The sequence below is a fragment of the Streptomyces sp. NPDC001634 genome, assembly GCF_040298185.1.
Taxonomy (GTDB): Bacteria; Actinomycetota; Actinomycetes; order Streptomycetales; family Streptomycetaceae; genus Streptomyces.
Window position 1 is genome coordinate 1 of the sequence record NZ_JBEOZU010000002.1, and the last position, 104,960, is coordinate 104,960.

General features: G+C 70.1%; 139 protein-coding genes and 5 pseudogenes (1 of these 144 running past the window's edge). 105 read left to right on the top strand and 39 right to left on the bottom strand.

Annotated elements, in window-relative coordinates:
• Positions 1-147: 147 nt before the first annotated feature.
• Positions 148-321 carry a hypothetical protein gene (locus ABT186_RS01275; protein ID WP_351221744.1) on the bottom strand — a complete coding sequence of 58 codons (174 nt, stop codon included), beginning with the start codon at positions 319-321 and terminating at the stop codon, positions 148-150.
• A 419-nt stretch (positions 322-740) separates the two neighbouring features.
• Here ABT186_RS01275 and ABT186_RS01280 point away from each other — a divergent pair, with 419 nt between their 5' ends.
• The 4 genes from ABT186_RS01280 (at position 741) to ABT186_RS01295 (ending at position 4,235) form a co-directional block, all read left to right on the top strand.
• Complete coding sequence (locus ABT186_RS01280; protein ID WP_071369401.1) at positions 741-1,394, top strand: response regulator transcription factor; 654 nt, start codon at positions 741-743, stop codon at positions 1,392-1,394.
• A 5-nt stretch (positions 1,395-1,399) separates the two neighbouring features.
• Positions 1,400-2,632 carry a sensor histidine kinase gene (locus ABT186_RS01285; protein WP_351221793.1) on the top strand — a complete coding sequence of 411 codons (1,233 nt, stop codon included), beginning with the start codon at positions 1,400-1,402 and terminating at the stop codon, positions 2,630-2,632.
• A 402-nt stretch (positions 2,633-3,034) separates the two neighbouring features.
• Entirely contained in the window at positions 3,035-3,331 is a 297-nt protein-coding gene (locus ABT186_RS01290) for a DUF4193 domain-containing protein (protein WP_003993510.1), read from the top strand.
• Between the two features lie 13 nt (positions 3,332-3,344).
• The gene (locus tag ABT186_RS01295; protein ID WP_351922895.1) at positions 3,345-4,235 is read left to right on the top strand and encodes a hypothetical protein; all 891 of its coding nucleotides are present in this window, start codon (positions 3,345-3,347) and stop codon (positions 4,233-4,235) included.
• Positions 4,236-4,295: 60 nt separating this feature from the next.
• Here ABT186_RS01295 and ABT186_RS01300 read toward each other — a convergent pair whose 3' ends face one another.
• On the bottom strand, positions 4,296-4,757 hold the full coding sequence (locus ABT186_RS01300; protein ID WP_351922897.1) for a DUF3093 domain-containing protein: 462 nt from the start codon (positions 4,755-4,757) through the stop codon (positions 4,296-4,298).
• Positions 4,758-4,815: 58 nt separating this feature from the next.
• On the opposite strand from ABT186_RS01300, the gene ABT186_RS01305 reads away from it, so the two are divergent.
• The 7 genes from ABT186_RS01305 to ABT186_RS01335 all read left to right on the top strand — a co-directional run bounded on the left by ABT186_RS01305 (position 4,816) and on the right by ABT186_RS01335 (position 11,312).
• Complete coding sequence (locus ABT186_RS01305) at positions 4,816-5,400, top strand: PaaI family thioesterase (protein WP_351221747.1); 585 nt, start codon at positions 4,816-4,818, stop codon at positions 5,398-5,400.
• A complete protein-coding gene (gene dut / locus ABT186_RS01310) occupies positions 5,397-5,918 on the top strand; it encodes a dUTP diphosphatase (protein WP_351221748.1) in 522 nt (173 codons plus the stop codon). The genes ABT186_RS01305 and dut overlap by 4 nt, the downstream gene beginning before the upstream one ends.
• Position 5,919: 1 nt before the next feature.
• A complete protein-coding gene (locus ABT186_RS01315) occupies positions 5,920-6,681 on the top strand; it encodes a DUF3710 domain-containing protein (protein WP_351221749.1) in 762 nt (253 codons plus the stop codon).
• Positions 6,682-6,889: 208 nt separating this feature from the next.
• Entirely contained in the window at positions 6,890-9,433 is a 2,544-nt protein-coding gene (locus ABT186_RS01320; protein WP_351922899.1) for a sensor histidine kinase, read from the top strand.
• Positions 9,430-10,113, top strand: coding sequence for a response regulator (locus ABT186_RS01325; RefSeq protein WP_351922901.1), 684 nt, complete (start codon positions 9,430-9,432; stop codon positions 10,111-10,113). Before ABT186_RS01320 ends, ABT186_RS01325 begins: the two co-directional genes overlap by 4 nt.
• Positions 10,114-10,157: 44 nt before the next feature.
• Entirely contained in the window at positions 10,158-10,556 is a 399-nt protein-coding gene (locus tag ABT186_RS01330; protein ID WP_351221752.1) for an OB-fold nucleic acid binding domain-containing protein, read from the top strand.
• A 3-nt stretch (positions 10,557-10,559) separates the two neighbouring features.
• Positions 10,560-11,312: a DUF3159 domain-containing protein gene (locus ABT186_RS01335; RefSeq protein WP_351221753.1), complete on the top strand. Its 753-nt coding sequence runs from the start codon at positions 10,560-10,562 to the stop codon at positions 11,310-11,312.
• 625 nt (positions 11,313-11,937) lie between these two features.
• Here ABT186_RS01335 and ABT186_RS01340 read toward each other — a convergent pair.
• On the bottom strand, positions 11,938-12,615 hold the full coding sequence (locus tag ABT186_RS01340) for a potassium channel family protein (protein ID WP_351221754.1): 678 nt from the start codon (positions 12,613-12,615) through the stop codon (positions 11,938-11,940).
• Positions 12,615-13,286: a potassium channel family protein gene (locus ABT186_RS01345; protein WP_351221794.1), complete on the bottom strand. Its 672-nt coding sequence runs from the start codon at positions 13,284-13,286 to the stop codon at positions 12,615-12,617. The genes ABT186_RS01340 and ABT186_RS01345 overlap by 1 nt, the downstream gene beginning before the upstream one ends.
• A gap of 391 nt (positions 13,287-13,677) precedes the next feature.
• On the opposite strand from ABT186_RS01345, the gene ABT186_RS01350 reads away from it, so the two are divergent.
• The gene (locus tag ABT186_RS01350; RefSeq protein WP_351221755.1) at positions 13,678-15,729 is read left to right on the top strand and encodes an APC family permease; all 2,052 of its coding nucleotides are present in this window, start codon (positions 13,678-13,680) and stop codon (positions 15,727-15,729) included.
• A gap of 126 nt (positions 15,730-15,855) precedes the next feature.
• Positions 15,856-17,184 (top strand): class I SAM-dependent RNA methyltransferase, encoded by a 1,329-nt coding sequence (locus tag ABT186_RS01355; RefSeq protein ID WP_351922903.1) that lies wholly within the window; start codon positions 15,856-15,858, stop codon positions 17,182-17,184.
• A 584-nt stretch (positions 17,185-17,768) separates the two neighbouring features.
• Here the strand turns inward: ABT186_RS01355 and ABT186_RS01360 are convergent.
• The gene (locus tag ABT186_RS01360) at positions 17,769-18,659 is read right to left on the bottom strand and encodes an aminoglycoside phosphotransferase family protein (RefSeq protein ID WP_351221757.1); all 891 of its coding nucleotides are present in this window, start codon (positions 18,657-18,659) and stop codon (positions 17,769-17,771) included.
• A 405-nt stretch (positions 18,660-19,064) separates the two neighbouring features.
• A complete protein-coding gene (locus ABT186_RS01365) occupies positions 19,065-19,700 on the bottom strand; it encodes an RraA family protein (RefSeq protein WP_351922905.1) in 636 nt (211 codons plus the stop codon).
• Between the two features lie 152 nt (positions 19,701-19,852).
• Between ABT186_RS01365 and ABT186_RS01370 the strand changes: the two genes are divergently transcribed.
• Both ABT186_RS01370 and ABT186_RS01375 read left to right on the top strand, forming a co-directional pair.
• Positions 19,853-22,540, top strand: coding sequence for an MGH1-like glycoside hydrolase domain-containing protein (locus ABT186_RS01370; RefSeq protein WP_351922907.1), 2,688 nt, complete (start codon positions 19,853-19,855; stop codon positions 22,538-22,540).
• Entirely contained in the window at positions 22,537-23,991 is a 1,455-nt protein-coding gene (locus ABT186_RS01375) for an alpha-amylase family protein (RefSeq protein ID WP_351922909.1), read from the top strand. The genes ABT186_RS01370 and ABT186_RS01375 overlap by 4 nt, the downstream gene beginning before the upstream one ends.
• A gap of 73 nt (positions 23,992-24,064) precedes the next feature.
• On the opposite strand, the gene ABT186_RS01380 is transcribed toward ABT186_RS01375, so the two are convergent.
• Together ABT186_RS01380 and ABT186_RS01385 are read right to left on the bottom strand one after the other, a co-directional pair.
• Entirely contained in the window at positions 24,065-24,967 is a 903-nt protein-coding gene (locus ABT186_RS01380; RefSeq protein ID WP_351922911.1) for a M48 family metalloprotease, read from the bottom strand.
• Positions 24,964-25,365 carry a BlaI/MecI/CopY family transcriptional regulator gene (locus tag ABT186_RS01385; protein WP_351221762.1) on the bottom strand — a complete coding sequence of 134 codons (402 nt, stop codon included), beginning with the start codon at positions 25,363-25,365 and terminating at the stop codon, positions 24,964-24,966. The genes ABT186_RS01380 and ABT186_RS01385 overlap by 4 nt, the downstream gene beginning before the upstream one ends.
• 261 nt (positions 25,366-25,626) lie before the next feature.
• On the opposite strand from ABT186_RS01385, the gene ABT186_RS01390 reads away from it, so the two are divergent.
• The 4 genes from ABT186_RS01390 to ABT186_RS01405 all read left to right on the top strand — a co-directional run bounded on the left by ABT186_RS01390 (position 25,627) and on the right by ABT186_RS01405 (position 30,115).
• Complete coding sequence (locus ABT186_RS01390) at positions 25,627-27,141, top strand: hypothetical protein (protein WP_351221763.1); 1,515 nt, start codon at positions 25,627-25,629, stop codon at positions 27,139-27,141.
• On the top strand, positions 27,138-28,109 hold the full coding sequence (locus ABT186_RS01395; RefSeq protein ID WP_351221764.1) for a lysylphosphatidylglycerol synthase transmembrane domain-containing protein: 972 nt from the start codon (positions 27,138-27,140) through the stop codon (positions 28,107-28,109). Before ABT186_RS01390 ends, ABT186_RS01395 begins: the two co-directional genes overlap by 4 nt.
• Before the next feature lie 119 nt (positions 28,110-28,228).
• The gene (locus tag ABT186_RS01400) at positions 28,229-29,062 is read left to right on the top strand and encodes a COG4705 family protein (RefSeq protein ID WP_351221765.1); all 834 of its coding nucleotides are present in this window, start codon (positions 28,229-28,231) and stop codon (positions 29,060-29,062) included.
• 153 nt (positions 29,063-29,215) lie between these two features.
• On the top strand, positions 29,216-30,115 hold the full coding sequence (locus ABT186_RS01405) for a COG4705 family protein (protein ID WP_351221766.1): 900 nt from the start codon (positions 29,216-29,218) through the stop codon (positions 30,113-30,115).
• Here the strand turns inward: ABT186_RS01405 and ABT186_RS01410 are convergent.
• The 9 genes from ABT186_RS01410 to ABT186_RS01450 all read right to left on the bottom strand — a co-directional run bounded on the left by ABT186_RS01410 (position 30,096) and on the right by ABT186_RS01450 (position 37,604).
• Positions 30,096-31,493 carry a sensor histidine kinase gene (locus tag ABT186_RS01410; protein ID WP_351221767.1) on the bottom strand — a complete coding sequence of 466 codons (1,398 nt, stop codon included), beginning with the start codon at positions 31,491-31,493 and terminating at the stop codon, positions 30,096-30,098. The two genes, ABT186_RS01405 and ABT186_RS01410, sit on opposite strands and share 20 nt — an antisense overlap.
• A complete protein-coding gene (locus ABT186_RS01415; protein ID WP_351221768.1) occupies positions 31,490-32,152 on the bottom strand; it encodes a response regulator transcription factor in 663 nt (220 codons plus the stop codon). The genes ABT186_RS01410 and ABT186_RS01415 overlap by 4 nt, the downstream gene beginning before the upstream one ends.
• 139 nt (positions 32,153-32,291) lie before the next feature.
• Positions 32,292-32,930, bottom strand: coding sequence for a phosphatase PAP2 family protein (locus ABT186_RS01420; RefSeq protein ID WP_351221769.1), 639 nt, complete (start codon positions 32,928-32,930; stop codon positions 32,292-32,294).
• Complete coding sequence (locus ABT186_RS01425) at positions 32,927-33,592, bottom strand: DedA family protein (protein WP_351221770.1); 666 nt, start codon at positions 33,590-33,592, stop codon at positions 32,927-32,929. The genes ABT186_RS01420 and ABT186_RS01425 overlap by 4 nt, the downstream gene beginning before the upstream one ends.
• Positions 33,593-33,738: 146 nt before the next feature.
• A complete protein-coding gene (locus ABT186_RS01430) occupies positions 33,739-34,158 on the bottom strand; it encodes a TOBE domain-containing protein (RefSeq protein ID WP_351221771.1) in 420 nt (139 codons plus the stop codon).
• A gap of 98 nt (positions 34,159-34,256) precedes the next feature.
• Entirely contained in the window at positions 34,257-35,348 is a 1,092-nt protein-coding gene (locus ABT186_RS01435; RefSeq protein ID WP_351221772.1) for an ABC transporter ATP-binding protein, read from the bottom strand.
• Complete coding sequence (modB, locus tag ABT186_RS01440; protein WP_351221773.1) at positions 35,345-36,196, bottom strand: molybdate ABC transporter permease subunit; 852 nt, start codon at positions 36,194-36,196, stop codon at positions 35,345-35,347. The genes ABT186_RS01435 and modB overlap by 4 nt, the downstream gene beginning before the upstream one ends.
• On the bottom strand, positions 36,193-37,017 hold the full coding sequence (gene modA, locus ABT186_RS01445; RefSeq protein ID WP_351221774.1) for a molybdate ABC transporter substrate-binding protein: 825 nt from the start codon (positions 37,015-37,017) through the stop codon (positions 36,193-36,195). The genes modB and modA overlap by 4 nt, the downstream gene beginning before the upstream one ends.
• A 188-nt stretch (positions 37,018-37,205) precedes the next feature.
• On the bottom strand, positions 37,206-37,604 hold the full coding sequence (locus ABT186_RS01450) for a TOBE domain-containing protein (protein ID WP_351922912.1): 399 nt from the start codon (positions 37,602-37,604) through the stop codon (positions 37,206-37,208).
• 101 nt (positions 37,605-37,705) lie between these two features.
• Between ABT186_RS01450 and ABT186_RS01455 the strand changes: the two genes are divergently transcribed.
• Together ABT186_RS01455 and ABT186_RS01460 are read left to right on the top strand one after the other, a co-directional pair.
• Positions 37,706-38,311 (top strand): hypothetical protein, encoded by a 606-nt coding sequence (locus tag ABT186_RS01455; RefSeq protein WP_351922913.1) that lies wholly within the window; start codon positions 37,706-37,708, stop codon positions 38,309-38,311.
• A 40-nt stretch (positions 38,312-38,351) separates the two neighbouring features.
• Entirely contained in the window at positions 38,352-39,113 is a 762-nt protein-coding gene (locus tag ABT186_RS01460; protein WP_351221777.1) for a YcnI family copper-binding membrane protein, read from the top strand.
• A gap of 490 nt (positions 39,114-39,603) precedes the next feature.
• Here ABT186_RS01460 and ABT186_RS01465 read toward each other — a convergent pair whose 3' ends face one another.
• Positions 39,604-39,996, bottom strand: coding sequence for an isoprenoid biosynthesis enzyme family protein (locus ABT186_RS01465; protein WP_351923244.1), 393 nt, complete (start codon positions 39,994-39,996; stop codon positions 39,604-39,606).
• Between the two features lie 326 nt (positions 39,997-40,322).
• Here ABT186_RS01465 and ABT186_RS01470 point away from each other — a divergent pair, with 326 nt between their 5' ends.
• Positions 40,323-40,943, top strand: coding sequence for a cysteine hydrolase family protein (locus ABT186_RS01470; protein ID WP_351221778.1), 621 nt, complete (start codon positions 40,323-40,325; stop codon positions 40,941-40,943).
• Between the two features lie 363 nt (positions 40,944-41,306).
• Here the strand turns inward: ABT186_RS01470 and ABT186_RS01475 are convergent, their stop codons facing one another.
• Positions 41,307-41,699, bottom strand: a complete 393-nt coding sequence (locus tag ABT186_RS01475) for a GNAT family N-acetyltransferase (RefSeq protein WP_351922914.1) — start codon at positions 41,697-41,699, stop codon at positions 41,307-41,309.
• Positions 41,700-41,889: 190 nt separating this feature from the next.
• On the opposite strand from ABT186_RS01475, the gene ABT186_RS01480 reads away from it, so the two are divergent.
• The 6 genes and pseudogenes from ABT186_RS01480 to ABT186_RS01505 form a co-directional block, all read left to right on the top strand.
• On the top strand, positions 41,890-42,369 hold the full coding sequence (locus ABT186_RS01480; protein WP_351221798.1) for a hypothetical protein: 480 nt from the start codon (positions 41,890-41,892) through the stop codon (positions 42,367-42,369).
• A gap of 362 nt (positions 42,370-42,731) precedes the next feature.
• Positions 42,732-43,577, top strand: coding sequence for an FkbM family methyltransferase (locus ABT186_RS01485; protein WP_351922915.1), 846 nt, complete (start codon positions 42,732-42,734; stop codon positions 43,575-43,577).
• A 220-nt stretch (positions 43,578-43,797) separates the two neighbouring features.
• Positions 43,798-44,001, top strand: coding sequence for a hypothetical protein (locus ABT186_RS01490; protein WP_351221780.1), 204 nt, complete (start codon positions 43,798-43,800; stop codon positions 43,999-44,001).
• Entirely contained in the window at positions 43,952-44,467 is a 516-nt protein-coding gene (locus ABT186_RS01495; protein WP_351221796.1) for a DUF4291 domain-containing protein, read from the top strand. The genes ABT186_RS01490 and ABT186_RS01495 overlap by 50 nt, the downstream gene beginning before the upstream one ends.
• 192 nt (positions 44,468-44,659) lie before the next feature.
• Positions 44,660-44,911, top strand: a pseudogene (locus ABT186_RS01500) (transposase); the annotation flags it as partial.
• A gap of 20 nt (positions 44,912-44,931) precedes the next feature.
• A pseudogene (locus ABT186_RS01505) lies at positions 44,932-45,281 on the top strand (Tn3 family transposase); the annotation flags it as partial.
• 192 nt (positions 45,282-45,473) lie between these two features.
• Here ABT186_RS01505 and ABT186_RS01510 read toward each other — a convergent pair.
• Positions 45,474-46,052 (bottom strand): TetR/AcrR family transcriptional regulator, encoded by a 579-nt coding sequence (locus tag ABT186_RS01510; protein ID WP_351221781.1) that lies wholly within the window; start codon positions 46,050-46,052, stop codon positions 45,474-45,476.
• A gap of 89 nt (positions 46,053-46,141) precedes the next feature.
• On the opposite strand from ABT186_RS01510, the gene ABT186_RS01515 reads away from it, so the two are divergent.
• Positions 46,142-46,588, top strand: coding sequence for an anthrone oxygenase family protein (locus tag ABT186_RS01515; RefSeq protein ID WP_351221782.1), 447 nt, complete (start codon positions 46,142-46,144; stop codon positions 46,586-46,588).
• Positions 46,589-46,914: 326 nt separating this feature from the next.
• On the top strand, positions 46,915-47,340 hold the full coding sequence (locus tag ABT186_RS01520; RefSeq protein WP_351922916.1) for a DUF4267 domain-containing protein: 426 nt from the start codon (positions 46,915-46,917) through the stop codon (positions 47,338-47,340).
• 346 nt (positions 47,341-47,686) lie between these two features.
• Here ABT186_RS01520 and ABT186_RS01525 read toward each other — a convergent pair whose 3' ends face one another.
• Together ABT186_RS01525 and ABT186_RS01530 are read right to left on the bottom strand one after the other, a co-directional pair.
• Positions 47,687-49,414: a hypothetical protein gene (locus ABT186_RS01525; protein WP_502973126.1), complete on the bottom strand. Its 1,728-nt coding sequence runs from the start codon at positions 49,412-49,414 to the stop codon at positions 47,687-47,689.
• A gap of 117 nt (positions 49,415-49,531) precedes the next feature.
• Complete coding sequence (locus tag ABT186_RS01530; protein ID WP_351922917.1) at positions 49,532-53,563, bottom strand: bifunctional nitrate reductase/sulfite reductase flavoprotein subunit alpha; 4,032 nt, start codon at positions 53,561-53,563, stop codon at positions 49,532-49,534.
• A gap of 247 nt (positions 53,564-53,810) precedes the next feature.
• On the opposite strand from ABT186_RS01530, the gene ABT186_RS01535 reads away from it, so the two are divergent.
• The 4 genes from ABT186_RS01535 to ABT186_RS01550 all read left to right on the top strand — a co-directional run bounded on the left by ABT186_RS01535 (position 53,811) and on the right by ABT186_RS01550 (position 56,652).
• A complete protein-coding gene (locus tag ABT186_RS01535) occupies positions 53,811-54,200 on the top strand; it encodes a cell division protein SepF (RefSeq protein WP_351221786.1) in 390 nt (129 codons plus the stop codon).
• Between the two features lie 159 nt (positions 54,201-54,359).
• Entirely contained in the window at positions 54,360-55,637 is a 1,278-nt protein-coding gene (locus tag ABT186_RS01540; RefSeq protein WP_351922918.1) for an AAA family ATPase, read from the top strand.
• Positions 55,634-55,999, top strand: coding sequence for a nucleotide pyrophosphohydrolase (locus ABT186_RS01545; RefSeq protein WP_351221788.1), 366 nt, complete (start codon positions 55,634-55,636; stop codon positions 55,997-55,999). Before ABT186_RS01540 ends, ABT186_RS01545 begins: the two co-directional genes overlap by 4 nt.
• A 176-nt stretch (positions 56,000-56,175) precedes the next feature.
• A complete protein-coding gene (locus tag ABT186_RS01550; RefSeq protein ID WP_351221789.1) occupies positions 56,176-56,652 on the top strand; it encodes a DUF6099 family protein in 477 nt (158 codons plus the stop codon).
• 8 nt (positions 56,653-56,660) lie between these two features.
• On the opposite strand, the gene ABT186_RS01555 is transcribed toward ABT186_RS01550, so the two are convergent.
• Complete coding sequence (locus ABT186_RS01555) at positions 56,661-56,834, bottom strand: hypothetical protein (RefSeq protein WP_351221790.1); 174 nt, start codon at positions 56,832-56,834, stop codon at positions 56,661-56,663.
• Positions 56,835-57,046: 212 nt separating this feature from the next.
• Between ABT186_RS01555 and ABT186_RS01560 the strand changes: the two genes are divergently transcribed.
• Positions 57,047-57,970 (top strand): LLM class F420-dependent oxidoreductase, encoded by a 924-nt coding sequence (locus ABT186_RS01560; protein WP_351221791.1) that lies wholly within the window; start codon positions 57,047-57,049, stop codon positions 57,968-57,970.
• A 183-nt stretch (positions 57,971-58,153) separates the two neighbouring features.
• Entirely contained in the window at positions 58,154-58,813 is a 660-nt protein-coding gene (locus tag ABT186_RS01565) for a TMEM175 family protein (RefSeq protein WP_351221792.1), read from the top strand.
• 6 nt (positions 58,814-58,819) lie between these two features.
• Here the strand turns inward: ABT186_RS01565 and ABT186_RS01570 are convergent.
• A pseudogene (locus ABT186_RS01570) lies at positions 58,820-60,352 on the bottom strand (IS200/IS605 family accessory protein TnpB-related protein); the annotation flags it as partial.
• 402 nt (positions 60,353-60,754) lie between these two features.
• Between ABT186_RS01570 and ABT186_RS01575 the strand changes: the two are divergent.
• Both ABT186_RS01575 and ABT186_RS01580 read left to right on the top strand, forming a co-directional pair.
• Entirely contained in the window at positions 60,755-62,218 is a 1,464-nt protein-coding gene (locus tag ABT186_RS01575) for a 3' terminal RNA ribose 2'-O-methyltransferase Hen1 (protein WP_351922920.1), read from the top strand.
• Positions 62,215-63,372: pseudogene (locus ABT186_RS01580) on the top strand (AAA family ATPase); the annotation flags it as partial. The gene ABT186_RS01575 and the pseudogene ABT186_RS01580, both read left to right, overlap by 4 nt.
• A gap of 92 nt (positions 63,373-63,464) precedes the next feature.
• On the opposite strand, the gene ABT186_RS01585 reads toward ABT186_RS01580, so the two are convergent.
• From ABT186_RS01585 to ABT186_RS01595, 3 genes are all read right to left on the bottom strand, one after another.
• Positions 63,465-64,868, bottom strand: coding sequence for a tyrosine-type recombinase/integrase (locus ABT186_RS01585; RefSeq protein ID WP_351922922.1), 1,404 nt, complete (start codon positions 64,866-64,868; stop codon positions 63,465-63,467).
• Positions 64,869-64,891: 23 nt separating this feature from the next.
• Positions 64,892-65,341 (bottom strand): hypothetical protein, encoded by a 450-nt coding sequence (locus tag ABT186_RS01590; protein WP_351922924.1) that lies wholly within the window; start codon positions 65,339-65,341, stop codon positions 64,892-64,894.
• A gap of 155 nt (positions 65,342-65,496) precedes the next feature.
• Positions 65,497-65,952 (bottom strand): hypothetical protein, encoded by a 456-nt coding sequence (locus tag ABT186_RS01595; RefSeq protein ID WP_351922926.1) that lies wholly within the window; start codon positions 65,950-65,952, stop codon positions 65,497-65,499.
• Positions 65,953-66,494: 542 nt separating this feature from the next.
• Here ABT186_RS01595 and ABT186_RS01600 point away from each other — a divergent pair.
• The 22 genes and pseudogenes from ABT186_RS01600 (at position 66,495) to ABT186_RS01705 (ending at position 77,386) form a co-directional block, all read left to right on the top strand.
• Positions 66,495-66,749, top strand: coding sequence for a helix-turn-helix transcriptional regulator (locus ABT186_RS01600; protein ID WP_351922928.1), 255 nt, complete (start codon positions 66,495-66,497; stop codon positions 66,747-66,749).
• Positions 66,750-66,851: 102 nt separating this feature from the next.
• Complete coding sequence (locus ABT186_RS01605; protein WP_351922930.1) at positions 66,852-67,208, top strand: hypothetical protein; 357 nt, start codon at positions 66,852-66,854, stop codon at positions 67,206-67,208.
• Between the two features lie 26 nt (positions 67,209-67,234).
• The gene (locus ABT186_RS01610) at positions 67,235-67,468 is read left to right on the top strand and encodes a hypothetical protein (RefSeq protein ID WP_351922932.1); all 234 of its coding nucleotides are present in this window, start codon (positions 67,235-67,237) and stop codon (positions 67,466-67,468) included.
• Positions 67,465-67,836, top strand: a complete 372-nt coding sequence (locus ABT186_RS01615) for a hypothetical protein (protein ID WP_351922933.1) — start codon at positions 67,465-67,467, stop codon at positions 67,834-67,836. Before ABT186_RS01610 ends, ABT186_RS01615 begins: the two co-directional genes overlap by 4 nt.
• Positions 67,833-68,114, top strand: coding sequence for a hypothetical protein (locus tag ABT186_RS01620; RefSeq protein ID WP_351922935.1), 282 nt, complete (start codon positions 67,833-67,835; stop codon positions 68,112-68,114). The genes ABT186_RS01615 and ABT186_RS01620 overlap by 4 nt, the downstream gene beginning before the upstream one ends.
• On the top strand, positions 68,111-68,419 hold the full coding sequence (locus tag ABT186_RS01625; protein WP_351922937.1) for a hypothetical protein: 309 nt from the start codon (positions 68,111-68,113) through the stop codon (positions 68,417-68,419). The genes ABT186_RS01620 and ABT186_RS01625 overlap by 4 nt, the downstream gene beginning before the upstream one ends.
• On the top strand, positions 68,419-68,919 hold the full coding sequence (locus tag ABT186_RS01630; RefSeq protein WP_351922939.1) for a hypothetical protein: 501 nt from the start codon (positions 68,419-68,421) through the stop codon (positions 68,917-68,919). The genes ABT186_RS01625 and ABT186_RS01630 overlap by 1 nt, the downstream gene beginning before the upstream one ends.
• Positions 68,916-69,275 carry a hypothetical protein gene (locus ABT186_RS01635; protein ID WP_351922941.1) on the top strand — a complete coding sequence of 120 codons (360 nt, stop codon included), beginning with the start codon at positions 68,916-68,918 and terminating at the stop codon, positions 69,273-69,275. Before ABT186_RS01630 ends, ABT186_RS01635 begins: the two co-directional genes overlap by 4 nt.
• A complete protein-coding gene (locus tag ABT186_RS01640) occupies positions 69,248-69,511 on the top strand; it encodes a hypothetical protein (protein WP_351922943.1) in 264 nt (87 codons plus the stop codon). Before ABT186_RS01635 ends, ABT186_RS01640 begins: the two co-directional genes overlap by 28 nt.
• Positions 69,508-69,675: a hypothetical protein gene (locus ABT186_RS01645; RefSeq protein ID WP_351922945.1), complete on the top strand. Its 168-nt coding sequence runs from the start codon at positions 69,508-69,510 to the stop codon at positions 69,673-69,675. Before ABT186_RS01640 ends, ABT186_RS01645 begins: the two co-directional genes overlap by 4 nt.
• On the top strand, positions 69,672-70,031 hold the full coding sequence (locus ABT186_RS01650) for a DUF6197 family protein (protein ID WP_351922947.1): 360 nt from the start codon (positions 69,672-69,674) through the stop codon (positions 70,029-70,031). Before ABT186_RS01645 ends, ABT186_RS01650 begins: the two co-directional genes overlap by 4 nt.
• Positions 70,028-70,468: a hypothetical protein gene (locus ABT186_RS01655; RefSeq protein ID WP_351922949.1), complete on the top strand. Its 441-nt coding sequence runs from the start codon at positions 70,028-70,030 to the stop codon at positions 70,466-70,468. Before ABT186_RS01650 ends, ABT186_RS01655 begins: the two co-directional genes overlap by 4 nt.
• Positions 70,465-71,532, top strand: a complete 1,068-nt coding sequence (locus ABT186_RS01660; protein WP_351922951.1) for an adenine nucleotide alpha hydrolase family protein — start codon at positions 70,465-70,467, stop codon at positions 71,530-71,532. The genes ABT186_RS01655 and ABT186_RS01660 overlap by 4 nt, the downstream gene beginning before the upstream one ends.
• Before the next feature lie 203 nt (positions 71,533-71,735).
• A complete protein-coding gene (locus ABT186_RS01665) occupies positions 71,736-72,800 on the top strand; it encodes a recombinase RecT (protein WP_351922953.1) in 1,065 nt (354 codons plus the stop codon).
• A 73-nt stretch (positions 72,801-72,873) separates the two neighbouring features.
• The gene (locus ABT186_RS01670; RefSeq protein ID WP_351922955.1) at positions 72,874-73,392 is read left to right on the top strand and encodes a hypothetical protein; all 519 of its coding nucleotides are present in this window, start codon (positions 72,874-72,876) and stop codon (positions 73,390-73,392) included.
• The gene (locus tag ABT186_RS01675; RefSeq protein WP_351922957.1) at positions 73,389-74,333 is read left to right on the top strand and encodes an exonuclease domain-containing protein; all 945 of its coding nucleotides are present in this window, start codon (positions 73,389-73,391) and stop codon (positions 74,331-74,333) included. Before ABT186_RS01670 ends, ABT186_RS01675 begins: the two co-directional genes overlap by 4 nt.
• Positions 74,330-74,677: a hypothetical protein gene (locus ABT186_RS01680; protein ID WP_351922959.1), complete on the top strand. Its 348-nt coding sequence runs from the start codon at positions 74,330-74,332 to the stop codon at positions 74,675-74,677. The genes ABT186_RS01675 and ABT186_RS01680 overlap by 4 nt, the downstream gene beginning before the upstream one ends.
• Complete coding sequence (locus ABT186_RS01685) at positions 74,677-75,426, top strand: DNA-methyltransferase (RefSeq protein WP_351923243.1); 750 nt, start codon at positions 74,677-74,679, stop codon at positions 75,424-75,426. Before ABT186_RS01680 ends, ABT186_RS01685 begins: the two co-directional genes overlap by 1 nt.
• A gap of 91 nt (positions 75,427-75,517) precedes the next feature.
• Entirely contained in the window at positions 75,518-75,739 is a 222-nt protein-coding gene (locus ABT186_RS01690) for a hypothetical protein (protein ID WP_351922961.1), read from the top strand.
• Positions 75,736-76,542, top strand: a complete 807-nt coding sequence (locus ABT186_RS01695) for a hypothetical protein (RefSeq protein ID WP_351922962.1) — start codon at positions 75,736-75,738, stop codon at positions 76,540-76,542. The genes ABT186_RS01690 and ABT186_RS01695 overlap by 4 nt, the downstream gene beginning before the upstream one ends.
• Positions 76,539-76,799 (top strand): annotated as a pseudogene (locus ABT186_RS01700) (WhiB family transcriptional regulator); the annotation flags it as partial. The gene ABT186_RS01695 and the pseudogene ABT186_RS01700, both read left to right, overlap by 4 nt.
• 398 nt (positions 76,800-77,197) lie before the next feature.
• Positions 77,198-77,386 carry a hypothetical protein gene (locus ABT186_RS01705; protein WP_351922964.1) on the top strand — a complete coding sequence of 63 codons (189 nt, stop codon included), beginning with the start codon at positions 77,198-77,200 and terminating at the stop codon, positions 77,384-77,386.
• 93 nt (positions 77,387-77,479) lie between these two features.
• Here ABT186_RS01705 and ABT186_RS01710 read toward each other — a convergent pair whose 3' ends face one another.
• Entirely contained in the window at positions 77,480-77,680 is a 201-nt protein-coding gene (locus ABT186_RS01710; RefSeq protein ID WP_351922966.1) for a hypothetical protein, read from the bottom strand.
• Positions 77,681-78,456: 776 nt separating this feature from the next.
• Between ABT186_RS01710 and ABT186_RS01715 the strand changes: the two genes are divergently transcribed.
• The 21 genes from ABT186_RS01715 to ABT186_RS01815 all read left to right on the top strand — a co-directional run bounded on the left by ABT186_RS01715 (position 78,457) and on the right by ABT186_RS01815 (position 87,745).
• Positions 78,457-78,813 carry a hypothetical protein gene (locus ABT186_RS01715; protein WP_351922968.1) on the top strand — a complete coding sequence of 119 codons (357 nt, stop codon included), beginning with the start codon at positions 78,457-78,459 and terminating at the stop codon, positions 78,811-78,813.
• Positions 78,810-80,177, top strand: coding sequence for a replicative DNA helicase (locus tag ABT186_RS01720; protein ID WP_351922970.1), 1,368 nt, complete (start codon positions 78,810-78,812; stop codon positions 80,175-80,177). The genes ABT186_RS01715 and ABT186_RS01720 overlap by 4 nt, the downstream gene beginning before the upstream one ends.
• A 12-nt stretch (positions 80,178-80,189) precedes the next feature.
• Positions 80,190-80,462, top strand: coding sequence for a hypothetical protein (locus ABT186_RS01725; RefSeq protein ID WP_351922972.1), 273 nt, complete (start codon positions 80,190-80,192; stop codon positions 80,460-80,462).
• On the top strand, positions 80,459-80,740 hold the full coding sequence (locus tag ABT186_RS01730; protein WP_351922974.1) for a hypothetical protein: 282 nt from the start codon (positions 80,459-80,461) through the stop codon (positions 80,738-80,740). The genes ABT186_RS01725 and ABT186_RS01730 overlap by 4 nt, the downstream gene beginning before the upstream one ends.
• A 93-nt stretch (positions 80,741-80,833) precedes the next feature.
• Positions 80,834-81,673 (top strand): DNA-methyltransferase, encoded by an 840-nt coding sequence (locus tag ABT186_RS01735; protein WP_351922975.1) that lies wholly within the window; start codon positions 80,834-80,836, stop codon positions 81,671-81,673.
• Positions 81,674-81,686: 13 nt separating this feature from the next.
• Complete coding sequence (locus ABT186_RS01740) at positions 81,687-81,875, top strand: hypothetical protein (protein ID WP_351922977.1); 189 nt, start codon at positions 81,687-81,689, stop codon at positions 81,873-81,875.
• A 1-nt stretch (position 81,876) separates the two neighbouring features.
• On the top strand, positions 81,877-82,149 hold the full coding sequence (locus ABT186_RS01745; RefSeq protein WP_351922979.1) for a hypothetical protein: 273 nt from the start codon (positions 81,877-81,879) through the stop codon (positions 82,147-82,149).
• A gap of 89 nt (positions 82,150-82,238) precedes the next feature.
• Positions 82,239-82,430 (top strand): hypothetical protein, encoded by a 192-nt coding sequence (locus tag ABT186_RS01750; protein ID WP_351922981.1) that lies wholly within the window; start codon positions 82,239-82,241, stop codon positions 82,428-82,430.
• On the top strand, positions 82,427-83,254 hold the full coding sequence (locus tag ABT186_RS01755; protein ID WP_351922983.1) for a hypothetical protein: 828 nt from the start codon (positions 82,427-82,429) through the stop codon (positions 83,252-83,254). The genes ABT186_RS01750 and ABT186_RS01755 overlap by 4 nt, the downstream gene beginning before the upstream one ends.
• On the top strand, positions 83,251-83,424 hold the full coding sequence (locus ABT186_RS01760; protein ID WP_351922985.1) for a hypothetical protein: 174 nt from the start codon (positions 83,251-83,253) through the stop codon (positions 83,422-83,424). Before ABT186_RS01755 ends, ABT186_RS01760 begins: the two co-directional genes overlap by 4 nt.
• A 313-nt stretch (positions 83,425-83,737) precedes the next feature.
• Positions 83,738-83,965 (top strand): hypothetical protein, encoded by a 228-nt coding sequence (locus ABT186_RS01765; protein ID WP_351922987.1) that lies wholly within the window; start codon positions 83,738-83,740, stop codon positions 83,963-83,965.
• Positions 83,962-84,294, top strand: a complete 333-nt coding sequence (locus tag ABT186_RS01770) for a helix-turn-helix domain-containing protein (RefSeq protein ID WP_351922989.1) — start codon at positions 83,962-83,964, stop codon at positions 84,292-84,294. The genes ABT186_RS01765 and ABT186_RS01770 overlap by 4 nt, the downstream gene beginning before the upstream one ends.
• 59 nt (positions 84,295-84,353) lie before the next feature.
• Positions 84,354-84,686: a hypothetical protein gene (locus ABT186_RS01775; RefSeq protein WP_351922991.1), complete on the top strand. Its 333-nt coding sequence runs from the start codon at positions 84,354-84,356 to the stop codon at positions 84,684-84,686.
• Positions 84,683-84,868, top strand: coding sequence for a hypothetical protein (locus tag ABT186_RS01780; protein WP_351922993.1), 186 nt, complete (start codon positions 84,683-84,685; stop codon positions 84,866-84,868). Before ABT186_RS01775 ends, ABT186_RS01780 begins: the two co-directional genes overlap by 4 nt.
• Complete coding sequence (locus tag ABT186_RS01785; RefSeq protein WP_351922995.1) at positions 84,865-85,107, top strand: response regulator transcription factor; 243 nt, start codon at positions 84,865-84,867, stop codon at positions 85,105-85,107. The genes ABT186_RS01780 and ABT186_RS01785 overlap by 4 nt, the downstream gene beginning before the upstream one ends.
• Positions 85,104-85,973: a hypothetical protein gene (locus ABT186_RS01790; protein ID WP_351922997.1), complete on the top strand. Its 870-nt coding sequence runs from the start codon at positions 85,104-85,106 to the stop codon at positions 85,971-85,973. The genes ABT186_RS01785 and ABT186_RS01790 overlap by 4 nt, the downstream gene beginning before the upstream one ends.
• Positions 85,966-86,184: a hypothetical protein gene (locus ABT186_RS01795; RefSeq protein WP_351922999.1), complete on the top strand. Its 219-nt coding sequence runs from the start codon at positions 85,966-85,968 to the stop codon at positions 86,182-86,184. Before ABT186_RS01790 ends, ABT186_RS01795 begins: the two co-directional genes overlap by 8 nt.
• Positions 86,177-86,353 carry a hypothetical protein gene (locus tag ABT186_RS01800; protein WP_351923001.1) on the top strand — a complete coding sequence of 59 codons (177 nt, stop codon included), beginning with the start codon at positions 86,177-86,179 and terminating at the stop codon, positions 86,351-86,353. The genes ABT186_RS01795 and ABT186_RS01800 overlap by 8 nt, the downstream gene beginning before the upstream one ends.
• Positions 86,350-87,210, top strand: coding sequence for a hypothetical protein (locus ABT186_RS01805; protein WP_351923003.1), 861 nt, complete (start codon positions 86,350-86,352; stop codon positions 87,208-87,210). The genes ABT186_RS01800 and ABT186_RS01805 overlap by 4 nt, the downstream gene beginning before the upstream one ends.
• Positions 87,207-87,404, top strand: a complete 198-nt coding sequence (locus tag ABT186_RS01810; protein ID WP_351923004.1) for a protein kinase family protein — start codon at positions 87,207-87,209, stop codon at positions 87,402-87,404. The genes ABT186_RS01805 and ABT186_RS01810 overlap by 4 nt, the downstream gene beginning before the upstream one ends.
• The gene (locus tag ABT186_RS01815; protein WP_351923006.1) at positions 87,401-87,745 is read left to right on the top strand and encodes a helix-turn-helix domain-containing protein; all 345 of its coding nucleotides are present in this window, start codon (positions 87,401-87,403) and stop codon (positions 87,743-87,745) included. Before ABT186_RS01810 ends, ABT186_RS01815 begins: the two co-directional genes overlap by 4 nt.
• A gap of 33 nt (positions 87,746-87,778) precedes the next feature.
• Here the strand turns inward: ABT186_RS01815 and ABT186_RS01820 are convergent, their stop codons facing one another.
• From ABT186_RS01820 to ABT186_RS01850, 7 genes are all read right to left on the bottom strand, one after another.
• Positions 87,779-87,964 (bottom strand): hypothetical protein, encoded by a 186-nt coding sequence (locus tag ABT186_RS01820; RefSeq protein ID WP_351923008.1) that lies wholly within the window; start codon positions 87,962-87,964, stop codon positions 87,779-87,781.
• Positions 87,965-88,128: 164 nt separating this feature from the next.
• A complete protein-coding gene (locus tag ABT186_RS01825; protein ID WP_351923010.1) occupies positions 88,129-88,620 on the bottom strand; it encodes a hypothetical protein in 492 nt (163 codons plus the stop codon).
• A 171-nt stretch (positions 88,621-88,791) separates the two neighbouring features.
• Positions 88,792-89,082, bottom strand: a complete 291-nt coding sequence (locus ABT186_RS01830; RefSeq protein ID WP_351923012.1) for a hypothetical protein — start codon at positions 89,080-89,082, stop codon at positions 88,792-88,794.
• Between the two features lie 178 nt (positions 89,083-89,260).
• Positions 89,261-89,647, bottom strand: coding sequence for an ASCH domain-containing protein (locus tag ABT186_RS01835; RefSeq protein ID WP_351923014.1), 387 nt, complete (start codon positions 89,645-89,647; stop codon positions 89,261-89,263).
• On the bottom strand, positions 89,644-90,753 hold the full coding sequence (locus ABT186_RS01840) for a hypothetical protein (protein WP_351923016.1): 1,110 nt from the start codon (positions 90,751-90,753) through the stop codon (positions 89,644-89,646). Before ABT186_RS01840 ends, ABT186_RS01835 begins: the two co-directional genes overlap by 4 nt.
• Entirely contained in the window at positions 90,750-91,073 is a 324-nt protein-coding gene (locus ABT186_RS01845) for a hypothetical protein (RefSeq protein ID WP_351923018.1), read from the bottom strand. The genes ABT186_RS01840 and ABT186_RS01845 overlap by 4 nt, the downstream gene beginning before the upstream one ends.
• A 96-nt stretch (positions 91,074-91,169) precedes the next feature.
• Positions 91,170-91,907 carry a GntR family transcriptional regulator gene (locus ABT186_RS01850; protein ID WP_351923020.1) on the bottom strand — a complete coding sequence of 246 codons (738 nt, stop codon included), beginning with the start codon at positions 91,905-91,907 and terminating at the stop codon, positions 91,170-91,172.
• A 200-nt stretch (positions 91,908-92,107) separates the two neighbouring features.
• Here ABT186_RS01850 and ABT186_RS01855 point away from each other — a divergent pair, with 200 nt between their 5' ends.
• The 20 genes from ABT186_RS01855 to ABT186_RS01950 all read left to right on the top strand — a co-directional run bounded on the left by ABT186_RS01855 (position 92,108) and on the right by ABT186_RS01950 (position 101,981).
• Positions 92,108-92,872, top strand: a complete 765-nt coding sequence (locus ABT186_RS01855) for a GntR family transcriptional regulator (RefSeq protein ID WP_351923022.1) — start codon at positions 92,108-92,110, stop codon at positions 92,870-92,872.
• 145 nt (positions 92,873-93,017) lie between these two features.
• The gene (locus tag ABT186_RS01860; protein ID WP_351923023.1) at positions 93,018-93,317 is read left to right on the top strand and encodes a helix-turn-helix domain-containing protein; all 300 of its coding nucleotides are present in this window, start codon (positions 93,018-93,020) and stop codon (positions 93,315-93,317) included.
• Positions 93,318-93,319: 2 nt separating this feature from the next.
• A complete protein-coding gene (locus tag ABT186_RS01865; protein ID WP_351923025.1) occupies positions 93,320-93,643 on the top strand; it encodes a hypothetical protein in 324 nt (107 codons plus the stop codon).
• Positions 93,643-93,831, top strand: a complete 189-nt coding sequence (locus tag ABT186_RS01870) for a hypothetical protein (protein ID WP_351923027.1) — start codon at positions 93,643-93,645, stop codon at positions 93,829-93,831. The genes ABT186_RS01865 and ABT186_RS01870 overlap by 1 nt, the downstream gene beginning before the upstream one ends.
• Positions 93,828-94,004 carry a hypothetical protein gene (locus ABT186_RS01875; RefSeq protein ID WP_351923029.1) on the top strand — a complete coding sequence of 59 codons (177 nt, stop codon included), beginning with the start codon at positions 93,828-93,830 and terminating at the stop codon, positions 94,002-94,004. Before ABT186_RS01870 ends, ABT186_RS01875 begins: the two co-directional genes overlap by 4 nt.
• 99 nt (positions 94,005-94,103) lie before the next feature.
• Complete coding sequence (locus ABT186_RS01880) at positions 94,104-94,337, top strand: hypothetical protein (protein WP_351923031.1); 234 nt, start codon at positions 94,104-94,106, stop codon at positions 94,335-94,337.
• 39 nt (positions 94,338-94,376) lie between these two features.
• Positions 94,377-94,535 carry a hypothetical protein gene (locus tag ABT186_RS01885; protein WP_351923033.1) on the top strand — a complete coding sequence of 53 codons (159 nt, stop codon included), beginning with the start codon at positions 94,377-94,379 and terminating at the stop codon, positions 94,533-94,535.
• Positions 94,536-94,583: 48 nt separating this feature from the next.
• Positions 94,584-94,778 carry a hypothetical protein gene (locus ABT186_RS01890; protein ID WP_351923034.1) on the top strand — a complete coding sequence of 65 codons (195 nt, stop codon included), beginning with the start codon at positions 94,584-94,586 and terminating at the stop codon, positions 94,776-94,778.
• Complete coding sequence (locus ABT186_RS01895) at positions 94,778-94,966, top strand: hypothetical protein (RefSeq protein WP_351923036.1); 189 nt, start codon at positions 94,778-94,780, stop codon at positions 94,964-94,966. Before ABT186_RS01890 ends, ABT186_RS01895 begins: the two co-directional genes overlap by 1 nt.
• Positions 94,967-94,971: 5 nt before the next feature.
• The gene (locus tag ABT186_RS01900; protein ID WP_351923038.1) at positions 94,972-95,133 is read left to right on the top strand and encodes a hypothetical protein; all 162 of its coding nucleotides are present in this window, start codon (positions 94,972-94,974) and stop codon (positions 95,131-95,133) included.
• Positions 95,133-95,306: a hypothetical protein gene (locus tag ABT186_RS01905; protein ID WP_351923040.1), complete on the top strand. Its 174-nt coding sequence runs from the start codon at positions 95,133-95,135 to the stop codon at positions 95,304-95,306. Before ABT186_RS01900 ends, ABT186_RS01905 begins: the two co-directional genes overlap by 1 nt.
• A gap of 36 nt (positions 95,307-95,342) precedes the next feature.
• A complete protein-coding gene (locus ABT186_RS01910) occupies positions 95,343-96,752 on the top strand; it encodes a V-type ATP synthase subunit E family protein (protein WP_351923041.1) in 1,410 nt (469 codons plus the stop codon).
• Positions 96,753-96,774: 22 nt separating this feature from the next.
• Positions 96,775-97,365, top strand: a complete 591-nt coding sequence (locus tag ABT186_RS01915; protein ID WP_351923043.1) for a hypothetical protein — start codon at positions 96,775-96,777, stop codon at positions 97,363-97,365.
• A 58-nt stretch (positions 97,366-97,423) separates the two neighbouring features.
• Positions 97,424-99,679 (top strand): hypothetical protein, encoded by a 2,256-nt coding sequence (locus ABT186_RS01920; RefSeq protein WP_351923045.1) that lies wholly within the window; start codon positions 97,424-97,426, stop codon positions 99,677-99,679.
• Between the two features lie 222 nt (positions 99,680-99,901).
• Positions 99,902-100,312, top strand: a complete 411-nt coding sequence (locus tag ABT186_RS01925; RefSeq protein ID WP_351923047.1) for a hypothetical protein — start codon at positions 99,902-99,904, stop codon at positions 100,310-100,312.
• A gap of 157 nt (positions 100,313-100,469) precedes the next feature.
• Positions 100,470-100,658, top strand: coding sequence for a hypothetical protein (locus ABT186_RS01930; RefSeq protein ID WP_351923049.1), 189 nt, complete (start codon positions 100,470-100,472; stop codon positions 100,656-100,658).
• 15 nt (positions 100,659-100,673) lie between these two features.
• A complete protein-coding gene (locus tag ABT186_RS01935) occupies positions 100,674-100,847 on the top strand; it encodes a hypothetical protein (RefSeq protein ID WP_351923051.1) in 174 nt (57 codons plus the stop codon).
• 89 nt (positions 100,848-100,936) lie between these two features.
• A complete protein-coding gene (locus ABT186_RS01940; RefSeq protein WP_351923053.1) occupies positions 100,937-101,449 on the top strand; it encodes a DUF6197 family protein in 513 nt (170 codons plus the stop codon).
• Between the two features lie 14 nt (positions 101,450-101,463).
• Entirely contained in the window at positions 101,464-101,766 is a 303-nt protein-coding gene (locus ABT186_RS01945; protein ID WP_351923055.1) for a DUF7739 domain-containing protein, read from the top strand.
• Complete coding sequence (locus ABT186_RS01950; RefSeq protein ID WP_351923056.1) at positions 101,766-101,981, top strand: hypothetical protein; 216 nt, start codon at positions 101,766-101,768, stop codon at positions 101,979-101,981. The genes ABT186_RS01945 and ABT186_RS01950 overlap by 1 nt, the downstream gene beginning before the upstream one ends.
• Here ABT186_RS01950 and ABT186_RS01955 read toward each other — a convergent pair.
• Genes ABT186_RS01955 through ABT186_RS01970 form a run of 4 tightly spaced genes read right to left on the bottom strand, consistent with a single transcriptional unit; the run spans position 101,978 to position 102,973 of the window.
• Positions 101,978-102,172, bottom strand: a complete 195-nt coding sequence (locus ABT186_RS01955) for a hypothetical protein (protein WP_351923058.1) — start codon at positions 102,170-102,172, stop codon at positions 101,978-101,980. The two genes, ABT186_RS01950 and ABT186_RS01955, sit on opposite strands and share 4 nt — an antisense overlap.
• Before the next feature lie 53 nt (positions 102,173-102,225).
• Positions 102,226-102,423 carry a hypothetical protein gene (locus tag ABT186_RS01960; protein ID WP_351923060.1) on the bottom strand — a complete coding sequence of 66 codons (198 nt, stop codon included), beginning with the start codon at positions 102,421-102,423 and terminating at the stop codon, positions 102,226-102,228.
• Positions 102,420-102,674, bottom strand: a complete 255-nt coding sequence (locus ABT186_RS01965) for a hypothetical protein (RefSeq protein WP_351923062.1) — start codon at positions 102,672-102,674, stop codon at positions 102,420-102,422. The genes ABT186_RS01960 and ABT186_RS01965 overlap by 4 nt, the downstream gene beginning before the upstream one ends.
• A complete protein-coding gene (locus ABT186_RS01970; protein WP_351923064.1) occupies positions 102,671-102,973 on the bottom strand; it encodes a sigma-70 family RNA polymerase sigma factor in 303 nt (100 codons plus the stop codon). Before ABT186_RS01970 ends, ABT186_RS01965 begins: the two co-directional genes overlap by 4 nt.
• 90 nt (positions 102,974-103,063) lie before the next feature.
• Between ABT186_RS01970 and ABT186_RS01975 the strand changes: the two genes are divergently transcribed.
• From ABT186_RS01975 to ABT186_RS01990, 4 genes are all read left to right on the top strand, one after another.
• On the top strand, positions 103,064-103,522 hold the full coding sequence (locus tag ABT186_RS01975; protein WP_351923066.1) for a hypothetical protein: 459 nt from the start codon (positions 103,064-103,066) through the stop codon (positions 103,520-103,522).
• 61 nt (positions 103,523-103,583) lie between these two features.
• Positions 103,584-103,925 (top strand): hypothetical protein, encoded by a 342-nt coding sequence (locus ABT186_RS01980; RefSeq protein ID WP_351923068.1) that lies wholly within the window; start codon positions 103,584-103,586, stop codon positions 103,923-103,925.
• Between the two features lie 13 nt (positions 103,926-103,938).
• Positions 103,939-104,208 carry a hypothetical protein gene (locus tag ABT186_RS01985; protein WP_351923069.1) on the top strand — a complete coding sequence of 90 codons (270 nt, stop codon included), beginning with the start codon at positions 103,939-103,941 and terminating at the stop codon, positions 104,206-104,208.
• Positions 104,209-104,256: 48 nt separating this feature from the next.
• On the top strand, positions 104,257-104,960 hold the 5' portion of the coding sequence (locus ABT186_RS01990) for a PP2C family protein-serine/threonine phosphatase (RefSeq protein ID WP_351923071.1). The gene runs 7 nt beyond the window's last position; only the first 704 of its 711 coding nucleotides appear in the window; its start codon is at positions 104,257-104,259; the stop codon falls past the right edge of the window.

Sequence of the window (104,960 nt, forward strand, 5' to 3'; positions counted from 1 at the left end):
CCGACTCCGAGAAGAAGATGTCTCGGTAAGCGTCGTCCTCGATGAGGATGAATCCCGTCCGTTCGGCCAGGGCCGCGAGCCGCACGCGCCGCCCGATGGGAAGGCAGGTTCCCTGGATCTGCCGGGGCCCCGCTCCTTGCGAGCTGATCAGACGCGGATCGCGCCGACTTCCACACCATGCTCGGCGGCAAGGCGGTGCAGGTCGTCGAGCTCCGACTGTTCGACATCCGCCAGGAAGTCGTCGCCGGTCTCACGGGCCCGTGTCAGGTCGGACTCGGTCGCCCGTATGCGCTGCAGAAGTCCTGCGGTGAATGCGTCCATGCTGCGCCCCCTCGTCCTGGGTCGTGGGTCGGTGGCACGGGGGTGTGCCCTTGGATGGGAAGGGGCGATCACGTCTCCACTGGGTGCCCAGCGCTGCCCTGGCTGGGCGGCGACGGTGCCGGACACCCACGCCCGCTCTGCGGGAAGCGGTGAGCAGCCGACCACATGTGGTGTGCCACATGCAGAGCGTGATCGCGGGGTGTAAAGCCGTCCTCCCCCCGCTCCCTTCCGCGGAAACCTCAACCGCACGAGAAAATTTCGCATTCCCGGTCCCACGGACCGGCATCCCGGGCGTACCCACCCGTCTTACAGCCGGTTTATGGCCGAAAAGGGCAGGATGGAGGTCTCATCCATGACAGACCTGCCCGTGTGCTGCCCGCAATCGGGTTACGCGGGTGGACAGAGGAAGGACAAGCGACGTGCGCGTACTCGTCGTCGAGGACGAGCAGCTGCTCGCCGATGCGGTGGCCACCGGACTGCGCCGGGAGGCCATGGCCGTCGACGTCGTGTACGACGGTGCGGCCGCCCTGGAACGCATCGGCGTCAACGACTACGACGTGGTCGTCCTCGACCGCGACCTCCCGCTCGTGCACGGGGACGACGTCTGCCGCAAGATCGTCGAGCTCGGCATGCCCACCCGCGTGCTGATGCTCACGGCGTCGGGCGACGTCAGCGACCGCGTGGAGGGCCTGGAGATCGGCGCCGACGACTACCTCCCCAAGCCGTTCGCGTTCAGCGAGCTCATCGCGCGCGTGCGGGCCCTCGGCCGGCGTACGAGCGTGCCGCTGCCGCCCGTCCTGGAGCGCGCCGGGATCAAGCTCGACCCCAACCGCCGCGAGGTCTTCCGCGAGGGCAGGGAGGTCCAGCTCGCCCCCAAGGAGTTCGCCGTCCTGGAGGTCCTCATGCGCAGCGAGGGCGCCGTCGTCTCGGCCGAGCAGCTCCTGGAGAAGGCGTGGGACGAGAACACGGACCCGTTCACCAACGTCGTGCGCGTGACCGTCATGACCCTGCGCCGCAAGCTCGGCGAACCCCCGGTCATCGTCACCGTGCCCGGCTCCGGATACCGGATCTGATGACCGTGGCCACGACACCCGCACCGCCCACGGCACCCCCCAAGCCCACCTGGGAGCCTCGCAGGCCGGAGCCCCCGTTCCCATGGCTGCGACCGACCATCCGCATAAGGCTCACGCTGCTGTACGGCGGCATGTTCCTGATCGCCGGCATCCTGCTGCTGTCGATCATCTACCTGTTCGCGGCGCACGCGCTCAACGTGGGCAGCGAACTGCCGTTCAAGATCCTCTCGGGCCAGGTCGCCAGCGACACCTGCAACTTCCCGTCCCGCCCCTCGGCGAGCGAGCTCAACGACGCCATGAACGCCTGCGTGAACGAGCAGCGCCAGCACGCCCTGGACAACCTGCTCAGCCGCTCGCTGCTGGCCCTGCTCGGCCTCGCCGTGATCGCCTTCGCCTTCGGCTATGCGATGGCCGGCCGTGTGCTGTCGCCGCTCGGCCGGATCACCCGCACCGCGCGTGCGGTGGCCGGCTCGGACCTGTCCCGCCGTATCGAGCTGGACGGCCCGGACGACGAGCTGAAGGAGCTGGCGGACACCTTCGACGACATGCTGGAGCGGCTGCAGCGGGCCTTCACGGCCCAGCAGCGGTTCGTCGGCAACGCCTCGCACGAGCTGCGCACCCCGCTCGCGATCAACCGCACGCTCCTGGAAGTGCACCTGTCCGACCCCGGGGCACCCGTGGAGCTGCAGCAGCTCGGCAAGACGCTGCTCGCCACCAACGAGCGCAGCGAGCAGCTCGTGGAGGGGCTGCTGCTGCTCGCCCGCAGCGACAACCAGATCGTCGAGCGCAAGCCCGTCGACCTGGCGGAGGTCGCCTCGCAGGCCGTGGACCAGGTGCACGCCGAGGCGGACGCCAAGGGCGTCGAGATCCGTGGCGAGCGCGCCCCCGCGGTCGTCCAGGGCAACGGCGTCCTGCTGGAGCGGATCGCCCTGAACCTGGTCCAGAACGCGGTGCGCTACAACATCCCGGAGGGCGGCTGGGTCGAGGTGACGACCGAGCTCCAGCACGGCCAGGCGGTCCTGGTGGTCTCCAACACCGGCCCGGTGGTCCCCGCGTACGAGATCGACAACCTCTTCGAGCCCTTCACCCGGCTGCGTACGGAGCGCACGGGCAGCGACAAGGGCGTGGGCCTCGGCCTCTCCATCGCGAGGTCCGTGGCGCGCGCCCATGGCGGCCACATCACGGCGCAGCCCCGTGAGGGGGGTGGGCTCGTGATGCGTGTCACCCTGCCCATCTGAGATCCTGTGAGATCCTGCGCCGACCGGGCCCGATGTTCGCTTTGCGCGGAATTTTCGGGTCCCGGATCCGATCGGTGCGTGTGTGATCGATCACAAAGAATTTTTTCCAGCCATCTACTCTCCGTGACCACATGGCTCCCAGAAAGCCGGGAAAATCCTGGTTTTCCAGGGGCTTGATCACGGGAAGTACACCGTGAGATGCCTTTGAACTGTGCTACGAGGACCGTGTACGGTCCGGTTCGCCATCCAACCCGATCACTCTTGAGGAGTCCGGTTGGGTGTCGATTGAGTAACAGACCTTGATGTGAGGCAAAATCTCCGCCTCGAGGCGGGCACAAGTCCGGCCTCTCACGCGTTACGTGCGCTGGAGACACCCGCAGACACCCAGAGGGGGAGAGCGAAATGGCAACGGATTACGACACCCCACGCAAGACCGACGACGACGTCGACTCCGACAGCCTTGAAGAGCTGAAGGCCCGGCGGAACGACAAGTCCGCCTCGGCCGTCGATGTCGACGAGTTCGAGGCCGCTGAAGGCCTGGAGCTGCCGGGCGCCGACCTCTCGAACGAGGAGTTGGCCGTTCGGGTGCTCCCGAAGCAGCAGGACGAGTTCACCTGCATGAGCTGCTTCCTGGTGCACCACCGCAGCCAGCTGGCCCGCGAGAAGAACGGTCAGCCGATCTGCCGCGACTGCGACTGAGGCCGGGTCGGCCGTGACTGGCTCGACCCCACCTCGGAAGCGCCGCTTTCCGACCGGGGAAGCGGACCTGGAGCCGGACAACGGCTCTTACGGCGTGCGTGACGACGAGCGGGGCTCTTCCGATACGGGAACAGCCTCGCTCGAACCGGCACATGCCCCCGCGGCGCCCGTGGTGCCGGCCGATACCCCGGCACCCGTCGCACGAGGCCGTGCGGCCGCCGTCCGGGACGGAATCCGGGAAGGCGTCCGCAAGGGCGGCAGCGCGGCCAGGGCGGGCCTGGCGTATCTCGCGGACCGGATCATCGAGATGGCCCCGCGGATCCCCGTACGGGACCTTCCGACCCTCCGCAGGCAGTTCCCCGGACTCGGGCCCGAGGAAATCGCCGACAAGCTCATCGTGAGCGCGGCGAGGGGCACGGCCACGGTCGGGGCCGGGATCGGGGCCGCGGCGATGCTGCCGGTGCCGCCGGCCATGCCGACCGAGCTGGCCACGGAGATCACCGGCGTCGCGGCGATCGAGCTGAAGCTGATAGCCGAACTGCACGAGGTGTACGGGCTGCGGCCGCCCGGGAACCTCGCCCAGCGCAGCACCGCCTATCTGAAGTCCTGGTCCGGCGAACGCGGGATCGACGTGACCAAACCGGCGACCGTCGACGCGGCCCTGGGCGGGCAGATGAAGCGGGAGCTGCGACAGCAGATCATGAAGCGGGTGGTACGGGATCTGCCGAACCTCATGCCGTTCATGGTCGGGGCCGCGGTGGGGGCGGTCATGAACCGGCGGGACACCAGGCGCCTCGCGGAACGGGTCCGGAAGGACCTGCGGAGGATGCAGGTGCCGTGGGAGGCATTGCCGGAGCTCCCGCCGATGGAGGAGCCGAAGAACCCTCTGGAGCTCGACAGCTGACAGCCGGAGCTCGAGGGCCCCGGCCGGGTGCGGCCGCCCCGTTCAGGCCTCCTCGGCCTTCTATGCCTCTGCCCGTGCCGCCCTGAGCGCGGCCGCCAGCTTCTCCGGCTCCCTGGTCGACAGGTACAGGTAGGGCGTCGGGTCGGCCTCGTCCGTGACCTCGACCTTCAGGACCGTCGGGATGTATGCGCGCAGCAGCATGAAGGCGCGTGTGTCCGCCTTGTACGTCCGCCAGGCGCGGGCCTCCTCCTGGTCCAGGACCTCCGCGTCACCGAGCGCCGACACCGGGATCCTCGCCTCGCCCGCGATCAGCGAGTCGCCCACCACGCGGATGCGGACGGAACCGTACGAGCTGGCGACGACCGCCGAGGCCGCGGTGCCGCCGACCAGGCCGCCCAGCAGCGGCAGCGTGCCGAAGGGGACGAGGACCAGAGCCATCGCGACGCCCACCAGGAGGCACATCAGCCACCAGGAGCGGGGCGCGGTGAGGCGTTCTTCGTACGGCGACGCGGAGAGCTGCATGGAGCCAAGCTTGGCACGGTGTCCGGAACGCATTCACGCGCGGGTAAGGTCTGCGGCTGTGAGTGGTACTTCCGCAGCTCTGAGGCCGCCCGCCGACGCCGTGACGCCGGTGCGGCACCCCGACGCGCCCGCCCCTGGCGAGCTGCTCGGCGCGCACTACGAGCAGTGCTTCGGGTGCGGGGGAGAGCAGCCCCATGGGCTGCATCTTCAGGCGAGGGCCGGCGAGGGCGTGTCCCTCACCGCCGAGTTCACCGTCCAGCCCGCCCACCAGGGAGCGCCCGGCCTTGCCCATGGCGGGGTCCTTGCGACCGCCCTCGACGAGACCCTCGGCTCGCTGAACTGGCTGTTGCGGACCATCGCGGTGACCGGACGGCTGGAGACCGACTTCGTACGGCCCGTGCCCGTGGGTACCGTGCTGTATCTGGAGGCCGAGGTGACGGCGGTGGCCGGGCGGAAGATCTACTCGAGGGCGACCGGGCGGATCGGTGGCCCCGACGGGCCCGTCGCCGTCCGCGCCGAGGCCCTCTTCATCGAGGTGAAGGTCGACCACTTCATCGACAACGGCCGCCCGCAGGAGATCCGGGCGGCAATGAACGACCCGGACCGGATCCGGCGCGCACGAGCCTTCGAGGTGAACCCGTGAGCCAGAGCCGCAACCCCGTGAACGTGCTCATCCGGCGCGTCGATCCGGACGTACCGCTTCCGGCGTACGCGCACCCCGGCGACGCGGGAGCCGATCTGCGCACCACCGAGAGCTGTGAGCTGAAGCCCGGGGAGCGGGCCGTACTGCCCACGGGGGTGTCTGTCGCGCTGCCTGAGGGGTACGCGGCCTTCGTGCATCCGCGTTCCGGTCTCGCCGCCCGCTGCGGTGTCGCCCTCGTCAATGCCCCGGGGACGGTAGATGCCGGGTACCGTGGGGAGATCAAGGTGATCGTGGTGAATCTCGACCCGCGCGAGTCCGTGCGGTTCGAGCGCTTCGACCGGATTGCCCAACTGGTCGTCCAGCAGGTCGAGAGGGTCCGCTTCCAGGAGGTCGCGGAACTTCCCGACTCGGCGCGGGCCGCGGGGGGCTTCGGCTCCACCGGCGGTCATGCTGCCGTGGGCGGTGAAACGGGTGGGAATCGATACGCTTCGGTCGTATCCGACCGGGAAGGACAGTGACGTGTTCGGACGTCGCAACAAGAAGGGTGCCGCCGAGGACGCGGCCGGCGAGGCCGAGCAGGTCGTCGACGGTGTCGACACTGAGGCGGACGAAGAGGTCGAGCGCGAGCGCGTGAGGCTCGAGCCGGAGCCGCGGCCCGACGGGCCCTGGGACAGCTCCGAGGTCCGCGAACCCGGCGACGGCCGGGTGGACCTGGGCGGTCTGTTCGTGCCCGGGATCGAGGGCATGGAGCTGCGGGTCGAGGTCGCGGGCGACGCGATCGTCGCGGCGACCGTCGTGCTGCGCGACAGCGCCGTCCAGCTGCAGGCCTTCGCCGCACCCAAGCGCGAGGGCATCTGGGGCGAGGTCCGCGAGGAGATCGCCAGCGGCATCACCCAGCAGGGCGGCATCGTCGACGAGGTCGAGGGGCCGCTGGGCTGGGAGCTGCGCGCCCAGGTGCCGGTGCAGCTGCCGGACGGCACGGGTGGTTTCCAGGTCGTGCGGTTCGTCGGTGTGGACGGTCCGCGCTGGTTCCTGCGGGGTGTCATCTCCGGCCAGGGAGCCGTGCAGCCGCAGGCCGCGGGCCTGCTCGAGCAGATCTTCCGGGACACGGTCGTGGTCCGCGGCGAAGGCCCGATGGCCCCCCGCGACCCGATCGTCCTGAAGCTGCCCAACGATGCGCAGATGGTGCCCGAGGGCGTCCAGCAGGATGACGGCGCCTCCCGCTTCTCCGGCGGGATGGGTCAGTTGCAGCGCGGACCCGAGATCACCGAGGTCCGCTGACAACTCCGCGAACGGACAGATCAGCAGACGGGTCGCACCCCTCCACGAGGGGTGCGACCCGTCTGCTGTGCGGGAGGTTCCGCGCGTATCAGGGTTCCGTCAAAGAGGCCCTTCCTCGCGCCTCCCGTCCCGTTTGCCGTGATTATTGGCCGTAAGGTCGACGCAGCGTACGCGGCGTAAGGAGCTGCGACGGGAAGACAATGAGGCCATGGGACGCGGCAAGCTTCGGATCTACCTCGGCGCGGCGCCGGGTGTCGGCAAGACGTACGCCATGCTGTCCGAGGCGCACCGCCGCATCGAGCGGGGGACCGACTGCGCCGTGGCCTTCGTGCAGCATCACGACCGGCCGCGCACCGAGGTGATGCTGCACGGCCTGGAGCAGGTCCCGCGCAGGGAACTGGAGTACCGCGGGAGCGTCTTCACGGAGATGGACGTGGACGCCGTCCTGCGCCGTGCCCCTGCCGTCGCCCTGGTGGACGAACTCGCCCACACCAATATCCCCGGCTCCCGTAACGCCAAGCGGTGGCAGGACGTCGAGGAACTGCTGGCGGCCGGGATCGATGTGGTCTCGACCGTCAACATCCAGCACCTGGAGTCCCTCGGCGATGTCGTCGAGTCGATAACCGGGGTGCGGCAGCGGGAGACCGTCCCCGACGAGGTGGTGCGCCGCGCGGACCAGATAGAGCTGGTCGACATGTCGCCGCAGGCGCTGCGGCGTCGGATGGCGCACGGCAACATCTACCAGCCGGACAAGGTCGATGCGGCTTTGTCGAACTACTTCCGGCCGGGGAATCTGACCGCGTTGCGGGAGCTGGCGCTGCTGTGGGTGGCGGACCGGGTCGATGAGTATCTGAACGAGTACCGCAGTGAGCACCGGGTCTCGACGATCTGGGGTTCGCGTGAGCGGATCGTGGTCGGGCTGACCGGTGGTCCGGAGGGGCGCACGCTGATCCGCCGGGCCGCACGGCTTGCGGAGAAGGGCGCGGGCGGTGAGGTGCTGGCCGTCTACATCTCCCGCAGTGACGGTCTGACCTCGGCCTCGCCCAAGGAACTGGCGGTCCAGCGCACCCTGGTCGAGGACCTCGGTGGGACCTTCCACCATGTGGTGGGCGATGACATCCCCGCGGCGCTCCTCGACTTCGCACGCGGGGTGAACGCCACCCAGATCGTCCTCGGTGTCTCCCGGCGCAAGGCCTGGCAGTACGTCTTCGGGCCCGGTGTCGGCGCCACGGTGGCCCGGGAGTCGGGGCCCGACCTCGATGTCCACCTCATCACGCACGACGAGGCGGGCAAGGGACGAGGACTGCCCGTCGCCCGGGGAGCGCGGCTCGGCCGCACGCGCATCGTGGCGGGCTGGCTGGTCGCCGTGGTCGGCCCCGTGGTGCTCACTCTGTTGCTGAACACGGTCCACCTCGGCCTCGCCAACGACATGCTGCTGTTCCTGGCGCTGACGGTGGCGGCGGCCCTGCTGGGCGGGCTCCTCCCGGCGCTGGCCTCGGCGGCCTTCGGCTCACTGCTGCTGAACTACTACTACACGCCGCCGCTGCACCGGCTGACGATCGCCGACCCCAGGAACATCGTCGCCATCGTGATCTTCGTCGGCGTGGCGGTCTCGGTGGCCTCGGTGGTGGACCTGGCGGCCCGGCGCACCCTCCAGGCGGCGCGGCTGCGCGCCGAGTCCGAGATCCTCTCCTTCCTCGCGGGCAGCGTGCTGCGCGGCGAGACCACCCTGGAGGCGCTCCTGGAGCGGGTCCGCGAGACCTTCGGCATGGAGTCGGTGGCGCTGCTGGAACGGACGAGTGACGTCGACCCGTGGACCTGTGCGGGCAGAGTGGGACCGGGCGCGCCGGTCGAGCGGCCGGAGGACGCGGACGTGGACGCGCCGGCCGGCGACCATATGGCGCTGGCGCTGTCCGGGCGCGTCCTGCCCGCCTCCGACCGTCGCGTGCTGGCCGCCTTCGCCGCGCAGGCCGCCGTGGTCCTGGACCGCCAGCGGCTCCAGCAGGAAGCCGACCAGGCCAAGGAACTGGCCGAGGGCAATCGCATCCGCACCGCGCTGCTCGCCGCCGTCAGCCATGATCTGCGCACCCCGCTGGCCGGGATCAAGGCCGCGGTGTCGAGTCTGCGGTCCGACGATGTGGCGTGGTCGGAGGAGGACCAGGCGGAGCTGCTGGCGGGCATAGAGGAGGGGGCCGACCGGCTCGACCACCTGGTGGGCAACCTGCTGGACATGTCCCGCCTCCAGACCGGCACCGTCACCCCGCTGATCCGGGAGATCGATCTCGACGAGGTCGTGCCGATGGCGCTCGGCGGGGTGCCCGAGGACAGCGTGGAGCTGGACGTCCCGGAGACCCTGCCGATGGTCGCGGTGGACGCCGGGCTCCTGGAACGCACGGTCGCCAACCTCGTCGAGAACGCCGTCAAGTACAGCCCCCTGGGAACACCCGTGCTGGTTTCCGCGAGCGCCCTCGCCGACCGCGTGGAGGTCCGGGTCGTCGACCGCGGCCCGGGCGTGCCGGAGGAGGCGAAGGAGCGCATCTTCGAGCCCTTCCAGCGATATGGCGATGCCCCGCGCGGTGCCGGTGTCGGTCTCGGCCTCGCGGTCGCCCGGGGCTTCACGGAGGCCATGGGCGGCACACTGAACGCCGAGGACACGCCCGGCGGCGGGCTGACCATGGTCCTCACCCTCCGGGCCGTGGAGAGCCTTCACGCCCCCGCACGACTGGCCGAAGCAGAAAGGCAAACCACATGACCCGGGTGCTCGTGGTCGACGACGAGCCGCAGATCATACGCGCCCTCGTGATCAACCTGAAGGCGCGCAAGTACGAGGTCGACGCGGCCCCCGACGGCACGACCGCGCTCCAGCTCGCCGCCGCCCGCCACCCCGACGTCGTGGTGCTCGACCTCGGGCTCCCCGACATGGACGGCGTCGAGGTGATCAAGGGGCTGCGCGGCTGGACCCGGGTGCCGATCCTGGTGCTGTCCGCCCGCCACTCCTCGGACGAGAAGGTCGAGGCGCTGGACGCGGGCGCCGACGACTACGTCACCAAGCCGTTCGGCATGGACGAGCTGCTGGCCCGCCTGCGCGCCGCGGTGCGCCGCGCCGAGCCCACCGGGGGCGGCGAGGACGACATGATCGTGGAGACCGAGGACTTCACCGTCGACCTGGCCGCGAAGAAGGTCAACCGGGCCGGGAAGGACGTACGTCTCACCCCCACGGAGTGGCATCTGCTGGAGGTGCTCGTGCGCAACACGGGGCGCCTGGTCAGCCAGAAGCAGCTGCTGCAGGAGGTGTGGGGGCCGTCGTACGGGACGGAGAGCAACTATCTGCGGGTCTACATGGCCCAGCTGCGCCGCAAGCTGGAGGCGGACGCGTCGCACCCGAAGCACTTCGTCACCGAGCCGGGGATGGGCTATCGGTTCGAGAAGTGATGCGGGACGCGATGTGTGTCGGTGCGCCCCGGTACGCTTTCGGTATGACTGCTGTTCCTCGTTCCGAAAAGCCGGCGGGCCGGTTCCGGCGCATGCTCGACCGGCTTTCCTCGTCACAGGAGGACCTGGAGTCCGAGGAGCTGCGGGAGGACGCCGAGACCGCGGGCTGTACGCGCATCGGCGACTGCCATGACCGACAGATCGTCACGGTTACTGGTACCTTGCGCACGGTCACGCTGCGCCCGCGGGCAGGGGTCCCGGCCCTGGAGGCCGAGCTGTTCGACGGTTCGGCCGCCCTGGACGTGGTGTGGCTCGGCAGGCGCTCCATCGTCGGAATAGAACCGGGACGCAGGCTGATCGCGTCGGGCCGGATCTCGATGAGCCGGGGCCGCAGAGTGCTGTTCAATCCCAAGTACGAACTCAGACCCCTCGGACGGGAGTAGCCGGTGACGTCACTCGAGAAGCCGACCGAAGACGCCCAGCAGGATTCGCGGGCGGTGACCGAGGCCGCGCTCTTCGAGGCGTTCGGCGGGGTCCGGGGCATGGTCGAGACCGTGATGCCCGGCCTCCTCTTCGTCACCATCTTCACAATCAACAAGGACCTGCACCTGTCGGCGATCGCCGCGCTGGCGGTGTCCCTGCTGCTGGTCGTGGTCCGCCTCGTCAGGAAGGACACCGTCAAGCACGCCTTCAGCGGTGTGTTCGGGGTCGCCTTCGGCGTGGTCTTCGCGATGATGACCGGCAACGCGAAGGACTTCTATCTGCCGGGCATGCTCTACACGCTGGGCCTGGCCCTGGCGTACATCATCACCACGCTCGCGGGAGTGCCCCTGATCGGTCTGATGCTCGGACCGGTCTTCAAGGAGAACCTCTCCTGGCGTACGCGCAACCCCGGCCGCAAGAAGGCGTACACGAAGGCCAGTTGGGCCTGGGGGCTGATCCTGCTTGCCAAGTGCGCGATCCTCTTCCCCCTGTACTGGTGGGCCAACACCGCCCAACTCGGCTGGGTCCTGGTCGCGTTGAAGATCCCGCCGTTCCTGCTCGCGGTGTGGCTCACGTGGGTGTTCCTGGCGAAGGCGCCCGCGCCCATCGACGTCTTCGCGGAGATGGAGGCGGAGGAGAAGGCGGAGAAGGAGCGGAAGGCTGCCGCCGCCGAGCACGACGGGTCCCCTGCGGGGCGGCACCGCCGGGAGTCGTAGCCGCCGGCGCCGGCGTGACAACCACGCCGGTCTCCGCCCGGACCCCGTCGCGGCTTACGCTCAGTTGCCCCTATCCCCGGGGCCGTGTCCCCGGACCCCACAAGGGGACTGTGTCCCTTCGCCCTTGGATACCGCCGCCCGGCGGCTGGGCCCCAGCTCCCGCATCCGGGATTGCGTCCGCCTGGACCCCTGCTCCCGCGGGTTGCGCCGTCAGCCCCGCCGCCGGGGTGTTGCGTTCTTTGAACCCTCGCCTGAACCCTCGCCCCGGTGGGCTGCTGCAGGGCGCCGCGGTCTGTGCCCTGAACTCCCGCTGGGTTTGCCCTGGGTGGGCCTCCGCCTTCGGGGGCCGTGTCCCGCGTGGACTCATGCCTCGGTGGGCTCCTCCCTGGCCGTTGGGGGCTGCGCCCCCAGCCCTCCCGCCGGGCTTGCGTCGGGTGGGTCCCGCCCTTGCAGCGGGTTGTGTCCCGGTCTCGCGGGGGCCCGTGGCTCTTTGCCCTGGTGGGCTGCCGTCCGGCCCGCGGTCTGTGCCCCGAGTCCGGCCCGTATCGGAACCCGAGTCCGGCCGTAAGCGGAAATGGGGCCGCCCGGAATTCTCCGGGCGCCCCCATCCTCGTAGGACGGCGAACTAGTGCGCCGTGTCCTCCCGGCGCACCGACAGCAGGTCCTCGAGCTGCTCCTCGCGCGCCTGGGCCGCCACGAACAGCAGTTCGTCGCCCGCCTCCAGGGAGTCCTCCCGGGACGGGGTCAGGACGCGGGTGCCCCGGATGATCGTCACCAGGGACGTGTCCTCGGGCCACTGCACGTCGCCGACCTGCGTGCCGGCCAGGGCCGACTCCGGTGGCAGGGTCAGTTCGACGAGGTTGGCGTCGCCATGGCTGAAGCGAAGCAGGCGGACCAGGTCGCCGACGCTCACCGCCTCCTCGACCAGGGCCGACATCAGGCGGGGGGTCGAGACCGCGACGTCCACGCCCCACGCCTCGTTGAACAGCCACTCGTTCTTGGGATTGTTGACCCGGGCCACGACGCGCGGGACGCCGTACTCCGTCTTCGCCAGCAGGGAGACGACCAGGTTCACCTTGTCGTCGCCGGTTGCGGCGATCACGACGTTGCAGCGCTGCAGCGCCGCCTCGTCCAGGGACGTGATCTCACAGGCATCGGCCAGCAGCCACTCCGCCTGCGGAACGCGCTCGACCGAGATCGCGGTCGGCGCCTTGTCGATCAGCAGGACCTCGTGGCCGTTCTCCAGGAGCTCGCCCGCGATCGAGCGGCCCACGGCACCGGCACCGGCAATGGCGACCCTCATCAGTGACCGCCCTCCTCTTCGGGCCCCTGGGCGAACGACGCCTCGACCTTGTCGACGTCGTCCGTCCGCATCATCACATGCACGAGGTCGCCCTCCTGCAGCACCGTCTGGGAGCTGGGCAGCATCGCCTCGCCCAGCCGGGTGAGGAACGCCACCCGGACGCCCGTCTCCTCCTGCAGCTTGCTGATCTTGTGGCCCACCCACTTCGGCGAGGCATGCACCTCGGCGAGCTGGACGCCGCCGGTGGGGTCGCGCCACAGCGGCTCGGCACCGGACGGCAGCAGACGGCGCAGCATCTGGTCCGCCGTCCAGCGGACCGTGGCGACGGTCGGGATGCCGAGCCGCTGGTAGACCTCGGCCCGGCGGGGGTCGTAGATACGGGCCGCGACATTCTCGATGCCGAACATCTCGCGGGCCACGCGCGCGGCGATGATGTTCGAGTTGTCGCCACTGGAGACGGCGGCGAAGGCGCCGGCCTCCTCGATGCCCGCCTCGCGCAGGGTGTCCTGGTCGAAGCCGACTCCGGTGACACGACGGCCGCCGAACCCGGAGCCCAGTCGTCGGAAGGCGGTGGGGTCCTGGTCGATCACGGCGACCGTGTGCCCCTGTTGCTCCAGGGTCTGGGCAAGAGCGGAGCCCACTCTTCCGCAGCCCATGATGACGATGTGCACGACCGTCCTTCCGGTGTCAATGGTCACGGCTCAGTCGAAACGCCAACAACAGGGTCTCAGACCGCCGACCAAGCTACACACGCGCGGTCCGGGTAGGGCACCCCCGTGCACGCGCGCCGCACTGCTCTGTGCGATCACCGGCGGCTGATGCTGCGAACGCTGAGAAGAGTCAGGATTCCGAGGCCGACAAGTCCGGCGGCGGCGCCGATGAACTCCGCGGTCGCATGCATGGAACCTCCGGGGGCGGCAACTGCAGGGGGTTTCGTCATATAGGCATGCGGAACCCGTCACCTGCGGAATCCGCAGCGCGCCCCTCTTCGATTTCACTCGTGAGGCAGATCTCCTCGGGCGGCTGGGCGGTCCCCGGTGCGACCCCTTACGATCCTCTGTTGTGTCCAAACTGACCGACGTGCCCAAACGGATCCTGATCGGGCGCGCACTGCGCAGTGACCGGCTCGGGGAAACGCTCCTGCCGAAGCGCATCGCCCTCCCCGTCTTCGCCTCCGACCCTCTCTCCTCCGTGGCCTACGCGCCCGGTGAGGTGCTGCTGGTCCTCTCCATCGCGGGCGTGTCGGCCTACCACTTCAGCCCCTGGATCGCGGTCGCGGTCGTCGTGCTGATGTTCACGGTGGTCGCCTCCTACCGGCAGAACGTGCACGCGTACCCGAGCGGCGGCGGCGACTACGAGGTGGCGACCACCAACCTCGGCCCCAAGGCCGGTCTCACCGTCGCCAGCGCGCTGCTCGTCGACTACGTCCTCACGGTCGCCGTGTCGATCGCCTCCGGCATCGAGAACCTCGGCTCCGCAATCCCGTTCGTCGTCGAGCACAAGGTGGCGTGCGCGGTCGCCGTGGTCGTGCTGCTCACGCTGATGAACCTGCGCGGGGTCAAGGAGTCCGGCTCGCTGTTCGCGATCCCGACGTACGTCTTCGTCGCGGGCGTCTTCGTCATGATCGCGTGGGGCGCGTTCCGCGGGCTGGTCCTCGGCGACACCATGCGGGCGCCCACGGCGTCGTACGAGATCAGGGCCGAGCACCAGGGGATAGCCGGTTTCGCCCTGGTCTTCCTGCTGCTGCGCGCCTTCTCCTCCGGATGCGCCGCGCTCACCGGTGTCGAGGCGATCTCCAACGGCGTCCCGGCCTTCCGCAAGCCCAAGTCGAAGAACGCGGCGACCACGCTCGCGATGATGGGCCTGCTCGCCGTCACCATGTTCTGCGGCATCATCGCCCTGGCCATGACCACCAAGGTCCGGATGGCCGAGAACCCGGCCACCGACCTGCTCCACAACGGTGTCGGCCTGGGCTCCGGCTATGTCCAGAACCCGGTGATCTCGCAGGTCGCCGAGGCCGTCTTCGGCAAGGGAAGCTTCCTGTTCATCGTGCTGGCGGCGGCCACCGCGCTGGTCCTGTTCCTGGCCGCGAACACCGCCTACAACGGCTTCCCGCTGCTCGGCTCGATCCTCGCCCAGGACCGCTATCTGCCGCGCCAGCTGCACACCCGCGGCGACCGCCTCGCCTTCTCCAACGGCATCGTGCTCCTCGCGGGCGCGGCCACCTTGCTGATCGTCATCTACGGCGCCGACTCGACCCGGCTGATCCAGCTGTACATCGTCGGCGTGTTCGTGTCGTTCACGCTCAGCCAGACCGGCATGGTCCGCCACTGGAACCGCCATCTGGCCACCGAGACGGACCAGGCCAAGCGCCGTCACATGATGCGCTCACGCGCCATCAACGCCTTCGGCGCCTTCTTCACCGGCCTGGTGCTGGTCGTCGTCCTGGTCACGAAGTTCACGCACGGCGCCTGGGTCGCGCTGCTCGGCATGTGCATCTTCTACGCCACGATGACCGCGATCCGTCGCCACTACGACGGTGTGGCCGAGGAACTCGCCGCCCCCGAGGGCCCGAGCGACGACAGCGTGCGCCCCTCGCGGGTCCACTCGGTGGTGCTCATCTCCAAGATCCACCGCCCCACGCTGCGCGCCCTGGCCTACGCCAAGCTGCTGCGCACGGACACCCTGGAGGCGCTCAGCGTCAACGTCGACCCGGCGGAGACCAAGGCCCTGAAGGACGAGTGGGAGCGGCGCGGCATCGATGTACCGCTGAAGATCCTCGACTCGCCGTACCGCGAGATCACACGCCCGGTGATCGAGTACGTGAAGAGCCTGCGCCGCGAGTCGCCGCGCGACGCCGTGTCCGTGATCATCCCCGAGTACGTGGTGGGCCGCTGGTACGAGCATCTGCTGCACAACCAGAGCGCGCTGCGGCTCAAGGGGCGGCTGCTGTTCACGCCGGGCGTCATGGTGACCTCCGTGCCGTACCAGCTGCAGTCCTCCGAGGCGGCGAAGCTGCGCGCCCGCAAGCGGCAGGAGTGGAACGCGCCGGGCGCGGTGCGGCGAGGTCCGGCCGAGGAGCGGGCGAAGGACTCCTTGACCTCGAAGGGCTGAGGCGGCCTGCCCTGACACTGTCCTGGTGGTGAACGGCCGGACGACACCCACGTAGACTGGTGGGCTGTTGTCCGGCCGTGCCGTTCCCGTGTTCGTACCCCCTCTCGTATCTGGAGTCGTCCCCCCATGCAGGCAGAACCGAAGAAGTCGCTGGTGGGGGAGGAGTACGAGGTCGAGATCGGTCCCGTCGCCCACGGCGGTCACTGCATCGCCCGCACGGAAGCGGGCCAGGTCCTCTTCGTCCGGCATGCGCTGCCCGGAGAGCGGGTCGTGGCACGGGTGACGGAGGGCGAGGAGGAGGCCCGTTTCCTGCGTGCGGACGCGGTGCGGGTGCTGGGGGCCTCGAAGGACCGCATCGAGGCGCCCTGCCCCTATGCCGGCCCCGGACGCTGCGGCGGCTGCGACTGGCAGCACGCCAAGCCGGGCGCGCAGCGCCGGCTCAAGGGCGAGGTGATCGCCGAGCAGTTGAAGCGGCTCGCGGGCCTCACGCCCGAGGAGGCGGGCTGGGACGGCACGGTCGTGCCGGCCGAGGGCGACAAGCTTCCGGCGGGCGAGGTCCCGCAGTGGCGTACGCGGGTGCAGTACGCGGTGGACGCGTCCGGCCGGGCGGGCCTGCGCCGGCACCGCTCGCACGAGGTGGAGCCGGTCGACCACTGCATGATCGCCGCCGCCGGAGTGACCGAACTGGGCATCGAGAAGCGGGACTGGACGGGCATGGAGTCCGTCGAGGCGATCGCGGCGACGGGGTCGCAGGACCGCCAGGTGATCCTGACGCCCGAGCCGGGCGCGCGGCTGCCGCTGGTGGAACTGGACAAGCCGGTTTCGGTGCTGCGGGTCGACGAGAAGTCCGGCGGAGTGCACCGCGTCCACGGCCGTCCCTTCGTCCGCGAACGTGCCGACGGCCGTACCTACCGCGTGGGCGGCGGGGGCTTCTGGCAGGTCCACCCGAAGGCGGCGGACACGCTGGTGAAGGCGGTGATGCAGGGGCTGCTGCCGCGCAAGGGCGAGACGGCGCTCGACCTGTACTGCGGCGTCGGCCTCTTCGCGGGAGCGCTCGCGGACCGGCTCGGCGAGAAGGGCGCGGTGCTCGGCATCGAGTCCGGCAAGCGCGCGGTGGAGGACGCCCGGCACAACCTGGCCGACTTCGACCGCGTCCGCATCGAACAGGGCAAGGTCGAGTCGGTCCTGCCGCGGACGGGCATCACGGAGGTCGACCTGATCGTCCTGGACCCCCCTCGCGCGGGGGCGGGCCGGGCGACGGTCGCACACCTGTCGTCCCTGGGCGCCCGGAGGATCGCCTACGTCGCCTGCGACCCGGCGGCGTTGGCACGCGATCTGGCGTACTTCCGGGAGGGCGGGTACCGGGTGCGGACGCTGCGGGCGTTCGATCTGTTTCCGATGACGCACCACGTGGAGTGCGTGGCGATTCTTGAGCCCGCAGTAAAGGGCCTCTGACCTGCTACTTCTTCTGAATTGGCCAGTATGGTCGGGCGTGCTCGACCTGTTCTGCTCTGCAAAGTACATGACGTGAAGCGTGTCGTATGCTCACGAACGCCGCTGACCTGCCGTTTCATGACGCCGTGCTGGAGTGATCTTCCGCCGCCCTGGTCCATCGGCGCCTGGCGCGCCCGGACCGGCGTCGCCGTGCCCGAGGGCCGCAGGGGCATTTCGACAACAAGGACATGTACCCGCTCGGCCTCGGCGCCTTCATGGACGACCGCGCCCTTTTCGGCCGGGCGGAGTCGGGAGCCCGCCCCGAAGTGGTCACCGTGCCCGACCCGGAGCCGGGCTCCGGCCATGCTGTCCTGGAAGTGGCCGCGGCCGGACTGTGCCTCCAGCCTGACGGTGACGGGCCGAGATCCCGGGCAACTGCACTTTGTGCCGCCCGTCGCCCCGAGTCTCGCAGCGTCGAGCAAACGGGAGTCAGCCTTCGTATGGCGGCCTGTTTTTTCCAGATCCGCCCAACTGGCCCCCGCTGTGCGAACCGCGGCGCTGGGGCTGTCCCGGATGCTGCGGGGGAGCGGCTGAGCGGGGCCTCCTCAGGCGAAGTGCCCCTCCGACAGCCGGGCCAGAGTTCTGCGGCCGCGGGCGACGACCTCCTGGTCGTCGTGGGGCACCCCCCAGGAGAGGGCGCTCGCTGCGTCGAGCGCCGACAGACAGCGCAGGGCGGTCTCCTCCACGCCGGTCAGCTCGCGCCCGAAGCCCTGGCAGAAGGCGGTCCGCAGCTCGGGCCGCTCGGCCCAGGGGCCGCAGGCGAGCCGGACGACGTCGAAGACCGCGGCGTGCGGGCGGGCCCGCTCCAGGCCGACCACCGCGAGTGCGCCGACCCCGGTGTCGTAGAGCCAGTTGCGCTCTTGGAAGTCGCCGTGGGCGTATGCGACCGGCAGGGGGCCGAGCAGCTCCAGCGCGGCGGCATGCCGGCGGACGACATCTCGTTCCCGGGCGCCGATGAGGTCCCCGGCACGCTCGAGATGCACCTCGGCGTCGTCGACGGCGCGCTCGATCTCGCCTGCCGCCTCCGAACGGTCCTGGGGCGTCAGATCGCGGGCGTCGCCGTGGAACCGGCGCAGCCACGCGCCCGCCTTGCGGTGCAGGGCGCGCCGCCCGCCCGGGGTGAGCGCAAGGCTCCGCACGGGCCGGCCGGGCACCGCGGTGAGCAGCAGCGCGCGGTGCCGCGCCTCGGTGTCCAGCAGGTACGGCACAGTGCCCCGCTCCAGCGCCGGCGCCGCCTCACGGTAGGCGCGGGTCTCCCTGGCGTAGAGCGTCGGTGTCGGAGCCACCTTGAGGAAGGTGCGGCCGGTGTCGGAGGTCAGCTCCCAGACCCTGGACCCGGGGCGGCGGTGCGAGGCGTCCCGCACGGAGCGGACGGGACCGACGACCCCCTCGGCCCACGCGGCCAGGGCGGTCGGGATGGGGGTGCGGACGGTCATGCGCCCCACCTCGGTGCCGGACGTGATGAGGACGGGCGGACCGAGGCACGGGCGGAGCCGGTCGGGACGAGGGCGTCAACTCCGTGCCGGGCGGAGGCAGGCCGCCCGGGCCGATTGTCGAACGCGGGGAGAAAGGCGGTAGGGGCGGGGACGGGGTTCATGAATCCTCCAGGGCTTATGTCGATGCGGACAAGCGACCGAACAACCGCCCTGATCATGGACTCGTAACGGGCAGCCGGGGGCGAATTCTCGGGCAAAGGTTCGATCATCCCGCCCCGGTCAAGCGGCCCTGGCGAATCGGGGCACGCGGCGCCGTTCGATTCCCTCGTGTGGTGAAGGGTGGCCCGGTCGGGGGATTGCCCGCCGCGCGGTTGACGGTGAGTCAGATCCTCGTCGGGACCCCGGTCAGTCCCGGAAGCCCTTGTCCGCCAGAATGGCGTCGATCTTCGCCCGGTGCGCCTCCTCCCACATGTCGAGGGTTTCCTGCGCCTCCTTCGCGAGCTTCGTCCGGGCGGCGGCGAGTATCTCCTCCCGGCGCGCCGCGGGGACCGCCACCACGCCCTCCTCGTCGGCCACCACGATGTCGCCGGCGCTCACCTTCACGCCGCCGCACTCCACGTCCACGTTGAGCGGTTCCGCGGCGTTCTTGGTGCCCGGGATGGGCATGACGCCCCGGGCGAAGACGGGGAAGCCCATCTCGCGGACCTCGGCGAGGTCACGGATGACTCCGTCGGCCACGAATGCGGCGATGCCCCGGCGCTGGGCCACGGCGCAGACGTTGCCGCCGGCCAGGGCGTAGTCCACGTCTCCCGACTCCACGACGATGACCGAGCCCGGCTCGGCCCGGTGGATGGCCGCATGCAGCATGAGGTTGTCGCCGCGAGGGCAGCGGACCGTGAACGCCGGGCCCGCCACGCGCGGGGCCGACGGCCACAGCGGTCGGATGCCGATGTCCATGACCCGCGCGCGGCCGAGCAGATCGGCGAGGGTGGTCGTCGGGATGTCTTCGAACGCGCCGACGATGTCGGTGACGTCGCTCATATGACTCCTCCGTTCGGGTGGATCTTCGACTCTACGGTCCCCCCTCCGGCGGACCCGCGCGGCACGCCCGGCCCGCCCCCGCCGAGCCGTTGCGGCTCCGCCCTCGAGGTCCGAATCTGGGGGAATGTGCCGGGCAATGAGGAGGGCGGGCGATGGCGGCGAGCGATGGCGGGGCGGACGCCGAGCGGCTGCGGCTGGCGGATGCCGATGCGGGGCGGGTGGCGTGGCGGCGCTGGGGGCCGTATCTGAGCGAGCGGCAGTGGGGCACGGTGCGCGAGGACTACAGCCCCGGCGGGGACGCCTGGTCCTACTTCACCCATGACCAGGCCCGCTCCCGCGCCTACCGCTGGGGCGAGGACGGCATCGCCGGCGTCAGCGACGACAAGCAGCGGCTGTGCTTCGCGCTCGCCCTGTGGAACGGCCGCGACCCGATCCTCAAGGAGCGGATGTTCGGCCTGACCAACGCCGAGGGCAACCATGGCGAGGACGTCAAGGAGTACTACTTCCACCTGGACTCGACGCCCACCCACTCGTACATGAAGTTCCTCTACAAGTACCCCCAGAGGGCCTTCCCGTACGAGGACCTCGTCACCGTCAACCGGGCCCGCGGACGGCACGACCCCGAGTACGAACTCCTCGACACCGGCGTCTTCGACGAGGACCGCTACTTCGACGTGTTCGTGGAGTACGCCAAGGCCGGTCCGGAGGATCTGCTCGTCGAGATCACCGCGCACAACCGCGGACCCGACGAGGCGGTACTGCACCTGCTGCCCACACTGTGGTTCCGGCACACCTGGTCGTGGGCGGGCGGCACGGCGGTGCCCGGTCTGAGCCGGGTCCCGGGAGCGATCCGCGCCGACCACGAGGAACTCGGCCCGCGATGGCTGTACTTCACCGGTGGGACGGAGACCCTGTTCACCGAGAACGACACCGACAACCAGCGCATCTTCGGCAGCCCGAACGCCACCCCGTACGTCAAGGACGGCATCGACCGGTACGTCGTCCACGGCGAGACCGGCGCCGTCAACCCGCAGCAGACCGGTACCAAGGCCGCAGTCCACCACGTGCTGACCGTGCCCGCCGGGGACAGCGCGACCGTACGGCTGCGCCTGACCGACACCGAACTCACCGATCCCTGGGCCGAGTTCGAGCAGGCATTCAACACCCGGCGCACCGAGGCCGACGTGTTCTTCGAGGGCGTGGTCCCGGACGGCCTGGGTGAGGACGAGCGCCGCCTGGTGCGGCAGGCGCTCGCCGGGATGCTGTGGAGCAAGCAGTACTACCACCTCGACGTCGAGCGCTGGCTCGCCGAGCACGGTGTCGATCCGCTGGCCGTCGACCCCCGCATCCGCAACAGCGCCTGGTACCACATGGTCAACGACGAGGTCATGTCGATGCCGGACACCTGGGAGTACCCCTGGTTCGCGGCCTGGGACCTCGCCTTCCACGCCATCGCGCTGTCCATGGTCGACATCGGCTTCGCCAAGGCGCAACTGGAGCTGCTGCTGCGCCGCCTGTATCTGCACCCCAACGGCCAGATCCCGGCGTACGAATGGAACTTCGGCGACGTCAACCCGCCGGTGCACGCCTGGGCCGTCCTCTTCGTCTACGAGCTGGAGAAGCAGCGCACGGGCCGCGGCGACCGCACCTTCCTGGAGAACGCCTTCCAGAAGCTGACGAAGAATTTCACCTGGTGGCTCAACCGCAAGGACGTCGACGGCAACAACGTCTTCCAGGGCGGCTTCCTCGGCCTCGACAACATCGGTGTCTTCGACCGCAGCGCCCCGCTGCCCACCGGCGGCCACCTCGACCAGGCCGACGGCACCGCCTGGATGGCTCTGTACTGCCAGAACCTCCTGGAGATCGCCATCGAACTGGCCGATGACAACCCCGTCTACGTGGAACACGCGCAGACGCTGTTCGAGCACTTCGCGTGGATCGCCGTCGCCATGAATCGCATCGGCAACGACAACCAGAGCCTGTGGGACGAGGAGGACGGCTTCTTCTACGACGTCCTGCGGCTGCCCGACGGGGGAGCGACCCGGCTGAAGGTCCGCTCCCTGGTCGGGCTGATCCCGCTCGCCGCGACCAGCCTGGTCGGCGCCTGGACCGATCGCCGCTTCCCCGAACTCGCCCAGGAAGCACGGGAGTTCGTCCACCGGCATCCGGCCGTGGAAGCCCTCGTCTCCACCCGCCACATCATGGGGACGAGTACGGCGGGATGTCATCTGTTCGCGCTGTTCGACGAGGACCGGCTGCGCCGCATCCTGGCCCGGATGCTCGACGAGGAGGAGTTCCTCGGCCCGCACGGCATCCGCTCGCTGTCGCGGTACCACGCCGCGCACCCGTACACCTTCGAGGTGCACGGCCAGACGTACGGCGTCGGCTATCTGCCGGCCGAGTCCGACTCTGGCATGTTCGGCGGCAACTCCAACTGGCGCGGCCCGGTGTGGTTCCCGATCAACGTCCTTCTCATCCGTGCCCTGCTGAACCTGCACGCGTACCACGGCGACACGTTCACGGTGGAGTTCCCGACGGGCGCGGGGCGGCAGCTCACCCTGTACGAGGTCGCCCGCGAGATCGCCGGGCGGCTCACCTCCACCTTCCTGCGGGACGCCGACGGACACCGCCCGGTGCACGGCGGCCAGGACAAGTTCGCCAAGGACCCGCACTGGAAGGACCTGATCCTGTTCTACGAGTACTTCCACGGCGACACCGGCGCGGGACTCGGCGCCTCCCACCAGACCGGCTGGACCGGTCTCGCGGCGGTCACCGCCACCCTGTTCCATCTCGTCGGCGCCGGTGACTGGGGTGCCCTGGGCGAGGAGCCGCTGTCATGACCGTCATCCACGAGATCAACGCCCTCGTCTGGCTGGGCGAGCTGGGCGTACGGTACGGGCGCCGGGTCACCCTCGGCGACGTTCCCGGCGAGGTCTGGGACGAGGTGGCGCGGCCGGGCGTCGACACCGTCTGGCTGATGGGCGTGTGGGAGCGCAGCCCGGCGGGACTGGAGATCGCCCTGCGCGACGACGCGCTGCTCGCCTCCTTCCGCGCGGCCCTGCCGGACCTCACCCCGGCGGACATCGCCGGATCCCCGTACTGCGTACGCAACTACGTCGTCGACCGGAGTCTCGGCGGCCCGGAGGGACTGGCCGCGGCACGCGCACAACTCGCCGCGCGGGGAGTGCGGTTGATGCTCGACTACGTCCCCAACCATGTCGCCCCCGACCACCCCTGGCTCACCGAGCGCCCCGGCTGTCTGGTCCGGGGCACGCCCGACGACCTGGCCCGCGCACCCGACGCCTTCCTGGCGGTGGGCGGGCAGGTGTACGCCCGGGGCCGGGACCCCTACTTCCCGCCGTGGCCGGACGTGGTCCAGCTGAACGCCTTCGGCGACGAGCTGCGTGACGCGGCCGTGGACACACTGGTGGCGATCGGCGACCAGGCGGACGGCGTGCGCTGCGACATGGCGATGCTCCTCATGAACGACGTGTTCGCCAAGACCTGGGGAGACAGGGCGGGACCGGTTCCGGCCGAGGACTTCTGGCCGTACGTCATCCCGCGCGTCCGGGCCCGCCACCCGGACCTCCTCTTCGTCGCCGAGGCGTACTGGGATCTCGAACGGTCCCTTCAGCAGCAGGGCTTCGACCACTGCTACGACAAACGCCTCTACGACCGGCTGGTCCACGAGGACGCCGGGTCCGTCCGTGCCCATCTGGGCGCCGACCTCGCCTACCAGCGCGGGCTCGTGCGCTTCCTGGAGAACCACGACGAGCCCCGGGCCGCTGCCACGCTGCCCGGCGACCGGGAACGCGGGGCGGCCGTCGCCGTCGCCACACTGCCGGGCGCGACGCTGTGGCACGAGGGCCAGTTCGAGGGCCGCCGGGTGCGGCTGCCCGTGTTCCTCTCGCGTCGGCCGCAGGAACCGGTCGACAGGGCCCTGCACGACTTCTACGACCGCCTGCTGCCCGCCGCGGCCGCCGTACGCACGGGCGACTGGCGGTTGCTGGACTGCACGGGCTGGCCGGACAACGACACCCATCGCAATCTGCTGGCCTGGAGCTGGAGCGACGGCGACATGCGCCATCTGGTGGTGGTCAACCACTCCGACACCCCGTCCCAGGGCCGCGTGCCCCTGCTCTGGCCGGACCTGCGGGGCCGCCCGTGCCGGCTGACCGACCTGCTCACGACGGACACGTACGACCGCGACGGCGACGAACTCACGGGCCCCGGCCTGTACGTGGCGCTGGACCCGTGGCACAGCCACGTCCTGACCGTGGGGGCCGGCTGACCGGCCGCCCCGGGCGCTGCTGCGGACGGCGGCCGGTGTGTCGTGCCCCGGGCGCGCCTGCCCGGTGGCTCGGTCACATCAGTACGTGTTCCAGCAGCCGCAGTAGATCCCCTGTCGCATCCGCGGCGCCGAGCGCCGGCAGGGCGCCGAGCGCGAGCGTAGTCGCGGCGAGTGGCCACAGGTGCGGGGGCGGGCTCGCCTGGAGGGCGGCGATGCGGCGGGTGACGGCCCGGTCGGTGAAGTTCAGGGCGCACGACGGCGCCGGGCGCCCGGCGCTGAGCGCGGCGCGTGCGAGGGCGCGCGCCGTGGTGGAGCGGTCGCCGACCGCGTCGGCGGCCTGCTCGTCCGCCCAGCGCTCCATCAGGAACGTGACCGTGGCGCGGACGGGCACGAGCAGCGGGTCGGCCGCGACGGCGAGTGCCACGGCGGTCGACAGGAACGCATGCCGGTGCGTCAGATGGGCCCGTTCGTGGGCCAGCAGCACCCGGCGCTCCGCCGGTTCGAGGGCGCAGAGCATCGCCGAGGTGACGAGGATCCGGCCCGGTGCGCCGCCGCTGCCGGGGATGGCGAACGCCTGCGGCACCGGGGAGGCGGCGACGATCAGTTCCGTGTCCGGCGGATGCCCGGCGCACAGCGTCCGCAGGGCGCGGCGCATGAGGCGTTCGGCGCGGGCGGCCCGGTACACGCGCACGGCGATCAGGACCAGGGCCAGGGCCGCGGCGACGGCTATCACCTCCGGAACCGGGTCGGGCAGCGGGCGGCCGTCGTCGCGGGCGTCCGCCACGACCGGCGGGGCCTGGCCGATCAGGGTGACCGCGAGCAGGACCAGCGACCAGACGGTGGCGGCGGCCGTGAACACGGCGGACACGGCCAGCACCCGGGCCGCGAGCGCGGGCGCCACACGCCTGCCGACCAGCGGGCCGACCGCGGCCAGCAGCAGCGAGAGCAGGATCGGGACGTAGACGTCGATCTTCATGCGCCGCCTCCTCCGGGGAGCGCGCGCCCGCCGAGGAAGTCGCGCAGGGCCTGCTCCTCCTCGGGGCTGAGGCCGGACACGAACTGCTGGAGCGTGGCGATCGGGTCCGGGCCGCGGTCGAGGGCCTCGTGCATGGCCTCGGCGGTCAGCTCGGCCGCGTTCTTCGCGGGCCGGTACGCACCGCGCCGCCCGTCCACGTCCCGCAGGACGAGTCCCTTGTCGTAGAGGCGCTTCAGGATGGTGTGCACGGTGTTGTAGGCGAGGCCGCCGTCGATCTCGGCCTGGATCTCGGCCGGCGTGAGCGCCTGCTCGGTGGCCCACAGCGCGGCGAGCACCTCGCTCTCCAGCTCACCGGCACTGCGTCGTTCCGCCCTGCCCCCAGGGACTCTGCCAGCCATGCCCGTAACCTTACAGCGCGTAGGGGATGGGGGTGTCGGCGGCGGAGCCGGACCGCCCGTCCACCGGAGCGGGCCCGGTCCACTCGATCGGCGTAACCGTGTCCGCGAGGAATCCGGGCCGTCGGCCCTCTCGCGCTGCAACTCCGGTCCGTCCGCGCTAACTTGTCCGTGTTTTACCTGTTTCTTTCCCGATTTCCACCGTCGACCCTACGGCTTGTAGTGTGTGATGCCCCTACGGTCTGTAGGGGGTGAGGGATGGGTATGGCCAACAGCTCGAACACCACACTCGCAGGGGTCCACAGGCTCGCGGGGCCGTCGGTGGCCGGCATGTCGTGGCGCGACCGCGGCCAGGGACTGATCGCCCTCGTGACCGGCGCCTTCACGCTGGCCCAGCTCCTCCTCGTACGGCCGGGCATGGGCCTCGGCTGGGACGAGACGGTGTACGTCAGCCAGATCAGCGTCCACGCCCCCGCGGCGTACTTCAGCGCGCCGCGCGCCCGGGGCATAACCCTGCTCGTCGCCCCGATCACCTCCTGGTCCTCCTCCACCGCACTGCTCAGGGTCTATCTCGCGGTGCTGTCCGGCGCCGCCCTGTTCCTCGCCCTGCGCGCCTGGCGGGGCCTCTTCCCGGCCCGCGTCCTCGCCCTCGGCGGGGCACTGTTCGCGAGCCTGTGGGTGACCCTGTTCTACGCCCCGCAGGCCATGCCCAACTACTGGGTCGCGACCGGCGCTCTGGCCGCCACCGGCTGCTTCCTGCGCGCCCACGCGGACAGCGCAGACCGCGCGGCCCTGTGGGGCGTCGCCGCGGGCGCGGCGCTGATGGCGTGGATGCGGCCCACCGACGCCGTCTGGACCACCCTGCCCCTGCTCGTCCTGCTGGTTCTCGTACCCCGGTGGCGGCGCCTGACGCTGCTGTCGGTGCTGGCCGGCGGGCTGGCGGCCGGGGCGGTCGAGTGGATCGTCGAGGCGTACACCAGCTACGGGGGGCTCCTGCAACGCCTGTCCGACGGCTCCGACATTCAGGGCGGCCTGGGCTGGAACGTCGCCGTCGGCGACCAGTTGCGCAGCCTCGGCGGACGCGCGCTGTGCCGCCCGTGCACCGGCCCGATGCCGAACCCCGCGGTGACCGCCTGGTGGTTCGTGCTGCCCCTGCTCGCCGTGTTCGCCGCGGTCATCGCGTGCCGAGCCCGGCGCCCGGCGCCGCCGAGCCGCACCCTGGTGCCGCTGGCCTGCGCGGCGACTGCGGCCTTCCCGTACCTGTTCCTGATCGGATACGCCGCGCCCCGCTTCCTGCTCCCCGCCTACGCCCTGCTCGCCATCCCCGTCGCAGACGCCCTCCTCCACCTGGTCACCGCGCCGGACGGCCGGTGGCGGCCGATCACCGCGACGCTCGTGGCGGTCGCGCTGGCCGGACATCTGGCGGTGCAGTACGAGGTGCTCCACCGCACCGTGCACCGGACCACCGCCGACCACCGCGCCTGGTCCCGCACGGCCGCCGAACTCCACCGGCTCGGGGTCCGGCCGCCCTGTCTGCTGACCGGGAACGAGGCCATCCCCATCGCCTTCTACGCCGGCTGCTCCTCCGCCGAGACCAGCGGCAGCAACGAGAACAGCACCGCCGCCGCCGTGGCGCGCACCGCTCAGCGCATGCCCGTGGCGTACCTGGACACTCCCTCGGGCCGGCCGCCGTCGTATGCGCGCGGCTGGAGTTCCCACTCCTTCGACGGCGTACGCATCCTCGTCGCTCCTCCTGTCGCCCGGGACGGACGCGGATGACCCCTCCGGCCACCACCGAGGTGGCACCGGACATCCCGGCGGCGTCGACCGACCGGGCGGCGACCCTGCGCGGACGAGCCCCCTGGCAGACGGCCGTCAGCCTCGCTGTGCTCCTCTGCGCCGCATTGCTCGCACGGCATCACTGGCCGGTGATCGAGACCGGCGCCACCCGCCTCGCGAACGCCGACCGGGGCTGGTTGCTGCCGGCGGCCGTGGCCACCGTGTCGACCTGGGCGTGCTCGGCACTCGCCCAGCAGGGTGCGGTGGCCGAGGCGCTGCCCGGCAGGCGGCTGGTCGCGGTGCAGTTCGCCGCCTCGGCCGCCAATCACGTGCTGCCCGCGGGCGTCGGCGCGGGCGCCGTCAACCTCCGCTTTCTGACCCGCTGCGGACTGTCCATGACCCGCTCGGCGACCGCGCTCGCGGTCAAGGCCACGGCCGGGGCAGTGACACGGGGCGCGCTGATCGCCCTTCTCGCGCTGTTCGACCCCGGGCCGCTGCGCCTTCCGCGCGTGTCCGCAGCGGTGGTGGCGGCCGCACTCCTCGTGGCCGGGGCGGTCGTGCTGCTGCTGCGCGGACCACTCCGCCGTGCCGCGCGGGCGGTGCTGGCGGATGTACGGGCCGTGCACCGGCTGCCCGGCCGGGCAGCGGCCCTGTGGGGCGGTTCGCTCGCCTTCGCCTCACTGCACGCGCTGGTGGTGGTCACGGTCACCCGGTCCCTCGGCCTGCCGCTGCCACCCGACCGGGTCGCGCTGGCCTACCTCGCGGCGAGCAGCGCGGCCGTCCTGCTGCCCACTCCCGGCGGCATCGGTTCCCTGGACGCCGCGCTCGCCCTCGCGCTCACGCTCGCCGGAGCCCCCGGCAGCGCGGCGGCCTCCGTGGTCCTCGGCTACCGGCTGCTGACGGTGTGGCTGCCGCTGGTCCCCGGTCTGGTCGTGCTCGGCATGCTCGTGCGGCGCAAGGCGCTGTGACGGCGGGAACCGGGACGGGCGGGGCGCGTGACCTGCGCCCAGATCACCTCGCCGGAGGCGGGCTCATGCCACGTGGCAGTCAGGATGCGTTCAGGTTCCCGGTGGCACCGTCGGGCCCCATGACCTATGAGACATCCGAGACGGCGGGTCTCCGGAACTCCGCCGAAGCCACCCCCGCTCCTCGACTGCGCTGGAACAAGGTTCCCGAGGTCACCGTCTACTTCTGGGTGATCAAGGTCCTGTGCACGACGGTCGGCGAGACCGCGGCCGACTTCCTGAACTCGAACCTGGGCATGGGCCTGACCGGTGTGTCGCTGCTGATGAGCGCGCTGCTCGCGGTCGTGCTCGTCGTCCAGTTCCGCACGAAGGCGTACCGCCCCGGCGTGTACTGGCTCGCCGTGGCCCTGATCAGTGTCGTCGGCACGCTGATCAGCGACAACCTCACCGACAACATGGGCGTTTCGCTGACCACCTGCACCACGGTGTTCGCGATCGTCCTGGCGATCGTGTTTGCCGTCTGGTACCGCACCGAGCGGACCCTGTCGATCCACCACGTCGACTCCACCCGCCGCGAGGCCTTCTACTGGCTGGCGGTCCTGTTCACCTTCGCCCTCGGCACGGCGGCCGGTGACCTGGTCGCCGAGAAGATGGACCTGGGCTACTGGATCTCCGCGGTCCTGTTCGCCCTGGCGATCGCCGCGGTCGCGGTGGCCCGCTTCGCTCTCGGCCTGAACGCCGTGTGGGGGTTCTGGATCGCGTACATCCTCACCCGTCCGCTGGGCGCCTCGATGGGTGATTACCTCTCCCAGCCGACCGGCGACGGAGGCCTCGGCCTGGGCACCACAGTGACCAGTGTGCTGTTCCTCGCGGTCATCCTCGGCCTGGTCATCTACCTGACGGCGACGCGTACGGACGTCACCGAACCGGAACGGGGCGCGCGACACGCAGCGTGACGGGCCGGTCACGCATTCAGGATCCGTTCAGATCACCGCTGAGAGGGTCGGACACGACGCGGCTGCCGTGCGCAGTCGTCCCCCACCGTCCCCACAGGGCGCTCGCCTCCGGACGAGCGCCCTGTGGCATGGACCGAACGGAGTGTCCGCACCTTGGAGAAGTCCGAAGTCCCCACCGGCCCCGAGGCCGCAGAGGCCCGAAAAAGCGTGGTGAAGAAGCTGCCGGAGGTCACGCTGACCTTCTGGATCATGAAGATCGCGGCGACCACCCTGGGCGAGACGGCGGGCGACCTCTTCGCCCAGACCCTCAAACTGGGCTACTTCCTCACCACGATCGCACTGTTCCTGATCTTCGTGGTGACCCTGGTGGTCCAGCTCCGCTCCGCCCGCTACAACCCCTTCTTCTACTGGACCGTCATCCTGTCGACCAGCATGGCCGGAACGACGATGTCCGACTTCATGAACCGCGACGCCGCCGCCAAGTACCTCCCGAAGGGGACCACCTCGCTCGGCTGGGGACCCCAGGGCCTGGGCCTCGGCTACCCCGTCGGCGCCGCGATCCTCATCTCGATCCTCATCGCGATCTTCGTCGTGTGGAAGCTGTCGGGGATGACGTTCGTGATCCGCGACATCGTCACCTTCCGCGGCGAGGCCCTGTTCTGGTCCGCGATCCTCGTCTCCAACACCCTGGGCACGTCGATGGGCGACTTCCTCTCCGACAGCTCCGGCCTCGGTTACGCGGGCGGTGCGCTGCTCGTGACCGGGGCGCTGGTGGTGCTCGCCGTCCTGATGCGTGTGCCGGCGGTGCCCAATGTGCTGCTGTTCTGGATCGCCTTCGTACTCACCCGCCCGCTCGGCGCCACCGCCGGTGACTTCCTCACCAAGCCGGTCGCCAAGGGTGGCCTGGACCTCGGCACCATGGGCTCATCGGCCGTGCTGCTCGCGATCCTGTTCGGCCTGATGGCGTACGCCCACGTCAAGGAGCGCAAGGACAGCGGCGCGCTCCCCGGCGCCGCCGGCGAGCGGGACCGGGTCAGCCGGCGGGCAGACTGACCACGAACCGGGCCCCCGGGGTGTGCAACGGATCGTGGTGCACCTCGCCCCCGGCGGAGCGGGCCAGGCGCCGCGCGAGCGGCAGTCCCAGACCCGCTCCGCCGTGCCCGTCGTCCGGATCGGCCCGCCGACCGGGCTGGAAGAGCTGCCCGGCGAACGACTCCGGTACGCCCGGCCCGTCGTCCGTGATGTCGATGCGTACGCCGTCGGGGGTGCGCCGGGCCTCGACGGCGACGGAGGAGCGGGCGTACCGCAGCGCGTTGGCGAGCAGCGGGCTGACGATCCGTTCCAGCAGGGCGGCCTGGACCCCGGCCTCCAGGTGCTCGTCGTGCGCGCGGACCCCGACCGTCACCCGGGCCGGGGCGGCCAGGCCCGCGGCGAGCTGCCGCAGCGCGGGCAGGACCTCGGCCGTGCCGGGCACCGTTGCCGTGCCCTCGCGTGCCTCGTCCAGCAGGGTGTCGCAGATGGTGTGCATCGATTGGGCGGCCTCGGCGATCACCGCGTGGGTGGCCCTGGTGTCGGCATCCGAGCGCGGGCGGGACTGCCACCAGTCCAGCTCGGCGACGATCCGGCTGAGAGGTGTGCGCAGTTCGTGCGACAACTCCGCGGTCAGCCGGCGCTCATGGCGCAGCACCGCCCGGATGCGGTCCAGGAGGGCGTCCAGCGATGTGCCCAGCCGGGCCAGTTCGGCGGGCCGCTCCACCGCGCCGAACCGTTCCTCTGACGCCACGGCGCTCCACTGCGTGGCCTGGTCGGTCATCGTGCCCACGGGACGCAGCGCCGTGTCGACCGCGAGGCGCGTCAGGGCGTAGGTGCACGCGAGCATCACCCCGTCCAGGGCGAACGACCCGAGCAGCAGCGTGTCCGCCGAACTCCGGTACGGGGAGAGGTCCAGGGCCGTGACCACCGTGGCCGCGCTGCCTCCCGCGCGGTGGGGTACGGGCCGGGCGCACAGCCGGACGGGCCCGTGCTCGTGGTGGCCGGCGACCGTGACGCAGTCCTGGCCGCCCTGTGCCACCAGCTTCTGCGCCGTCCTGGTCAGTTGCCCGTGAGCCGTGGTGGACGACGGCTGTTCGATCAGACGCGCACCGGCGTAGATCCACACGTTCGCGTCGAGGAGCGCGTCGTTGGAGGTCTCCAGGACGCGCACCTTCGGGCCCCTGGTGTCGATGGTCGTCGCGACCGCCGCGGCCCGGGTGCGCAGTTCGTCGTCCGCCTGGCTCTGGAGGTGCCGGCGAACCACCGTGTTGAAGACGACGGTGAGGATCACCATCAGGAGCGTGGCGGTGGTGAGCGCCACCAGGGAGAGCCGGCCACGCAGGGTGCGCGGCTTCAGCCGGGCGAGCGGGGCGGCCGGACGAGTGGGGACGGCCGTCATGACAGCCGGTGGCCGATGCCGCGCGCGGTGCCGATCGTCAGCCCGCTGCCTGATGCGCGCAGCTTGCGGCGCAGCCGGGTCAGATACTGGTCCAGGGTGTTGTCGCTGACCAGGGCGCCCTCGGGCCAGCCCGCCCGGATCAGCTCGCGGCGGCGCACGATGTCCCCGGCCGCCGCCATGAGAGCGGCCAGGAGACGGAACTCCGTCGGTGTGAGATCGACGCGGCTGCCGTGCACGGTGAACCCGTGCCGGACGGCGTCCAGGACCAGATCCCCGGTGGCGGTCACGTTCCGGGGCGCGGCCCGTTTGAGCGCCGCCCGCAGCCGGGCGGCGAGTTCGGTGAGGTGGAAGGGCTTCGGCAGATAGTCGTCCCCGCCGGCGGAGAACCCGGACAGCCGGTCCGTGAGCCGGTGATGGGCCGTGAGGAAGATGACCGGCGCGAGGAAGCCGTTCGCCCGGATCGCCTGGCACACATCGCGCCCGTCCGCGTCCGGCAGCCCGATGTCGAGGACGGCCGCGGAGACGTCCTCGTCGGCCAGCCGCAGGGCCGTCGCACCGTCCGGAGCGGGCACGGTGTCGTACCCCTCGTCCCGCAGGCCGCGCAGCAGCACGTCCCGCAGTGCGTGATCGTCCTCGACGACCAGGATCTTGTGGCGCATGGTCCTCCGTGGATCACCCGGCCGCACTCACCGGGCCGAGGGGAGCCGGTCCGGCGGGGCTCGCGGTCCGGCGGGGCTTCCGGTTCGGCGGGGCTTCCGGTCCGGCGGGGCTGTATCCGGCAGGGCTACAGGGGAGTGCTCACCTGGCTTCCGAGGTGACGTCCTGCCGGGAGGCGGACGCCAGGAGCAGAGGACGCAGAGGGGTGTCCTCCAGACGACGGGCCAGAGTGTCCGGGCGGCGGCTCAGCGGGATCATCGCGACGGACGCGACGAGCGCTCCGACGACGAACCCGGTCACCACGTCGTGCGGGTAGTGGGCGCCGATCCAGACCCGGGAGCCGGCCATCGCGGCCGCCGCCACCAGTGCGACGTAACCGATCCGGCGGGAAACGAAGTACAGGGCGACCGCGGCCGCCGCGGCTATCGCGGTGTGGTTGCTGGGGAACGACCAGTCGCCCGGCGCCGGACAGGCCTCCAGCGTGGCGATGTGCAGGCTCTGGCAGGGGCGGTCCTCCCGGACCAGCAGCTTCAGCCCGGAGTTCACCGCGTACGCGAGGACGACCAGCAGCGGGACCGCCAGGGCGAGCAGGGCGGCGCCGGAGCCGGTGCGACGCGCCCGCCACCACCCGATGACCATCAGCACGGCGAACAGCCCGAGCCCGTACGTCGACCATGCGGAGATCAGGGAGTCCAGCCAGGCGGGTGCCCGGTGGGACAGATCCACTATGTCCCTGTAGGCCGAGCCGTCGATCGACGAACCGTCGAAGGCGTACATCATCCGCGGACACCCTCCCTCGCGGCCCGGCGGGAGCGCAGGAGCTCCAGGGCGACCGGGATCAGCGAGACGAGGACGATCACCGCGATCATCGGCAGCAGGTACTTGTCGACATTCGGCACCGACGAGCCGAGAGCGTATCCACCGAGGGTGAGGCCGAGGCTCCACGCCAGGCCGCCGATCACCTGCCAGAGGGTGAAGGTCCGCACGGGCACGTGCAGTGCGCCTGCCATCGGGTTCAGCACCGTGCGCACCACGGGTACGAAGCGGGCCAGGACGATCGCCTTCGCGTGCCCGTACCGGTCGAGCAGCTCTTCGGCGCGCTGTGCGCCCTCGTGCAGCCGGGCCGAGCGGCTGCGGGCGAGCAGCGCGCCGCCCGCCTTGCGTCCGAGCAGATAGCCGACCTGCGAGCCGGCCAGCGCGCCGACGGCCGCCGAGACCAGCAGCAGGGGCAGCGACAGCTTCACCCCGTGCTGGCCCGATCCCGTGCAGAGCAGGCCCGCCGTGAACAGGAGGGAGTCGCCCGGCAGGAAGAAGCCGATGAGCAGGCCCGTTTCGGCGAACATCACGACGCCTACGCCCAGCACGCCGAAGGCCGCGAGCAGGGACTGGGCGTCCAGCACATTCACCGCGAGCTGTGATCCCAGTGACAAGGGTGTGGCCATCGTCGCGAGCCCTTCCGTACGGGAGGCCGGGCGCGACGCGGCGTCACCCGGCGGCTGACTACAATTCTGTAGACCGTCTACTGAACTGTAGACGATAATGGGGTGACGAACGTTCCCGTGATCACCCCAACGGGTGAACGGGTCCGTCAGGCCGTGGCGAGCGAGATCTCCGTCGATTTGATCAGAGCGACGACCGAGGAGCCGGGCGTCAGACCGAGGTCGTCCACGGCGTCCTTGGTGATCGCGGCCGTCAGTGTGCCACCCACGACCGTGACCTTGACCGAGGCCATGGCCCCGCCCGTGGTGACGCCCTCGACCGTACCGGGTACCTGGTTCCGGATGGAGACGCCCTCGACCGCAGCGTTGGCCAGCGCGACCTCCGTCGACTTGACCAGCGCGTACACGGCGGCGCCGGGTGCGAGGTTCAGCTCGTCGACGGCCTCCAGGGTGACCGCGGCGGTGACGTCCTGGCCGCCCGCCAGTCTGACCTTGACGGTCGCCATGACCTCGCCCGGGGTGACGGCCGTGACGGTGCCGGGAATCTGGTTGCGGATGCTCAGGTTCATGGGCGTGCCTCGCGGAGCGTGGGGGGATTGTCAGGGTCTGCCCTGGCTGCGCCCACGGTAGCGGGATTCGTGGGCGCGGGCCGCCCCGGCGCAGCGCGTCAGGCCGGGTACGCGTGCGTCTGCGCCGCCTTGACGGTCGCCCAGACCGTGGCGCCCGGATGGAGGCCGAGTTCGGCCGCGGCGACGGTGGTCAGGTCCGCCACCAGGGGGAGCTGACCGGTGAGGCCGGCCCGGATCTGGTCGCCGTGGGTCTCCAGCCCAGCGACCTCGCACCGCCAGAGATTGCGTGCGCTGGAACCGCTGGGCCGGTCCCGGTACAGGGTCACGGCGCCCGGGGGGAACGCCACGAAGACGGGTCCGGACAGGTTCTCCGAGGTCGTGATGGCGCGACCGGCGTCGAGCCGCACGGTGTGACCGTCCGCCTTCCCCTTGTAGAGGTTCAGGCCCACCAGCTGCGCGACGTAGTCCGTACGCGGACGGCGGGCGATCTCGGCGGGGGAGCCCTCCTGGACCACGCGGCCGTGCTCGATCACGACCAGCCGGTCGGCGAGCACCATGGCGTCCAGCGGGTCGTGCGTGACCAGGACCGCGACCGCCTCGAACTCGTCCAAGTGGTGGCGGAGACGGGCCCGCACCTCCAGCCGGGTGCGGGCGTCCAGCGCGGCGAGCGGCTCGTCCAGGAGCAGCAGCCGGGGCCGGATGGCCAGCGCACGGGCGAGCGCGACGCGCTGGGCCTGACCGCCGGACAGCCGGCGCGGCTTGGCGCCGGCGTGATCGGCGAGGCCCATGCGCTCCAGCCATGCGCCGGCGACGGCCTGCGCCTCGGCCTTGGACGCGCCCCGGCAGCGCGGTCCGAAGGCCACGTTGTCGAGCGCGGACAGATGCGGGAAGAGCAGATAGTCCTGGAAGACGACGCCGACGGGGCGGGACTCGGGCGGCGTACGGTCCAACGCGGTGCCGTCCAGCCGCAGATGCCCGCCGGAGAGCGGGACGAGCCCGGCGAGGGCGCGCAGGGCGGTGGTCTTGCCGGCGCCGTTCGGCCCGAGCACGGCGACGACGTCGCCCGGCGCGGCGGTCAGCGTGACGTCCAGACGGAAGGAGCCGCGGTCGACGACGAGCCGGGCGTCGAGCCCTTCGCCGCGCACGCCGGTGGCCGCGGGGTCGGCGGTGGTCCGGTCGACGTGGGTCATGGTGCCGTCATCCAACGCTCCCGCAGCCCCGCCAGCACCGCGATCGACACCGCCAGCAGCACCAGACTCAGGGCCATTGCCGCCGCCGGGTCGTTCTGCAGCGCCAGGTAGACGGCCAGCGGCATCGTCTGCGTACGGCCGGGGAAGTTGCCCGCGAAAGTGATCGTCGCCCCGAACTCACCGAGCGCCCGTGCCCACGCCAGCACGGCGCCGGCCGCGATGCCCGGCGCGATCAGCGGCAGCGTGACCCGGCGGAACGCGGTGAAACGTGAGGCGCCCAGCGTCGTGGCGGCCTCCTCGTAGCGCGGATCGGCGGCCCGAAGCGTGCCTTCGACGCTGATGACGAGGAACGGCATCGCCACGAACGCCTCGGCCACCACCACCCCGGCCGTGGTGAACGGCAGTGTGATCCCGAACCAGGAGTCCAGCCACCGTCCCACGACACCGTTGCGCCCGAGCGCCAGCAACAGCGCCACACCGCCCACCACCGGCGGCAGCACGAGCGGCAGGGTCACCAGCGCCCGTACGAGACCCCGGCCCGGAAACTCCGTACGGGCCAGCAGCCAGGCCAGCGGCACGCCCAGCACCAGGCTCACCGCGGTGGCGAGGGTGGCGCTGACCAGGGACAGCTGCAGCGCCTGCCACACCTCCGAACTGGTCAGCTGGTCGGGCAGAGTGCGCCAAGGAGCCCGTACGAGCAGGGCGACCAGCGGCAGCAGCAGAAACACCAGACCGGCCAGGGCAGGCAGCAGCAGCGGCAGCGGAACCCCCGGGCGGCGGACACGCCCGCGCCGCGGCCCGCCCACCAGGGTCTCGGCCGCGGCATCGGACATGTCGAGCCGGGTCATGGCTTCAGGAACCCGGCCTCGGTCAGGACCTTGCTGCCCTCGTCGGACTGCACCAGGGCGATGAACGCCTTGGCCGCCTCGGCGTTGGGCGCGTTCTTGAGCAGGACGATCGGGTAGTCGTTGACGGCCTTGGCCGACTCGGGGAACTCCACGCCCTGGACCTTGTCACCCGCCGCCTTCACATCGGTTTTGTAGACGACCGCGGCGTCGGCCTCCTTCAGCTCCACCTTCGTCAGGGCGCTCTTGACGTCCTGCTCGTACGACACCGGTGTCAGTTTCAGGCTGCTCGCCTTCAGGGCCTTCTGCGCGGCGGCCCCGCACGGCACCGTTTTGTCGCACAGCACGACCTTCAGGCCGGACTTGGTGAGGTCCTTCAGGGAGGAGACCTTGTCCGGGTTGCCGGGCACGGTGGCGATCTCCAGCTGGTTGCGCACGAAGGTGGTGGGGGTGCCGGCCGCGTCGTTCTTGTCCGTCACGATCGCCATGGTCTTGGGGCTGGCCGCGGCGAAGACGTCCGCCGGGGCGCCGCCGGTGATGCTCGCGGCGAGGGTGTCGCTGCCGCCGAAGTTGAAGGACACCTTCGTGCCGGGGTGCTCCTTCTCGAACTCCTTGCCCAGGGCCGTGAAGCTCTCCTTGAGGGAGGCGGCGGCGAAGACGGTGACCGTGCCGGACAGCTTCGGCGACGAGGACGCCGAGGAGGCCGACTTCGTGGTGGAGCCCGAGTCGGACGAGGAGGAGCAGGCGCTCAGGGCCAGCAGCGCGGCGGCCCCCGCACCGGTCACCTGAAGCATCCGGCGGGTCCGGCGCGCGGAACGGGTCATCACGGGTCCACTCCCTCTGTCGTCCGGGAGAGATCCCCCGGACCCCTCCGATATGCCGATCATACTGGCGCAGATGCTGTCCGGAAGTCTCCTGTCGCATCGCATGAGCAGGGCTGTTGCGGGAGCGGGGTGCGCATGTGCGTTCGTACGGACGGGTCGGGGGCGCCGGTCAGGTCCTGGGGCGCCGGTCAGGTCCTGTCGATGTGCACGTTTGTCGACTTCACGCGCGCGGTGGCCTCCATACCGACCTCCAGGCCCAGTTCCTCCACGGCCTCCCGGGTCAGCAGGGAGACCAGGCGGTGCGGCCCCGCCTGGATCTCCACCTGGGCGGCCACGTCACCGAGCTTCACTGCGGTGACGATCCCGGGGAACGCGTTGCGCGCGGAGGTGTACGAGGGGGCGTCCTCCTCGCCGGTGCCGCCGCGCGCCAGTTCCACCGAGAACGCGGCCAGATCCCTGCCGTCGATGACCCTGCGCCCGCTGCCGTCGCGCCGGGTCGCAACCCGGCCGGCGTCCGCCCACCGCCGCGCGGTGTCCGGGCTCACCCCCAGCAGACGGGCGGCCTGGCCGATTGTGTAGGACTGCATGGGCGCCACGATAGGCGCCCGCGCGGTCCGGGCCGCAACGCGCCCCGGAAGTGCCCTCGCACGCCGGATCTGCCCAAACGGACATGGCCGGGCCTGTCCCCATGGCAAGATCCGACGCCATGGGTGTGTCCTTGGCTATGCGGAGTGTGCGCGCGGCGATGTTCGCCATCGTGTGCGTGCTGCTCGCCGCCGGGGGACACACGCTGGCCACCGGCGCCGTTCCGCCGGTGTGGGTGGACGCGGCCGGTTTCCTGCCCGTGTTCGCGGCCGGTGCAGTGCTCGCCGGGCGTGAGCGCTCGCTCCTCGGTATAGCCGTCGCGATGCTCACCGTGCAGGCCGGACTGCATCTCGCCTTCGACGCGGCCGGCCCGTCGGACGGGCCGATGCACATGGCGGGCACGCCCCAAGGGATGCACATGGCCGCCCAGTCGCACGCGATGACTTCCCACGTCGTCGTCGCGCACCTGGCCGCCGCCCTGCTCGCGTCCTGGTGCCTGCGGCGCGGTGAGGCCGCCCTGTGGTCGCTGCTGCGCAAGGCCGTCGCCTTCGTCCCCGGCCTCGCCGCCTGGTGGCGTACGGCGCCACTGCCCGCGTACGTCACACCGTCACGCCCGTGCGACCACCGGCGTCACCTCCTGAGGCAGGCGCTGCTCCGCCATGCCCTGTCCCGGCGCGGCCCGCCCCCGGGGACCTCGTACGCGATCTGAACCCCCCGACATCGAGCACGAGTACGGAGTTTCCCCACCCATGTCCACGATGCGTACCACCCTGCGCCGCGCCGGCACCGTCGCCGCTCTGACCGCCGCCGGCGTCCTCACCGCGGCGGGCGCGGCCTTCGCGCACGTCACCGTCCACCCCGGGAGCTACGCCAAGGGCGCCACGGACGGTGTGCTGACCTTCCGGGTGCCCAACGAGGAGGACACCGCCGCGACCACCAAGGTGCAGGTCTTCCTGCCCACCGACCACCCGGTCCTGGGCGTGCTGGTCACCCCGCAGGACGGCTGGACCGCGCAGGTGACCACCACCAAGCTCAAGACGCCGGTCAAGACGGACGACGGCACCATCACCGACGCCGTCTCCGAGATCACCTGGACCGGCGGTCGTATCCGGCACGGCCAGTACCAGGACTTCAACGTCGCCTTCGGTCAGCTCCCGGACGACGCCGACCAGTTGACCTTCAAGACGCTGCAGACCTACTCCGACGGGAACGTCACCCGCTGGATCGAGGAGACCCCCAAGGGCGGGCAGGAGCCGGAGAACCCGGCGCCGGTCGTCCAGCTGACCGCCAAGGGCACGGCGGAGGACAGCGGATCGGCCGCCACCGCCTCCACCGGCACCTCGGAGAAGCCGAGCGCGTCCACGACGGCCAAGGCCGCCTCCACCTCCACCGACGACTCCACCGCCCGCGGCCTCGGCATCGCGGGCCTCGTCGTCGGCATCCTGGGCCTGGCCGCCGCGGGCTTCGCGATCGCCCGCGGCCGCACCGGAGGCTCCTCCGGATCCGAGTGACCGGATCCCCGTTCCGTCGGCGCCAACAGTCAACCCCTGCTCATGCGGTGATTACTTCGCCGGTCACGGCGCCGCCGGTAGAGATCGACGGCTGAGGCGCCGTCTGCGGGCCGGTGTGGTGCTGGTGTGAGCGCGGCACGCATACGGGTGACGGCACTGTGTGGCCGCTGCCTCTTTGAGACCCGACAGACTCGAAGAGCGCAGCGGCTACGAGAGCCCATCGTCGTTGAGCACCTGTGAGGCGCGAACTTGACATTCGGCGCTCTTTTGGATCACCAGCAGTACCTTTCCGCCACCGAAATCCCGAACGGGTACTGCGGGCCGGGCGGGACGGGGTCAACCAGCCAATCTCGCCGAACCGGCCGTGGCGTCGATCACCGTTCCCGTGGCGCCACGGCCGCGTGGGCTGCGACGCACACTCCTGCCCGAGGATCCCCGGCGCCGCTGCCGCAGCGGTGCCCTGACGCTCATGAGCGACGGCCGACGGGTCCTACGGAACAAACAAGTCCGCCAGATAGGTCGGCGTGGCCTCTATCTCCGCATAGCGCCCTGTCTCCTTCGACCAGGCGAGGTTCCCGGCGGTGAGCGCGTGGAAGTCCCTGGCACAGCTGAGCGCGTCGACGATGACGTCGTCGGAGAGGCCGGCGCGCTCCAGCCGCGCGGGCAGGACCTCTTCGAGATCGAGGATGCGCTGGACATATCCGGCCTGCATCACGGCCACTCGCTCCACCGCCTCCTGGAGGCTGCACCGGTGATGGTGGCAGATCACCGTGACGGCGTTGAACTCATAGTCATGGGCGAGTTCTTTGGGCAGCGGGTAGGGGCCCGTGGCGAGTGGCGGCTGCTGGCCGCCTGCCACAACCTGCGCAAGATCTTCCGACACATCGGGACCGCCGGACTCACTGCGGCGATCGGCTGACCGACCCCGGCCAGCATCCCCTCCAGGCCGACTCCCGGGCCGCCAAGCCCTCTGCCCCGCCCCGGAGGGCACTGACTGGGCGCACACGACCGACCCCAGCGATCACGACCACCCGGCCGCTCGTCCGTTACTGACCCACGCTCCTAGCGCTCTTCGCCAGGGTCCTTGATATGGAGCGCGCCTCAGCAGTGTGCAGAGGCGGCCAGGGAGTTCCGGGCGGAGAATGGAGGTGGTCGACCGCGAACGGGTGGACTGCGGTCGTCGGCGCCGGTCAGATCTGAGGAGGCACCGTGACCGAGACCTATGACCCCCGTCGTACGACGGTTCTGCTCGTCGATCCCTACAACGACTTCCTTTCCGAGGGCGGAAAGATCTGGCCCAGGGTCGAGCCCGTGGCCACGAAGGTCGGGCTGCTGGACCACCTGCGTTCCGTCGTGGCCGCCGCCCGGGAGGCCGGTGTACGGGTGGTCTTCGTCCCGCACCGCCGCTGGGCGCCGGGCGACTACGAGACCTGGGACCACCCGAACCCGACCCAGCGCCAGATCATGGAGCGGCACAGTTTCGCCCGCGGCACCTGGGGCGGGGAGTTCCATCCGGACTTCCAGCCGCAGCCGGGCGATGTCGTCGCGCAGGAGCACTGGGCGCAGAGCGGGTTCGCCAACACCGATCTGGACCTCCAGCTCAAACAGCACGGCATCACACACGTCGTGCTGATCGGCCTGTTGGCGAACACCTGCGTCGAGTCCACCGGCCGTTTCGCCATGGAACTCGGCTACCACGTGACCCTGGTCAGGGACGCCACAGCCGCCTTCCTCCCCGAGATGCTGCACGCCGCCCATGAGCTGAACGGCCCCACCTTCGCCCACGCCATTCTCACCACGGGCCGGCTCGTCAAGGCCGTCGCGGCCTAGAACTGCCGCATACGACCTGTGCAGGCTTCGCAGCCCCTCAGACCCACTCCCCCTCAGATGGATGCTTGAGGATCTTCTGGGAGGCGGCAGCGACGTCCTGGGGACTTCGTGTGTACACGGCTGCCGTCCTTTGCTCACGCCGAGCGCGCTCAGCGCTACGTCCAGCTCTTCCTCTGCGACATCGACCACAGCCTCAGCAATCTGCCGAAGCGGCTCACTCACGTAGCAGCCCCGTTTCAGCTGGTCGCACGCTTCTTGACCGTCACAGGCAGCAGCTTCTTACCCGTCGGCCCGATTTGTGTGAACGTATCCATTTGCGGGCACACGCCGCAGCCGAAGTAAGGCATGCCCGGTGTGGACGCCCTACCCGTCGATCGCGAAGCGATAGACCGTCGACTGCCGGGCGTGGAAGCCGAGGCGTTCATAGAGCCTGTTCGCTGCCGCGCGATCCGGCCGGGAGGTGAGATCAACGGTCCGGGCGCCCGCCTCCCGGGCAATCCGCAAGGCCTCCTGAGTGAGGAGGCCGGCGACTCCTTGGCCCCGCGCAGCGCTGTCCACGACGACGTCTTCGACGCGGGCCCGCAAGCCGGACGGCAGCGGCAGCAGCACCAACGTCAGGGTGCCGACGATCTCATCGGACGTCCGGGCGACGAGCACCGTGTTCCCGTCACATCTCACCATCCGGTCGACCGCTTCGTAGCCGAGCGGCTTCGCCGTCGAGGACAACTGCGGCAGCAGCCGACCGAAGGCATCCACGAGTTCCTGAGCTTGCCCCCCCGTCCCGCCGAGGCCGCAGTAGTCGTTGCGCGAGAGGTACTGCTGGTGGCTGCAGTCGCTCGCGACACCCCTGCCGTGCTGATCGTCGCGGATGACAACCGTCGCGGGGATGTGCCGGGTGGTACGGCCGTACTGGTGCCGAACTCCGCGGACTTGCTATGCACCTGCCATGCAGACGGAAGTGTGGGGATCGTTGCTTGGTGTCGCGTTGGGCGGTGGCTTGTCGTACCTGGCTCAGCTCACTACCGCGCGGCAGGTCAGTCGGGCCGAGGATGCCCGGCATGCGGCTCAGCTGGCCGAGGCCCGGCGTGCTGAACAGCTGACGCTGGTGCGCGAGTTCATCGGCCTCGCTCAGGAAGGGATATTCCTCGCCTCGACGCGGGACTCCGCGCCTGACTGGGAAGCTGCAGGGACACCCGAGTGGCGCGCGGCTGCCAGAAGTGTCAACGAGCGCCTTTGGGTGTGCGAGCGCATGATCAAGGTGCTGTTCAGCCAGGAACTCTTCGAGCGAGCATGGGCCTATGCATCCGCCGTGGACCACGGCCTGTGGCGCCAGCCGGACGAAGCTGTCGCTGAGGGGCCGCTGTGGGACTGCCTGACTGGGCCCGAGACCGAATTCCTGGAGGCAGTACGCGCGGAAATCGGTTAGGCCGTTACAGTCCCGGGGCCGATCAGAGGAGGCAGTTCCATGGAGCCGCGCAGGGGCGGCGAGGAGGGTGACGAGCCAGCGCGGCTCAACCGTGATGGCGGCGACCGAGTGGTTACCGCCTGTTCAGGGCATACCGCAGAAAGCACGGGACGCCAGCCCTTCGCGACACCACGAGTTCAACCTCAGTAGATAAAAGGTCTGTGAGCGCGGCTTGACGTGGGTCATCAAGCCGCGTTCACAACCCCTTTCAGAGGCAGTGACGTTCCTGTCTGCTAGCGGAGGAGTCCCAGGACCTCCTTCAAGCTGTGCTCGGCGATGCCGATGTCACACCCTGTGGATCAGGGACGCGGCCGGAGTGAAGCGTGCGGGCTGGATTGTTGACTCCAACCCTGATAAATCGTCTTGTCATGGCCATGGACATGATTGAACTGCACAGTATCAATCGTTGGGAGGCGTCCTTCCTGCGCGAGGAGGTGGGCGGCTACTTCACCCACGGCGTCGAGTTCGCGCCGGGCGCGACAGTACTCGACGTGGGCGCCAATATCGGTGTGTTCTCGGCGGCCGTCTATGAGCGGCTGGACGGGGATGTGCGGATCTACGCCTTCGAGCCGATGCCGCCACTCCACGCGACGCTCGAACGCAATGCTCGCGAGTTCTTCAACGGACGTCTGACCGCGCTCCCTTATGGTCTGGCGTCCCGTGACGACGAGCTCGATTTCAGCTACGTTCCGGCCGCCACGATCTTCTCGTCCTCTTTGCGGGACCAGGGGAACATCGAGGCTGAGCGGCAGCGGGTCACCGCCACCGTAGTCGAGATGATCCGCCAGGGCGGCCTGGGACCGGTCCTGCGCCGCGTACCCGCTCCCGTCCTCAGCTTTCTCGTCGGCCGCAAGCTGCGGGTGATGCGGCGGCTTGAGACGCACCGGGTGAAGGTCAGGCCCCTGTCATCAGTGCTCGACGAACAGGGCATCGACCACATCGACCTGCTCAAGGTCGATGTGGAAGGCGCCGAACTCGATGTGCTCAGAGGCATCGAGGAACGGCATTGGCCGCTGGTCCGGCAGGCTGTCGTCGAGGTGGAGCGCTGGCAGCAGAACCGCGACACAGTCTGCGAGGTCTTCCTCACACACGGCTTCACGGTCAGCGCGGAGCAGGACCCGGTGCAGCAGGCCGCCGACATCGGCATGGTGTTCGCGGTCAGGCCCTGACCACGCGCAGCACCGGGTACTCGATGACCATGTGGTACGCGGGTGGTGCGGCTACGGGAAGTGACATCAGTCGCTGACATTCGGAATGTCACCGCCCCTTGTCACCTCCGCGCGATCAAGAGGCCGTGCCATGCTCGGCCGCAGAAGGGCTGGCCTTCGCTCCGCGGGCATCACCCTGTCGGGGCACAGGCTGCGCCGCTGGACAGTACGGGGGACCGCGATGGCTGACAAGCGTCCTGCCTGGGCACGCCGGATGGTGGAAGAGCGCGCGGCGCCGAACTGGTCGCAGGCCGACGCGGTGCGCGCCATGATGGCCCGTCTCTCCGAGGACCAGGCCGTCAGCGAGCAGGACCTGCTGCACCATCGGCATCCGACTGCCGACCAGCGGCACACATCCGGCCCCGGCTGGCAAACAGGACTATGAACGAGGCTTGACGTGGATCAAGCCGTCGTTCCTGTGGATGATGTACCGCTGCGGCTGGGGCTCCAAAGCGGGGCAGGAGACCGTCCTCGCTGTCGAGATCAGCCGTGAAGGCTTTGAGTGGGCGCTGCGCCACGCGTGTCTGTCGAGCTACGTGCGTGGGGCACACCCCGACCGAGCCACCTGGCAGCGTCAGTTGAAGCGTGTGCCCGCTCGCGTGCAGTGGGATCCCGAGCGGGACCTGCGCCTACAGCCCCTGCCGTACCGCTCCCTGCAACTCGGTCTGTCCGGGGAGGCCGTAAGACGCTACGCGGACGAGTGGACGGTCGCCATCCGGGACGTAACTCCGCTCGCCCACGAGATCCATGCCCTCGTCAGTGATGGTGACCTGGACTCCGCCGCCCAAATGTTGCCCCACGAGCGTCCATATCCCGCTGAATACGACCTTCTTGCCCACCTACGGGGATGACGGGCTGGTTCGCCGAGCAGCCGGCTGCGGCCGATGGGTCACATGGCAGCACAAGCTCGCAGAGACGGGGGGCAAACTAAGTACCCCGTTCGAAACGAACGGGGGCGTCTCGCCCGACGGGAGTGGCTCCTGCACCAGATGTCAAGGCCGAGTAGCTGCGCCAAGCTCAAGTCCACCTTGATCGGCCGTAGCATCGGCACGCCGGTGGTGTGGTGCTGGGACAATCTGAACGTGCACCTGGTCCAGGAGCTGGCGGACTTCGCCGAAGCGCACAAGGACTGGTTACGCATCTTCCAGATGCCCTCCTGCGCCCCGGAGTTGAACCCGGCCGAGGGGATCTGGTCGCTCCTCAAGCGGCACCTGGCCGACTTCGCTGCGGCCGACCTCGCCCACCTGACCCGGGTGATCAGGCGGAAGCTGAAGAAGATCCAGTACCGGCCCCATCCGAGGACGTCTCGTGCATCAAGCGCGCCCGCGACATCTGCCACGGCAAGCGCGGACAGATCATGCAGGCATACAGGACGGGGCAGGAGGACCGACTCGGGGCGCTCGGCCGGTCCTCAATGCCGCCGTGCTCTGGACAACGCGCTACCTCGACGCCGCCGTCGACCACCTGCGGGCCCTGCCGCCCGAGGAGCGGGAGCATGATGTCCTGGACGAGGACGCGGCCCGGGTCTCCCCGCTGAAGCACGCCAACCTCAACTGCCTGGGCCGCTACAGCTTCGCCGCCCGCCCGCCACGCGAGGGCCTGCGCCCACTGCGTGACCCGGCGACCGTCCATCTCGACGAGGACGACGAGGGCACCGGCGAATGACGCGGCGTCAGGGCGGCGCGTATCGGGTCGTGATCAATGAGCATCGCAGCTTCCGGGGCGGGTGCCCGTCTGGGGTACGGGGCCCGGCGATCTGCGGCTGCGCCGTGTGGACGCGAGTGACCGGAAGCGTTGCCGCAGGCAGGCAGCGGCGGGGCCCGAAGGCCTCCGCTGCGTGCCCGCCGGGATGGTGTGTCAGACCATGGCGAGCCGGTCCACCAGCAGCTCCACCCTCGGCTCGGCGTCCTCGGGCAGCAGGCGGCCCGCTCGGGTCAGGGTGGCGAGCCCGTGCAGGGCCGCCCAGAACACCTCGGTGAACAGCCCCGGGTCGATGCCGTCCCCAGCGACCTCGGCGAGGCACTCGAGCAGGGCGGCGAAGGCGTCCTTCAGCGGCTCGGGGGTGTCCTCCTGCGCGTACGCCAGGCCACCGTCGAGCTGGAACAAGGCGTCGTAGACCGCCGGGTTGTGCTCGGCGAAGTCGAGGTAGGCGCGGGCCAGGGCGGTGACCCGGGCGCGCGCGTCGTCCTCGGCGGAGGTGGCGGCCCGCACCGCCGCGGCCATCTCGGTGGCGCCCTCCAGGGCGACGGCACCGATGATCTCGCGCTTGCCGCGGAAGTGGCTGTAGAGGACGGGCTGACTGTATTCGATGCGCTCGGCGAGCCGGCGGGTGGTGACCGCGTCCCAGCCCTGCTGCTCGGCGAGTTCGCGGGCTGTCGCCACGATGAGGCGCTCGCGCTCCGCCCGTTCGCGCTGCTTGCGTTCTTGTACCGACATAAATCGATCCTAGCATCACTAGACAAGCGAGCGGCAGCAGCACTAGCGTTGCCTCATCAGCTAGCAACGCTAGATGCGAAGGGGTCATCATGCTCAACGCACTCGAGGTCGTCACCACCGTGATCGTCGGTGTGATGGTGGGGGTGGAGTTCTCCGTCGCCTTCATCATGAACCGGATCCTGGACGCGCTTCCCGAGGACAGCGGCCAGCTCGGCCACGCCCACGGCGGCCGGATGCTCGGCGCCCTGATGCCGTTCTGGTACATGGGCTCGCTCGTCCTCAGCGCGATCTGGGCCGTCGCCGGATGGCACCACCACGGCGCCGGACTCGTCGTCACCGCCGCCGGCCTGCTGATCGTCAGCGTGGTCATGTCGGTGCTGCTGCTCGTCCCGATCAACAACCGAAACAAGACCTGGACCCCCGACAACCGGCCCGCCGACTGGAAGCAGCAGCTGCACCGCTGGGGCCGCTACCACTACGTCCGCGTCGCCGTCATCATCGCCGCCTTCACCCTGCTGGTCGCCGCCCTCACCTGATACCACCGCTGCCCCGACATGCACTGGTTCGGCCCCTGTATGTCGACGGCTTTCGCCCCGTCGGGGTGAGCCCGAGAAGGCTTCGGATTTCTGACCCCGCGGGCCGACGCCGCGCCGGTGGCGCACAATCCCCACTCCCCGGGGAGCGGCTGACCACCAAAATCCCGACATCCGGGAATGCAGATGCCGCTCAAATCCCACAACTGCGATCCCGGCAAACCACGCCCCTCGATCAGCCGCGTCCACGCGGCCTGATCAGGCCCCACACGACTCACCGGGCTCCACGAAGCTCACCAAGCTGACGAAGACTCGCAAGGAGAAGAACGATGTCGCTGAAGAAGATCAACACCGTCCTGGCCGCCGCCTTCATCCTCTTCATCCTCTGGTTCGGGACGGAGTTCATCCTGAGCCCGGAGACGACGGCGCCGGGCTTCGGCCTGCCGAGCCGGCCGGCCGGCGACGGCGACGGCTTCCTGATCACCAAGGGAATCCGCGACGTCGTCCTGGCCCTGGTCCTGGGCATCCTGCTGGTGACGGGCCACCGCCGGGCGCTCGGCTGGGTGCTGCTGGTCGAGGCCCTCGCCGCGTACGGCGACATGACCACCGTGCTGGCCCACCACGGCTCCATGGCCACCGCGCTCGGCGTCCACTGCCTGACCGCGACACTGATGGTGGTCAACGGCCTGCTGATCATGCGCGAGACCCGCAAGGTCGCAGCCGCTCCCGCAACACCCGCCCCGCAGCCCGCCTAGCGCCACCTTGGCGCGTGTCGGTGTTCGCCTGTCAGCGCCTGCCGGGAAAGGCGAGGCGCACGATCTTCTTCCAGTGGGCGGCGGCCCGCTCCCGTTTCTCCGGGATGGCGCAGCGCGGCCCCCTGCCCCGATTCTCATAAACGGTCCTTTGCCCGAGCAAGATCAAAGAGGGTCGCGCAAAGATCACGGAGTGCAGGTTCGGTTCGCAGAACTCGGCCCGGCAGCGCGGGCAGGGGTGCCGCTCGACGTCGTCGCTCGCCGCGCAGGCTCCACAGAGTTGATGCAGCCGCTGACAACGCAACCGCACCACTACTCACGTCGGCGGGACGGGGATCCCGCAGGGCCGTCACTTCGCAGGCACCGGCTCGCGCTCCAGATGAATGTCCTGGCTCGACAGCGTCACCGGCGACGGGGAGAAGGCGCGCAGCCTGATGCGGGTGCCGTTGTCGGGCAGGAAGAAGGTGCCGCCCGGCGCCTCGATCCGGTACGTGGCCGTCGTATGACCGGCGACGGACGAGGGGCCGTCGAGCACCTTCCAGTAGCGGCTCATGCCCTGGCCCGTGGTCACCATGAAGTGGGGCTCCAGGTCGGAACCGGTGGTGTTCTTCACCCGGACCGTGAGCGTCTTGATCGTGTTGGGCGTCCTGGAGGCGGCGGCAGCCTGCATGCGCAGGGGCGGTTTGCCGGTCGCCGCCACCGTCACGGCCACCAGGGACGGGGCCACCAGGGCCGCGACCAGCGCCATACGGGCCACCCGCCGCCCGTGCAGCACCCTGGGCTGCCAGGCGGTGGCGAAGGCGCTGGGCGGCACGGTGACGGCGGCCGCCAGCCACAGCGGCGTCATCAGCAGGTAGTAGCCGTCCTGCGAGCGGGTCGACAGGAAGAACGCGCACCAGGGCAGCACGACGGCGGCCGGACCCAGCCGGCGCACGAACAGCACGAACACCGCCAGCAGGCCCGCGGCCAGCAGCATGCTGGCGTGCGAGTACCAGGTCAGACGGTCGCTGCCGTTGGTGAAGTAAAGGGAGATGTCGACCAGGCCCTGGCCGTGGATCACCGCGCCCTGGGTGATCGGCAGGGCGATGCCTTCGAGCCAGGTACGCGGCTCGGTCACGATGAAGTACGCGTTGATGAGCAGCCAGGTCCCGGCGGCTATGCCGACGATCCGCCCCACGGCGAGGGCCGCCCCCCGCGCCCCCAGCTCACCGCGCCGCAGCGCATAGACCCCGGCGAGCAGGAACGGCGTCAGGAACCACGGCAGTTGCTGGCTGGCACAGGCCGCGCCCAGACAGGCGGCCCGCGCCCAGTCGGCCCAACCGCCCGTGCCCATGCGCGTCCAGCACATCACGACCGGGATCAGGAAGGCCAGCGCGAGGACCGCCGGATAGCCGAGCCGGGCGTACGTCGGGATCATGCCGAAGCCCAGGCACACCATGGTGGCCGCCGAGCGCCACGGCGTCGGCAGCATCTTCCACATGACGATCGCGCCCAGCACGAGCGCGGTGTTGACGACCAGCGTCTCCGGCAGCGCGCCATGGCCGATCCACAGCAGCGGCGCGGTCAGCATCGCCGTCAGCGGCGGATAGCCGTACGTGAAGTCGTAGCCGCCGGTCACGGTCGCGGTGTAGGCGACGCCGCTGCTGTGTCCGAACAGCCAGGGCCATGGCTGCCCGTAGGCCGGGTGACCGTGGAGCAGTTCACGTGCGGCCTGGGTGGTGAGGATCGACTCGTCGCTGAAGTCGTGTGCCACGGACAGGGCGCAGTAGGCGAGCGTGACCGCCGTCACCAGGACGACCAGGTCGAGACGGGCGAGCGCCCGGCTGCCGCGCACCACCAGCGTCAGGACGCCGGTGATCAGGATCGACGCGTAGCACACGGAGATGATCGCGGCGACCAGCAGATGGTGACTGGCGGCGGAGGACCACACCGAGCGCGTGCCGATGAACAGGCTGATGTCCGCGAGCAGGGTCAGGATGCGGTGCCACTGTGCGGGGGTCTCGTCCGGCTCGCCGCGCGACACGAGCGGGCGGGTCCATCGGCCGCTTGTCGCAGGCTTCACTTCTGCCAAATGCACGACACGGAACGTAAAGGGGTCGAATGAACGTCGACCCCCCGGAGGTGAAGAGTCCGGTGTGAGGGCGGTAAGAAGTATCCGTACGGGGGTGTACCGCTTGGTCGCACGCATACCGCCCTAATAGACATCCCGTACATACCGTTTGTCTGCGGCCAGTTGCTTCACGTACGCTTCCGCCTCCGGCTCGCTCAGACCGCCGTGCAGGGTGGCGATGTCCCGCAGTGCCCGGTCGACGTCCTTGGCCATACGGGAGGCGTCCCCGCAGACGTAGAAGCGGGCGCCGTCCTGAAGCCAGTGCCACAGCTCGGGGCCGTGCTCGCGCATCCGGTCCTGGACATAGACCTTGGCCCGCTGGTCGCGGGAGAAGGCGGTGTCGAGCCGGGTGAGGACGCCCTCCTGGCTCAGCGCCGTCAGCTCCTCCTCGTAGTAGAAGTCCGTGGCGCGGTGCTGCTCGCCGAAGAAAAGCCAGTTCGGTGCCTTGTGCCCCAGTTCCCGGCGTTCCTGGAGAAAACCGACGAAAGGCGCGACTCCGGTGCCGGGGCCGACCATCACCATCGGTGTGGAGCCGTCCGCCGGCGGCCGGAAGTGCGGCGAGCGCTGCACGAAGACCGGCACCGGTGTGTCCGGCTCCGCGTCGGAGAGGAAGGCTCCGCAGACCCCGGCTCGTGACCGCCCGCCGAGACCCTCGTACCGCACCACGGACACCGTCAGCGACACCTGGTGCGGATCGACGAGCGGGCTCGACGAGATGGAGTACAGACGGGGCTGCAGCCGCTTGAGCATCCCGGCCCACTCCTCGGCCGAGGCCCGTACGGAGTACTCGGCCGCCACGTCGACGGCCTGCCGCCCCCAGCTCCAGCGCGCCAGCCCGTCCTTGTTGTCCGGGCGCAGCAGGTGCCGCAACTCCCTGTCGTCACGGGTCCGTTCGGCGACGAAGCGCAGCAGGTCCGGGGTGATCCGGGTGATGTCGAGATGCCGGAGCAGAGCCTCGGCGAGGGGGACCTCGCCGACTCCCGTGATCTCGACGGCGGCCGAGCCGTCGATCCCTGTCACTCCCAGCCACTCCTCCACCAGCGCGGGGGAGTTGACCGGGCGCACACCGAGTGCGTCCCCGGTCTCGTACGTGAGGTCCGTCCCGCTCGTGTCGAAGGTGAACCGGCGCACCTCCTTGCCCGCGCCGGGCAGGCTGAGCAGCCGGTTGCCGGTGAGACGGGCGGTCGTCGGCGCCGGCTTTCTCGGCTTCGGGGCAGGCGGCGCCGGCGCCGTCGTGCCGCCGAGCGCGCCGAGGACCGAAGCGAGCCAGGCGTCCGCCGACGGTTCGTAGTCGGGCTCGCAGTCCGCACGCGGCGCCAGACGCACCCCGCCCAGCTCGTGCAGGCGCGCGTCCAGTCGGCGCCCGTGCCCGCAGAAGTCGTCGTACGACGAGTCGCCGAAGGCCAGCACGGCGTAGCGCACGCCGTCGAGCCGCGGGGCCTGCTGGCCGGACAGGGAGTCCCAGAAGCCGGAACCGTTGTCGGGCGCGTCGCCGTCGCCGAACGTACTGGTGATCAGCAACAGGTCAGCGTCGCCCGGGAGACGACCGATGTCGACCTCGTCCATGCCGAGCAGGGTGGCGCGGTGTCCGGTCGCCTTGAGCCGCTGCGCCGTCGCCGCCGCGAACTCCTCGGCGTTCCCGGTCTGCGAGGCCCACAGCACGACGACCTCACGACCGGCCCGCTCCTGGGGCACGCTGCCGGTCCTGGAGTACATGCCGGCGAGGACACCGTTGACCCACAGGGCGTGCTCGGGGCTGAAGGGCGCGTCCGGCGGCAGCACGGGCACGCCCGGAGCGCCGGAGCCGAGGCCCGCGAGGAAGCCGGTGAGGTACTGGCGCTCCTGGGCGGACAGCACTGGAGGCGGGGCCGGGGCGAGACCGAAGGGGTCGCCGACCGGTGCGGGGGCCGCCGGGGCCGGTACGACGACTGCGACAGGAGCCTCGGCCGCCACCAGGGTTCCCGCCACGGGCGCCGGCTCGGCCACCTTCGCCAGCGCCACCGCGCACACCTTGAACTCCGGCTGGAACGACACCGGGTCGATCGCGTCGCTTGTCACCGCGTTGACGCTCAGATACTCGCCGAACAGGTCGTTCCAGTGGAACGGCGCGAAACAGGACCCGGGCCGCACCCGGTCCGTCACCACAGCGGGCAGCACGGCCCGCCCGCGCCGCGAGGCGACCTCGACCCGGTCGCCGTCCACGACGCCGAGCGCCGCCGCGTCCTCGGGGTGCACCTCCACGAACGGCCCAGGATTGAGCTTGTTGAGCTTGGCGACCTTCCCGGTCTTCGTCAGCGTGTGCCACTGGTGCTGCACCCGCCCGGTGTTGAGGAGAAACGGGAAGTCGTCGTCGGGCAGCTCGGCCGGCGGCAGATGCGGCCGCGCGTGGAACACCGCCCGGCCGCTCGGCGTGGGGAACTTCAGCCCGCCGTCGACGTACCGGATCGGATTGCGCGCCGGACCGTCCTCCCGCGCGGCCGGCCACTGCACGGGCCCGGTCCGCAACCGCTCGTACGTCACACCCCGCAGATCCCAGCCGGTCTTCGGGTTCCACGCCCGCTTGATCTCCTCGAAGACCTCCTCGGCGCTGTTGTACGAGAAGCCCTCCGTGTACCCCATCTCCCGGGCGACGGCCGCGATCAGCCGCCAGTCGGCCATCGCCTCGCCCGGCGCGTCCACCGCGGGGCAGGCCAGCGTGAGCCCGCGCTCGCTGTTGACGAGGACCCCCTCCGCCTCGGTCCACAGCGCGCCGGGCAGGACGACATCGGCGTACGCGTTGGTCTCGGTCTCGGTGAAGACGTCCTGTGTGACGACGAACTCGGCGGCCTCCAGCCCCTCGATGACGGTCTTCCGGTTGGCCACCGACGCGACGGGGTTGGTGCACATGATCCAGCAGGCCTTTATGTCCCCGTCCGCCATCTTCTGGAATATCTCGACGGTCCCGCGCCCGACCCCGTCCGCACGGACGGTTCCGGGTGCGAGCCCCCACAGCTCCTCGGTGAACGCCCGTTCCTCGTCCACGAGCACGGATCGCTGCCCCGGCAGCCCCGGCCCCATGTACCCCATCTCCCGCCCGCCCATGGCGTTGGGCTGCCCCGTGAGGGAGAACGGGCCGCTGCCCGGCCGGCAGATGGCGCCGGTCGCCAGATGCATATTCACCAGGGCGTTGGTGTTCCAGGTCCCGTGCGTGGACTGGTTGAGCCCCATGGTCCAGCAGCTCGTCCACTCCCCGGCCTCGCCTATGAGCCGCGCCGCCTCCCGGATGTCCTCCTCGGCAAGACCGGTGATCGCGGCGACGGCCGCGGGCGGGTAGTCGGCCAGGAAGGCGGGCATCGCCTCCCAGCCCTCGGTGTGCCGGGCGATGAAGCCGGCGTCCGTGTGCCCGTTCTCGTACAGCAGGTGCAGCAGCCCGTTGAGCAGGGCGAGATCGGTTCCGGGCCGGATCTGCAGAAACAGATCGGCCTTCTCCGCGGTCGCGGTGCGCCGCGGATCGACCACGATCAGCCTGGCGCCCGCCTTGACCCGGTCCATCAGCCGCAGGAAGAGGATCGGATGGCAGTCGGCCATGTTCGAGCCGATGACCAGGAAGACGTCCGCCCGGTCCAGATCGTCGTACGACCCCGGCGGCCCGTCGGCCCCCAGCGAGAGCTTGTAGCCGGCGCCCGCGCTCGCCATGCACAGCCGTGAGTTCGATTCGATCTGGTTCGTCCGCACGAAGCCCTTGGCCAGCTTGTTCGCCAGATACTGCGCCTCCAGGCCGAGCTGCCCCGAGACATAGAACGCGACGGCGTCGGGACCGTACTCGTCGATGATCTCCCGCAGTCGGCGCGCGGTCTCGCGTACGGCCGCGTCGACGGGCGCGGGCACCGGCTCCGCACCGCGGTCGTCCCGGACGAGGGCGGTCGTCAGCCGCCCGGGGGCGGCCAGCATGTCCGCGGTGGTCGCGCCCTTGGTGCACAGCCGGCCGCGGTTGGCGGGGTGCTCCTTGTCGCCCGACGCCTTCAGGACGCGCCGGCGGCCGTCGGGGCCGGTCGCGACGTCGAGCACGATCCCGCATCCGACGCCGCAGTACGAGCAGACGGTCCGTATCTGCTGCGTTCCGGGGCTCGTGGTCATGCCGAAGACCGTACGAATTGCCCGTTACGCCGATGTCACGCGCCGCGATCTTGAGGAGTTACACGGGCTGCACAGAAGGCGCCCGGCCGGTGTGAGGCGGGCGCGAGGGTGGTACCAGAGGGGTGCCATCCGGCAGAAGTGGCCGCCGGGGCTGTCGCCGTCCGTGTCGCTGTTGGGCCGAACGGGTGACCATGCGTAAGAATTGGCCGGTGCAGACTAAAAGTGCGAGCCAGCGCGGGGAGGGCCGGTGAACAGTCACGATGTCACCGACGAACAGTGGGAAGGGCTCGCTCAGGTCGTTCCGTTGCGAGGCCGGGACGCCTGGCCGTCCGCGGTCGACCACCGGTCCATACCCGAGGCCGAGACCGAGGCGCGCCGCCGCTTCGTGGTGCTGCGGGTCAATGTGTTCGCGGACGCCCGTGAGGTCGCCGAAACGCTGATGGCCGGGGTGCCGGTGCTGCTCGACCTCACGGGTGCCGAGACCGAGGTCGCCAAGCGGGTGCTGGACTTCAGCACGGGTGTCGTCTTCGGCCTCTCCAGCGGGATGCACCGGGTCGACCGCAATGTGTTCCTGCTGACACCGCCGGGGACCGAGGTACGGGGGCTGATGGAGGGGGCCGGGGTACCCGGCGTCTGAGGTCCGGCGGGTGGGCCAGGTCGCTTGCGTGGGGTCGTCGCCCCGCGGACCGGCCCGTCACACAGGGGCGTTGTCCTACGGCCCCCCGGTCGCCCGATCGTAGGAAGAGCGCGCGGGCGGAACGGTTCGCCCCGTCGGCCGAGGCCTACGGTCCTGGATATGACCGTGTCACCTGCGTTGTCCTCGCCGGATGCGACGTCCCTGGTGTTGTCCTCCCCGGATACGACGTCCCTGCTGTTGTCTCCGCCGGATGCGACGTCCCCGCCGTTGTCCCGGCCGGATGCGTCACCCTTGCCGGACCGAGCCGGCGTCACAGGCTCGCGCCCCGGCCGGCCGTGCGTCACCGAGCTGCGGCTGTCCGCGTTCGCCGGGCACCGGCGGGCCGGGTTCGGACTGGGGCCGCTGACCCTCTTCGCCGGACCGAGCGGCTCGGGCAAGTCGCGGGCGCTTCAGGCGTACGAGGCGCTGGCGCGGCTCGGGGGCGGGGCGGAGCTGGCGGAGGCGTTCCCGGACCCGGGGGCCTGTGTGCCCGAGCGGGCGCGGCCCGACGCCGAGCGGCGGCGCGGCTTCCGTATCGGCTGCACGGCCGACGGACCGGAGGGACCCGTCCGGCTCGACGTCGCGGTCCAGGCCGAGCCCGGCCTGCGCGTCGTCGGCGAACGCCTGACCTCCGGCGGGCTCGTCCTGCTGGAGACGGCGCTGCGCGACCCGGGCCGTGCCACGGTGCAGGCGGCCTGGCACACGGCGGGCTCCTCCCCGGTGACCCGTGGCCCGCTCCCGGACGACCGTCTCGGCACCGCCCTGCTGCCGCTGCGCGTGTCCGGCAAGACGGAGGGCCAGCGCCGGGTGCTCGCCGCCGCGGAGCAGATGGTGGTCGCGCTGCGCTCGGTCTTCGTCTGCGACCCGAACCCCGGCCGGATGCGCGCCCCCGTGCCGCGGGGCGCGGGGCGGCTGTTGCCGGGCTGCGACAACCTCGCGGAGGTGCTGTGGCGTACCCGCGCGGAGTGCGGCCGGCGGCATGCGCTGCTCGCCGCGGCGGTCCGGGCGGGGTGCACGGGACGGGTCGTGGACCTGCTGGCGGAGCCGCTCGCAGACGACAGGGTCCGTGCACTGCTCGACCGCGGCGACGGACTGCGGACGCCGCTGGGACTGCTGGGCGACGGCGAGCTGCGGTATGTGGCACTGGCCCTCGTACTGCTCACCGGCCCGGGCGTCCTGGAGGTCGACCCCGCGGGAGAGGTGCCCGCGGCACTCCAGACGCTCACGGTCCTGGCGGACGGCTTCGACCGCTGTATGGACCGGCGGCAGGTGCGGGAACTGCTGGAGCTGGCGGCCCGGATGTGCGAGCGGGGCCACATCAGGCTGGTGGGCGCGGTGGGGGAAGCGTCCTGGGCGGCGGGGGTGGACGGAGTGACGGTGGTAGACCTGAGCGCGTGACAGAACCCGTGGGAGAAGAACCCGGTCAGCCCAAGGACCTCGATGTGGCGCGGCTGCAGCGCCGGCTCGCGGACTTCGCCGCGGCGCGCAACTGGCAGCCGTACCACACCCCCAAGAACCTGGTGGCCGCGCTGAGCGTGGAGGCGTCCGAACTCGTCGAGATCTTCCAGTGGCTGACGCCGGAGGAGTCGGCGCGGGTGATGGACGACCCCGGCACGGCCCACCGGGTGACCGACGAGGTCGCCGACGTGCTCGCGTATCTGCTCCAGCTGTGCGAGGTACTGGGCGTCGACGTGCTGGCGGCGCTGGACGCGAAGATCGACCGCAACGAGGAGAGGTTTCCGGCACCGGAGGAGAAATGATCTTCCAGGGCCCTGATTGTCACTCTCCGGAGTTGCGGAGTTGTCCCCACCTCTCGGGTTGTCCACAGATTTCGGACTAGCTCTGGCTTTTCGTCCCGCGTGCCTTCACTCTGGGTAGTGGACAACGGAGTTCGGGCAGACGCGCGGGAGCGCGTCGCGACAGAGCGGGGGAGCGCATGGACGCGGTGCGGCTCATCATGGCGAGCAGGCGCGCCCTGTTGGGGAGCGAGGACGGACCGAGGATCATGGCGGAGGCGTGGCAGGCGTACTCCCTGGCGCAGGCCATCGGCAGTCGCCTGGCCGTCTCGGGTCCACCCGAACTACGGGGTGAGGCACTGGGGTTGACGGAGCTGGCGGGCCGGGGCTGCGGCGTCCTGGACACGCCGTCCATCGATGTGGCCGACCTGCGGGCCGCCCAGCTCACGGACCTGGGTGACGCCCGCAAGGCCCTTCTCGACCTCGGCACCCTCCTGGTGGAAGTGGGCATGTCCCTCGTCGCGGTCGCGAGCGCGGCGGACGACGAGGGGACGTACTGGCAGTGCATGGAGGCCATCGACGCGGCGGACGAGTCGAGGGACCGGGTCAGCGAGATGCTGCGCAGACTCGCGGCAAGGGACGGCGAGATACGGGAACGGCACAGTACGGCGGGCTGAATCGCCCGTCAGCCCCGTTCGCCGCCCGCCACCCCCGGCCGCTGCAGATCCGCGTCCAGCTGCGACAGATCCGCACTGAGCGCGGCCATCAGCTCTTCCATCTGCTCCAGCAACCCTTTCGGCTGCGCGGCGGCGGTCTCCTCCTGCGGCACCTCGTGTGGAAAGACGGCTTCCTGGGACATGACGGCCTCCTCGGCCCTGGCGCCCCGGAGGCGCGGCCGCCGGCGACGGGTGCCGGGCGGTCCGGCTCCGCACCAGCAACGATCACCGTCGAAGCCGGTCACTGGCCCCGCCCGCACCGAGTATCGGGTTGACGGATTTTCACCCTGTCGGGTCGGAAGGTATCGGTGGGACTCCTGAGGTTGACGCGCGTTCGAGCGTGCAGGATGGAGGCATGGATCTTCGCATCTTCACCGAGCCCCAGCAGGGCGCGACCTACGACACCCTTCTGACCGTCGCCAAGGCCACCGAAGACCTGGGCTTCGACGCCTTCTTCCGTTCGGACCACTATCTGAAGATGGGCGACGTGGACGGCCTCCCGGGCCCCACCGACGCCTGGATCACCCTCGCCGGCCTCGCCCGCGAGACCAAGCGCATCCGCCTCGGCACGCTGATGACCGCCGCCACCTTCCGTCTCCCCGGCGTTCTCGCCATCCAGGTCGCGCAGGTCGACCAGATGTCCGGCGGGCGCGTCGAGCTGGGCCTGGGGGCGGGCTGGTTCGAGGAGGAGCACAAGGCGTACGGGATCCCGTTCCCGAAGGAGAAGTTCGCCCGCCTGGAGGAGCAGCTGGCGATCGTCACCGGACTGTGGGCGACGGAGGCCGGCAAGACCTTCGGCTTCCACGGGGAGTACTACGACCTGACCGACTCGCCCGCCCTGCCCAAGCCCGCCCAGGCCAAGGTCCCGGTGCTCATCGGCGGTCACGGCGCGACCCGCACCCCGCTTCTGGCCGCGCAGTACGCCGACGAGTTCAACATGCCGTTCGGATCGATCGAGGACAGCGAGCGCCAGTTCGGCCGGGTCCGTGCCGCCGTCGAGGAGGCCGGGCGCAAGGCGGACGACATGACGTACTCGAACGTACTGGTCGTCTGCGTCGGCAGGGACGACCAGGAGGTGGCCCGCCGCGCCGCCGCGATGGGCCGCGAGGTCGACGAGCTGAAGGCCAACGGCCTGGCGGGCTCCCCGGCCGAGGTGGTGGACAAGATCGGCCGGTACGCGGAGATCGGCTCCCGGCGCATGTACCTCCAGATCCTCGACCTCGACGACCTGGACCACCTGGAGCTGATCTCCTCCCAGGTCCAGTCCCAGCTGAGCTGACGCACTCGCGGCAGCGCCCCCGGGCCGAGGGCCGGTCCGGCCCGCCCGGGGCGCCTGTCCCGCGGTTCGTCACCGCATCCGGACCGGCAGACGGCCGTGCCCCGCCCCTTGGCCTTCCCCCAGCCCCCTGTGTCAAGATCCCCCGGACCGGCGGGAGCCGAGGGGGAGTCATGAGGGGGAGCCATGGCGCACTACCACCGCATCGCGGGCCAGGAACTCGGCCGGCTCGCAGCACTCAGCGACGGCATCTTCGCCGTGGCGATGACACTGCTCATCCTTGAACTCAAGGTCCCGGTCGAGCACACCTGGGACGAACGCGCCCTCTGGCAGCCGGGCGCAGTCGACCAGGAGGAGCCCGTTTGGCACGTGCTCACCCATGTGGGCCCCGAGTTCGCCGTGTGCTTCCTCGGCTTCCTCACCCTTGGGATGTTCTGGCTGGGGCAGCAGACTCAGCTCTCCCGTATCGAGCGCAGCGACCGCACCTTCGCGTGGATCCACATCATGTTCTTGTTCGGGGTCTCCGTGATGCCGTTCGCCACCGGCCTCATGACCGCGTTCACCTCGTCGCGGCTGGCGCTGCTGGTGTACTGGGCCGATCTGCTGTTCCTCGGGCTGGCGCAGCTTGCCGGGCTTCGGTACGCCGAACGCGCCGGCCTGCTGAAGGCGGACACGACGGCCGAGGACCTGCGGGCGATCCGCCGCAGGATCGCTGTCGTCCAGGCCCTGTACGCGGGTGCGGTGCTCCTCGCCGTGTTCAGCACGTACGTGTCCATCGGCGTGATCATCCTGCTGCAGCTCAACTCCGCCCTGTCGCCTCCGATCAGGCCGCTGAACCGGTTCTGACCGTTCCTAGGGACTGAGTGGGAGTGAGTCCTGTTGCCAGAACCCATGCTCAGCCGTGTGCCCCGAACGGTGTTGGACACACTGGTCGCCCGCTTTCGCTCCACGCTCGGCGCGCACGGATCGTGTCCGTTGTCCGGGAACGCGGGAGCGGGTTTCCTCACGCCCCGGGGCCACCGAGTCGGCCTGGACGGTCCGATGCCCCGCACGATCACTCCGGTCGTGTGGGGGCGGTGTCGTCCGTCGCCGGATCGGGTGCCCCAGGGCGCGCCTGCCGATCGCCACGGCGGCCGCGTCGTGGCGAGTGGTCTTCCTGGTCTTGGTGGTGAGGGGCTTCTGCCAGTGCTGGATGCCCCACTTGGACGTGTAGGCCGGATCCACGGCGACGAGGGGGATGCCGAGTTCGGCCGCCATGCTGACCAGCCGGGCCCGCAGCCTGGCCACGGGCATGCCGGAGATGAGCTTGCGGAACCGCTTGCGGCGGCCGTACTTCTCGCGGGTCTTCTCCGCGGTGAAGTCCAGGTCTTCAACGGCGACCGCGCGGCCGTGCCGCTGGGCCCAGTGCAGCAGACGGATCAGAGCGTGCCGGACCTGTGCGTCGCGGTGCTGGGCCGTGCCGGACAGGTCGTAAGGGAAGCGTCGGGGATCGCCGACGGGGTTGCCGTGCTCGTCGAGCCGCCAGGCGGCGAGGTGGTCGGCGTTGGTGTCCACGCCGATCAGGCCCATCGCGCGGGCCGCCTTAAGCGGCACTGTCTTGACCGGCGGGATCGTCCACGACGCGGTCAGGTACCAGCGGCCCCGCACGGTGTCCTCATGAATACGGTAGGCGACGGCCCGGTTGGCACTGACCCGGTCGCGCCACTGCTCGCCCCGGTGGGGGAAGCTCACCCGGGCGGCGAGCACGTACCGGCCGTGCGGCGCGTTCGCCAGGTGCGCCAGCGGCGCCGGGAGCTTCAGACAGACCTCGCCGTCGTCGATGACGCGGATGGTCTCGTTGCCGAACCGCTCGCCAGACTCGCCGTCGGCCTGGAGGAACCGTCGTTCGGCCTGCCACCGGTGTCGCCACTCCGGCTCGGTGAGCTGCGCTGCCTCCAGGTTGTGCCGGGTGTTCAGCAGTCGTTTCCCGCCGCGCACCACGTGCACGACACCTGCTTCACGGTCGGACCGCGCCCCATCGAGCCGGTCTTCGAGCACGTGCAGGCGGCGGGGCTTGGCGAACCACTCCTGCTTGCTGCGGTATCCGCCCGGCGTCTGCTTGGTGCCTTTCTCGCCCACGGGCCGGGACAGCCGGTGCGTGATTGTTTCGATCCCGGCCTGAAGGCTCTGGATGTGCGCGAGCTGGCCGCGCCGGGCGAGCGCCCACTGATCGTGGGTGGCCTTCGTGATCGACCCGGCCCAGCGCGACGAGGACCGTTCCGTGAGGATGCGCTTGCGCTCGGCCCACCGTTCGCTGTCGTGCTCCAGCCCAGCCGAGCACCGTGCCTTCAGGTCACGGGAGGCGAGCGTACCGAGCAGATCGCCGACCAGGCGAAGGACCTCCTCAGTTCACAACCCCGGGCGGTGGCCAGGCGCGGGCGTCCCGGCCTTCTTTCTGGGGGTACCACTTCTTCCCCCGATCCCGTTCCGCCTGACCATCGCCGGCTGCTGTCCCGGGGGCTGCGGCGCATTCAGTTCGTGCCATCGGAGCCCGCCCACAAGCAGCTCGTCTCCGGCGGCGAACCGGGCTGTGCCGCCCTCCTTCCAGGCGACCACGACGGCCAACCCGCCCATCGGGCCTCGGTCGGTCTTGGCGGAGCCCCAGTCCGCCGCTGGCTCGACGAGAATCCACCCTCGATCGGTTCTCATAATTGACCGGATGCGAGGGCTTCCACCGCTGGAAACCGGCGTCCCAGCCCGGCGAAAACTCCCTGGCTACGGGCCCCGCACACCGCGATACTCGTACGCGTGTTTCTGACGATCTCCACCACCGGCGACGAAAAGAACCCGGCGACCGACCTCGGCTTCCTGCTGCACAAGCACCCCGAGAAATCGCAGGCGTTCTCCACCTCCTATGGCACGGCGCACGTCCTCTACCCCGAGGCCGACGCCGGGCGCTGCACGGCCGCGCTGCTGCTGGAGGTCGATCCGGTGGCACTGGTCCGGCGCGGCAAGGGCAAGGGGCGCGGCGGCGCGCCCGACGCGGCGCTCGCGCAGTACGTCAACGACCGCCCGTATGCGGCTTCTTCACTGCTCGCCGTGGCGCTGAGCGGTGTGTTCTCCAGCGCGATGAAGGGCGTCTGCGCGGCGAAGCCCGAACTCCCGGGACTGCCCCGGCCGTTGCGGATCGAGATACCCGCGCTGCCCGCCCGCGGCGGACCCGACCTCGTACGGCGTCTGTTCGAGCCCCTCGGCTGGACCGTCACTGCCGAACCGGTGGCGCTGGACGCCGAGTTCCCGGAGTGGGGAGACTCGCGGTACGTCGGCCTGGTACTGGAATCCGAAGCGCTGACCCTCGCAGAGGCCCTGCGCCATCTGTACGTCCTGCTCCCCGTCCTCGACGACGCCAAGCACTACTGGGTCTCCGCCGACGAGGTCGACAAGCTGCTGCGAGCCGGTGAGGGCTGGCTGCCCGACCACCCCGAGCAGAAGCTGATCACCAGCCGCTATCTGTCGCGCCGCTGGTCGCTGACCCGGCAGGCGATGGAGCGGCTGGAGCTGGTGCGTCTCGCGGAGGCGGACGACAGCGAGGTCGAGGAGATCGACAACGCGGTCGAGGCGGAGACCGAGACGGAGGAGAAGCCGGCCCCGCTCGCGGAGCAGCGCCGGGACGCGATCATCGCGGCGCTCAAGGAGTCCGGGGCCGGGCGAGTGCTCGATCTCGGCTGCGGTCAGGGCCAGTTGGTGCAGGCGCTGCTGAAGGATGTGCAGTTCACGGAGATCGTGGGCGTGGACGTTTCGGTGCGGGCGCTCACCATTGCCTCCCGGCGGCTGAAGCTGGACCGCATGGGGGAGCGGCAGGCGTCGCGTGTGAAGCTGTTCCAGGGCTCGCTCGCGTACACCGACAACCGGCTCAAGGGGTACGACGCGGCCGTGCTCAGCGAAGTGATCGAGCACCTCGACCTGCCGCGGCTGCCCGCACTGGAGTATGCGGTGTTCGGCGCGGCGCGGCCCCGCACGGTCGTCGTGACGACCCCGAACGTCGAGTACAACGTCCGCTGGGAGACCCTTCCGGCCGGACATGTACGGCACGGCGACCACCGCTTCGAGTGGACGCGGGAGGAGTTCCGGTCCTGGGCGGGAGCGGTGGCCGAACGGCACGGCTACGACGTCGGGTTCAGGCCGGTCGGACCGGACGACCCCGAGGTCGGGCCGCCCACGCAGATGGCAGTGTTCAGGATGACGGCAGCGAAGGAGGAGAAGGCCGCATGACCGAGACCCAGCCCCTGAAGGGGCGCACCCTGCCCGTCACCGACCTCTCCCTCGTGGTGCTCGTCGGCGCCTCCGGCTCCGGCAAGTCCACCTTCGCGCGCAGGCACTTCAAGCCGACCGAGGTCATCTCGTCGGACTTCTGCCGCGGCCTCGTCTCGGACGACGAGAACGACCAGAGCGCCACCCGGGACGCCTTCGACGTGCTGCACTACATCGCGGGCAAGCGTCTGGCGGCCGGCCGCCGGACTGTCGTCGACGCGACCAGCGTGCAGCAGGACGCCCGCCGTCAGCTGATCGACCTGGCCAAGCAGTACGACGTGCTGCCCATCGCGATCGTGCTCGACGTACCGGAGGAGGTGTGCGCCGAGCGCAACGCGGCCCGCAGCGACCGGGCCGACATGCCGCGCCGGGTCATCCAGCGCCACACCCGTGAACTCCGCCGCTCGCTCAGGCACTTGGAGCGTGAGGGCTTCCGCAAGGTGCACGTCCTGCGGGGTGTGGAGGAGGTCGAGAACGCGACGGTCGTCACCGAGAAGCGCTTCAACGACCTCACCCACCTCACCGGCCCCTTCGACATCATCGGCGACATCCACGGCTGCTCCACGGAACTGGAGGCGCTGCTGGGCAAGCTCGGCTACGCCGAGGGTGTGCACCCGGAGGGTCGTACGGCCGTGTTCGTCGGCGACCTCGTGGACCGCGGCCCGGACAGTCCGGGGGTCTTGCGCCGGGTGATGTCGATGGTTGCGTCGGGCAACGCGCTGTGCGTGCCGGGCAACCACGAGAACAAGTACGGCCGTCATCTGCGCGGTCGCAAGGTGCAGCACACCCATGGACTCGCCGAGACCATCGAGCAGATGGAGGGCGAGAGCGAGGAGTTCAAGCAGCAGGTACGGGAGTTCATCGACGGCCTCGTCAGCCACTACGTCCTCGACGGCGGCCGGCTGGTCGTCTGCCACGCCGGTCTGCCCGAGAGGTATCACGGGCGCACCTCCGGCCGGGTCCGCTCGCATGCGCTGTACGGCGACACCACGGGGGAGACGGACGAGTTCGGCCTGCCGGTGCGCTACCCGTGGGCGGAGGACTACCGGGGCCGGGCGGCGGTTGTCTACGGTCACACCCCGGTTCCGCAGGCCACCTGGCTGAACAACACCATCAGTCCCAACATCGCCCCACCAGCCACCGGCACACCTTGCCGCCAGCCCCTCATGCCGGTCGCGTAACAAGGCGAAACCGACAAAGATGCAGGTCAGGGCGCCGGTAGCGGCTCGGGCGCGTCGTCCGGCACCGGGGCCTCAAGCGGCGTCCGTGATGGCGGAATTGAAGGTTCCGTTTCCTGGGGAGCGTCTGGGGAGATCTTTTTCGCGTCTCCCTCAAACCAGCTCTGCATTGCCGACCTGCCCCGGCCATCCGCCTCAGGCATCATGTGCGCGTAGATCCGGAGCGTAATCGACGGATCCGCGTGGCCCAGCCACTTCGAGACTGACACAACCGACTCACGCGCGTCCAGCTGCACACTGGCGAACGTGTGCCGTAGCGAGTGGAAGCCCATCTCCCGGTCCTCCGCGTACCGCTTCACCGTGCGGAACCGGCCCGGCTTCCCCGCGATCGGCCGCTTCGTCTCCTCGGGCGGGGCGATGAGCCCGGCCGCCTCGAGCGCCGGCTTCCAGAAGGAGTCGTTGAAGTAGTCCCGCCGCCAGGCCCCGCCCCGTGCAGCAGTCAGCAGCAGCTCGAACGTCCGCGGTGCCCGCTCCTTCAGTTCCTTCTCCGTCTCGCCCTCTTCGGGGTCCCCCCATGGCAGGGTCACCGCCTTCGCCGGCCACCGCTCGAGGTGCTCCTTTACTCGGAGCAGCAAGTGTTGAGGCACGGGGACGGTGCGCGTCTTGCGGCCCTTCGGCAGGGCGAACACGAGTTTCGACCCCACCTTCTTTATCTGCCTCTGCACATGGATGACCTGCGCGTCGAAGTCGACGTCCTCGACTGCGAGCCCGAACACCTCACCCTGCCGCAGCCCCGCGCCGACACCGAGGTCTACGGCAAGCTGCACCCGCTCATCGATCAGCGACCGCACCAGCAGGACCCGGTCACGCGACCACGCGTTGGCCCGCGGTTCGGGGCGGGCCGGCGGGCGGACGGTCTTCTGGGAGCGGCAGTAGTTCTTGGTGATCCGCTCGTCGTCGACGGCGGCCTGCAGGATCGCGGAGAGCGAGCCCCACACGTCGTTGACGGTGCCCGGACCGAGCTGGGCGTTGAGTGTCTTCAGCCAGGCCCGCAGTTGAGGCGTCTTGATTCCGTTCAGGGGCTTCGATCCAAGGTGGGTAAGGATGTGGTTCCATACCTTGCCCTTGATGGTCGCCCTGGTGATCGGGTCGGGATAGTCCTGGTTGGGCCACCAGTGATCCTCGACGTACTCGCGCAGAAGCATGGCGCCATCGCGGGGATCGATGAACTCGCCGCGTGACGACTCGTGCTGGGCCTTGGCCAGCCACGCCTTTGCGCCGTTGATGCCCGTGAGCTTCTCGAAGCTGCGGTCCTTGACGCCTGGTACGCCGGCAACCCTGTACCGCTTGCCCTGCTCGCAGCGGTCCGTCGGGATCGTGCGCTTGCCGTCGGGGCCCTTCTTGTACCAGCGGTCCTCGATGTAGCCAGCCATGCAGTACCCCCTTGTTTTGCGCGTCAGACCAGGGCGTTGTCAGGCGAGTCCATGGTCACGATCTCACCCTGCCACAGCTGGAACCACTGGCCGCCTGCAAGGAACAGCTCTATAGGGGGGTTTACTGCGCGGGCGAGCTCTTCGGCGGTCAGGTCGGGGCAGACGTGCAGGCGGACGACGCCCTTGGACTCCCGGATATGGACGCCCTGGATGCGGTCGACGTCGGGATCCGGCTCGTACTGGACGGTGAGCGGGCTGTCGGGGGAGTTGGCGCTGATGATCTGGCCGCGCCAGATCTGGAACCAACCGCAGTTGCCGACGAACGCCTTCAGCGCCGCGTTGAGGGGGGTCAGGTATTCGTCGGCGGTGGCGCCTTCGCGGAGCTTGATCGTGACTCGCCCGCGGGTCTCTGTGATCTCGACGAGGTCGTCCGGCTTGAGGTCTGTCGTGGCTTCGTACACAACGCGCAGCATGCGCCCTCCCCTGGGTGCGGTGCGCGTGGGTGTAATGGGCCGAACGCGCACGGTTGTGGAAGGGTACGCCGCGTACACAGACCGCGACAATCCGTTCAAACGAATGTCTACTTAGGGACTTTTTCGGTCACGTGATGACGTGGCTGGGGCGAGCTCTACTGCTCGTTCTCGCGCCGATCCTGCTCAATCTCACGCCGCGCCTGCTCGTCCAACTCGATCATCCGACGCCAACGCCGCAGCTCAGACTCAGGCATGCCCGCAAGGTGGCTGACGATGATACGCACGTCGTCGTTGTAGCCGGCCAGCTCGGTCGCCTCATATTCCAGCCACTGTGCTGCGGCTGCGGCCTTGACGCGCCGCTCGCTCACGTTGAGGGCGATAGCGAGGGCCTTCAGTTGCAGCGGGCTCGGGGAGTTGGCCGGCGGGTTGGCGACGAGCCGCTGAAGGTAGGGCTTGGACAGCTTGGTCCCGGACTCCCGATGGACGGCCCGCTCGGACATTTTGGCGTAGGAGAGGCCGCGGTCGTTTGCGTCCTGGATGAGCTGCGAGAGCGCACCTCGGGGACTCGGCTCGTCCGTACCGGTTGCCCGGTCGGGGGCCGTTGCCGTCATGTCCTCTTCCTCTCGCGTCACGTCAGATACCAGGTGTCTCTGTAGGGGTCGGCGTGCTCGGGAAAAGTACCAGCTCAGTCCGTACAACCATCCTGGATCCGAGACAGTTCGTCTACAAGACGATGCTATCCAGCCAGAAATCATGCCGATACTCGACCCCGAATCGTCTCGGATCTGTAGACGAAACGGCTCCACTGTGCTTTCCTAAGTTGTGCAAGCAACCGCACCAATCGGGGGCAAAGTGAGTCGACGTGCAAGCAGACGCTGGACCATACGCAGCGTCGAAATCTTCAGGCACTACATGGACTTCCCGGGTCGAGGTCGATCCTTCTCGATCCGCGATCTGGCCGAAGAGTCAGGCGTCAGCAAGGGAGTCATCGAGAACCTCCTCGCTGGCCGGCAGGACAACGCCGACGTCGATGACGCCATAGCCCTCGCGGAGACGGTCGGCAGCGCGATCTTCCCCCTTTTCGCGCCCCCATCGTCTCCAGACCTGAGCCGAACGTCTCGTCCCCCAACCCCCACAAGTGAGGAATAGACCAATGCCGAAGAAGAACAGGACTCCGCCGAGGAAGCCGGAGAGCCCCCCGGAGGGCTGGCTCTGGAGCCAAGACGCCGCCGACTACCTCGGCGTCCACGTCGTCACCCTCAACGGCTGGCGCCGCGACGGAACCGCACCGAAGAGCGTCCTCCACGGACGCCGCCGCTACGCCTACAAGATCAGCGACCTCGATGCCTGGCTGAACGGCGACCGCGCCAAAGACGACCAGCCCCACCGAGCCCGCTCAGCCGCCTAGCGGCTTTGAGCCCCGAACCGCCGGGCTTCCACACACCGGCAGCCGGGGCCCCGCGGCCTAGCCGCGCGATCCACCCACACCATCCGAAGAGAAGGGCAGACCGTGCCTACATCATCCCTCAACCCCAACCGTGACGAGTACATCGCTGGCCTGCGCGAGCTGGCTGACTGGTTGGAGCAGCACCCGGAGTACGGCACCCCGGTCACGAGCCAGATGCTCTTGCCGCTGACCACGAACAGCGCGGTGGAGGATTTCGCCGCCGCCCATGGCCTGACCGTCGAGGTTGACGACGACGGCAACGCCTCGACCGACATCAAGTTCGGCCCGATCAGCTACCACGCCTACGGCTACGCGGACTTCAACAAGCATGTGAAGCAGCTCAACGAGCGCCGGGCCCGTACCTGGGCCGCCAAGAACGACATGGTCATCCAGCCCCGCGAGGGCGGTGACGAGTCGTGATCTCGATGCCGCTTCCCGACCGCCCGATGCCGACCCCGACAGATGTCCGCCTCTTCTCGGCCCGCATGGCGCCCGCGCACGTGGTGCAGGCGGCGGCCGACGCGGACCGTGCGGAGGAGTGGCTGGCCATCCCGTGCCTGCCGCTGAAGCCCGCGCAGATGGCGACTCGTGAGCGTGTTCTCGCCCAGTGGCACCGCGCGGACAAGGTGCTCGCCGCTTCCGCGCTGCGGCCCGTCCAGGCGACGGAGGTGCTGTCGTGACCGCCGACCGTCTGACACCGCAGCGCGAAGCCGAGATCCGGGAGGTAGTGGAGCACTCGCGCGGTTGGGCGGGAGCGCCTGCCACATACACGCGGATGCTGCACGACCTCCTCGCCGAGCTGGCCGCGGTCCGCAAGGAACGCGACGAGGCACGGGCCGCCAACCTGCACACGCCGCGGATCTGCGCGTGCGGTCACGGCCACCTCGCCCACACCGTTCCGGCGCCGCACTCCTGCTTCGCCTACGGCCAGACCTGCCCGTGCCCCGCGTACCGGCAGCTCCCGCACGACGAGGCCGTGGCCCAGCTCGACCGCAACCGGCAGGCCGCTGCCGACCGGGCGCGCGAGGACGAGGAGGCCGCCCGATGACCGCCGACATGCAGGCCCTGCCCGCCCGCCAGCGCGAGGCCGCCGCCGTGGAGGCGGAGCAGATCTGGGCTGAGCGGGACCGCCGTGTCGCCGCCCTCACCCTCCGCCAAGCCGCCGAACGCACCCACTCTCCGTCGGACCGGATCGGCGACTCCCTCGCCGCCTTCCTCGTCCGCGAGCAGATCCCGGTGTCCACCGACGACACCTACCCGGGATGGGTCGAGCACATCGCCGCCCTCCAAGCCGCCAACCGCAACGCCCGCAAGGAGGGCTCGTGAGCGCCTACCACATCACCGTGTTCCTGGACCGCAAGACCAACGTGCGCGGCACTGGAATGCCGAACCCGGTCCTGCATGTCGAGCCGGACGGCTGGCACGGACCCGGCGATGTCTCCTTCCAGATGCACCGGAACCTGACCGCCGACGAGCGGGTGAAGGTTGCTGAGGAGTTTCTGAAGAACGTCACCGCCTGGCGTGACCAGATCGTCGGCGAGGTCGAGCGGGAGCGCACGGCCGTCGACGAACTCGCCGCCGCCCGCGAGGAGATCGCCCGCCTCAAGGCCGCAGCCGAGGAGGCAGCGTGATGGCGACCGCACTGGAGCCCCTGCACGCGGATGACGTCGAGGCCGTCCTGATCCGCTTGGACGCCGACTACCGCACCATCTACGGCCCCGACCTCGGCTCCTGGTCGAAGGGGGTGCGGGGAGAGTTCTTCGACCTGTCCCGTTCCCGCCGCACGATGGACCACGAGGCGCACCCGCTGCACCCGCGGAGGGCGTCAGCGGCCCGTAGGCGCCGTCACCGTACCCAGCTCGCCTACCGCATCCACCGAATCGCGCCCGGCGCGGTGACGGTCCTGTTGACGCCGGTATGGAGCGATGTACACGGCCCGATGGAGCGCGTGTTCGTCGTCACCGCCCGCAACGCCGACGGCCAGCACCTGAAGCTGCCGCGCGGCGGCTCCCGCCAGATCACGGCGCTCGTACAGGGCGCCTTCCCCACCGCCGACTGGGACCGCACCCACACCTGGCGCGCCGACACCAACCAGCTCACCGGCTGGCAGGCACGGAGGTACGCGGCATGAGCGAGCAGGCCACTGTGTGCGCCGACTGCCGCGAGATGGCAGCAAACCGGGCCTGGGTGCTTCGTGCACTCGGACACGCGGACTGCGTGGCCGCGATCCGTGCCGAGCGACGCGCCGCCCTCCGATTCTGGATCCGCATCAACCCGCAGGGTTGCGTGACCGGCTCCGTGTACGCCTCCGCCTTGGGCGAGGACAGCACCGAGGGCGCGCACGCCGAGTTCGTCCCGGACCGGCCCACCCGCCTGTATGAAGCCGCGCACGGGTGGCGCCACGAACGCGTCGACCGGGCGGAGTGGAAGCGGCGTGCCGAGGACTGCCTCCTCGGCGAGTGCCAGCACCGGACGGCGGCGGCCTGATGGGCGGCCAGGAGCTCCGCCAGGAGTTCGCGGTCGGCCAGTCCACCACCCGCGAGATCCGCGCCGCGGCCGTGCATGTCGCCGACCGGATAGCAGCCGAACACCCGCACCCGCTCGACGACACCATGCCGAAGCTCGCGGGCCGGCTGCTCGCCAAGGACCCGATCGTCGCCGCCGGAATCCTCGAACTCCTCGACGCAATCGGGTTGCGCCCGGCCATGGGGAGGGCCTCGTGACCGCCCCGCTGCCGTCGCCGTACACCACGCCGCTCGCGGGCCGCCTGCTCGATGCCCTCGCCCGCCTCGCGATCCGCCTCCTCGGCCTCCACGAGGTCCAGCTCGAAGCCGACCTGATCGTCGCAACTGCCGCAAACCAGCGCCTGAAAGAAGGCCAGCAGTGATCACCACCACCGCCATAACGGCCGTCGAGCTCGCCGAGCTGATCGACAAGGCCGCCGCGGTCATCGCCCGCAACGGTCTCGCCAAGCGCTACCTGTACGACACGCGGCAGGCCGACACCGGACTCCCGCTCGACCAGTGCCGAGTCGACATCATCGGCGCCCTCAACGTGGCCGCCCACGGAACCCCCCGCTACGCGACCAGCCGCATCGTCTACGCCGCGGAACGCGCCCTCGAGCAGCGGATCGAGCACGCCTCGATCGTCACCTGGGTCGACCAGACGGGCCGCGACGCCGACGACGCCATCGTCCTGCTCAAGACCGTCGCCGCGGAGCTGCGGACGGAGGCGGCGATATGAGCATCACCGACTACCTGCCCCGCCTCGGACTCCTCGAGCGGACCACTCCCCGACACCGTGCGGTCGACGAGGTGGGCCGCCTCCGCCACCAGCTGGCCGGCGCCGAGATCTACATGGCCGGGCAGCGCGTGCAGATCGAGGACCTGGAGATCGAGCGCGACAACGCGACCGAGCGCCGGGACATCGCGGAGAAGGCCCTCACCCAGGCCGAGGCCGTCATCCGGCTCCGCGACCAGCGGATCGCCGAGCTGGAGCGGCGGCTGAACGTCGGAGTCCTCGCCGAAGCCGTCGTCGCCAAGACGCAGGAACTCGACTGCCGCAGCCTCCAGGAGCGCTTCGAGACCGGGCCCGTCCGCCGCCTCGGCGCCTCCCCACTCGCCGCCACCGACCCCGCGCACGTACCCGCCTGGGTGCGGATCGAAGGGAGGATCTCATGAACACCCCCGCTCTCCGCCTGCTGTCTCTCGGTGCTGGCGTGCAGTCGACCACCCTGCTGCTCCTCGCCGCCGAGGGGCGCCTACCGAAGCTGGACGGCGCGATCTTCGCCGACACCGGCTGGGAGCCCGCCGCGGTGTACGAGCACCTCGACCGCATCGATCGTGAGATTGCCCAGCCCGCCGGAATACCCATCTACCGCGTGGCCGCGGGCAACATCCGCCGCGACGCTCTTGACCCGGCGCACCGGTTCGCGTCGATGCCGCTGTTCATCAAGAACCCCGACGGCGGCGACGGCATGACTCGACGCCAGTGCACGGCTGAGTACAAGCTGAAGCCGATCAAGGCCAAGGCGCGGGAGCTGCTCGGCTACCCGCACCCCACCCCCGTACCGCGCGGCATGCATGCTGAGCAGTGGATTGGCATTAGTCGCGACGAGTTCGGCCGTGCCAAGGACTCCGGCATCCAGTACCTACGCAGCACCTGGCCGCTCCTCGACCTCGACGGCGCCGCCGACGGCCGCGAAGGCTGGACCCGCGACGACTGCCTCCGCTACCTGCGCGCCAACGGCTGGGCATCCACGCCGAAGAGCGCGTGCATCGGCTGCCCGTTCCACGGCAACGCTCAGTGGCGCGCACTGCGCGACACCTGCATCCGCTGCGGCCACCATCGTGACGAGCACTGGCGGATCCTGTTCCAGGCGACGCCTCGCTGCGGGCACCTGTACAACCCTAGCGCCGGGGACGACGTTCCGGCTGATGTCTGCGAGTGCTCCGGCTTCTACGCGCCCGAGTGGGACGACGCTGTCGAGTTCGATGCCGCCATCCGCTCCGGTAACGCCCGCGGCAACGCCAACGGCAAGCCCCTACTCGGCGAGGCGTACCTGCACCGCTCGCGCCTCCCGCTTGGCCAGGCGCCCATCGACCGGGTTACCGCGCACGAGTGGGGCAAGCAGCAGACCGACATCTTCGGTCAGATTGCCGACATTGAGCTCGAGGAGGGCGACCCCGACGGGTGCTCGCCCTGGACCTGCCGGTCTGGGCGGCCAGTCGAGGACGCCGCATAGACCCGCCGGGCCGCGCGGATGGCGAAGGCCGCCGGCCCGGCGACACCACCACAACCCAAGACCGGCGAGCGCGTAGAGACCCCCCGCTCCGCGCCGCCACCCAGGCCGCCGGCCCGCGGCCACCCCCAACCTCGGGCCGGCGGCCTCCACCCCGCACACCCAGAACCAGACATCACCCAGCACTACAACCACGGGAGTCACTCGTGAGCACTGAAATCGTCAAGGCCAGCCCCATACACCGCGGGGGCGGCGCGCTCTCCCTCGGCGAGATGAGCCCGCGCGACGCGTGGCTGTTCTGCGAGTCGCTCGCCGACACGCCCCTGCTGCCCGACGCCTACCGCAACCGGCCCGCCTCCGTCCTGTGGGCCATGGAGTACGGCCGCGCCCTCGGCCTCGACGTGGTCACCACCATCACCACGATCCACGTCATCAAAGGCAAGCCCACCCAGTCCGCCGACCTGATGCTGTCCCGGACCCGCGCGGCCGGCCACAAGGTCCGCATCCGGCAGGAGCCCGGCAAGTGCACCGTCAGCATCTGGCGGTCGGACGACCCCGAGTTCGAGAACGCCATCACCTGGACCTACGACGACGCCGTCACGGCCGGGCTCTGCGAGATGCGCAACGACCGCCCGTACTCCCGCAGCCAGAAGGGCGAGCCCCAGGCCTGGGAGAAGTACCCGCGGGCCATGCTGCGGGCGCGCGCCATCGCCGAGGCCGTCCGCTCGGCCTGCCCCGAGGTACTGCACGGCGCGATCTACACCCCGGAGGAGCTCGGCGCCCGCGTCGACGCCGAGGGCCTGCCGATGGAAGCCGAGGTGCAGCAGCTCCGCGTCGTCCAGGCAAACGAGCCCGACCCGTGGGCCACGCCCGCGCCGCAGCCCCAGACGGCAGCGCAGGGCCGCGACTACCTGAACGAGGCACGTGAAGCCGCCGACGCCGCAACGGTGCGGCAGATCTGGCAGCAGGCCAAGGTCGACGGCGCCGTGCCCGAGTACCTGGCGCAGATCGCCGAAGTCGGAAAGCAGAAGGCAGCGGCGGAACAGCAGGCGAGCGACACGACCAACGACGAGGACATCGTCGAGGGCGAGGTCGTGGCCGACTCCGACGCCGACCACGCCGCCGCGGTCGCCGAACTCCGCGCCGCCGCAGACGCCGCGAACCTCACCGACTTCGAGAAGGGCGCATACGGGGCCCTCGGCTGCTCCGTCGAAGACGCCTCCGCCAACGCGATCCGCGCCCTCGCCGCACAGATCCGCGGCGCGGCCTGACCCGCACCACACCACGGGCCGCCCCGCGGGAATCGGGGCGGCCCGCCCACCAGCAAACCACACCGGAGAAGCAATGGACCTCGCACAGCTCGCCCTCGAGGAGGCCGCCCTCAAGGCCCTCGCCGACACCGTCAACGACCGCCTGAAGGAGGTGAAGAACGCCATGCAGGAGCAGCTCGTCGGCAACGGGATCTCAAAGGTCACCGCCACCCTCCCGGACGGCACGAAGGTCGCCACGATCAGCCGCTCCGACGCCAAACCGGCGGCCGTCGTCATCGACGAGGACGCCTTCCTCGCTTGGGTCCGCAAGATCGTCCCCAGCGAGATCAGCACCCGCCTCGTCACCGAAGTCCGGCCCGCCTACCGCACGTCCGTCCTCGCGCAGATGACCGCGGCCGGCGTAGCGCGCGTCGTCGACACCGAGACCGGCGAACTCCACGACGTCCCCGGCGTCGAGATCAAGGCCACCCGATCCCTCAGCCACTCCGTGCGGCCCGCCACCGGCGGCAAGGAGGCCATCGCCGAAGCCTGGCGGACCGGCCAGCTCGCCCACCTCAACCTCCTGCAGCTCGAGGCCGGTGAGGCGTCGTGAGCTGGCACACCGAACCCCTCCTCGGCTTTGACCTGGAGACCACCGGCGTCAACGTCGAGACCGCCCGCATCGTCACCGCCGCCGCCGTCGACTACCAGCACGGCGACAGCGTCGACACCCTCCCCGACCGCGCCCGGATGTGGCTCGCCAACCCCGGCATCCGCATCCCCGCCGAGGCCACCGCCGTGCACGGGATCACGACCGAGCACGCGCGGGCCAACGGTCGGCCGGCCGCGCAGGTCGCCGACGAGATCGCCGACGTCCTCGCCGCGGCACTCACCACCGGCATCCCCGTCGTCGCCATGAACGGCCGCTACGACTTCACCGTCCTCGACCGCGAACTCCGCCGCTACGGGCTGCGCACACTGTGGGAGCGCGTCGGCAGCGAGACCTCGCCCGGCCCGGTCGTCGACCCGTTCATCCTCGACAAGCAGGCCGACAAGTACCGCAAGGGCTCCCGCAAGCTCGAGGCCCTCGCCGCCCACTACGGCGTCACCCTGGCCGCCGCGCACACCGCGGACGCCGACGCCCTCGCCGCCGTCCAGGTCGCCGTCGCCATCGCCGAGAAGTACCCGCAGCTTCAGGTCCACCCCGAGCAGCTGCACGTGTGGCAGGTCTGGTGGGCCAAGCAGCAGGCCGCCGACTTCCAGCAGCACCTGCGGAAGATGGACCGCCACGCCGTCGTCGAGGGCGAGTGGCCGCTGATCCAGCTCACCGAGGAACGGAAGCTGCGGGCCCTCCTCGCCGATCTCGCCGAGCGCTGGGCATCGATGGCGATCTGCGGCGACGACGCCCCCGAGATGGCACACGGCCGCGCCCACGCCTACCGCAAGGCCATCTCGGACGTCCGCGACGTCCTCCGGACCGGCCTCATTCCGCACGACCTGATGACCGACGCCGAGCTCGAGCAGCACGGCACGCCCGAGGAGTCCGCCTCATGACCGCCACCGTGCAGCCCGCCCTCGACGGCAGCGTCCCCGAGCAGCGGAAGACGAAGACCCGGCAGCAGGCCGAGAACTACGAGACGTGGCTGGCCATCGTCTGGCCGAAGTTCCTCGAGGCCGCCGCGACCGGCCGCACCTTCACCACCTACGAGATAGCCGACGCCCACCAGCTGCCCGACCCGCCGTCCCCGCAGGCGCATTGGGGCAGGTTGATGACCTTGCTGAAGGACGAGGGCTACATCCGCACCGCCGGATGGGCCTGCTCGGATCGGCCCACCGCCCACCACTCCGGCGTCAGGACTTGGCGCGGCACCGCCGCCGCGAGGAGGGCCGCCGCGTGATGAAGCCGTACTACGAGGACGACACCATTCAGCTGTACCTCGGCGACATGCGGGAGATCCTGCCCGCGCTGGGGGTCCGGGCGGACCTCGTCGTCGCCGACCCGCCGTATGCCGAGACCAGCCTCGCCTGGGACCGGTGGCCCGACGGCTGGCCCACCCTCGCCGCCTCGGTCGCCAACTCGATGTGGTGCTTCGGATCGATGCGCATGTTCCTCGACCGGGCAAGTGAGTTCGCCGACTGGAAGCTGTCGCAGGACGTCATCTGGCAGAAGGCCAACGGCACCGGCTTCGCGACCGACCGCTTCAAGCGCGTCCACGAGATCGCGACCCACTGGTACCGCGGCGACTGGGGCAGCGTGCACCACGACACCCCGCGCGTCACGTACACGGGTCCGGACAAGCACGCCCGCCGCCGTCAGCCCCACGGGCAGCACACAGGAAAGATCGGACAGTCGTTCTATGCGGACGACGGCACCCGGCTCATGCGGTCCGTGCTCGACGCCCCGTCCGTCCGCGGTGGCCTGCACCCGACCGAGAAGCCGACAGAAATCTTGCGGCCACTGATCGAGTACGCGTGCCCGCCAGGAGGCCTGGTCGTCGACCCGTTCATGGGCAGCGGCAGCACGCTCGACATCGCCCGGCTCACAGGCCGCCGCGCGATCGGTATCGAAGCCCACGAGCCCTACGCCGAAGCCGCCGCACGACGCCTGGACGCCCTCGTCCTGCCCCTCGAGGGAGGTGCCGCCTGATGGACACCGTCCTCTTCGCCGCCTGCCTGATCGCCACGCTCGCCGCCGCGGGATGGGCCTACGCCCGCATCACCCGGCCCGGGAGGCGGCGATGACCCTCACCGACTGGGCGATCGGACACCCCGCCTACGCCGCCGTCCCGATCCTCGCCGCTGAAGCCGTCGCGCTCCTCGCCGCCTGGTGCGGTCTCTGGGCCGCCGTCTACGGCCTCGGCCAGTGGCGGGTACGCCGCGGCATCCGCCGCCTCGAGCACTACGCCAACCACCCCGGCGTCCGCGCCGTACACGACCAGCCGGAAGGAGACCAGCTGTGACCACCGAGCACGTGGCCCACTACGCCTGCTACCGGCGCGGATGCCGCCGCGACGAATGCCGGACCGCCGACCGTAAGTACCGCAAGCAGTACGAACTCCGGCGCCTCAGCGGCATCCCCGCCCACATCCCCGGCCCGGTCGTCGCAGCCCACCTCCGCCTCCTCACCGACAGCGGCCACACCATCCGCGGCATCTCCGGCCAGGCCAACGTCTCCGAGCGGGCCATGAACTACATCCTCAACGGCCAGGCCAAGGTCACCCGCCCCAAAGCCCTCGCCCTGCTAGCAATCCAGCCCCTCAACGAGGCGCCTCGCGTCGACCCCATCGGCTCGATCCGCCGCATCCAAGCCCTGGCCGCCATCGGATGGCCGATCATCTGGACCGCCGAACAGAGCGGCTACCACCCCTCCTACCTGTTCAACATCATCGCCGGGCGCGTTCACTCGATCCCCCGGCACGTAGCCCACCGGTTCACCGTCCTCTACCGCGAGTACAGCCACCAGGCCGGCCCCTCCGGATTCACGCGCAGCGTCGCCCGCCGCAACAACTGGCACGGCCCGCTCGCCTGGGACGCCATCGACGACCCGAACGAGCAGCCCGAGATCGTCGTCGACCGCGTCCTCAACTTCCACGAGCGGGCCAAGCTGCGCCGCGAGGAGATCGAACACCTCGCCTGGTGCGGCCACGAACCCGAGCAGATCCGAGCCCGCCTCAACAACGAGGTCTCCATCGCCACCGTCCGGCAGGTCGTCCAGGAATGGCGCACCGGCCAGAAGCGGCAGCGGAAGGCGGTGGCCGCATGAACGGCAACCGCGACTGGCGGACAACCGCAGCCTGCCGCACGGAAGACCCCGAGCTCTTCTTCCCGCAAAGCGCAGAAGGCCCCTCGGTTCTCGCCGCAGAGAAGGCCAAGGCCGTCTGCCGACGCTGCCCCGTCATCACCAGCTGCCTGCAGTTCGCCCTCGACGAGAACATCCCCTCCGGCATCTTCGGCGGCCTCACCGACGGCGAACGCCGCAGCATCGACCGCGCCGTCCGCCGCCGCAACGCCACCCAGGCACAGATCGAGAAGAAGGCGGCCACCGCGCGCCAGCCACGACGCGAGCGAACCCTGCAGACCCTCTTCGAGGACAACACCGTTCGCCTCTCCGGCGGCCACCTCGCCTGGACCGGCAAGGCGCAGGTCTGGTTCGAAGGACGCCCCTACACGCCAAAGAAACTCGCCTTCACCGTCAACCGCGGACGCGAACCGGAAGGCCGCGTGCTCAACGACTGCGGCAACAGCGAGTGCGTCCTACCCGCCCACGTCGCCGACGACGCGGAGCGGATGCGCTGCGGAACCCGGTCCGGCTACCAGCGGCACCTGAGAGAACGCACCGGCATCTGCGCGCCATGCCGGCAGGCCAACACGGACGCCGACAACCGGTTGCGCCGCACCGGCACCAGCAAGGCGGCGGCATGAGCGAGCAGCAGCAACCCGCCGCGCTCACCCCGCCGCCGTACCCGAAGAACACGCCACACGAATGCGGCACCGGCAACCCCATCTGCGGCAAGCCGGCCCGGCTGTACGCGGTCGGGTGGCGGTGCGAGATCCACAACCCCGCCGCCTGGGCTGCACGACAAACCGCAGACGACGCCGCCGCCTGACCGCGGCCCGCCCCGCACACGCCGGGCCCTAACCGGCACACGACAAAGCCCCGCGCCTCTGCGCGGGGCCCGGAGGGAGGAGGAGAGATGCGATCAGGACTCGGCAGCATCGAGGCGGCGCTGGATGGCGGCGTGCCTGGCTTGCTGCTTGCGCCAAGCGGCGACGCGGGAGTGGACATGCCGGCGGATGTCGTCGGCGCGCGACGTGCCCTCCTCCGCGCACAGCTCGCCGTATGCGGCCCACATGTCGTCCTCGATACGGACCATGCGGCCGGGCGTCCCCTTCGTCGTCATGTCGCCAGCGTAGCTGACCGTGCACTGACTAGGCACCAGCACCTCCAAGAGTGTGTTGCGTATGTGTTGCGGGTGACTATACACCCTGAGGTAGGATCAAAGGGCATCCAGGGCACCGAACCCGCCTTGCAGAAGCCTCCATGAGGGCTGTCCAAAACCAGTCATGACCAGGCGAGACACCCTCCTCGAGAAGAGATCCGCGAATGCCAAGCCGGTTTGAGTTCGAACGCGCGATCAGGCGCAGTGGCCTGCCGCCTCTGGCGCGGCTACTCGCCCTGACCATGGCCACATGGGCTGACGTCGAGACCGGCCGTATCGCCTCCCGCAACCAGCCAGCCCAGTCGGTGCTGCTCGAGGCCACCGGGCTCTCCAAGTCCGCGTTCCTCTCGCACCGGAAGACCCTCCTGGAGGAGGGCTGGCTGCAGTGCCTGTCACCCGAGCGAATCAAAGCCCAAAAGGAGCACGCCCAGAATGTCTACTCGATCCATATTCCAGACGGTAAGGCTGGGTCGGCAGGCGACCTAGCTAAAACGGACAAGCCGCGCGGTAAGCGACGCGAACCTAGGTCGGGAGACGACCTAGACCTAGGTCGCCAGGCGACCCAGCCAAATGGGGCAGAAGGCGCTAAGTCTGGATCGGACCTAGGTCGCCAGGCGACCACAAGAGTCTTTCCTTCCTCTACTACTTCCTCCTCTCCCACGCCGGACGGCGGGGAGGCAGGCAACGAGGAACGGATCCCGGACGCCTTCGCCTACTGCCAGCCGCTCATCACAGCCATGACAGACGCCGGACTCGACGTCTCCTGGCAGATGACCGCCGACGACTGGCAGTCGATCGCTCGAGTCCTTCAGCGAGCCGGCGTCGAACGGATGGTCAAGTTCGCCCGCGGCGCCAAGTCCCGAGACCCGATCCGCTTCGCGACCTTCTACCTCCGGGCTGGCTGGCTCGGACTGGCACCCAAGAGCACCAAGCCGGCCCCGCAGCCCACGCACCTCCGCCCCCTGCCCGACTGGTGCCAGGACCCCGACTGCGACGAACTCACCCGCCTGCGCCAGGTCGAGGACGCCAACGGCCTCCGCTCCCTGCGCCCCTGCCCCGAATGCCATCCGAACCGTAAGGAATCCGCAGCGTGAACGACTTTGACCAGCCCGACGACTTCGAGCGCACACCACCCCACGACCTTCAGGCCGAGCAGGCCGTGCTCGGCAGCATGCTCCTGTCGCAGCACGTCATCGACCGGGTGATCGCCATCGTCGAGCCCGGCCACTTCTACCGCCCCGCCCACGCCACGATCTTCACCACGATCACCGACCTGTACGGGCGCAGCCGCACCCCCAAGGTCGACCCCATCACCGTCGGCGATGAGCTCACCCGCACCGGCGACCTCGCGAAGATCGGCGGATCCGCATACCTCCACCACCTGGTGTCCGCGGTCCCGTCCACCGCCCACGCCGAGCAGCACGCCGAGATCGTCCGCGACAAGGCCATGCTCCGCACGGTCATCGAGACCGCCAACCGGGCCGCCATCCGCGCCTACACCCAGCAGGACACCGCCACCGAGATCCTCGACGACGCCATGGCCGAACTCCAGGGAGCCGCCACCGGCGCCTCACCGCTCGAGGTCAAGCTGTCCGTCGGCGACCGGTGGGCCGCGTTCATCGACGAACTCGAAGCCGGCAAAGACCCGAACGCCCTCGACACCCCCTGGCACGACCTCAACGACGTCGTCGAACTCAAGCCCGGCCAGCTCGTCACCGTCGGCGCCGCTACCGGCGGCGGCAAGTCCCTGTTCGGCATGAACCTCGCCGCGCACGTCGCCCTCACCCGCTGCCGGCCCGCCCTCGTCGCATCCATGGAGATGGGCGGCAGCGAACTCATGGCCCGCCTCACTGCCTCCGAGGCCATGGTCGATCTCGACCGGCTCGTCCGCCGCAAGCTCAACGACCACGACTGGGCGAAGGTCATCAAGGTCTCCGACCGGATGCAGAACGCCCGGAACTTCATCCTCGACGACTCCCCGAACCTCACCCTGTCGAAGATCCGCGCCCGGCTCCGGTGGATGGCCAGCCACGGCCAGCCCGCCGCCATGGTCGTCGCCGACTACCTCCAGCTGATGACCCCCGAGGGCTCGAGCAGCCAGGCCAACCGGGCGCAGGAAGTCGCCACGATCAGCCGCGGACTGAAGCTCATGGCGATGGAGTTCGAGATCCCCGTCATCGCGCTCGCCCAGTTCAACCGCAACGCCGCCGGCCGCGAGCCGACCGTCACCGACTTCAAGGACTCCTCGGCGATCGAGCAGGACTCCAACGTGATCGTCCTCATGCACAAGCCGCCGACTCCCGATCCGGACGACCCCGCGACCAAGGACCTGAAGGACCGCACGGGCGAAATCGACCTGATCGTCGCGAAGAACCGCAACGGCATCTCCGGCCGGATCATCCCGCTCGTCTTCCAAGGCCACTACGGCCGCCTGCAGTCCATGACCCGCGACTACTGACAAGGAGAACCCGTGATCACCTGGCCTGAACTCGCAGACGCCGAGCCGCGCTTGCGCGACCTCGAGCAGGACGTCCGCGCCGAAGCGGAGAAAGCGGAGGCCGACCCGACGTGGTCGTTCTCCCGCTACTGGTCGTACACCCTGCGCCCCGCCATCCAGACCCTCGTCGGCTGGGAGCGCGACACCGGCGCCCACCCCCACCTCCACACCGAAGAGGCCTGGCACGCCGCGATAAGCCACCTGATCGGCCTTCTGCCGGAGGGCGAAGGGGCGTGGGCGTCGTGAGCGAGCTCAGCGTCGAGGACATCGCCGAACTCCGGAAAGACCCCGCCAGCTTCCGCGACTACCTGCGCCACATCACCGGCCGCGAAGTCGCCGACACCCCCAAGCCGGCCGCGCTCGCCGCGGTCCCGGAGCCCGCCTATCGGATCACGCACACCGGCGGCTGGCCCCTCGGCACCGCAGCGTCGGGCCCCACCCCGCCGCCGGATCGGTGCAGCTGCGCCAAGTGCGGCGGCAACCCGGCCAGCCAGCAGCAGCACCGCGACCAGCCCGCCGCCTGAGCCGCGGCACAAAGACCGCCGCCCCCCGCCTGACCGCGCACGTTGACCCGCGCCCGCCCGCCCGGGCGGCACACACCACCGAGGAGACACACCGTGATCGAGCCCTACTACCGCAGCGCCGACGGTGACGTCGCGCTGTACCTCGGCAAGATGGAGGAGGTCCTACCCCAGCTTGGCGTGCGCGCTGATCTGATCGTTGCCGATCCGCCGTTCGGTGAGACCTCCCACGACTGGGACCGCTGGCCGGAGGGCTGGCTGGACATAGCTGCCCAGTACGCGAACGGCATGTGGTGCTTCGGCAGCCAGCGCATGTTCCTCGACCGGGCGGCCGAGTTCCGGGCCGCGGGCTGGAAGCTGTCCCAGGACGTGGTCGGCCACGACGAGGACGGCGAGCCGATCACCGGCGACGTCAACGTCGTCTGGGAGAAGCACAACGGCTCCGGATTCGCCCGCGACCGGTTCCGCCGCGTCCACGAGCACGTCCTGCACTGGTACCGCGGAGTTCCGTGGGAGGAAGCCCACCAGGACGTTCCGCGGGTCCCGTACAGCGGCCCGGACAAGTCGGCGCGTGGCCGCAACTCCCGTACCCCGCATACGGGCACGATCGGTGCCCACACCTACGTCGACGATGGCACCCGCCTCATGCGGTCGGTCATCAAGGTGGCGGCGGTGCGTGGTCAGCGTCGCCACCCCGACGAGAAGCCGCTGCCGCTCCTCGACCCGCTGATCGCCTACGGCTGCAAGCCGGGCGGGCTCGTCATCGACCCGTTCGCTGGGAGTTGCTCGACGTTGGAAGCGGCACGCCGCTCTGGTCGCCCCGCGATCGGGATCGAGGAGCGCGAGCTGTATGCCGAGAAGGGCGCGCTGCGCCTCGACGAGCCGTATGCCGCCGAGCTCTTCACCCCCGCCGCCCGGTCCGTTCCCGCCGTCTGAGGAGTCACACGCCATGAGCCAGCGCGCGTCCTGCCTCGGCCAGATCGAGCTGCCCATCTGGCCCGATCCGGCCCCCACCCTCACCAGCTGCGCCTGCACGCCGCCTGTTCGCCGCCCGTGCGGCCACTGCACCCACTGCGACACCTGCCTCGACTGCGGCCAGTGCGCCGGGTCGGGACACGACCACGAATGCGAGGACTGACATGGACTCGATACAGCACGCGCTCGCCGACTTGCGGGCCATCACCACCACCGAGCCGATCGCCCCGGCCGCACCGGAGCCGGCAACGCCCGCCTGCTGCACGGGGGACCGCCGCGGCTACCAGTGGCATCAGCGCAATGGCGTCCCCGCCTGCAAGGAGTCGAAGGCCGCGAACACGGACTACATGCGGCCCTACATGCGGGACTACGACGCCCGCACCGGCCGCCGCGGCGGGAAGCAGCGCCGGGCATCGGCCGGCAAGCGCGCGGCGTGACCACCTCGACCATGCAGCGGCCCGGGCGTGCTCCTAACACGCCCGGGCCTGCCGGAAACCGTACCCGAGCCACCACCTGGAGGACTCCGATGGCCCGCAGCCACAGCATCACCTGCGCTTACGACGACTGCCCCGAGTGGTCCACCGTCGCCAGCCTGAAACCCGCCACGCGCGAGCAGATCGCCGCCGAGCATCGCGCCCGTCTCGCCGTCGACGGCTGGACCGATTTCGAGGGCCGCGACTACTGCCCCGACCACACCCCGACCGGAGTTGCCCGATGAACCAGACCGACCCGACCGCCGTCCTCGCCCGCATCCGGCAGATGGCCGACTACTGGGAGCAGAACCTCCCCGAGGTGATCCGAACCCCGGCCGTTGTGTCCGCGCTTCGTGCCGCGATGGAGCCCGCCACCGCGCCTGCCACCGTGGTGTCCCCGCCGACAGACCGGGCCGCGATCATCGCCGAAGTCCTCCCTGACTGGGAGGCCATGTACGAGCCGGGCAACGTCTCCGACTACCTGATCGGCTACGCCAACGACGAGCACGCTGCAAAGGGCGCAGCAGAAGCGTGGATGCGTTCGCAGGCCGAGGTGACCGGACGCCTGGAGTGGGTGCCCGATGAGCGGCTCGCGACCGGCCGGTACGACCGGTGGTTCGAACTGGTCGAGCGTCATGACGACGGTGTCGACACCGGTCCGGGCATCGTGGTGCGGCGCCGTCTGGCCGTCGAGGCGCACGACACCGGGACACAGCAGCCGACTGAGCGCTGTGCCCACTGCACGCACCCGAAGAGCGACCACGACGGCCGAGCCGACCACCGCGCCAAGTTCTCGCCGCTCGTCGCCGGGGAGCCGTGGTGCCACGCCTGCAACGCCGCCTGCGACTACGCCCCTGTGGCGCAGCAGCCCGCGGCAGTGGCCTACGGAGACGGCAAGGGCCGCACCTACTGCCTGCGCTGCGCCCACGCGGTCGGCGCGGACGTCCCGCTCACCGCCAACGACGTCGACCACTGGGAACTGTGCCCGAGCTGCGGACGGCACGTCGTCGACGTCGCCCGAGCCGCCGAGCAGCAGGCCGCGGCAGCCGACGGCGAGGCGGCGTCGTGACGCGCCGCGCCCGCTTGATCGTGGACTTGGAGGTCGACGAGTCGACGGATCCGCGGGATGTGGTGCCGGTGGCGCGGCTGCGGATCGGTGACGGCCTGGAGGGGTGGGCGGCGGTGCGCCGTGTGCGGATCAGCGGGAGTGTCCGGGACGTCGACGAGGACCCGTCGTGATCGCCCAAGCGGCTCTCGTGGCTGTGGCGGTGGCTCTGGCGGCGAGTCTCGCCACCCCCGCGGCCCCGTCACGGCGTCGCAGGGGCCCGTCGTGGGCCTACGGGCCGATCCGGGCCCGGTTCCATGCGTGGCGGCGCGTTCGGGGCTCTACGGGGCGCCTGGGGTCCTCGTGGGCGCGCGAGCCGGGCGACAACCCTCCGAAGCTACCGGCGAGTTAACTCCCTGAGCCCTTCAACCCCCACCTTCGCCGCTCACCCTCACCTCCACCCCATCGGCCGCCACAGGCCACCCCAGCCCCCGTAATGAGGCCCAAATGCCAGACACCGAAGACCCCTGGAAGCCCACCCGCACGGAACGAGGCCACCGACGCACCGGACCCGGCGGCCTCACCCCCGAGCAACTCGCCCTCGCCGACGACCTCCACACCCGCGCGCTCGCCCTCCGCGCCGCCTCCGAGGAGGGCCTGTCGATCCGGGAAGCCGTCGCCCTGGCCGCCGTTCAGCTCGGACTCGAACCGCCGCGCACCGAGGGGGAGTCGTGAGAGGCCCCCGCACCGACAACCTCACAGTCTCCCGAGCCGTCGGCGCCCGCGTCGCCGCCCTCCGCAAAGCACGCGGCCTCTCCCAGCGCGCCCTAGCCAGCGCAACGGAACAGACAGGCAAGCCGGTCGGGTTCAGCACCATCTGCCGCATGGAGAAGGCCGCCACACCCGGCGCCTCCCCGGTAGCGATCTACGTCGATGACGTCGTATCCCTCGCTGCCGCCCTCGGCGTCACCGTCCAGCAGCTCATCAGCGCGCCCAAGTGCGACGCCTGCATGGACAGCCCGCCGCCCGGCTTCGCCTGCCGCACCTGCGACGCAACCGCCTGATCCCGCAACCGCCCCGCCGCCCCCGACACCGGGGGCGGCCCACCCGGAAGGCACCCGCCATGACCCAGACTGTCCAACTCCCGCCGCCCAGCCCCGCCCTCACCGTCCACCAGGCCGCCGCCACCCTGCGTCGCGTCGCCGAGTGCGCGCAGACGGACCTCGCCACCAGCGACTACTGGTCCGGCTACGACAAGGCCACCGCGTGGCGGGACGGGTTCGCCAACGGCTTCGGCGGCCCGTGCTCGGACCTCGTCGCCCTGTTCCCGCCGGGCTTCGCGCTCGAGTTCGCCGACTGGCTCGACGCGGTTGCCTCGGCCGCCGCTCGGCACGGCGCGCCCCTCCCGACGCTCGCGCTCACCGCCGCCCAGAAGATCAACGGCGGTGCCCGATGACCGACAAACCGAAGCCCCGCCGCCTAGCCCGCGAGCTCCTCACCCCGCAGTCCGAGCATCTGCTCGCCACCCGCTACGCCGGGCAGGTCCGCGCCGTCGTCATCGAACGCGCCCTCAGCCGCATGGCCGCCGACGACGAACAGGCCGAGCGCAAGCCGCAGTGGCGGGGGAGGCAGGCGTGAGAGCCGCCCTCACCGCCCGGCAGCGGGAAGTCCTCCGTCTCACCGCCGCCGGCCACACCAGCGCTCAGGTGGCCCGGCGGCTCGGGATCAATCCGACGACAGTGGCCCGGCACCTCGGCGAGATCTACAAGACGCTCGGCGCGAACGACCGCGCCCACGCCGTCGCGCTGGCCATCTGGCGCGGCGACATCACCCTCGCCGACCTCGCCCACATCGCAAGCAAGGAGACCGCCGCATGACCGACCAGCCCATCCGCAAGGGCCTGCTGCCCACCACCCCGCCGAGGGAGTGGGAGTTCCACACCGTCTACGGCGCCCGCAAAGAGGGCGAAGGATGCGCCCTGTTCCCCGGTGACACCGGTCCGGTCGTCGTCCGTCGCCGCGTCACCTACGGCGACTGGGAGCCCGTCCGCCCCGACCACTGGGCAGACGAGCCGCCGACAGACTGCAGCGCCGCCACCCCCGCCCCGGCGGACGACCCGCTCCGGCAGCGGATCGCCGCGGAGGTCGAGAGCGAGGTCTACGCCTACCGCGAGCGCACCATGTGGTGGGAGGAGACCGGCGGCGTCACCCAGGAGATCGCCCGGCTCGCCACCCGCGGAGCCCTCGCCGTCGTACAGGCCGAGCTGGACCGGCTCGCTGCCCTGCTCGATGCCGAGTCGCGGACCCTCGCCGAGGTCGACGAACGATGCGACCGCTACGCAGCCGCCCTCGTCCGGGCCGACAAGAACACCGCAGAGCTCCGCGGCGAACTCGACCGCGCCGAGGCCGAGCGGGACCGGCTCGCCCGCCTCGCCAGGGACCGCGCGGACCGCATCGACGACATCAACTTCGCCCGCGCCAGCCTCCGCACCCGGCTCGCCGAGCAGGAGGAAGAGACGATGCGGCAGCACGAGCGCGCCAAGGAAGCCGAGGCCGCCATCGCACGCGTGCGGAAGCTGCTCACGGACGACCCGAGCGGCATCTTCAGCGACGACGAGATCCGCGCCGCCCTCCAGCCGCCCGCGCCCGCCCACGACGCTGCCCCGCTGGCATGCGAGGACTGCCTGACGGGAGCGCACACGCCGAACGCCCACCGCCGACAGCCGGGGGCGAGCAGTGACTGACCGCCTGTGCGGGCTGCCGCACTACGACCACCCCGAAACCCTGTGCACCGAGCCCGCCGGCCACTACAAGCCGGGCTGGGACCCGCACGCCGGACCACTCATCATCGACGGCCGCCACTGTGGCGGCGTCGCATGGGACGAGCCCGCGCCCGCCCACGACGCCGGGCCCAGCGTCGCCGAATGCGCCGACAACGGGGCCACCGATGGCTGACCGCTGGACCGCTGACGAGCTCCCCGGCCTGCTGTGGGAGCCCGACCACACGCCGGCCCGCACGCTGGACATGCGGGCCGCGGAACGCCTCGACCTGTGGGCCTGCGGGCTCACCGCCTGGCAGCTCCACACCATGACCGACTTGAAGATCAGCGAGGAATACCTGTGACCGGCAAGATCTACGCCCCGTGGACGCCCGAGCAGGTGTCCGCCCTCAACCGCTTCCAGCAGCGGGGCGGCATGCACCCGTTCACGTGCGGCAAAGACCACCACAGTGTGCGCGTCGTCCTCATGGCCCACCGGGACGGCTGGCACTGCTCCGACCCCGAGTGCGGCTACCGGCAGGACTGGGCGCACGCCTTCATGGCCGACCCCGACGCCTGGCCCAAGCCGTTCTGGGAGCGGCGCGGGCCGGCGCCGGAGGAGACGGACACCACCCCACTATCCGCGCGGCTCGCACGGCTGGCCGCAGCGAAAGAGGCGCTCCGCGAAGCCGAGAAACGGCAACGGGCAGAAGCCGCGGGCCTCACCCGGGCCGACGAGGACGAAGCTGGCGACGCCTACGAACAGGCAGTCCGGCGGGTCGAATCCAGCGGACCCCGGCCCGAGCCGGCAGCGACCGAAGCGACCGACGATCTCCCCGACCCATCATGGTCCGTGCGCTGCCGCCCACCAGGCTGCAACGCCCAACCCGGCGAACGATGCCGACGCCGTGACGGCAGCATGTCGACCGTCTCGCACGGCGAACGGTGGCGGGAATACGACCGGCAACAAGCCGCGCGACCCGCCCCGGCAGCGACCGAAGCGACCGGCACCCCGGACACGATCACCGACCTGGCCTACCTGCGCGAGCAGTACGCGGCGGTGATCCGGCGCTGGTGGGACGCAGACGACGGCGGCGCAGAAGAGATCGCCGACGCCGTCCTCGCCGTCCGCGACCGGCACCTCGCCCAACTCCGGCAGCGGTTGGAGCTCGCCGACGAGATCCACCGCAACCAGCTGGACCAGCCCCAGGAGCAGCCGTGACGCGCCCTGTTCAGCCTCGCCTGCCCGTGACCGCGTGGACGCTCGCCGTCCTCCGACGCTGCTACCGAGGCGAGAAACCCGAACACGTCCTCGAACGCGCCGCCCGCATGCTCGCCACCGCCGACGGCCACCTCCACCCCGACGGGCGCATCAAAACCGGCGCCAGTGGCAGACCAGCAGGAAGGCCGTCGTGACGCCGCCGCCCCCGTCTCTCAGCCCGCGGGAAGTCGAGTACCTGCAGTGCCTGGCCCAGGGCGACACCATCCAGGAGATCGCCCGCAGCTGGCACTACGAAGAGAGCGGCGCCCGCTCCATCGGAGAGCGGATACGGAAGAAACTCGGCGCCAAAACGAACACACAGGCCGTGTTCATCGCCTGCCAGCTGAAGATCCTCGAACCCAACCGCCGCCACGGCGACCACGCCGGATACGCCGCCCACAAGTACCGAGGCGAAGAACCCTGCGACCTGTGCAAGGCCGGGGAGCGGGAGTACCGGAACGTCCGACGCGGCACCCGGAAGGACACCGCGGCATGACGAAACCCCCGCCGATGAGGCGGGGGCTCGTGGTCAATCCGTTTGCCTCGGGTGGCCTGTCGTCGCCTTGGTTACCCAGCAGGTCAAGGCGTTGAGGTCGTACAGGTACCAGACACGGCCTCCGCCTGTGACCTCGATCTGCCACTGCGGGTAGGTCTTGCCGTTCCGCACCCCGGTGGCCAGCTCGTACTTCAGCGGATGGTGCCTCTTGTTGTGCACCGCCGGAGCTGGGCTCCTGCGCATCAGTTTCCAGGCGTCCAAGGTGGGTCCTGGGGCCTGATTCATCAGTTCGGTCCAGCCGTCAGCCGCTGATCGGTTAGCGAACTTGATGTGGTACTCGCCCTTTTCCGGTGGCGGGGGTACGGGATCGCCCTTGCCTAAACTCACTCGCCGGCCACCTCCGGAGCGGGGACATCGCCATAGTCGCCTTCACCATGGTCCGCGGTGAGGGCAGCGTACAGTTCGGGGTCGGCGTAGATCTCTGCCGTGTGCTTCCACTCCGTGATCACCTGGGCGATCGGCTCGACCGTCCCGAGTTCGGTGCTGGCTCGTGCCGTCTCTACGAACTCGAGGAGGAACTCGCGAACGGCCCCGTCGGGCAGGAAGCGGACCCACGGGAAGGCCTCGGGGAACACCTGGGTGAGCAGGTCTACCGCTTCGGGGCTCTCCTTCATGAGCGCCACGAACATGCGTGTGGTCGAGTCGACGACCTGGACGACCTGGTCTGCCCGTGCCGCGGTCGTCAGGTACAGGTCTTCTTCGTCGCGCCGGTGCAGGCGCAGTCCCTTCCGGGCGCTGACCTGCATGCGGGCGACGGTGTCCTTGGGCTTGTTGATCAGCTCCGAGAAGTTCGCTTCCGCAGGCATCGTGGTCATAACTTTGAAGGTAGTTTCAAAGTCTGCCGTTGTCCACCGTTGAAAGCCACTGGCTGCCAGCGTTCACCGTTACGAGTCATTGCGTGCCGCCGACGTACATCACGGCTCGTTCCGTGCCGCCGACAACCGTCACGCCGACATCCCACGGGGCTACGAGATCGCAGACCGTCCTCAGAACCGTCCCGTGCAGGCCAAGCAGATCTGCGCCGTACTCCAGTCCGCGAGCGACGCCTGGTACGCCGTCACCTGCTGATGGTGGAACGCCCCGAACGCGAGACCCCCGACCGCCACCAGCAGGCCGAGCAGCACCGCGCCCGACACGAGCAGGGCGATCCCGCCGGCCACCGCCAGCAGCGCCACCCAGTACCGGCCCTCAACCGCAGTCGGCGGCGCGTAACGGGCCTGATGCGGAGACTCTGCGGGCAGCGCCTCCCAGTAGTGGGAGAGCTTCTCGACATTCATGGACTTGCACCCCGGACACTGCACCTTGAACCCCCAACGCCCGCATGACAGTTGGCGGCAGATTCCACCGGACGGCGCGCCCCAGCAAGCCGAACGGGGACCGATGTGAGCGGGCTCACCGGGAACACGAAAGCGGAGCCTCACCAGGCACTTTGGTGAGGCTCCGGTAGCCGGGCGGCTACAGACGGGAGGCTGCTGCGGGTACCTGTCCGTCGAGTAGCTCAATCTCGATTGCCAGGGCGCCGAGCGCCTCCTTCTCAGGCGGGTAGATCGCGCGAATGTTCGCGAGCTGCTCCTCACGGCTCGCCGCCGGGTTCACGCGCGCCGTGCCCTCACCGTCGAGGAGCGCCTCAAAGTCCGGATACTCGGCCACCCGCAGCACCCGGACGTCGCACGCCTCGTCGGTGCCCTTGATGTGGAACGTGATCGTGTCTCCCGCGGCCATGTCGTCGAAGCGCGGATACCGCACCCGGACCTCGATCGTCTTGAGGCCAGCGGCCACAAGCTCGAAGGACTGCCGGTACAAGTTCAGATCATGTCGGCGGGCGGTTCTGATGTTACTCATGGGGTCGTAACGCTCCTTGTCGGTGCGGACATGAGGCGGCCGAGTTCGCCGGCCGAGTACGAGCGGAAAAAGTGCCGCGGGTCGGAGAGAAGTACGGCAGCCATTTCGAACAGCCGGTCGGCGTACTCAGACAACGAGCCGGGCCACATCCGGGTATCCAACATCCATGGCGCGGAGCCGGCGGGCAACTTCGCGCGCCCCTCTCGGATGAGCGACTTGGACAGCTTCGCCCCGGTGTCCGTGACAACTTGCGGGCAGAACAGCCGGGTCGGGAGCTGGCCCGCCGTCAGCCCGATTGCGGCCAGGGCGTTGTCGACGAGGACCGACCCGAAGATCCAGTCGCCTCCCTTCACCATCACGCTCAACCGTTCCCGGTCGGCGATGGCAGCCAGCTCTTTGACGAGATTGCGGTACAAAGTCGCCAGGTCGAGGTAGCCGCCGCCATCCGGAGCGATGACGACCTCGTATGGGCCGTGGTGCAGGCAGACGGCGTGGACCACAGCGTGGTCGTCGCCGAGCAGAACATGCGTCCGCTCCGCGTACTTCTCCGCCCACCCGCAGCCAGACTGCGGGCACGGGACGCGGACGTGCGGGGTGCCGTGAGCCGGGTCGAGCCACCAGCGGGCAGCATCGATACGGCGGTGCGCCCGCAACCAGGTACGCCGGAAGTGCTCGTCGGCCTGCTGCCGCGAGTACATGCCGATTGAGTAGGGGATCGACAGCCGCTCGGAGAGGGCCTCGAACAGTGGCCGGTACAGCTCGTCGACCTGGGCGGCGAGCGCGGCCTCGCCGAGGGCCTGAGCGTAGGCGCGCTGATACCGGTGACCAGTCGTCGGGTCCACGACGATCTCGTGAGGGGCATTGTCGAGCGCCCCGAACGTCACCTCGACGGGGATGCCGAAACGCTGCCGGGTCCGGGCCGCGGTGGCGAACGTCAGCGACTGCACGAGGGACGTTCCCAGGTGCGGGACGCCGTTGATCTGGGTGCCGACCACGAACACGATGCGCTCCGGCCGCACGGTGCGGATACGGGGCGCGAGGACGTCCTCCGCGCAGGAGAGCGCGTTCGCGAGGACCGTGTTCGGCGAAACGGGGAATGCGGTCATGACCGACTCCCCAGCTCCGTGCGCGGCTGCAGCTCGGTGAGCTGGTACGGCGCCGGCAGGTCCGGCATCGGCACCCGCAACGCCTTGCCGAGCATGGCGCGGGTGATCATCTCTCGTTCAACCGGCGGCTGACCCTCGCGGAAGACGAAGAGCATGCTGCCGTCCTTCCGCACGTAGGTGCCGCCTGTGAACGTGCGGTCCGGGATCGGCAGCACCGACACGTCCACCCGGAACTCGGCGAGCAGCTGAGGGAGCGGGGCATCCATCAGGTGATCGACGGTGGGGCGACGAGCGGGCAGCGTGCATGTACTCTTCTGCATGAGCAGTCCCTTCTTGACGGGTTGGACTTGCGGATCAGCGGACGGCAATCCGCTGGTGAGAACAGGCCGGGCGTTCCAGCGCCCGGCCGTTCGCTGTTACTGGGGCCTCTTGGCTACGAAGGTGCCGGTTCCCATTCGGGAGCGGAGGGTTCCTTCGTCCTTCAGGCGTTGGTAGGCGCGGTCTACGGTCCCGACTCCTACGCCAGAGGCGTTGGCCATTTCTTCTCGATCTGGGACGCGCATGCCTGCCTGCCACCTGCCGCTCGCGATCTCGGCACGGATGAGGTCGGCCAACGTGTCCGCCTTCTGTCGGACGGGCGCGCTGACAGTCGGCCATTCGTCTGGAGAGAAGGGGGCCGGGACGCCGTTGTGCTTGCCGTTGTGTAGCGGCTCCTCGTCGCGGATCGCTGCCGCTTCTATGGCCAGGGCCTCCGGCCGCGTGACCTCCAGCCAGGACACGCTGGTGCGAGCAACAGACGGCCACCAAGGCTTGAAGAGGGCGTGCTGGATGAACCGCTTCTTCGGGTTCGTGGAGATCCCGACATAGAGGAGAGTGCCTTCGGCGTCGTAGAGCCGATACAGGGCGATCGGCACCTCGGCGCTCAGCCCGTCCCACTCGACTTCGATCGCGCGGACGACGCAGCTACCGAACTCGCGCTCAAGCGTCTTGTAGTAGATCCCCGGGCCGCCGCGGGGGCAACTGCCTGCGGTTCCCAAGTACCGCCAGGAGTCCATGCGCTTGGGGTAAATGCTGTCGATGATCGGCGGCGGGTTCGCCGTCTGCACCTCGGCGTACAGGCGGTAGAGCGCGGTGCGCTCCGATGTTTCGGGCATGGGATCCCTTCGGCTGGATAGACAGAGGTGTCCCCTTGGTGGCCGCGTGTGCTCACTGTCACACGCCGACCACGCCAAGGTAGCGCTCTAGAGCAATCTTAGCTACCCCGTCCGCAATGTCCGATCGGAAGGGTCATTGACCAGCGGAGATATGGAGCGGGTAGCGTTGCTCTAGATGACATCGTCCCTAAGGAGAGCTAGTGCCACGCACGCCCGGCGAGCCGCACAAGTACCGGGAGATCGCCGACGACCTGCGTAGGCGCATCCAGGTAGGCGAATTCAGAGAGGGCAAGCTGCCCTCGGAGCGAAAGCTCCTCGAACAGTACGAGGCGACCGCGAAGTCGCTCATGACCGTGCGCCAGGCGCTCGGCGTGCTCCGCGATGAAGGGCTGGTGGAGTCGCGAGTGGGCTCCGGCTGGTTTGTCGCAGAGTGGCGGCCCATCGTCCGTAACGCCCTCAAGCGGCTCTCGGCTACCCAGTGGGGCGAGGGGCGTTCCATGTGGGATGTCGACATTGATGACCGGCTCCTTGAGGTCGTGGGTCAGACGCAAGTCGAGCTCATCAACGCTCCAGAGGATGTGGCTCGCGCCCTCGATATGGACGTGGATGCGCGCGTGTGGAAACGGGATCGGCGCTATGCCGTAGACCGTGAGGTCGTCATGCGCGCGACCTCGTACATCCCGGACGACCTCGCCCACAACACTCGGATCACGGAAAGCGACTCCGGGCCGGGGGGAACCTATGCCCGACTGCGCGAGGCTGGGCACGGGCCCGTGAAGTTCCGCGAGCAGGTGCGCTGTCGGCTGGCAACGCCGGCCGAGGTCGACGACCTGCATCTGGCAGCCGGTGCTCCGGTGATTGAGCAGCACCGGTCGGCGATGCGTGCGGATGGCCGTGTCGTCGAGATCAACCGAATGGTTCTGGACGCTTCGAGATTCCTCCTCGTATACGACTTCCCAGCCTGACCTGCTGCTTTGGCCCTCACCCTGCGGAGTGGGGGCCATTTTTTGTGCCCGAATATAGATCGTCATGCTCTAGAGCTATTGATTGCTCTGTAGCAGTCTGCTTCTATCTAGGTGTCCACCCCAGTCGACCGCAGGGGAGCACCCAGTGACGTCTGCTTCTGTCGCCCCCACGGGCGACTACCTGACCACCGGAGAGGCCGCCAAGCGCATCGGCGGCACTCCGCAGCACGTGCGAGAACTGATCAAGTCCGGCCGTCTGGAAGCGATCGACATCGCCAAGGGCAACGGCCGCCCGCGCTTCCGAATTGCTGAAGCGGCGCTCGCCGAGTTCCTGCGCGCGGCGCGGGTGACCCCGGAAGGCGACACGAGGCGCGGGGGAGCCATCCGAATCCCCGAGGCTGCCGTCCTGGCGTACCTCGACTTCGACGCCTCGGAGGTGGCCTAGCCATGAGCGCCACCGCAACCCCCACCGCCCCGCTGTCCGACGCCGCCCGTGCCGCCCTCCACCGCCTGGAGCGTGCGTTCGCCGACCGCAGCGTGAACGACGTCCTCGCCCACGAGGCCGGCAGCTACGTCCGCCGGACCGAGGCCGTCAACAAGGCTGTGGTCCAGTACGAGATCGCCGCCGCGACGGTGGACCGCCTGACCGCGATGGACGCCCGCGACATGGCGCCCGCGCAGTTCGACTCCCTCGCCGAGGCGCAGAAGCGCATGGCCCAGGCGCGCGCCACCCTGGCCGCCGCCGGCCAGCTGCACCTGGTGGTGTCGTGATGGCGCGTCTGCCTTTGACTGCGGATGACCGGGCGGCTGCCCGTGTCGCGGCGGATGCGTTGGCCGCTTCCCGGCTGGTGGATCTGTCGGATCCGCGCGCTGTGGCCCGCGGGTTCGATGACCTGCAGGCGACGGTTGCCGTGCTGCTGAAGGTTCTCGGCTACGCCGAGGGCGGTGCACGGCTGTGAAGACCGCAACCCCGACCCCGCGGATGCCGGTCGAGTTCTCCGACGACCTGGACCGCGCCCTGTGGCGTGAGACGACCCGGCAGGTCCCGGACGCCGAGCGCTCCACCTGCCCCGTGCACCTGGACTGGCGGTCGCACTGCCGCGACCTGCACGTCCGGCGCCCCGCGGCCTGAGCCGCCCCATACCGCCGCCGCGCGGCCGTCAACTCTCCCCTGTCCCGCGCGGCGGCACCCACCTCCCAACCCGATCAACCCGAGAAGGGCCGATGACCTATGTCTCCGTTCGTTCTGTCCGATGCCGATCTCGCCGCCACCGAGCTGGGCCGTAAGCGCCGCGCGACCACGACGGTCGCCGACGCGACGATCGCCGCCCTGTTCGCCGACTACGCCGACGCCCGGGCGGCCGGCCGTCACGACGTGGCGCAGCTGGTCCTCGACCACGCCTACGCCATCGACCCCGCCCTCGTCGACGAACTCGCCGGCTTCGACTACCCGGCCGCCGCCTGACCGGCCATCCACCCATTCGCCGACCCGAGAGGACTTCCAATGGCCGCGCACAAGACCACCGTCTCCCACAAGCAGCGCCACTCGAAGGCTGGCACCTACCACGTCACCTGCTGGTGCAGCTGGGTCAGCTACGGCCACGACACCCGCAGCGCCGCCGAGGCACACGGCAGGCAGCACGAAGCAGCCCGCAACCGCTGACCGGCTGCCCGATCCGACCGACACCGATACGAGTAGAGGAGCTAGATCATGGTCTATCGCGAGATCGACCCGGACGACTTCGCCGCCTTCGGCGCCGTCCGCAGGGGGCAGCAGCCGCAGCACTGCGGGCGGGCTGCCAGGTACGAGGACTCCGGCATCTGGGAGTGCTCGAGCCCCCGATGTGACGCCTACGCGATGAGCGACCGTCCCGGCGGCCCCGTCCAGTGGACGGAGTCGCGGTGATGCACACCGGCAGCGCTGACGAGCTGCGCGCGAAGACGGCCCGCTCGCAGGAGATCGGCCGCCAGATCGCCGCCCTGCTGAACGAGGCCGAGCAGCTCGCGCCGGGCGCGGTCGCCGCGCAGGTGCTGGGACTCGGGTTCACGATCCGGCGCCACGGCAGTGGCTTCGTCGCGGTCGAGGGGCGGTGATCGGGATGCGCGAGTTCGTTGCGATGGCTCTCGTCGGCCTGGTGGTCGTGAACGCCGTCTACTTCCTCGGCGCGCCGCCGCTGGTTGCGGTCGTTGTGGCCTTCCTCGCCGCCGTCACCGTCTCGGCCGTCCTCGGTCGGCGGGCCAGGGCGGGGGAGGGCGACTGATGGGCCTCCTCAACTCCGACATCGGCAAGCCCTGCCGGGCGTGCGGCCACCCGATTACCCGCGAGGACCCGGCCGTGTACCTGAAGGACCGCGGCGTCCGCGTCCACAAGAGCCACACCACCGACCCGAAGTCCGGGCTCTACCGCGAGCCCACGAAGCGCTTCCACCTCTGACCGCCATCCACTGATCAAGGAAGGACCGCATCCGCCATGACTGCCAGCCCGCCGAAGGTGAACGGCCACGCACGGCCGCCCGCCCCGCCTGTGCTGGGGGACTGGCAGCCCATCGAGGCCACCCCCACCCAGGCCGACACCCCCACACCCGCCGAGCCTGCGCCGGCCGAAGCGCCCGAAAGTGACCTGGTGGCGCAGGCCAAGGCCGAAGCGATCCGCGCCCAGGCGTGGGCGGACGCCGAAGCGAAGCGGATTGCCGCCGAGGCTGAAGCCGAAGGCGTTCGCATCAAGGCCGACGGTGAGGCGAAGGCCGCCGAGATCCTTGCCGTCGAACAGGCTGAGGCGCTCCGTCTGGAGAACGAGAAGCAGACCCTGACCCTGCAGCGCAACCAACTCCGCTTCCGCCGCGAGGAAGTCGAACAACTCGCGAAGATCGAGAAAGCGGAGAAGGACCGCGAGGACATCGAGCGCGCCCGCGAAACCGACCGCCGACAGGCCGCAGAGCAGCAGCAGGCCGAAGTCGAGGAGCAGGAGAAGAAGCAGAAGTCCGAGAAGTCGTGGCGCCGTGCGGCCAAGAGCTTCTACGGCATGTGCCAGCTTGTCGCGCTTCCGGTGCAGACCCATGCGTTCTGGCTCCCGTCCGCGCCGTGGCTTCTCGTTGCCCCGGTGATGCTGGAGAGCGGTGCGCTGGTCGTGCAGCGCGGCGCCCGAGCGGCAGTCGACGATCATCGCCCGCACTGGCACTACCGGCTGATCTCGTGGTGCCTCGCCGCGATCGCAGCCTCGGTCAATCTGGCCCACGGTCTGACCGCGTTCGACCCGGCGACTGCGATCAGTACGGCGTTCGCGTCGCTCGCCGGCCCCGGCGTGTACGACCTGTACGAGCACGGCCGCATCCGCAAGCGGGACGGTGCGCTGACCCGGCGTGAGCGCAAGGCGCAGGAGAAGGCGATCAAGGCGGAGGCCGCGGCAAAGGCCGAAGCCGATCTGCGCGAGGCCGAGCGGCAGGCGTACCGCGAGAAGGCCGCCCGTCAGGCAGCCGCGACCCTCGACGAGGCGCGCCGAACGGAGTTCCCCGACGTCCACCGGCACGCTCTGAAGCTGGCCGCGGACCTCGGCGAGACGGTCATCACCGAGGCCATCTGGAAGCGCGCCAAGCTCGACGTCGACGGGGCGCTGCCCGGCGAGTCTGCGGACATCTTCCGCATGCGCAATGCGGCCGAGATGAGGGTCGAAGCGGCCCGCCAGAAGAAGCCTGTCGCCACCCTCAGCAAGACCACGAATGCGCAGCGTGGGATCCAAACACCTCGTTCTTCGTACAAGCCGGTTCCTCCCGTCCGGAAGCCCGGCGACACACCCCGCTACAACCGCGCTGCCGGCCGCGCGCACGGCGAACTTCTGCGCCGCTCGAAGGCCGCCCAGAACACCAGCCCGAACGACAACTAACCCACCCCACCGGAGAGAAGAAATGACCATCACACTTCGTCAGTTCGCCGTTTCGGGCAGTGCGGCCTTCGCCCTCCTCGGAGGCGCCGCAGCGATCACCCTCGCCGACTCGCCGACCGCTTCCGCCGAGACCCAGACCGTCGCGCACCGCGCCGTCACCGCCCCCGTGACCCTGCCGGACGGGCGGACAATGCGGATCACCGGCATGGGCGGCTACGGCCACCAGGCCACCGCCGCGCACGTTGCAACCGTCGCTGCGTTCAAGACCGACACCACGCCGGGCACTGCCGGGATCACCAACGGGCTCACCCCCGACGGCGGCACCGGCGCCCAACTGCAGAACCCGTACAACACCGGGCAGGTCCCGGCCGGATACAACCAGCAGGTCGTCACCCAGGCCGGAGGCGGATACATCGCCGTCGGTGCCACCGCGATCCTCGTCCTCGGCATCATCGTCTTCTTCAAGGTCAAGCACGGCCACATCAAGGCCTTCGACGCGACCCTCGTCGCCCTGCTCGGCATCTCCCTCGCCGGAACCGTCGTCGGCACCATGGGCCACCAGATGACCAACTCCCTCGTCGGCTCCCTCAGCGGAGTCCTCGGCGGCCTGTAGCCACCCACCCGCGGGGCCCAACCCGGGCCCCGCCCCCGCCCAAGAAAGGACCAGGCCAGTGGCCACCGAAGTACAGGCCGACGCGATCGAACAGCAGCCCGCCGAGCAGCCGACCGACAAGGAGACAAAGGAGCCGACCCGCGGCGACCGGATGAAAGCCGCGTTCGCCGAACAGCGCAAGCACGCCGGCGCCCGCGTCAAGGACTGGCTCGCCACCGGCGACCTCGACCACGTCGACATCATCCAGCACGCCACCGACCGGAAGCAGCGCAAGCACGACAACCGCCTCGCCCAGCAGCAGCGGATCGTCGCCGAAGCTCATGCCCGCTTCCACGCGGCCAAAGCGCAGGCCGAGACCAGCGAGAACGGCGCCAACCCCGGCGCCCTCGCCAGCCTCGCCGGCCGGGTCGCCGCCGAGGAGGCCAAGCTGGCGTCCCTCCAGGCCATGCCCGTCCTGCCGCCCACCGACCGCGAGATCAGCAACGCCCGGCACGGAAAGAAGGCTGCCCGCGCCGGCATGCTCTTCGGCGGAGGCATCGCCTCGCTGCCGCTGCTCGGGACCGCCATCGAGCAGGCCGTCACCGGGCAGCCGCTCATCATCGCCGCGATCGGTGCCGGAGCGTCCTGGGGTTGGTACGTGCTTTCCCGCCCGTTCGTCGCCCGCGGCAGCGAGCCGGCAGGTGAGGCCCCTTTCGTCCCGACCCCGGCCACGTTTCTGGCGGATCCGGCCGGGGGAGCGACGCCGATCGTCGGCGGAAACGTGTTCATGTCCGTCGAGCAGCTGCCCGAAGGGGCCAAGCCGTTCCCGCTGCGCAACGCGCGGACGCCGCAGCAGCTCGCTGAATGCGTCCTGCTGGCGATGGTCGCCGAGAACGTACCGGTCGTCGAAGTGTCGGACGTGCAGCGGCAGCCGTGGGGCTGGCAGTGCACCGTCCGAGTCGGCGAAGGCACCCCCGAGGCGATCATCGACAAGAGTGGTGACCTGGAGACCAAGTTCGACCTGCCTACCAACGGGGTCCGGCCGCAGCCTCTCAAGGCTCGTCGGGCGTGCGCCGTGCTGCGGCTCGTCGAAGGCAACCCGTTCGCCACGGCTCCCGGTCTGCCGTACCGCGCCCCCAAGTCCTTGTCGATCACTGACAGGTTCCGTGTCGGGACTTCCGTCGGCGGGGACCCGCTGGAGCTGTCGCTGGCCGGCGTCATGGGCCTGTGGGTGGCGGCGTCCGGCGGCGGCAAGACCGGCATTCTGCAGGCCCTCGCCGAAGGTGTGACCGCCTGCCACGACAACATCACCATCGACCTCGACCCCTTCGGCGACGGCCTGGAAGATCTCGGCGACGCCGTCAGGATCACCGCCCGCACCAACGAACAGATCGAAGCCGTCCTGCTGTTCCTCTGGGTTATGGCCAAGGGGCGGGCCCGACTGCGGGCCAAGCTCGGCATGGGCAAGAAGTGGAAGGCCAGCCCCGAGCGTCCCGCCGTCACGGTCTTCTTCGACGAGCTTCCGAAGAGCAGCCCGCTGGCCAAGCGTCTGTACAACGACCTGCTGCTCGTCGGCCGCAAGGAACTGATCGTCGTCCAGGCTGCCTCGCAGGGAGGCCAGAGCAGTTACCTCGGGGCGAACGTCGCCCAGATGATCGCCCTCACGGCGATCGGCCCGTGCAAGGTCGAGGACACTCGATCCGTATTCGGTGACGGCTCCGTCAAGGAGGGATACCTCCCCCACAAGCTGTCCCCGGCCACGGCCACCGACCCCAAGGATGCCGGCCACATCTTCATCCAGGGCGTGCCTGGCATGGCTGACGAGCCGATCGAGTACGCCATCCATGAGGCGCCGTCCGCGGTGCTGCGGCAGCTCGCCGAGGAACGCCTGGCCGCCGGACTGCTCGACCCGGACCAGGACAGCCTCGACGCGATGCGGGGTGTGGACCTGCCCGAGTACGTCCTGCCCGAGTACGACAAGGACGGCGACCTCAAGAAGCCGGCCCCGGTCGAGCTCCTCACGTGGGAGCAGCTGCTGAAGCTGTGCGGTGCCGAGCCGCCGGCGGGGGTGGAGCTCACCGACGGTCCTGCCAGGGCTGCGGTCGAGGACTCGGTGGCGGTCATGGAGAAGGCTGGCGTCGACCGGATGACGACGGAGACGGCGTTCGCCGCCATCCAGCAATACGACCCCGACACCTACGGCGAGATGACTGTCGACGAGTTCAAGGCGCTGATGAGTCAGGCGGGCGTGGGCATGCCTGTTCAGCTCGGAGCCATGGGCGACAAGAAGAACCCGCGGGGCTACAAGCTTGATCGACTTCGTGCCGCCCTCTGACTGATTCATCCCGTTATGTCTGCTGGTCAACGCGTGCTAGCGACCTGGTCAGCAGGAGGAACCGCAGGTCACAGCGGCTATCGGCTCTGGTCGCGCTCTGGTCGGGCGCCGGTCATAGCAGCGGCATAGCGGCGCTCATAGCGGCTGTGACCTGGGGCGATGCTCGCAGACCAGCCCTGACCAGGGTTCACAAACCACAACAAACGCGACAGGAGATCAACTATGGCAGGACAGTGCTGGCAGCCCGGCGACTGGAAGAAGTTCGAGAAGCAGGCCGAGTTCGGCAAGCCCTACTACGTGGTCCGCGACCAGGCCACCAACCTCGCCCCCTACGAGGACAAGCAGCTGTACGCCGTCCACGTATTCACCGAGCGCGCCCCGATCACCGGCCACAAGTCCACCGCGGGCGGCACCACGGCCGGCGCCCTCTGCCGGAACCAGGGGCCCGTCTACGACGCGCCGCCCCGCGGCATGCGCAACATCGCCGACCGAGCCCCGCAGGTTGCCGGACCGCTCGGCAGCAACGACTACGAGGGCGTCCTCGACGAGGCCGAACTCCGCGGCCTGGAGAAGCAGGTCGCCCAGGGCAGCAACCCCCGCACCCGCCGTCGCATCGGCGGCTGGCGCGTCTGATGTGCGAGCACTGCGGCAAGAGCGCCGCCACCCACTGCAAGCACTGCCAGTGCTGCAACCCGAAAGAGGTTGAGCACCCCGACTCGTGCCCCGTACAGAAACGCCGCGAGCGCCGACGTTCGGCCTGGTGCGCCTGACACCGATCAAGGAGAAGCCTATGTCCGACTTCCAGCCCGGCGACAAGGTCACCGTGACCAATCCCGCGCAGCCGACGAACCACAAGGTTGGCGATTCCGGCGTTGTCGTCGACGTCGGAAGTGTCGCGGGGATGAAGGTCATCCAGATCCAGAACGACCGGGACGGCTCACTGCAGGCCGTGTACCCGCAAGAGATCGCCAAGAGCTGAGAGAAGGAGACCCGAATGCCCACGCGCCAGGAACTGCTCGCGCTCGCCGCGAACACCGAGAACCTGATCGCCAAGCTCGCCGAGCCCGACGAGTTCCAACTCGCACAGCGGGACCGGATCGTCACCGCTGCCTTCGCCGCCGGAATCACCCACGCGGAGATCACGGCCGCACGGCAGACCGCGCAGTAGCCGAGCCGGGGCGCCCCTCGAATGCCTGGAAGCGACCAGGGGCGCCCCTTCCACCCACCACGCGCGAACGCGCAGAAGGCAATGCCCACATGACCACGATCACCGCCCCCGCGGCAAGTCCGCCGACCGCGGCCCCTGTTCTCGACCTTTCAGCCCGACTTGCTCTGACCGACGCGCTCATGGCGGAGCGCTGCAACATGGCGCGCCTCGCCATCGACGTCAATACCGCCCGCATCCCCGCCGCCGACCCGATCCCCGAGATCACCGCACCGCCGAAACTCACCCCGACGCTGTCACCGTGCCCCTACAAGACGCCGCTCGCCGCAGTCCTGTGGCGGGCCCGGATCCGGCTCGAGCGGGACGGCTGGTGCACCGGCCATCTGCGCGACGACGCCCGCGGCTGCCTGATCGGCCACATCCGCGCCGAAGCGAGCAGCCGAGGCCAAGCCGACGACGCCTGCTCCCTGCTCCTCGAAGCCATCCGCCGCGACTTCCCGACCGCCACCACCGTCCCGTCCTGGAACGACGCCCAACGCGACCCGCGCCTCCCCGCCCGCTACCTCGAACGGGCCGCCGAACTCGCACACGCACAACTCATCTGATGAAAGGACAAGCCTTGGGAATCAGCATCAGTCACGGGGCGAAGGGACCCAAGTCCGCCCTCACCATCAGCAACCTTGGCCAGCAACTCGCCCACGTTCTCACCGCCAGCGAATGGCGGGAGATCAACGACCTATTCGGCGGCGGCTTCGCGGATATCGCCCGCATCCCGCCCACTGAGGCCGAACGAATCGGCGACCTCCTCCACAAAGCCGCCCGCCACCGCCTCATGCCCACCAACTGGGCCGACCTCGCCACCGACATCGGCGACGCAGCCCACCGCGCCGCCACAGCCCGCCAGAACTGGAAGTGGACCTGATGCCCAACCGCAACCAACTTCGCGAGACCGCCATCAACCTCCTCGTCGAGTCAGACAAGAAGGAACGAGCCGGCGAAGCCGTCGGCGACCACTACCGCACTCAGGTGCAGCCCGCAGTCGACGCCGCCCTCGCTGCCGGATGCAGCTGCTCCGACATCCATAGCGAAGCCACGCGCCGGTTCGGGCAGTGGCTCATCGACAACGCCGGACGCTAGCCGGAAACGCCAGGGCCCCGACCGGATTCCTCGGCCGGGGCCTTGGTCTTGGGTACGGCGCGGGCCATCCACCGATCATCGGTGAGCATCCGCGGCGGCATCAACGTCTCCAGTCCGAGGGACAGCAGCAGATGGAAGCCGGCCGTCGTCTCCGCCTCGTCGTCGCCCTGCACGGTGAACCTCAGCGCCATACCCCGAGTGTGCCGGGCGGGGTGGGGGAGCGGGGCGGGAATCGGGAAGGCGGCTATTCGCCGTACAGCTCGGCGCGGAGCCGGAGTTCCTCGACTGTCAGGTCCTCGCCGTACAGGTATGCGTCTCGCACGGTGCGGGCGTCCTCGGGCGGCTCGAACGCGCGGTGCGTGCGTACTTGCTGGTCTGGGTCGTGGCCGCGCGGGAGGTCGCAGCCTTTGTGTCCCCAGTAGACGCGGCACGGCTGGCTCACGGTGTGGGCTCCTCGTCCGGGCGCGCTGGGCCCGCGCCGGGGTCGATGAGGTCGGCAGCCAGCTTCGCTCCCAAAGTGACGGCATAGGTGTAGTCGTAAGACGAGTTGTCCCCGTCCCCGACGTAGTCAAGGGCCCACATCCGCTGCTGCTCAGCCAGTTCGTGCGCGAACGCGTCGATCAGCGCCTTCCGTTTCTGTGGCCCGTGACCGGAGAACGTCAGGTAGTGGTCCAGCTCATCGCGCGCGCTCATCCGCTGGTCTCCTCGCCGCTCGCCGGGCGCTTGGGCTCGTCGGTCCTCTTTCCGCTGGTGCGCCCTTCGGCGATCTGCTGGGCGCGTGCCCGGCTGAGCCCTAGCTCTTTGCCGACTTCGGCGTGGCTCATGCCTTCGTCGCGCATCTCCTTGACGGCTCCTTGGCGGATCTCGCGGAGCCAGTGCTGTAGCTCGGGGATGGCCTGGAGGGCGACGCCGACAGCTTTGGCGCGTTGGGTCGGATCGCCCTGTTCGGCGAGGTGCTTGAGGTTCTCGAAGGGGCTCGGCGGTGTGGTCATGGATTAAGTGTAAGGGGTGGGTTGACATGGCGTAAGGGGTCCCCGTACAGTGGAGTTATCGCCAAGGACGACAGGCCAGGGGAGACGGCAATGGCATCGATCGAAAAGACCACCGACGCGGACGTCATCCGCGCCTTCGAGGCAAAGGCTGACGAGGTCGCCAAGGCCAACGGCTGGACCATCGCCCGCGCCGAGACCGTGATGCTGCGCTACCTCCGCGACACGAGCCCCGCTGAGGCCGCCACCGTCGCCGCCGCACTCCAGACCCGGACCGCAGCAGCAGCGGAAGCGATCGCCGCCAAAAGCCTCATGGGGCGCCTCGTGAAGGTGACCCCGGAACTGACCGGCCTGAGCGGAGCACGCCCGTACCTGCTCCGCATCACCCGGGTAGACGTGGTCAGCGCCACGTCGGGCCTGGTCCACGTGCACGGCGACAAGGTGCGCCTGGACGGCACCCCCTCCCGAGAGAAGCGGCCCGCGAAGGCGGCGACGTTCATGCCTGGCTGGCAGGAGCGGCTGGAGATCGTCGACCAGCCCGCCAGCCGCTGACCCGCCACCGCCCGGCCTTTCGGGGCCGGGCACCACCACCGCACCGCACCAAGGGGGACCCGTGATCCGCTCGAACCGCAGCCGCCGCGCCACGTTGAAGGCCCGCGCCCGCACCAACCGCGCCGCCTCGCGCATCGCCCGCCGCGGCACCGGCACCCTCGCCTCCCACTGCATGGCCGCCGGCCTCGCCCCGCGCGAAGCCCGCTCCGTCGCCGGAACCCTCCGCAAGACCGCCGCCAAGCTCGGCATCACCGGGACCCCCGCCCGCATCCACGCCGGACGCCACATGCGCGACGACTGCCGCCGATACACCCGCGTCGAAGTTGCGGTCATCGCCCTCAACTACAAACCGCGAAAGCCGGCCTACAAGCTCGCCGCCGCCCGCCTCGCACTCGCCGCGTAAGGAGACTCATCCCATGCAGGAACTCGCCCACCGCCAGCAGCCGGCTGGCCCGATCGTCTGGGTCCTCTCCACCGGCGAAGACCACGAAGGCGGCGAAGTCCTCGGCGTGTACGCCACCAAGGACGCCGCGAAAGGCCCGTTCGTCGAGGCCGCCCGCCGTATCCCGTTCGACCTCGACAAGGCGTGGCAGGACGAGGAGAGCGGCGCTGTGCACGCGCACGGCGGCTGCGACTGGGTCTCCCTGGAACCGCACCCGCTCATCACCAGCGCGCAGCTCGCCTGAGCCGCCGTTGCCCGCCTCGCCGCCACCTACGCCTGAGGAGCCCTCGCCATGCGCACTTACGCCACTGCCCAGCTGATAGGCGACCGCTCTCACCAGTGTGATGCCACCGCCGTGTCGACCGCGCCGTCCGGGGCCCGCGCCTACGTTCTCCTCGACGGCATCGGCTCCAACGACGACGTCCGGGACTGGACCCGTGCCGCGGCGCGTCGTCTCGCCCGGGCGGCTGCTCGCCGCGGTGACGCGGAGGCCGGCCTGCGCGCCGTGTACGACGCCTACGCCGCCAACCCCGACCGGCAGGGGCCGTGGGCGCGGATGCCGGAAGCGTGCGCGGTTGTCGCCGTCACCGCCCCCGGAAAGCCCCTCACGGTTGCCTGGTGTGGTGACGCCCGCGCCTACCTCCTCGTCCGCGGCAACCTGCACCGGCTCACCGACGATCACAACCTGCGGCGCGTCTTCCGGGGCAACCGCAACATCATCACGTCCTGCCTCGGCAACGCCGAGACCGACGACGAGGTGAAGAACCGGTACGGGCACCCGGCGATCGAATCCGTGACCCGCTATCCGGAAGACTGCCGGCTCCTCCTCGCTTCCGACGGCGCGTATGAGCCGCTCGAAGACTCGGGCCGGAACCTCGCCGACTACCTCATCGGCGACCCCCGCGAGACCGCACGCGACTTCGTCCAGGCCGCGATCGACCACGCAGGCCCGCACATCGACAACGCCACCGTCCTCATCGCCGACCTCCGCCCCAC

Excerpts from the sequence above, each read along its gene's own strand:
- ABT186_RS01880 (WP_351923031.1), top strand. The coding sequence starts at position 94,104 with ATGTCTCCGTTCGTTCTGTCCGATGCCGATCTCGCCGCCACCGAGCTG.
- ABT186_RS01415 (WP_351221768.1), bottom strand. The coding sequence starts at position 32,152 with ATGCGCCACAAGATCCTGGTCGTCGAGGACGATCACGCACTGCGGGAC.
- ABT186_RS01930 (WP_351923049.1), top strand. The coding sequence starts at position 100,470 with ATGTCCGACTTCCAGCCCGGCGACAAGGTCACCGTGACCAATCCCGCG.
- ABT186_RS01620 (WP_351922935.1), top strand. The coding sequence starts at position 67,833 with ATGACCGCCGACATGCAGGCCCTGCCCGCCCGCCAGCGCGAGGCCGCC.
- modA (WP_351221774.1), bottom strand. The coding sequence starts at position 37,017 with ATGACCCGTTCCGCGCGCCGGACCCGCCGGATGCTTCAGGTGACCGGT.
- ABT186_RS01685 (WP_351923243.1), top strand. The coding sequence starts at position 74,677 with ATGAAGCCGTACTACGAGGACGACACCATTCAGCTGTACCTCGGCGAC.
- ABT186_RS01555 (WP_351221790.1), bottom strand. The coding sequence starts at position 56,834 with ATGTCCCAGGAAGCCGTCTTTCCACACGAGGTGCCGCAGGAGGAGACC.
- ABT186_RS01290 (WP_003993510.1), top strand. The coding sequence starts at position 3,035 with ATGGCAACGGATTACGACACCCCACGCAAGACCGACGACGACGTCGAC.
- ABT186_RS01910 (WP_351923041.1), top strand. The coding sequence starts at position 95,343 with ATGACTGCCAGCCCGCCGAAGGTGAACGGCCACGCACGGCCGCCCGCC.
- ABT186_RS01940 (WP_351923053.1), top strand. The coding sequence starts at position 100,937 with ATGACCACGATCACCGCCCCCGCGGCAAGTCCGCCGACCGCGGCCCCT.
- ABT186_RS01840 (WP_351923016.1), bottom strand. The coding sequence starts at position 90,753 with ATGACCGCATTCCCCGTTTCGCCGAACACGGTCCTCGCGAACGCGCTC.
- ABT186_RS01320 (WP_351922899.1), top strand. The coding sequence starts at position 6,890 with ATGGGACGCGGCAAGCTTCGGATCTACCTCGGCGCGGCGCCGGGTGTC.
- ABT186_RS01755 (WP_351922983.1), top strand. The coding sequence starts at position 82,427 with ATGAACCAGACCGACCCGACCGCCGTCCTCGCCCGCATCCGGCAGATG.
- ABT186_RS01895 (WP_351923036.1), top strand. The coding sequence starts at position 94,778 with ATGCACACCGGCAGCGCTGACGAGCTGCGCGCGAAGACGGCCCGCTCG.
- ABT186_RS01435 (WP_351221772.1), bottom strand. The coding sequence starts at position 35,348 with ATGACCCACGTCGACCGGACCACCGCCGACCCCGCGGCCACCGGCGTG.
- ABT186_RS01420 (WP_351221769.1), bottom strand. The coding sequence starts at position 32,930 with ATGATGTACGCCTTCGACGGTTCGTCGATCGACGGCTCGGCCTACAGG.
- ABT186_RS01935 (WP_351923051.1), top strand. The coding sequence starts at position 100,674 with ATGCCCACGCGCCAGGAACTGCTCGCGCTCGCCGCGAACACCGAGAAC.
- ABT186_RS01330 (WP_351221752.1), top strand. The coding sequence starts at position 10,158 with ATGACTGCTGTTCCTCGTTCCGAAAAGCCGGCGGGCCGGTTCCGGCGC.
- ABT186_RS01690 (WP_351922961.1), top strand. The coding sequence starts at position 75,518 with ATGACCCTCACCGACTGGGCGATCGGACACCCCGCCTACGCCGCCGTC.
- ABT186_RS01370 (WP_351922907.1), top strand. The coding sequence starts at position 19,853 with ATGGCGGCGAGCGATGGCGGGGCGGACGCCGAGCGGCTGCGGCTGGCG.
- ABT186_RS01590 (WP_351922924.1), bottom strand. The coding sequence starts at position 65,341 with ATGCTGCGCGTTGTGTACGAAGCCACGACAGACCTCAAGCCGGACGAC.
- ABT186_RS01925 (WP_351923047.1), top strand. The coding sequence starts at position 99,902 with ATGGCAGGACAGTGCTGGCAGCCCGGCGACTGGAAGAAGTTCGAGAAG.
- ABT186_RS01835 (WP_351923014.1), bottom strand. The coding sequence starts at position 89,647 with ATGAGTAACATCAGAACCGCCCGCCGACATGATCTGAACTTGTACCGG.
- ABT186_RS01425 (WP_351221770.1), bottom strand. The coding sequence starts at position 33,592 with ATGGCCACACCCTTGTCACTGGGATCACAGCTCGCGGTGAATGTGCTG.
- ABT186_RS01790 (WP_351922997.1), top strand. The coding sequence starts at position 85,104 with ATGACCGACCAGCCCATCCGCAAGGGCCTGCTGCCCACCACCCCGCCG.
- ABT186_RS01680 (WP_351922959.1), top strand. The coding sequence starts at position 74,330 with ATGACCGCCACCGTGCAGCCCGCCCTCGACGGCAGCGTCCCCGAGCAG.
- ABT186_RS01385 (WP_351221762.1), bottom strand. The coding sequence starts at position 25,365 with ATGGCTGGCAGAGTCCCTGGGGGCAGGGCGGAACGACGCAGTGCCGGT.
- ABT186_RS01410 (WP_351221767.1), bottom strand. The coding sequence starts at position 31,493 with ATGACGGCCGTCCCCACTCGTCCGGCCGCCCCGCTCGCCCGGCTGAAG.
- ABT186_RS01540 (WP_351922918.1), top strand. The coding sequence starts at position 54,360 with ATGACCGTGTCACCTGCGTTGTCCTCGCCGGATGCGACGTCCCTGGTG.
- ABT186_RS01660 (WP_351922951.1), top strand. The coding sequence starts at position 70,465 with ATGAACACCCCCGCTCTCCGCCTGCTGTCTCTCGGTGCTGGCGTGCAG.
- ABT186_RS01830 (WP_351923012.1), bottom strand. The coding sequence starts at position 89,082 with ATGAATGTCGAGAAGCTCTCCCACTACTGGGAGGCGCTGCCCGCAGAG.
- ABT186_RS01430 (WP_351221771.1), bottom strand. The coding sequence starts at position 34,158 with ATGAACCTGAGCATCCGCAACCAGATTCCCGGCACCGTCACGGCCGTC.
- ABT186_RS01965 (WP_351923062.1), bottom strand. The coding sequence starts at position 102,674 with ATGAGCGCGCGCGATGAGCTGGACCACTACCTGACGTTCTCCGGTCAC.
- ABT186_RS01515 (WP_351221782.1), top strand. The coding sequence starts at position 46,142 with ATGCTCAACGCACTCGAGGTCGTCACCACCGTGATCGTCGGTGTGATG.
- ABT186_RS01670 (WP_351922955.1), top strand. The coding sequence starts at position 72,874 with ATGGACCTCGCACAGCTCGCCCTCGAGGAGGCCGCCCTCAAGGCCCTC.
- ABT186_RS01985 (WP_351923069.1), top strand. The coding sequence starts at position 103,939 with ATGCAGGAACTCGCCCACCGCCAGCAGCCGGCTGGCCCGATCGTCTGG.
- ABT186_RS01450 (WP_351922912.1), bottom strand. The coding sequence starts at position 37,604 with ATGCAGTCCTACACAATCGGCCAGGCCGCCCGTCTGCTGGGGGTGAGC.
- ABT186_RS01480 (WP_351221798.1), top strand. The coding sequence starts at position 41,890 with ATGCAGACGGAAGTGTGGGGATCGTTGCTTGGTGTCGCGTTGGGCGGT.
- ABT186_RS01510 (WP_351221781.1), bottom strand. The coding sequence starts at position 46,052 with ATGTCGGTACAAGAACGCAAGCAGCGCGAACGGGCGGAGCGCGAGCGC.
- ABT186_RS01915 (WP_351923043.1), top strand. The coding sequence starts at position 96,775 with ATGACCATCACACTTCGTCAGTTCGCCGTTTCGGGCAGTGCGGCCTTC.
- modB (WP_351221773.1), bottom strand. The coding sequence starts at position 36,196 with ATGACCCGGCTCGACATGTCCGATGCCGCGGCCGAGACCCTGGTGGGC.
- ABT186_RS01845 (WP_351923018.1), bottom strand. The coding sequence starts at position 91,073 with ATGCAGAAGAGTACATGCACGCTGCCCGCTCGTCGCCCCACCGTCGAT.
- ABT186_RS01610 (WP_351922932.1), top strand. The coding sequence starts at position 67,235 with ATGCCGACCCCGACAGATGTCCGCCTCTTCTCGGCCCGCATGGCGCCC.
- ABT186_RS01955 (WP_351923058.1), bottom strand. The coding sequence starts at position 102,172 with ATGGCGCTGAGGTTCACCGTGCAGGGCGACGACGAGGCGGAGACGACG.
- ABT186_RS01900 (WP_351923038.1), top strand. The coding sequence starts at position 94,972 with ATGCGCGAGTTCGTTGCGATGGCTCTCGTCGGCCTGGTGGTCGTGAAC.
- ABT186_RS01740 (WP_351922977.1), top strand. The coding sequence starts at position 81,687 with ATGAGCCAGCGCGCGTCCTGCCTCGGCCAGATCGAGCTGCCCATCTGG.
- ABT186_RS01275 (WP_351221744.1), bottom strand. The coding sequence starts at position 321 with ATGGACGCATTCACCGCAGGACTTCTGCAGCGCATACGGGCGACCGAG.
- ABT186_RS01300 (WP_351922897.1), bottom strand. The coding sequence starts at position 4,757 with ATGCAGCTCTCCGCGTCGCCGTACGAAGAACGCCTCACCGCGCCCCGC.
- ABT186_RS01655 (WP_351922949.1), top strand. The coding sequence starts at position 70,028 with ATGAGCATCACCGACTACCTGCCCCGCCTCGGACTCCTCGAGCGGACC.
- ABT186_RS01360 (WP_351221757.1), bottom strand. The coding sequence starts at position 18,659 with ATGACCGTCCGCACCCCCATCCCGACCGCCCTGGCCGCGTGGGCCGAG.
- ABT186_RS01865 (WP_351923025.1), top strand. The coding sequence starts at position 93,320 with ATGAGCGCCACCGCAACCCCCACCGCCCCGCTGTCCGACGCCGCCCGT.
- ABT186_RS01905 (WP_351923040.1), top strand. The coding sequence starts at position 95,133 with ATGGGCCTCCTCAACTCCGACATCGGCAAGCCCTGCCGGGCGTGCGGC.
- ABT186_RS01970 (WP_351923064.1), bottom strand. The coding sequence starts at position 102,973 with ATGACCACACCGCCGAGCCCCTTCGAGAACCTCAAGCACCTCGCCGAA.
- ABT186_RS01635 (WP_351922941.1), top strand. The coding sequence starts at position 68,916 with ATGAGCGAGCAGGCCACTGTGTGCGCCGACTGCCGCGAGATGGCAGCA.
- ABT186_RS01390 (WP_351221763.1), top strand. The coding sequence starts at position 25,627 with ATGGCCAACAGCTCGAACACCACACTCGCAGGGGTCCACAGGCTCGCG.
- ABT186_RS01780 (WP_351922993.1), top strand. The coding sequence starts at position 84,683 with ATGACCGACAAACCGAAGCCCCGCCGCCTAGCCCGCGAGCTCCTCACC.
- ABT186_RS01565 (WP_351221792.1), top strand. The coding sequence starts at position 58,154 with ATGGCGCACTACCACCGCATCGCGGGCCAGGAACTCGGCCGGCTCGCA.
- ABT186_RS01400 (WP_351221765.1), top strand. The coding sequence starts at position 28,229 with ATGACCTATGAGACATCCGAGACGGCGGGTCTCCGGAACTCCGCCGAA.
- ABT186_RS01745 (WP_351922979.1), top strand. The coding sequence starts at position 81,877 with ATGGACTCGATACAGCACGCGCTCGCCGACTTGCGGGCCATCACCACC.
- ABT186_RS01710 (WP_351922966.1), bottom strand. The coding sequence starts at position 77,680 with ATGACGACGAAGGGGACGCCCGGCCGCATGGTCCGTATCGAGGACGAC.
- ABT186_RS01455 (WP_351922913.1), top strand. The coding sequence starts at position 37,706 with ATGGCAAGATCCGACGCCATGGGTGTGTCCTTGGCTATGCGGAGTGTG.
- ABT186_RS01630 (WP_351922939.1), top strand. The coding sequence starts at position 68,419 with ATGGCGACCGCACTGGAGCCCCTGCACGCGGATGACGTCGAGGCCGTC.
- ABT186_RS01775 (WP_351922991.1), top strand. The coding sequence starts at position 84,354 with ATGACCCAGACTGTCCAACTCCCGCCGCCCAGCCCCGCCCTCACCGTC.
- ABT186_RS01490 (WP_351221780.1), top strand. The coding sequence starts at position 43,798 with ATGGCTGACAAGCGTCCTGCCTGGGCACGCCGGATGGTGGAAGAGCGC.
- ABT186_RS01705 (WP_351922964.1), top strand. The coding sequence starts at position 77,198 with ATGAGCGAGCAGCAGCAACCCGCCGCGCTCACCCCGCCGCCGTACCCG.
- ABT186_RS01560 (WP_351221791.1), top strand. The coding sequence starts at position 57,047 with ATGGATCTTCGCATCTTCACCGAGCCCCAGCAGGGCGCGACCTACGAC.
- ABT186_RS01800 (WP_351923001.1), top strand. The coding sequence starts at position 86,177 with ATGGCTGACCGCTGGACCGCTGACGAGCTCCCCGGCCTGCTGTGGGAG.
- ABT186_RS01765 (WP_351922987.1), top strand. The coding sequence starts at position 83,738 with ATGCCAGACACCGAAGACCCCTGGAAGCCCACCCGCACGGAACGAGGC.
- ABT186_RS01340 (WP_351221754.1), bottom strand. The coding sequence starts at position 12,615 with ATGAGGGTCGCCATTGCCGGTGCCGGTGCCGTGGGCCGCTCGATCGCG.
- ABT186_RS01375 (WP_351922909.1), top strand. The coding sequence starts at position 22,537 with ATGACCGTCATCCACGAGATCAACGCCCTCGTCTGGCTGGGCGAGCTG.
- ABT186_RS01325 (WP_351922901.1), top strand. The coding sequence starts at position 9,430 with ATGACCCGGGTGCTCGTGGTCGACGACGAGCCGCAGATCATACGCGCC.
- ABT186_RS01890 (WP_351923034.1), top strand. The coding sequence starts at position 94,584 with ATGGTCTATCGCGAGATCGACCCGGACGACTTCGCCGCCTTCGGCGCC.
- ABT186_RS01850 (WP_351923020.1), bottom strand. The coding sequence starts at position 91,907 with ATGCCCGAAACATCGGAGCGCACCGCGCTCTACCGCCTGTACGCCGAG.
- ABT186_RS01750 (WP_351922981.1), top strand. The coding sequence starts at position 82,239 with ATGGCCCGCAGCCACAGCATCACCTGCGCTTACGACGACTGCCCCGAG.
- ABT186_RS01975 (WP_351923066.1), top strand. The coding sequence starts at position 103,064 with ATGGCATCGATCGAAAAGACCACCGACGCGGACGTCATCCGCGCCTTC.
- ABT186_RS01355 (WP_351922903.1), top strand. The coding sequence starts at position 15,856 with ATGCAGGCAGAACCGAAGAAGTCGCTGGTGGGGGAGGAGTACGAGGTC.
- ABT186_RS01715 (WP_351922968.1), top strand. The coding sequence starts at position 78,457 with ATGACAGACGCCGGACTCGACGTCTCCTGGCAGATGACCGCCGACGAC.
- ABT186_RS01870 (WP_351923027.1), top strand. The coding sequence starts at position 93,643 with ATGGCGCGTCTGCCTTTGACTGCGGATGACCGGGCGGCTGCCCGTGTC.
- ABT186_RS01365 (WP_351922905.1), bottom strand. The coding sequence starts at position 19,700 with ATGAGCGACGTCACCGACATCGTCGGCGCGTTCGAAGACATCCCGACG.
- ABT186_RS01885 (WP_351923033.1), top strand. The coding sequence starts at position 94,377 with ATGGCCGCGCACAAGACCACCGTCTCCCACAAGCAGCGCCACTCGAAG.
- ABT186_RS01595 (WP_351922926.1), bottom strand. The coding sequence starts at position 65,952 with ATGACGGCAACGGCCCCCGACCGGGCAACCGGTACGGACGAGCCGAGT.
- ABT186_RS01825 (WP_351923010.1), bottom strand. The coding sequence starts at position 88,620 with ATGACCACGATGCCTGCGGAAGCGAACTTCTCGGAGCTGATCAACAAG.
- ABT186_RS01950 (WP_351923056.1), top strand. The coding sequence starts at position 101,766 with ATGCCCAACCGCAACCAACTTCGCGAGACCGCCATCAACCTCCTCGTC.
- ABT186_RS01530 (WP_351922917.1), bottom strand. The coding sequence starts at position 53,563 with ATGACCACGAGCCCCGGAACGCAGCAGATACGGACCGTCTGCTCGTAC.
- ABT186_RS01520 (WP_351922916.1), top strand. The coding sequence starts at position 46,915 with ATGTCGCTGAAGAAGATCAACACCGTCCTGGCCGCCGCCTTCATCCTC.
- ABT186_RS01600 (WP_351922928.1), top strand. The coding sequence starts at position 66,495 with ATGCCGAAGAAGAACAGGACTCCGCCGAGGAAGCCGGAGAGCCCCCCG.
- ABT186_RS01380 (WP_351922911.1), bottom strand. The coding sequence starts at position 24,967 with ATGAAGATCGACGTCTACGTCCCGATCCTGCTCTCGCTGCTGCTGGCC.
- ABT186_RS01585 (WP_351922922.1), bottom strand. The coding sequence starts at position 64,868 with ATGGCTGGCTACATCGAGGACCGCTGGTACAAGAAGGGCCCCGACGGC.
- ABT186_RS01395 (WP_351221764.1), top strand. The coding sequence starts at position 27,138 with ATGACCCCTCCGGCCACCACCGAGGTGGCACCGGACATCCCGGCGGCG.
- ABT186_RS01460 (WP_351221777.1), top strand. The coding sequence starts at position 38,352 with ATGTCCACGATGCGTACCACCCTGCGCCGCGCCGGCACCGTCGCCGCT.
- ABT186_RS01550 (WP_351221789.1), top strand. The coding sequence starts at position 56,176 with ATGGACGCGGTGCGGCTCATCATGGCGAGCAGGCGCGCCCTGTTGGGG.